The following is a 114,250-nucleotide window of genomic DNA, read 5'->3' as shown; positions in this document are numbered from 1 at the left end:
TGAGGTGCACCGAAGCGCGTCTGGATGATTCCGAAGGCTACGGCATTGACAGTGACATTTAAACGACCCCACTCGGTAGCGAGCGTTTTGGTCAGCCCGATCAAGCAAGCCTTCACAGCTGCGTAGTTGCCGGCGCCTGCATTGCCGAAAAATGCTGCAAGAGAATATACATTGACGACTTTACGGGCGCACTTCGAGCCTTCGGCATCATGAGTGGCGTCACGCAGATAAGGGGCGGCGGCACGCAGGAGACGAAATGGCGCGATCAGATGAATATCGAGCATGGCCTGAAATTGCTCGTCGCTCATCCTTTGAACCGGCGAATCCCAAAAATGCCCGGCGCCGGTGACGATGATGTCAAGGAGGCAGTGAGTGTTGATGACGTGACCTATCAGATCATCGGGGACCGAAGGGTTCACGAGATCGCCTGCAAAGATAGAGGTTTCACCGCCAATCTCCAACTTCACTGCCTCTGCTCGCGACGGATCGACGTCAGCAACACACACCTTCGCGCCGTTTGCAGACAAAGTCTCCGCCGTGGCTCGTTCGATCCCTAGAGCGCCACCGGTGACCAGTGCTACCTTGCCCCTCAGCAAGTCGGAGGAGAGCGTAGGAATAAGAGTCACGTTTGTCAGCGTCCTTTCCAGACGGGCGCGCGTTCCTCAAGGAAGGCACGAATACCTTCTTGGGTGTCTTCCGAGCTGATGACAGGTGGCATAGACACGCCGCTCATGCCATGCTTCGTCCTCCGGCCAGTCGTAGGCTCGACGAACGATTTCGACCCTCGTGCCAGCAGCAAGAGCACCGGAGGCCGTGACCTTGCGAGCGAGTTCGACAGCAGTGGAGAAGACAAAATCGCGATCGACCGCGTAGTTGACCAATCCCCATTGCGCAAAGAATGACCCGGGGCGCGCCAATCCGGTCAGGGCCAGCTCCATCGCCAGGTGGTAGGGAATACGTTTAGGGGAGTCGGAACAAGCCACCTCCCACCGCCACGAGCGTCTTCGGAGCCTCAGGAATGCCCATCATGGTGTCCTCACCCGCGACGATCAGGTCGCACGCCACGCACAGCTCCAAACCTCCTGCGAGCGCATGCCCTTCGACCGCGGCGATGAGCTGCGGCGATGAGCGGCTTCGAATGCCGTACACCCATGAGGCAACACGCCACGCCGCTCGGTGACAGCCCACAGCCGCGGCTTTCAGATCTTGCCCCGCGGAGAACGAGGAACCCACACCTCGAAGGATCGCGACCCGCGAATGGGGTTCCGCCTCGAATGAATCGATCGCTCCCTCCATCGCCCGGGCTGTCGTGACGTCGACGGCATTATGACGCTCGGGTCGGTTGATAGTGATGACTGTGACCTGCTCGTCAAATTGTTCGGCAAGAGCGAGCGAGCCGAACTGCAGCGCCATGCGCTCCCTCAATTTCATGCCCTCGGTTCGTGATGGGGAGGGCTTACCATCATTTCTAATCCATATTACAACATCACTTGCTGGCCGACAAGTAAGTATGAGGTGATAGAGGTCGGACCGAATACCGCTCGATACAAGCGCGGACTCGCTCCCTGAGCCTCAATACGCGAGATCAAGGACGCCCAACGAACCAGAAGACAACCAGAGAGACTGCCATGTAACACTTCTGGGGTCATGCGCAGCAGCGGACTTCGTTCGAAGTAGCATCGACATCTCGCTGATATCGCCACCGCCGCCCGCACCGCTCGACAAGGGGGCATCAGGGTGCGGGAACCCGAACACCGGGCTGCGGGGATTAGGCATCCTGGCAGGTCAGACTCACAGAAGACGGTCTACCCACGGTCGAAAACTCCACTTGACGAGCAGTGGCGGAGTCGAAACGAGCTGTCGTTCAAAAACATTAAACTCCCGGCATGGCTACCTACTGGACTCGGAAATGAGGGGCTTCATCCGCCTTTCAGAGATTCGGGGCCGAACGCCTTGCGTACCACGCCACTCGAGCGCACAATGCTTACCGTCCGAACATTCGGTAATAGGAGGAAGGCCGTGACGTGTAAGAACTACGTCCAACCAAACCCCTGGTGGCCATCCCCAGATACTGGACAGATGCACCGAAGCCCGCGCCAACTCTTGCCGCTGACATAGCCGATCCCCACAGCCACACGAAAATCGGTGAGGGGCCACAGCGGCAACGTCGCCTAGTACAGCCCTGACTGACTCCAACCAGCACGACGTGAACGCCGTCCGACAAACTGAGATGAGCCTAGTGGAACAGAACTTCGAGAATTGGCAGGAATCGATTTCGACCGCCTTCGTACCACTCGACGCCGTGTCCACCAAGCGAACGTCGTTCAAAGGTGCGCTCGTTTCTGGGTTCCTCGGATCGTTGCAGCTTAGCGCGGTCGCTGGCACAGAAGTTAACGTGCTGCGTACCCGCGCGACGATCAAGCGCGACGACCCCGGCCTGATCAAAATAGGCATGCAGGTCAGCGGACATGGCGTGATCGCCCAGCGTCATCGGCAGGCGGTCCTCGCGCCCGGTGACTTCGCTGTCTACGACACTGGGGAACCGTACGAACTACACTTCGACGACGACTTCTCGATGTTCGTCGTGATGTTTCCACGGGATTCACTGCGAATCCGCTCACAAGATTTGTCCGCTGTTACCGCCCGTCGGATTCGAGGCAGCCAAGGTGTCGGGGCACTCGTGTCCCCGTTACTGGCCGGACTGCGAAAAGGCCTCGTCGAGGACGCGCTCCCCAACACACAGCAGGTCGAGGACGCGGTCCTCGACCTGCTGTGCGCCGCATTGAATGACGAATCACCCCGCCTGGAACCTGAACCCACGCTGGTGATCCACGCCAAATCATTGATCGAGTCCGAACTCGGCGATTCCACGCTAACCACCGCTTCGATTGCTGCACGGTTGCACATTTCGACGCGATATCTGCAAAAACTGTTCGAGTCTGACGGTCACACAGTTGCGGGATGGATCAGATCCCGGCGACTCGAAAGGTGTCACAGAGATCTGAGGGATCCTCGTCTCAGTTCGAGCACCATCGGAACCATCTGCGCTCGCCACGGACTGGTCGACTCGTCAAGTTTCTCCAGACTATTCAAGGAGACCTACGGCATGTCACCGCGGGAGTTTCGTTCTCTGTGAGCCAGGACGAAACCAAGACTGAATCGCACCGGCGAGTCCGGAGACTTTGATGTACCCCGAGTTTTCCGGAGTTCGTTTGTTTTACTTCAGGCATTGATGCACCCGAGAAAGGTCCACGATGCCCCGACGTTATCCGCCCGAATTCCGCCGAAAAGTCCTCGATCTGTTGAAGTCAGGACGCACGGTCGCCGAGGTCGCCGCAGGTCTCGATGTCACCGAACAAACCATCTACAACTGGCGTAACCAGGAGCTCATCGATACCGGACAGAAGCCGGGGCAGAGCTCGATCGAGAGCGCCGAACTCGCCGCCGCCCGTCGTCGTATCGCCGAGTTGGAGACCGAGCTTGCCATCGCCAAACGCTCCACGGAACTGCTGAAGTCGGTGGTGCTCCCAAAAGGCGGTTCGAAGCGATCGAAGTGATGGCCAAAGAAGGACTACCGGTACAGACTTCGTGTCGGATTCTGGAGGTGTCGGAGTCCGGTTTCTACGAGTGGCGCAATCGCCCACCCTCGGAACGCTCACTGCGACATGCCTGGTTGACGCAGCTGATCACCGAGGTTCACACCACCTCGCATGGCACCTACGGTGCGCGGCGCATCCACGCTGAACTCACCCTTGGTCACGACATTGCCGTGGGACACGGCAATGTCGAAATGTTGATGAGAGCTGCTGGTGTGAAAGGACTTCCGGGAAACAAACGTGCGCGTTCCAAGCATCAAACTCCGACCGCGAGCGATCTCGTGGACCGTAAGTTCACCCGCGACGAGCCGAATAAGTTGTGGGTCACGGATATCACGGAACATCCCACCCGTGAAGGTAAAATTTACTGCGCCGTTGCCAAAGGATACGTTTTCGAGGCGAGTCGTCGGGTGGTCTATCGACAGCTCGCAGACAGCGACATTGGTGACAAACGCTCTAGGAATGGCCATTTCCAATCGAGGCCCAACACCCGGCACACTCATTCACTCGGACCACGGAGTGCAGTTCACGTCCTGGGCATTCACCCGCCGGGCGCACGACTCAGGGCTGGTCCCGTCGATGGGATCGATCGGCGATTGCTATGACAACGCAGTGATCGAATCTTTCTGGGGCAGAATGCAAACCGAACTTTTGAATCGGAAACGATGGAAAACGAGGATCGAATTGGCCAACGCCATGTTCGAGTACCTCGAGATCTTCCACAATCGCCAACGCCGGCACAGTGCACTCGGGATGCTGACCCCGATCGAGTTCGAGAACGTACACTTCACACGTCAACCCGTAGCCTGAAGTCAAATATGACGACTCCACGAAACTCGGGGTACATCAAAGTCTCCGGAAACTCCGGTTCGATTCAGACTTCGCCCTTGCCGAGAACTATACGGTCGCTGCGCTCATCGCCCCAATACCGTCGCATCCACCCAATGGTCTCCCCAAACCATGCGAACTGTACCCGCTTCAATCGACAGCTGATCTGCCCCAAGGTCTCCCGCGCATTCACGCCTAATATCAATCCCCCGCCGAAAGGCTTCGATTCATGCCACGAACCCCGTATCGGCCGGAGTTCCGATTCAGGACCGTAGTTCTCGTCCAGGCCCTCTCGTGGGCTGACTCATGCGGCCAACCTGCAGCCTTTTCGGCAACGCGGGAACCTGCCTCTATGGAGCTGCGCTGAATCGGTCGCCCGATGACCCCGCAACCGGGTCGTCGACCTGCCCGATCGGACCAACGGATACACCGACAAGTCGGAAAATCTCGCACGATCGCCTACCGAGTGCGACGAAAGCAGTAAAGGCCGGTATCGCCTCCGCCGAGCAGATACCGCACACGGAAAGGTCGAATCGATTTGCCAACTCCGGGCGCTCACGATACTTGCCGCCAAGGCTCGCACTACAGCAGTGTCCGCCCAGAAAGCGATGCCTGTGGCACGCAACAGAAGCGTTGGGGCACGAGGCGCCAGGGAAGACTTAGGTCATGCAGGACCGCCACTGCGCTGCGACCGCGCGCCTAAATGACCCAGCCGACTCGATCCGGATCACACTGGCGTTCCTTGCTCCTCGTTGGTCGACGCTCAAATACGAGGTATTCGATTTGCATGAACATATCGAAACTCTCGTGAAACCACTGGACCACAACTCGTTCAATCGTGCGGAATCGGAGTCGGCCCAGCAGCAGATATCTCAACGACTTCGGTAACAACCCCGAGCACATCAAAGTCCACAGTAGCTCCACCCAGCCCGCCGGATCGGACCGATCCCTGCGCCCGCAGAGACGAGGACTGGGAAACCGGATAACCACGGCGGCTCGTGCCGTCATGGACCGAATGACAATCGTACGCAAGCGGTTTTACAAACCGGCCGGGTACAGGAACACGGGCAGAACGATCTTGTCGACCGCTCTCAAATATGGTCTGCCGAAACGATCGTCGTGTCTTCGCACCACCACTGCCCGTGGACGGGAGTACCGTCAGAAATGCCTCCCCACCACGGACAGCGGGATTGGATTCTCCGAAACCAACAGATTCCAAGCACGTAGCCGAACTACAGCACGATCGTGACAACCTTCTCTTCGGTGTTGGCTTCGATGCCCGCCCAACCGAGTTCACGACCCGTGCCGCTTGTCTTCATACCTCCCCATGGGAGCGCGGGATCGATTGCAGCCCAGCCATTAACCCAAACTGCGCCCGATCGAACACGCGCGGCGAGCGAGTGTGCGCGCGAAACGTCCCGGGTCCAGATGCTTGCAGCAAGACCGTAGGGAGTGCCGTTGGCGATGACAATAGCCTCGTCAGCTGTGTCGAACGGAATCACCGTTCCGACCGGGCCAAAGATCTCTTCCTGCGCGATCTTCATATCATTGTGGGCATCGGCGAAGATTGTCGGTTCGACAAAGAAGCCGTCACCGGGGCGCTGGCCGCCACCAGCTGCGACTCGGGCTCCGCCGTCACGGCCGGCCTGGATATAACCGAGCACGCTGTCGCGTTGCTTTGCGTTGATCAGGGCACCCATCGTGGTGTTCGGATCAAACGGGTCACCGAGCACCTGAGCCGACGCTGCAGCAGACAGTCCGTCGACGACCTGCGAGTACAGCGAACGGTGCACCAGCACACGGGTTCCAGCTGCACACACCTGCCCCTGGTTGAAGAACAAGCCCATCGCGGTGCCACTGATGGCTGCTTCCAGGTTTGCGTCTTCGAGGATGATCTGCGGGGACTTGCCGCCGAGTTCGAGCGTCGTCCGTTTGAAGGTATCCGCCGCCTTCTTGGCGATCATTCGTCCCACTCGCGGGCTGCCGGTGAAACTGATCTTGTCAACGTCGGAGTGCGCGACGAGCGCGTCACCGGCAACTTCGCCCAGGCCGGGCACCACGTTGACGACGCCGGCGGGTACGCCTGCCTCGTCGATGAGACGCGCGAGATGCAGGATCGACAGCGGTGCGTCCTCCGGCGGCTTGACGACAAGGGTGTTACCCGCAGCCAGAGCGGGAGCCAGTTTCCAGGCGGCGATCATCAGCGGCGTGTTCCAGGGAACGATTGCACCGATAACTCCGACGGGCTCCCGGACGGTATACGAGTGCGTAGGCTGACCGAAGTAGCCGGCCGTCGGAATCGTAGCGCCCTGAATCTTATCGGCCCAGCCTGCAAAGTGACGGAACGTCGCGGCGGCATTGGGAACATCAAGCATCGCCGGCTGCCCAACAGGCTTTCCGACGTCGTGCGCCTCGAGCCGTGCAAGTAGGTCACCGTCACGCTCGATAAGGTCAGCGATACGGTTCAACAGTATGCCTCGCACGACACCCGGGGTGGATCCCCACTCGCCGTTCAACTGCGCGCGAGCGGCCCGCACTGCGGCGTCGACGTCAACCGTTGTGGCGCATGAAATCTCGGCGAGGGGCTGACCCGTCGTAGGGTTCAGATCGACGAATGTGCCGCCGTCCGAGGCGGCCTGCCAGCTGCCTGCGATGAAGAGCTGGGTTGCGGTGTTCTCAGGCAGAGACGTCGCTGCCTCGTGTACTGCAGTCATGAAACGAAGTGCCTCTCTAGTAAAGAACAAGTCCACGAACATTTTCGGCCTTGCGCATCGCTGCGTAGCCGTCGTTGATTTGGTCGAGCGTGTAGGTGCGAGTGATCATCTCGTCAAGCTTGAGCTGCCCCTCCATATACAGACGTAACAAATGCGGGATGTCGAAGCGGATATTGGCGTTGCCGAACCATGCGCCCTTCAGGGTCTTACGCAGCGCGGTGAGATCGAAAAGACTCAGCGACGTTTCGGTCTGTGAAACGTCGCCGACCGAAACATTCACGCAGGTGCCACCTTTGGCCACCAGACTCATCGCTTGTGCAATGATTGCGCCACTAGCAACACCGACGGTGATCAGAACTTTGTCGGCGAGAGCACCCCACGTCAGGTCGTTGACGAGAGAAAACGCTTCCTCGATGCTCGCAGCGGTATGCGTCGCGCCGAAGGTCTTGGCCTGCTCACGCTTGAACGGCGACGGATCGATCAGAACTACGTGGCGCGCACCGGCTAGCGCTGCGCCTTGCACAGCTCCACATCCGACACCACCCATGCCAAGAATCACGACGGTCTCGCCCGCAGATACACCTGCCGCGTAGACAGCTGAGCCCCAGCCGGTCGTGACACCGCAGCCGACAAGGGAAGCTTTGTCAAGCGGAATGTCGTTGGTGATCTTGACACAGGAGGCTTCGTTTACGACGGTCTGCGGCGCGAAAGTGCCAAGAAGACACTGAATTCCGGCATCCTTACCCCGCACGTGATGGCGAGCGGTGCCGTCGCTAATCTGATAGCCGTTGAGGAGGTGCGCACCAAGATCACAGATGCTGGATTGGCCGTTTGCACATGCACGACATCGGCCGCATGCCGGGATGAAGCCGAGCGCGACATGATCGCCCACCTCAACAGAAGCGACACCGGGTCCGATCTCCGTTACGACGCCCGCTCCTTCGTGACCGCCGATAAAGGGAAGTAGTCCGACTGGCACACTTCCGTCCCGCACATGCTCATCCGAATGGCAAAGTCCAGCAGCTGCTAACTCAACCTTCACTTCACCGTACTTCGGGGCGTCTAGAACCAGGTCCTCGATCTTCCAGTCTTGGCCAGCTTCCCAGAGAACTGCTGCTTGTAAAGCCACTTTCAATCTCCTTCTTAGTGTGTGCGCTAGGTCATAGCTTCACCCAGAGCGATTTCGAAATCATGTCCACATGCGCACAGTTGTTGACGAAACGCGCACACACCGATCGACCTCGCACCCGTCGACTTCGGTTCATACATCGAAGGCCAAAGCGCGTCGCATTGGTTGACATAATGCTCGTGGAGCCCGGTACGCCGTCGACACGAGCCCTAGAAGTGACTGACGATCCACTCAAAGTTCGAAGATGTTAACTGAACAGAACGGCGGGTCATTTTGGATAGGTATCCATCTCGCGCCGAGCTACACAAGATTCCGTTTTGTGCGATTCCCAAAACGGAATAGATGACGAATAAACCTGCGGGACAACTTAATTAAGACGAATAGCGACAAGCGTTAGGCAACAGTGGAGCCACTACCGCCGCGCTGACGGATCGCATCCACGTTAGGCAATTAGATCGCCAACTGATTGCTGCGCTAACAATATATAGGGCGTCAGCGATCAAGGCTATGAACGAGCGGCCACGGTCAGCGAAACCGTTCTATCGGCCATGACCACGTGGGCCGTCGCAGCATCCAGCCGAGCGGCCTTCGTAGCGACCTACGCTCCGCCCACTCGTCGACGCCATCGGGCACTGCCGACCCAAACACTTAGAAGATACCGAGGACAGTTCATGCTCAGAGCATCACAACCGTGGAACCGACTCGTAACCCGACGGCACGGTCGTCCCGCCAGACACCCCCGGCCAGTCCGGCGGACAACCAGGTTCAGCTGGAAACGCCAACGCACAGGGGCATATCAACTCCGGATGCGGAGCTGGCGTAACCGTAATGAACATCGGACTTCTCACGCTTGGTGACGGTGCAATTCTGGCGGCTATCGGATCAGGAATCACCCTTCTCACTCGTCGCCGCGGCGACGACGCTGAGAACCAAGGCAACACAGAGCTATCTAAAGTGTGCGAGATGCTCCGGCCAAGGGTCCGTCTGCTGTGTTCGATGAACAGCACTGCAGACAGACCCTGCCGGATTGAGTCCAGTACGCCTGGAACCCTCAATCGCCGAACTTCGATGACCTCCAAGCCATGTAGACGCCAGCAGTGCGCATCCCCGAAGATCAACCAGATTCGACATCAGAATGACACTTACGAGTCCTGAGACTGATGGGCCTAAGTCTGGCTTTGCTAGTGGTTCAGGGGTGTACAGCGCTGGAGCGCAGCCCGCTGAGCAGAGCGCGGGCCAGCGCTGCGGCTTGAACACGGCCAGCGGCAAGATCGTCGGATTCGGCTATTGTGAGCGACATTTCAGTGAGGGCGCCGTAGAAGGCGCTGGCGAGCAGTTCAGGCGGGTGCGGCTGAGTGCGGCCGGCATCGAGCAGGTGCTGGGTGCTTTCGAGGACGAGCTCGCCGAGGTGGCGCTGGTCGACTTCACGCCAGCGCCGCCAACCAAGCGCGATCGGGCCCTGCAGCAGAACTATATGGCGATACGCGGGTTCGGTGCAGATGTCGAGAAAAGTTTCCATCGCGCGCTCGGCGCGTTCGAGTGGATCAAGGGAGGATTCCATGGCGGCCCGAATGCGTTGCGCTGCTATTTGTTCCAGATCCTCAACGACCGCCTCAAACAGCCCCTTCTTGCCATCAAAGTGGTGATAGAGCGCGCCGCGGGTCAGGCCGGCGGCGCGCGCCAGTTCATCTGCCGACAGATCCACATACTCCCGTTTCTCGAACAGGCGAGCCCCTGCCTCGAGCAGTGCCTGCCGCGTGTCTTCGACATGCTTGTCCCGCAAAGACTTCATATACTATGGTTATCACATACAGCGTGTATGTGATAACCACGATGAATGTGGGTGGACTTGCGTGGACAGATCAGTGGAAGTAGTCATCGTGGGCGCCGGAGTCGCAGGCCTGGTCGCCGCCCGCAACCTGGTGCGCAGCGGCTCTGAGGTACTGGCAGTCGAGGCTCGGGACCGGGTGGGCGGTCGGCTGCTCAACGCCGAATTGCCCGATGGTTCGCCGATCGAAGTCGGCGGACAGTGGGTCGGCCCGACCCAGCACCAAGCTATGACGCTGATCAGAGAGCTTGGTCTGCGGACCTATCCCACCCACACGGCCGGGCGGCACATCGCCGAGATTGGTCGATCCCGCTCCGAGTTCACAGGGCGCCTCCCGAGGGTAAACCCACTGACGCTTCTTGACATCGCCCAGGCACAGCTGCGGCTGGATCGGTTGGCGCGCAAGGTCGCCCGGACCGCACCGTGGGAGTACAAGCTAGCAGAGGCCCTGGACGCGCAGACCTTCGACACCTGGCTGCGTAAGCACACCCACACCGCCGACGGGCGAGCCTTTTTCCGATTGATCACCGAGGCCGTGTTCTCCACCGAGCCAGAGGACATGTCAGCGCTGTGGGCGAATTTCTACGTCGGTGCCGCCGGCGGGCTCGACAGGCTGATCAGCGTCACCCAGGGCGCCCAACAGGACCGGATCGTCGGAGGCAGCCAGACCATCGCACTAGCCATGGCCCGGGAACTCGGGAATCGAATCCTCCTCAACAGCCCGGTGACCGAGATTGATTGGGACGACACCGGAGTGCGAGTCCGAGCCCGCGGTGTGACCGTACGTGCGCGCCGGGCCGTGATTGCGGTGCCTCCCCCACTGGCCGCTCGGATCCGATTCTCTCCTGGCCTGCCCGGTGAACGTGACCAGCTCATGCAGCGAATGCCGATGGGCAGAGTCATCAAAGTCAACGTCGTCTACGACGAACCGTTCTGGCGGCGCGAAGGCTGGTCCGGACAGGCCAACAGCGACCAGCGAGCCCTGGGTACCGTCTTCGACAACACCCCTCCCAAGGGTGGCCCCGGAGTGCTCGTCGGATTCCTGGAGGGCAGACACGCCGACACCAGCGCCCGGTTGACCTTGGCCGACCGCCGCGCGCTGGTGCTCGAAGATCTGGCGGGATACTTTGGCCCACGGGCACGCAATGCCATCGAATACATCGAAAAAGACTGGGCCGAAGAAGAATACAGCCGCGGCTGCTACGGCGCGTTCGCTACACCTGGCACGCTGACCCGGTTCGGACCCGCACTACGCCGCCCGATCGGCCCGCTGCACTGGGCAGGCACCGAAACCGCAACGCGCTGGCCTGGTTACATTGACGGTGCCGCCGAGTCCGGCCACCGCGTTGCGATGGAGATCACCAGCACTCTCACTGCCCCTGTGGCCAACGACTGACAGCTATCGCCGATTGTTGCTCGCCCCAACAGCGAACCCCAGCACTGCTACACAGCAACCATTCAGTTAAACAGGGCGGTCTCGTCCGCCCGGAAAGGCAGAACGATGGACGTACATTCCACACATACCGAAGGCCCCACCATTCCAACCCAGACCGCCACAGTGGCTGTGGTCGGGGCAGGGCTGGCCGGACTGACAGCAGCCCGCGCGCTGCACCTGGCAGGTGTTGATGTGCTCGTACTCGAAGCCGCCGACCGGTCAGGCGGGCGGGCGATGAGCGAAACCACCGCACTGGGCTCCCGCGTGGATCTGGGCGGGCAGTGGATCGGTCACGACCATCACCGCATCGCTTCGCTGGCCGCCGAGCTCGGTGCCACCCAGTTTCGCATGCACACCACACCTATGCCAACCATTCTCGACGGCGCTCGCCGGGTATCGCTGAGTGCGCCGCCGATGCTGGCGACCGCAGGTCTTCTTCTCTGCCTGGAAGCCTTGTCCCACATCCATCCGCCCCAGAGGTGGGCCGCTAAGACCGTCGCCGACTGGTTGGCCAAGGTACCCTGGCGCACGTCACGACGAGCTCTAGAGCTGATCGCTCTCACATCGTGGACCGCCGACCTCGACAGGTTCTCGGTGAAGGCGATGCTGAAGGCGATCCGCTTGCAAGGCGGCCTACGTACCATGCTCTCGACCACTGGCGGCGCGCAGGAGAGTTTGCTGGTCGAAGGTGTCGGCACCCTCGTCGATCGCTTAGCCGACGAAATGGGCCCCCGAATTCGTCTCGGGCACAGGGTCACCTCGATCGTAAGAGACGCCGACGGCATCACTCTCAGCACGACCGCGGGCACGATCCAGGCCGCCAAAGTCGTGGTGACGGTTCCACCACCGTTGCTGAATCGCATCAACTTCCTGCCGTCCCTCCCGACCGATCTGATCGCCATCGCCACCTCCACCTATATGGGGTCGGTCTACAAAGCGATCGCGGTCTTCGACCGGCCGTTCTGGCGAGACCACGGAACGAACGCGCAGATTATGGTCCTCGATAGTCCCGGAATCGCCGTATTCGACACCAGCCCGCCCGATGGTCCCGGCCACCTGTGCATGCTGGTAGCCGGCCCGCGCGCCCGTGCACTCGACCAGCTCGATGCCACCTCTCGGCGCGAAACAGTTCTCGGGCCTTTGGTTTCGCAGCTTGGCGCCGAGCTCCTCAAGCCGGTGAGCTGGCATGAGAAGGCCTGGCATCTCGACGACAACGTCGGCGGCGGCTACACGGCGCTTCCCGAACCGGGCATCACCGACGCGGGCATGCCGCTGGCGTTCACGCCGGTGGGCGGCATTCATTGGGCCGGCTCCGAAAGTGCGGTCGATCATCCGGGCTACCTCGACGGTGCCATCGAATCCGGCACCCGCGTAGCCCGAGAGGTCCTCGATGTCCTCCTCAAACAACGAAACGAGGTCACGCCGCGATAGCGAACCAGAGGACAGCTACAGTCTTTTCCAGCGTTCGCCGCCTGAGCACTCAGCTCGGCGGGATCTCGTCCTCATCGACCGATCGGACCGCCACCGCCAGCGCGACTGCCGCGATCCCGACGGCCTCCAGCGGCCGCGGAACCTGACCGAGGACGATCAGGCCGATCACCGCGGCCGTCACCGGGAGCAGCGCGAGCAGGATCGCGAACCGCGCTCGCCCGACGCGACGCAGCACGACCTGGTCGAGGGCGTACGGGATCGCGGTCGACGCCACGCCCAGGACCAGGCCCTGGCCGATCAGCGCGACCGGAGAGACCCCATCGCCCACCGCCTCGGAAGAACCCCGACCGTCTACCGCCTCCAGCACCCACCACGCCAGCGGCGAGGTCACGAGTGCGGCGATCACGAAGCCCGTGGCGAGGTCCTCGACGCCCGCCCCGCGCGCCGCGACCCGCTTCCCCAGCACGATGTAACCGGCCCAGCACGCAGCGGCGGCCAGCGCGAGCAGCACTCCCACGCCGGTCCCCGACCATCGGACGTCGGCGATGAGGACGACGCCGAGGCCCGCGAGCACGAGTGCCGCGATGTCGCGTCGGGTGCGGGAACCCAAGGCCGCCACCGTGATCGGGCCGAGGAACTCCAGCGCGACGGTCGTACCCATCGGCAGGTGTGCCAGCGCCTCGTAGAAGGTGATGTTCATTCCCGCGGTGATCAGGCCGAAGCACCCGGCAAGCCGCAGGCGGGACCACTGCCACGCCTGCCGCGGCGGCCGGACCCAGATCAGCAGCACCAGTGCGGCGCCGGCGATGCGCAGCCACGCCACCGCCGATGGAGCGACGTCGTCGAAGAGGCCGACGGCGACCGCCGCACCGAGATACATCGACGTCGCGCCGAGCACCATCAATCCAGGTGGGAGCAGGAGGTCGCGTCGCGCGGTATCCGTCATCAGGCGGCCGTCGTCACCCGATGACCGCGACCCGCTCGGGTACCAGGCGGATCCGCACCCGGTCGCCGATGGCAACGGATTCGTCTGCCACGGCGTCGATCTCGCCGACCGCCGTCTCGATGCGCACGCGTGGACCGGCCGGAAGTTCGGCGACGAGCACGACCGTCGCGAGGCTCCCGCCCGGATCGTCCGTGCCTGCCGGACCCACGACCTCGACCGACTCCGGGCGGAGTCCGAGCCGGCGCGAACCGTCGGGCAGGTCGAGGGCGATCTCGCCGAGCACGGTGTCGGCGATTCCGGCGCGCACCTGCGCGTCGACGACGGTGGTGACGCCGAGGAACTGTGCCGTCCACTCGTCCAGCGGACGTCGCCACAGCTGTGAGGGCGTGGCGACCTGCACCATCGCGCCGTCGCGCATGACCGCGATCTCGTCGGCCATGGTCGCGGCCTCGGCGTGATCGTGGGTGACGACGACGGTCGGTACGCCGGCCGCGCGCACGACCTCCGAGATCTCCACCGCCAGCTCATCTCTCAGGCGTCGGTCGAGTGCGGCCAGGGGTTCGTCGAGCAGGAGTAGCCGCGGATGCGGAGCGAGCGCACGCGCCAGTGCGACTCGTTGCGCCTGCCCTCCGGAAAGGGTGTCGACGGAACGCTTCTCGAAGCCGGGGAGACCGACGACGTCGAGCAGCTCGGTCACGCGATCGGCAATCCGGCGACGCGACCAGCGCCGCATCCGCAGTCCGTAGCCGATGTTCGACGCCACGCTGCGTCCGCCGAAGAGCTGTCCGTCCTGGAAGACCACCCCGAAGTCGCGTCGGTGTACCTCCACCCCGGCGAGGTCCTGACCGTCGAAGCGCACGACCCCGCGGGTCGGCTGCTCCAGCCCGGCGACGGCGCGGAGCAGCGTCGACTTTCCGCACCCTGACGGCCCGAGGACGGCAGTCACCAGCGACCCCGATCCCCCGACCTGCCAGGACAATCCGTCGATCACGGTGTGCCCGCCGTAGGCGACGGCGAGGTCGGAGATCTCGAGGAGGGCATGGGACCTCGTCGCGGGGCCTTCTCCGTTCACAGCAGCGGCACCTCCGATCGGGGACGGAACGCCTCGACCACCAGCATGGCGAGGGTCGTCGCGGCGACCAGCACCACGGACGCGGCCATCGCGGTCGCGAGGTTGGCGGCGCCCGGCCGGTTGAGCGCAGAGCCGATCAGCACCGGCAGGGTCGTCGTGTCGGCACGGGCCAGGAAGCTGCTGGCCCCGAACTCGCCGAGCGCCATCACGAAGGCGAAACCGGCGGCCGCACCCATCGAACGGCCGACGATCGGCAGGTCGACGGTCGCGAACACGCGGGCGGGCCGGGCGCCCAGCGTCGCGGCGGCCTGCCGCAGCCGGACCGGTACCGATTCCAGCGCGGGGAGCATGATGCGGATGACCATCGGGATGGCGATCAGCGCCTGCACGCACGGGATGATCGCCGGCGACGCCGCGATGGCATAGGGCATCGACGCCAGCACGATCAGGTATCCGAATCCCAATGTGACAGCACTGATCCCGAGCGGAACCAGGGAGATGGCCGAGGCGATCGCGCCGACCACCCCGCGGGAGCGATGGAGCGCGACGGCGGCGAGCACGCCCACCACCAGCGCGATGACGGTCGCGAACGCCGCCGACACCAGCGAGTACTCGAGACTCTCCAGCGGCGTGACCCCGTTGACCGGTTCGGCGAGGGCGCGATACCCGGCGAGCGTCCATTCCCCGCCGACCGTCGGCCGCACCGACCGCGCGATCAGAACAACGACCGGCCCGACGAGCAGCACCACCGTCCACACGCTCACCAGCCACATCGCCGGGCGCACGAACCGCCCGTGCACGAATGCCGCATCACGCCGACGCCGTTCGACACCGCCACGGGCCGAACCCGTCCCGGCGGGGTCGGCGAACACGCGGGTGAGCATCAGCGCCGCGAACACGACGACGATCTGCACCATCGACAGCACCACCGCCTCGGGGATACGGAAGTAGCCGATTGCCTGGGTGTATATCTCGGTCTCGAGGGTGCGCAACTCCCCCGCACCGAGGATGATCACGACGCCGAAGCTGGTGGAACAGAACAAGAAGATCAGTGCGGCGGCACCGGCGATGGCGGGCAGCAGTCGAGGGATCACCACCGTCAGCGTCGCACGCAGCCGCCCGGCGCCCAGGGTGCGCGCCGCCTCGAGCAACCGGGGGTCGAGGTTCCGCCATGCCGCGCCGACCACGCGGACGACGACGGCGACGTTGATGAACACGTGCGCGGCCAGCACCGCACCGAGACCGGATTGGATGTGCAGGAAGGACAGTGGGCCGGTCAGCAGCGACCGGAAGGCGACGCCGACGACCACCGTCGGCAACACGAACGGCACCGTCACCACGACGGCGAGGAGGACCGAGGCCCGCCCGCCGACATGGGCGTACAGCCACGCGATCGGTGCGGCCGCGACGAGCGCCAGCACGGTCGAGGCCGCCGCCTGCCCGAGGGTCACCCCCAGGAGCGCGAGTGCGTCTGTGCGGGTGAGGAGTTCACCGAGTCGCTCCCCCGACGCCGCGGCCAGGTTCACCGCGCGGCGGACGAGAGCGAGCACCGGCCAGGCGAAGAGGACTGCGATGAACAGAGCCGGGATCAGACGTAGTGCCACCCGGCCGGCGACCGTCGCCGTCCGGCCCGCGGGCCGCGCCCCTGCCCGGCTCACCGGGTTGTCACCTGCCGACAGCGTCACGCCACTGATCGAGCCAGCTCTCGCGGTTCTCCGCGATCGTGGCGGGCGGCAGCGAGGACATCCACTCCGGCACGGCCGCGCGGGCCGGCCAGCCCTCGGGCAGTTCGACGTCGCGCTGCACCGGGTACACGTACATCGACTCCGGCAGCGCGGACTGCACCTCCGGGCTCAGCATGTAGTCGACGAGCTTGCGCGCACCGGTGGAGTTGCGGGTGCCCTTGAGGATGCCGATGTACTCGACCTGCGGGAAGCAACTGTCGAGAAGGGCGCTGGTGTCGGGGGTCGCGGCGGGCGAGGACGCGTACGACAGCACGATCGGCTTGTCACCCTTCCCTTCCCCCGCGCTGAACATCTGGTTGTAGGCGACCTCCCAGCCGGAGACGATGGTCGCGCCACCGCCGACGACCCGCTTCCAGTAGTCCTGCCAGCCGTCGCCGAGGGCACCGACCGTCGTCAGCAGAAAGGCCGTGCCGGGTGAGGAGGTCGCGGGATCGGTCAGCACCGTTTGCGACGCGTACTCCGGCTTGACCAGGTCGCGGAAGCTCGCCGGTGGAGTCAGCGATCGTGATTCGTACCAGGCGTCGTCGATGTTGAGGCAGACGTCGCCGCGGTCGACGGCGGTCAGCTTGTCGGCCGCACCGGGCACCGCGTACTCGTCGGCCCCGTCGACGGCGAGCGGCGACTCGTAGGACTCCAGGGCTCCCGCTTCGATCGGCCGGGACGCGAAGGTGTTGTCGATGCCGTAGACCGCATCACCCTTGGGTGCGCCGGGGGTCAACGACACGGTCGACGCCAGCTGTCCGGCGTCGCCCGAGCGCACGATCTCGAGGGTGAGCCCGGTCTGCCGGCGGAACCCGTCGATGACCGATTCGGGCAGTTCGAAGGACTCGTGAGTCAGCAGGGTGACCTGTCCGCCTGTCGTCGACTCGTCGGCGCAGGCAACCGCCGTCGTGAAGACCAGTCCCACTCCGACGGTGAGTGCGACGGCCCGGGAGGCGATCCCCGACCACCCACGCCGACGGCCGCCACTCTCGGCCTGCAGCTCGTTCACGCCCGGCAGTTGGGTCACATCCGACTCCTTGCGACTCGCTGTCCCTGTCCCATCCACCCCCATATCCAACCAGGTGGCGTCGCGACGCACGATTTGCCGCCCGAAAGATCACTTCTGTAACAATTGCATCAATAACCACATACGTCACAGTCGCAACCCGCCGGACTACCTGGACACAGAAGACATCGAGGGGCTTAGAATGACCCGCGACGTCCGGGGTGGGAAGATCGATGAACACCCGTCAATCCCCGGGCAATTTCCACGACCAGGATCCACACGACCACGAGGCGCACGAAGCTTGTTCTCCCAGCCGACGCAGCGCCACGACCGATAGGACACCACCAGTGCGTTTCACACGGCCGTCGAGGTTGCGTTCGACCACCTCTCGCCCGCACCGGACCCGGCGCAACCGCCTGTTCCTCAGCGCCTCGGCCCTCGTTGCCGTGGCCGGCCTCGCACTCCCGGCGGTCGCCGGCGCCGCGCCCGCTCCCAAGGTCGACCAGCGCGTGCTGGACTCGCTCGGTGCGTTCGCCCCGGCGATCATCGGCTCGGTGGCCACCCCCGGCCCCGACGGCAAGGTCAACGCCCAGCTCCTCCAGCAGGCCGAAGCCTTCGCCAACACGCCGGGAATGCCCGCCGAGGTCTCCAAGGTCTGGCGTTCGGTCGCCGACTTCCTCGGTGAGCCCGGACGCAAGGCCGCGGCACGCCAGCTGGCCGCCGAGCCCAAGCCCGGCGATCCGGAGATCCCGAAGGGCCCCAACGCTCCGAAGATCCAGGAATTCCTGTACCCGACCTTCGGTCTCGGCTGCATCCCCGGCGGCGGCTCGCTGGGCCGCGCCCTGGTCACCGCAGGCCCCCAGGAAGCACCGGCACCCGGCCCGAAGCGCGGCGAGGGCGGCTACGTCTACACCGCACTCGGCACCGGCCCCGCCATCGACAACAAGGCGAAGCCGCTGATCGTGAGCTGGCTCAACGTCGACACCGGCCGCACCGGTACCACCACGCTGAAGCGGAACCCGAAGATCAACGTCAAGGACGGCCCCGGCACCTTCACCGGCATTGCCCGGACCGGCAAGGGCCGCGTCATCTCCGCGATCCACGGAAACGTGACCACCAAGACCAAGGAGCAGGTCGTGTCCTGCACGATCGTGCCGGTGATCGGCCTCGCCGTCATCTGACCTCCGGTCGACTTCTCCTTCACCGACACCCCGGCACTTCGCCGGGGTGTCGTTGTCTCTGTGACCGTTATCCGCTCGGCGACGTCCCGCGCGCCACGTGTCGCGAACCGACTGTGGCGGCGGTCTCACTCGCTACGAGGACAAAACCCCAGGTCGTCGGAAATGTCGGTATCTCACCGATCGCGCGCATGTCACAGCTCGGACTCGCGACTTGCCGCAGTCGTCTCACACGTGGTCTCTTTTAACTCAAGTCCCATCTGTCACACCCGCCACACGTGGCGGGGTGTTCGGCTGTTCGAAGGAGTGCCATGTCCATCACGTCTCGATTCACACGTCCACTGATCGGTCGGCGCGGAATCCGGCGCTGCGGCGTGGGCCTGGTGGGCGTGGCGATGGCCGCAGCAGCGGTCACCTCGGCCGCCCCGGCCTCGGCCGCCCCATCGCTCCCCCTCCTCCCGCCGAACATGCTGAGCGCGTATTCCATCCCGTTCGACGCAGAACTGGCCGGCGCGGTCCGTCTGCTGAAGTCGGCGGGCGTCGACCAGATGGCCCTCCAGGCCGCGCAGGCGGTCATGGGCAGCTCCGGACAGCTGTCCGTCCAGGACGTCGTCGGACGTGCCGGTGCGCTGCCCTTCGACGCATCGCAGCCCCAGCCGGCCGCCGCTCCCGCTGCGGGGACACCCCGGCCGGTGGCCTCCACCGATCCGCTGGCACTGCTGAAGAGCCTGGGCATCCAGACCCTGACCCCGTCCGTCGCCCCCTTCTGCACGACCCCCACCCCCGACAACCCGCTCGGTCTGGTCACCGCGGGCGCCGGCGCGGTCGCGGGCCCGTGGCCGCTGAAGACCGATCCGATAGCCGGGCTCAAGCCGCTCCTCGACATGCTGCCGATCGCAGGCATCCCGGACAAGATGAACGTGGTCGAGAACGGCGAGACCGCATACGCCTTCGTGCCGGCCTCCCCGAAGGCCGGCAAGGGTGGCACCATGCAGGTCGCCTGGTTCAACACCAGCACTCTGCAGGGCGGCTTCGCCGACCTCGAACCGCTGAAGAACGGCGCCACCCTCACCGCCCTGCCCCTGCTCTCGGGTGTGCGTCTCGCCCCGGTGAAGACCGGTAAGGGCACCATCCTGTCCGCGGTCTTCGGCACCGCGCAGAACGGCTCCCAGAACTGCTGGTTCCTCCCGGCCGTCGGCATCGTCAACGCCTGACTCCCGGTCTACGCGTGAGATCTCTTCTCGCCGTTGATCTTTCCACCCCCACCGCCACACCGAACGAATAGACGACACATGAACACGCACGGCATCTCTTCCACCCGTCGGAGTGCCTCCATCGCCCGCACGGTCGCGGTCGCCGCAGCCCTCACCATGGGCCTGACCTCCTTCGGCCTCGTTGCCGAGGCCGCCGCGGAACCCACCACGACCACCCCGTCGACCAGCACCCCCTCGCCCGGCGCAACCACCGACGCCACCGACGAGGAAACGGGCGCACCCGCCGACGACAACGCGGGCACGATCGACACCCGTGGCCCGGGCCAGGCGCCGGGTGCCGTCTACGCCAACCGTGACCTGCCCCGTAACCGCATGGTCGCCGGCTCCGCCGCCGGCAACGACTTCACCTACTGGAGTACCGGCGCCGACGGCAAGGCGCACCTGTCGTCCGGCGTGCTGATGGTCCCGGCCGGCCGGGCACCTGCCGGCGGCTGGCCGGTCGTCGCGTGGGCGCACGGCTCGCGCGGCATCGCCGACAAGTGCGCACCGTCGGAGCGTCCGACCAAGGACGACACCACCGAACTGAGCCGGTGGCTCGGCCGCGGCTACGCCGTCGTCTCCACCGATTACGCGGGCGTCGGCACACCGGGAACCCCGCAGTACTACGACCTCGAGGCCACCGCCCGCAACATCGTCGACGCGGTGAGCGCCGCACACGACGTCTCCGACACCGTGTCGCGCTCGTGGGCCGTCGTCGGCGAGGGTCAGGGTGCCGCGGCCGCGATCACGCTGGCTCGCCTCGCGCCGAAGCTGCAGGCGCGCAACTCGCTGGACTTCAAGGGCGCGGCGGCTACGTCGATCCCCGCCGAGTTCGGAGCGCTCCTCGCCAATCTCGGACCGTCGTCGGCGAGCATCCCGTCCGGTCTCGCCGCCGACGCGCTGTACACGCTCAGCGCGATCCGCAATGTGCGTCCGGGACTCGACGTCGACTCGCTGCTCACCGACACCGGTAAGAAGTGGATGGCCAAGGCCGCCAACGAATGCATCACCGAGTTCCGAAAGAACGTCGACGGTCTCGCCATGGGATCCCTCTTCGCCAAGCCGGTGTCGGAGAACACGGATCTGACGAATCTGCTGACCGAGGCCACCGCCCTGCCGAGCCGTGGCTTCGTCAAGCCGGTGATCATGACCCAGTCGCTCCAGGACACGTCGGTCGTCGTGCCGCTGTCCTTGAAGTACCTGAACCAGGCGCGTGCCGATCGCAAGGTGCAGGCCCGCACCTACCTCACCCTCGACGCTGCGCAGTCGGCGAAGTTGTCCGACAACGACATCCGCGCCTTCATCGCCAAAGTCCTGAAGTGAGTCGATGATGGGTCGCCGTCTTCCGGACCGTCGCCTGTCTAAGCAACGGGCGTTCGATCTCGCCTATGCGGCGACGACAGCGGCGGCCACCGTCACCGGCGCTCTCGGTCACCGGCGGGCGGCGGGCCTGACCAAGCCACTGCCGATGCTGCTGCTGGTGGCACAGGCGGCGGCCGGGGCACGTGAGCGCGACGCCCTCGACAACGCCGGATTGGCGGGCGCACTGGCATTCTCGATGGCCGGCGACCGACTGATGCTGCTCGAGGAGTTCGAGACCGAGCCGGTCGCCAAGGACCGCTACCTGCGACTCGGCGCGACCTTGTTCGCCGGAGCCCAGTTGAGTTACGTCGCGACGATGTGGCGCGCGGGTGCCCGGCCGTCGGCGAGACAGCTGCTCCCCCGGGTCGGGGTGCTCGCCGAATCGGCCGCGGTGCTGGCCCGTCACCGGCCGGCGCTGCTGCCCGTCCTGGGCACGTACGGCAACACCCTCGCGACGATGTCGGCGACCGCGAGCGCCATGTCCGATCCGCAGCCGCGGTTGCGGATCGGCGGCGTGACGTTCCTGCTGTCGGATCTGGCGATCATCAACCGCCGCCACCTCGTCACCGACCCGCGCGTCCGGGTGGCGGGCGAGGCGTGGGTGCTCGCCAGCTACTTCGCCGCGCAGTACCTGCTCATAGGCGGACTCGCCGAACGCTTGCGTCGACGCTGATCGAGACCGGTCAGGCGGTCGCGCGCCCGCTGCACGACGAGTACTGCGGGTTGACCATCGGGTTGAACGCCAGGGCGCCGAGCTTCTGCTTGATCGTGAACGCGACCGGACCACGACCGGGATGGATGTCGACCTGCCATTTGACGGTGAATCCGCGTCCCGGCACGAAGACGGTGCCGGTGCGCCCGGTCCGCAGGTTCCGCCACGACACCGTGATGTCGTAGGTGTATTCCAGTGCGACGGGTTTCGCACGATCGGTGCCGATGAGCGCGATCGCCGGCCCGGGCAGACCGTCGGCCGGGAACCGGATGTTGTTGAACACGTCGACGCGGATCTTCACCGGTCCTGCGGGCCACGGGTTCGCCGAGGTGCAGTTCAGGGTCGTGACGTAGTTCGGCTCGGTGTAGTCCGGGATCGCGTTCGCACTCCCCGGCCCGACGACGCCGATGAGCATTGCCACCACCGCCGCGATGACCGCTCCGACACCCGCGCGGAACGCGCCTCGTGATCCTGCTCGCCCCGTCATGCTCTCCCCGCTGATCATGGGGGCAGTCTAGAGCGGCGCGCGCACCGCGTCTGCCAGAATCGATCCCATGCCGAAGATCCAGATCGCCCAGGAACCCGCGGCCGACGAACTGCTCTCGACCGATTCGTTCGCCCTGCTCGTCGGGATGTTGCTGGATCAGCAGTTCCCGATGGAGCGTGCCTTCGCCGGTCCGGCCAAGATCCGCGACCGCTTCGGCACGATGGACCCGGTGGAGATCGCCGACGCCGACCCCGAGGCCTTCGCGGACCTCTGCTCCACTCCCCCGGCCATCCACCGCTACGGCCGCTCGATGGCCGGACGCGTGCAGGCGCTCGCGAAGGTCGTCGCCGAGGAGTACGGCGGCGACGCCTCCCGCATCTGGACCGAGGCGAGCAGCGGCGCCGACCTGATGAAGCGCCTTCGTGATCTGCCCGGCTTCGGTGAGCAGAAGGCGAAGATCTTCGTCGCGCTCGTCGCCAAGCAGCTCGACGTGAAGCCGTCCGGTTGGACCAAGGTCGCCGGCGATTACAGCAAGCAGGGATACCGCTCGGTCGCCGACGTCGTCGACCCCGACTCGCTGCAGAAGGTCCGCGATTTCAAGAAGGCGGCCAAGGCCGCTGCGAAGGCCGCGACGGAGTAGAGACGCCGACGTGGGTCACCTGACCCACGAATCGCCCAGGCTTCACCCACGATCGCGAGCCGGTGGCCTAGTGTCGGGAACCATGGAGTCTCTTCCCGACCGAAGCGCACCCTACGGGACCGACCCGACTCGTGCGCTCCTCCAGATGCCGCTGCGGCTGGGGTTCACCGTGACCGGTGTGGTCCTCGCTGCAGCCGAGTCCGCCGTCACCATCGCACGCATCACCGCGGGCAGCGTCCAGCACGAGATCACCCAGGCCTTCGGAGTCGAGGACGAACTCAGTGCGGCCCGTACCCCCCTCGCCCTTCTCAACCAGCTGTCCGAGTTGCTGGGTCCGGACCGCCCCTTCGGACGCATCCTGGCCGCGGGCGGGCCGTTGGAACGGCTCCTCAACCCGGGCGGGGTCATCGACCGGCTGACCGCATCCGACGGTCCGCTGGAGAAGCTCACCGCCAAGGGCGGACTCCTCGACCAGATGGCCGACGAACGCGGCATCCTGATGCGCCTGACCGCGAAGGACGGCCCACTCGACCGCCTGACCCGCCCCGGCGGGGTCGTCGACCAGTTCACCGAGAACGAGGGCATCCTCGAACGTCTCACCTCCGAGGGCGGCGTCGTCGACAAGCTCACCGCACCCGACGGCATGCTGGAGAAGGTCACCGCGCCCGGAGGCATCCTGGACCGGTTCGCCGCCGAGGCCGGTCTGCTCGATCAGCTGGTCGGCGAAGGCGGCGCGGTCGAACGCGCCATCGCGCCGGGCGGTCCGCTGGATCGGATCACCGAGCTGACCGAGGTCATCGGTCAGCTCGCACCCAACCTGATCGCCATGCAGGACACCGTCCACGAACTCGCCGAGACCGTGGACCTCCTGAATCAGACGGTGGCTCCCCTCGGCGGTCTCGCCGACCGTCTGCCCAAGCGACTCACGCGCGGCCCCAAGGGCTCCGGCGGCAACGGCAACGGGGCCTCCCCGGCAGATGCAGACACCAACGGTTAGCCACGACGGTGATCGCTGAGATCGTCGAATCGTTGGATGTGTCAACGACTTTCGGTAGTAGATGTTTCCGCGTGGCCGATCCCTTCCCGCTTACCGGATAGCACCCGCGGGAAGGAAACAGACACCGCGGGAAGGAAGCGGTTGAGCGGGAACCAAACCACCGCTAGACCAACACCCGGGCCGGGTTCGTGTGAACCCGGCCCTTCCTACTCGCCCCAACGTCAACACGTCCGATTTCCAGTTGACCCTAGCGACGAGTCGTATCGAAACCGGCCCGCAGCAACTCCACATACCGGTCGACGTCGGGCATGACGTCCGGGCTCGTGGTCACCGACACCGCGACGCGGTCGCCGATGCCGTGCACCCCGTGGGTGAGGCCCTGTACCGGCGACAGGGCGGGAAAGCCGGTGGTGAACAGGATCTCGCCGCCATCGAGGTCGAAGTCGGCGGCACCGCGGTCGACGGAGGACACCACGGTCACGCCGGTGACCGTCTCGGGTCGGGTGTCGAGGTCGAAGGCCCGGATGCCCCAGCGCGTGAGGATCGCCGGAGTGACCTCCGATACGCGTCGCTGCGCGACTCGTGCGGGGTCGGCGTCGGCCGCACGGGCGGCGTCGATCTCGGCGCGGACGAGTCGTGCTCGTTCATGCGGATCGTCGACTTCGAGGTGAAGATCGATCCCCACATTGCGAAAGTTGTTGCGCGCTTCCGATTTATTTGATCGTCCGACCGTGAGCTCTACACCGAGACGTCTGCAATCGTCGCCCAGGTATCGCGGTAGCGCCTGCGAGATGGCAACGAGCACGGCGACGGTGACCGGAGACCCGGCTGCGGTGAGACGCTCGCGGTCGAGCACGATGACCCGTAGGAGTCGCCGCGACCCGGGGCTGCGGTTCAGTGTCGTCAGCGGATAACCCGGCTTTCCCGGATTCGCCGGTTTCCCAATCCGAGCGACCTGTACTCCGCGTCGGACCGTCGAGACGAATTCTCCGGGGAACCGCAGTGCACCCAGCGCGAGGGTTCCGACATCGCGAACCGGCCCGGGCATTCCGAAGCCGCCACCACGGCGATTGTCGTACGGCGCGGTGAACAGGTCCCGGGCGATCTGCGATGCGCGCCGACCGTCACCGATCGCATGCGAGATCTGCAATACGACAACGACTCCCGTGACCGACTCACCACAACCGGCCGGAAGGTCGGTCACCGGACCGAACAGATGCAGACGCCAGGCCGCTCGGGACGGCACCAGCGGATCTGCGACGAGGTCGCCGACGGTGTCCAGACACGACAACCAGGTCCGCGTCGTGGTGTCGACGCGGACCTGGTCGGGTGCGGGTTCGGCGGAGACCCAGTACGGACGGTCGGCGGTCGCCGGGACGTCGTGGACCCGTAGACACAGGTCGTCGACGTGCCTCGCCCGCGCCGACAGTCGCCGGGCGCACTCGTCGAGCGAGATCGACGGTGCGGCAAAGCAGTACAGCAGCAGCTGGTCGTTCGGAATGCGTTCCGACATCCAGTACGACGCGGCGTCCGCCGCCGCCATCCGCTGCATGCGGCCAGGGTAGCCCCCTATTTCTGGCCGGCACTCCAGGCGTAGGGCAGCTCGGTGCCGTTGAGCACGTGGTCGCCGATGGCCTGCAGCTTGAAGATCAGCGGATTGTGTACCGAGATCACGCGGGCGTTGCGCCAGTGGCGATCGAGGCGCAGCCGCTCGGAGGTGATCGACGCGCCGCCGACCTCGAACAGCTGGGTGGTCGCGTCGAGCACCAGCGGGATGACGGTCGCCTGCGCACGGGCGACGTCGAATTCGACCTCGTCGAGCAATTTCTCGTCCTGCCAGCCGGTCTCGGCGAGCCGGTCGAGCCGATCGGCGATCTCGAGGACGATGGTGCGCGCCGAGTAGGCGGCCGCCGTCAACCGGCCGATGACCTGCTGCACCAGCGGATCGTGGCGGGGCAGGTCGGCGGTCGAGTGGGTGAAGGTGCGCTTGCGTTCGCGCACCCATTCGCTCACGTCCTCGGTGGCACGCTGCGCGATGCCCGCCAGCACCGACAGCTGCACGAGCTGCAGGTACGAGGTGGCGTAGGTGCGACCGGAGACGCCGTAACCCGGGCCGAGGATGCGGTCCGCGGACACCTGCACGCCGCTGAACTCGGTGGTCCCGCTGGCGGTCAGACGCTGACCGAAGCCGTCCCAGTCGTCGTGCTGAATGACGCCCTGCGCGTCGGCGTCGACGAGCACCGAGACGCGCTCACCGTCCTGGTCGGCGGCGACCAGGATGTGGTGGGAGTACAGGCTGCCGGTGCTGTAGTACTTGGTGCCGTCCAGGCGCCATGCGTCATCGCTGTCGGAGTCCCGGGTCAGGCGCGTCTGGTAGCGGTCGATCGCGCCGACACCGGGCTCGGTGATGGCGTTCCCGACGAGCGTGCCCTCCGCGACCTTGCGCAGCCAGCGCTCGGCCTCGGGATCGGGCAGCGCGGTGAGCTGATCCTCGACGAACGACCAGTGCACGCGCAGCGCCTGCGGGAGGTTCGACTCCGCGGTGGCCAGGTCGACGAGGAGCCGGAACACCTGACGGACCGAGGCACCGTACCCGCCGAGCTCGACCGGCACGCGCAGCGCGCCGAACCGGGACTCACGCAGCCACGACACCTCGTCGTGCGCCAGCCGGCGATCGTCTTCACGCGCCACCGCTCCTTCGGCGATTCGGGCGAAGATCGGGGCGAACACCTCGTCGAGCCGTTCGTCGGTGGTGCCGGCGGCCGGCGTGCTCGTGGGCACGGTTGCGGTCATCACATGGTCCTTTCGGTACAGACTTGTCGGCCGATAGTGTGGCCGTCGCCCGACTCGAGAACCACGATTGAAACCGCGCTGAACGCAACGTTCCCAAGTCTCGATTTCGCCGCCACACTGATGACCGAACCCGCAGGTATGGCGTTTCCCGGACCATGTTGGAACGTCTCCGGCGGCTTTGTGTCAATCTATGCGTATGCCAATCTCGATCGCTGATCTCGACCCGAACACCCCCGTCGTGGTCGGTGTCGGCCAGGCCTCTGAGCGTCTGACCGATCCCGGATACGAAGCGCTGGGTGAAGCGGACCTCGCGGCGCGCGCCGTCACCGCCGCCTTCGACGACGCAGGTGCCTCCGACCTCGCGTCATCCATCGACACCATCGCGGCGATCCGTTCGTTCGAGATCTCGAGCCCGCTGTCCTCGTCGCCGCTCGGCCGCCCGGACAACATGCCCCGCGCCGTGGGCAAGCGCGTCGGCGCCGACCCCCGCCGCGCCGTGCAGGCCGTCACCGGCGGCCAGACCCCGCAGACGATGCTCACCGAACTCGCCGGCGTCATCGCCGCGGGCGACTCCGACGCCGCGGTCATCTTCGGCGTCGAGGTCATGTCGACCGTGCGTCACCTGCAATCCAAGCCCGACAACGAGCGTCCCAGCTTCGCCGAGACCGTCGGCGGACAACTCGAGGACCGCGGCTTCGGCCTCAAGGGCATCATCACCGTCGCCGAGATGCGTCACGGTCTCGCCTCCGTGATCCCGCAGTACGCATTGCTGGAGAACGCCCGCCGCCACAACACCGGCCTGGGCCGCGAGGCGTACGCCACCGCGATGGGCGAGCTGTTCGCACCCTTCACGAAGGTCGCCGCGGCGAACCCGCATTCGGCCGCCCCGACCGAACGCGACGCCGCCGAGCTGGTCACCCCGACCGACGGGAACCGGGTCGTCGCCGATCCGTTCACGCGCTACATCGTCGCCCGCGACCAGGTGAACCAGTCGGCCGCCGTCGTCGTCATGTCGATCCGGGCCGCGCAGGCCGCCGGCATCGACCCGTCGAAGTGGGTCTTCCTGCACGGCCACGCCGAGACCGTCGAGCGCACCTCGCTGGACCGCCCCGACCTCGGCGCCGCACCGGCTGCCCCCGCTGCCGTGAAGCATGCGCTCGAGGTCGCCGAGATCGGTCTCGACGACGTCTCGGTCATCGACATCTACAGCTGCTTCCCGATCGCGGTCTTCAACATCCTCGACGGGCTCGGCCTCTCCGCCGACGACCCGCGCGGACTCACCGTCACCGGCGGCCTGCCGTTCTTCGGCGGTCCGGGCAACAACTACTCGCTGCATGCCATCGCAGAGGTCGTCTCGCGCGTAAGGCAATCCCCCGGAGACTTCGGTCTCGTCATCGCCAACGGCGGTGTACTCAGCAAGCATGCGGCGGGCGTCTACTCGACCACTCCGGCACCCTGGCGCGCCGACAACAGCGCCAAGGTCCAGACGCAGCTCGATGCGGTGCCCACCGTTCCCACCGTCGGCGACGCCGACGGCCCGGCGATCATCGAGACCTACACGGTGATCCCGTCGAAGAGCGGCAAGCGAACCGGCGTCGTGATCGGCCGCCTCATCGACGACGCCGCGCCGGATCGCCTCGGCGCCCGGTTCGTCGCCAACCTCGACTCCGACGACGACGAGTTCTTCGACCTCCTGCTGACGTCGGACGATCCCGCCGGCACCGAGATCGTGGTGCGCTCCTTCGACAAGGGCAACCGGGTCAAGCTGACCGAGGCGGCGATGGACGCCAAATACCCCGTGGTCGCACCGGCGTTCCGGGACAGCTACGCGCACGTCGAGATCCGTCGCGACGGACACCTGCTCGAGGTGACCATCAACCGGCCCGACGCGCGCAACGCACTCAACCCGGCCGCCAACGCCGAACTGGACTCGATCTTCGACGCCTACTTCGCCGACGACGACCTCTGGGTCGCGATCCTGACGGGCAAGGGCGACAAGGCCTTCTCGTCGGGCAACGACCTCGCCGCGACGGCCAGCCCGGCCGCACTGTCCGTGCCCAAGAACGGATTCGCCGGGCTCACCGCACGTGCGAGCCTGCCCAAGCCGGTCATCGCCGCCGTCAACGGTTTCGCTCTCGGCGGCGGGTGTGAGATCGCCATGGCCTGCCACATCATCGTCGCCGACGAGGAGGCCTCGTTCGGTCTGCCCGAGGTGAAGGTCGGATTGGCCGCCGCCGCAGGCGGTCTGGTCCGTCTGCCGAGGCTGATCCCGTCGGCACTGGCCCGCGACATGATCCTGACCGGTCGCCGGATCTCGGCCACCGAGGCCGCTGCCGCCGGACTGGTCAGCCGGATCGCCCCGGCCGGAAAGGTTCTCGAGACCGCCCGCGAGGTGGCCGAAGAGATCCTCGCCGCGTCGCCGACCTCGGTCCGCGCGTCCATCGCGACCATGGAGCAGTCGGACGCGATCACCGACACCGTCGAAGCGGTCCGCGCGAGCACCAACGTGCTCGACTCGCTGATCATCAGCGGCGACACCCTCGAGGGCATCATGGCATTCGTGATGAAGCGAGCTCCGGAGTGGAAGGGCCGCTGATCCTCGCCGGGTAGCCCCTGATTCAGGTTGCGTTCTGTCCCGCTTCCCGGGACAGAACGCAACCTGAATCAAGGACGAACTCAGCCCGCCTGCGCAGTCTCCGCCGCCGCGAGATCCAGTGCGATGTCGACGATCATGTCCTCCTGGCCACCGACGAGCTTGCGGTCGCCCGCCTCGAGCAGGATGCTGCGGACGTCGACGCCGTACCGGGCACTCGCGGCTTCCGCGTGGCGCAGGAAGCTCGAGTACACACCCGCGTAGCCGAGGGTCAGCGTCTCGCGGTCGACACGCACCGGACGGTCCTGGAGCGGGCGGACGATGTCGTCGGCGGCGTCCTGCAGGGCGAAGAGGTCGCAACCGTGCTGCATACCCTTGATGTTCGCGACCGCGATGAAGGCCTCGATCGGGCAGTTACCCGCTCCCGCACCGTGTCCGGCGAGTGAGGCGTCGACGCGGTAGACACCGTTCTCCACCGCGACCACCGAATTGGCCACCGACAGAGACAGATTCTCGTGCGCGTGGATGCCGATCTCGGTGCCCGCGTCGAGAACGTCGCGGTACGCCCGAACCCGGTCGGCCACTCCGTCCATGGTCAATCGGCCACCCGAGTCGGTCACGTAGACGCAATGTGCGCCATAGCTTTCCATCAGCTTGGCCTGCTCGGCCAGCTTCGCGGGCTCGGCCATGTGACTCATCATCAGGAAGCCCGAGACGTCCATGCCGATCTCGCGCGCCTTGGCGATGTGCTGTGCCGACACGTCGGCCTCGGTGCAGTGAGTCGCCACGCGCACCGACCGCACGCCGAGATCGTAGGCGTGCTGCAGTTCTTCGATGGTGCCCACGCCCGGCAACAGCAGGGTGGTCAGGCGCGCGTTGGTGATGTTGGCCGCGGCCGTCTCGATCCACTCCCAGTCGGTGTTGCTGCCCGGCCCGTAGTTGACCGAGCCGCCGGCGAGACCGTCGCCGTGGGCGACCTCGATGGCGTCGACCCCGGCCGCGTCGAGCGCGCGCACGATCTTGCCGACGTTCTCCGGGGTGATGCGGTGGCGGACGGCGTGCATGCCGTCGCGCAGGGTCACATCCTGGACGAAGATCTTGCTCATCGTGCGTTGTCCTTCTGCTGCGCGATCCGCTCGGCGACCTGCAGGCCGGCGGAGGTCATGATGTCGAGGTTGCCCGCATAGGCGGGCAGGTAGTGTGCGGCGCCCTCGACCTCGAGGAACACCGACACCTGGTGGGTCGGGGTGATCTCGGTGCCGTCTTCGAGCAGGGTGTGGACGGGCTGATCGGCCGGGATCGCGGCGATCTGGATCTCCTGCTTGAGGCGGTACCCGGGCACGTAGGCGGCGACGTCGCCGATCATCTTCTCGATCGAGGACCGGATCTCCTCGTGCGTGCCCTCGTCGGGCGCGTCGACGAGGCAGAACACGTTGTCGCGCATGATCAGCGGCGGCTCGGCGGGGTTGAGGATGATGACCGCCTTGCCGCGCTGTGCGCCGCCCACCGAGCAGATCGCCTTCGACGTGGTCTCGGTGAACTCGTCGATGTTCGCGCGGGTACCCGGCCCGGCCGAACGTGACGAGATGGAGGCGACGATCTCGGCGTAGGCGACGGGCGCGACACGCGAGACGGCCGCGACGATCGGGATCGTCGCCTGCCCACCGCAGGTCACCATGTTCACGTTCTCCGCGTCGATGTGGTCGGCGAGGTTGACCGCGGGCACGACGAAGGGGCCGATGGCCGCCGGGGTCAGGTCGATCATCCGCTTGCCCAGTGGGCGGAGCAGGGCGTCGTTGGCGACGTGAGCCTTGGCCGAGGTGGCGTCGAAGACGATCTCGATCTCGTCGAACCCCTCCATGCGCGTGAGGCCGTCGACACCTTCGTGCGTCGTCGGCACGCCCTTTGCGCGGGCGCGCGCGAGGCCGTCGGAATCGGGGTCGATACCGACCATCGCCCCCATCTCGAGATACTGCGACTGCTGCAGCACCTTGATCATCAGGTCGGTACCGATGTTGCCCGAGCCGATGATCGCCACCTTGGTCCGTGGCGTGTCTGTTGTCATGGTCCTTCTCCTTGGATGTGCGGAAGAGTCAATTGGAGGTGAAATGTGCTGTCACCGAACCGAGTTCGCCGATCTCGGCGGTCACCGTGGCACCGGGGGCGATCGGCCGCATCGGTCCCAGCGCACCCGACAGGATCAGCTGGCCCGCGCGCAGCGGTTCCCCGAACTGGCGAGCCCGGCGCGCGAGCCACGCGACGGCGTTGAGCGGATCCCCGAGACACGCAGCCCCGTTGCCCTCCGAGACGACCTCGCCGTCGATCGTCATGGTCATCGTCGAGTCGACCGGCGAGTACTCGTCGAGGGTGCGACGAGCGGTGCCGATCACGTACAGCCCGGCTGATGCGTTGTCGGCGACGGTGTCGGCGAAGGTGATGTCCCAGCCGGTGATCCGGCTGTCGACGATCTCCAGGGCCGGCGCGGCGTAGTCGATGGCGGCGCGGCACTGCTCGATGTCGAGATCGCCGTCGGCCAGGTCGCTCTTCAGCATGAACGCGACCTCGGCCTCGGCCTTGGGCTGCAGGAGTGTCCCCATCGGGATCGTCTCACCGTCGCCGAAGGCCATGTCGGCGAACAGCACTCCGAAGTCGGGCTGGTCGACGCCGAGCTGGGTCTGCACGGCCACCGAGGTGGCCCCGATCTTGCGGCCGACGACCGCGGCGGGCCGGTCGGCGTTGAACAGCGTCTGTACACGGTAGGCCGACTCGATGTCGTCGGCCGCGATGAGATCTCGGATCGGCGCACAGGGCCGGCGATTCGCCAGCGCGCTGCTGAGCCGTTGCGCCGCAGCGGCGATCGCGGGGTCGCGGTCGGTTCGGTCGGGGGCCGAGGTCGGGGAACTCATGTGCTGCCTCTGTTGTCGGTTCGGTCGTCGGCCGCGATCTCCTCGGGCGACTCCGCACCATCGTGGGGTGCCGCTATACCCTGGGTCGAGCATCGCGTTCCGGTGAGCGGTACGACAGCACGTCGGAAATGAGCCCAGGAGGTAGTCCATGAGCGAGGAACAGCTCGATCGCTCGAGCGTGCTCGGCAAGGCGATCACGGTGCTCCAGGCCTTCGACTCCAATGACCGGCAGGTCACGCTCGCCGACCTCGCCCAGCGCACCGCGCTCCCCAAGACGACCGTGCACCGACTGGCCGGCCAGCTCGTCGCCGCTCGTCTTCTCACCCGCACAGCGGGCGGGTACGCGCTCGGCAGCGGGCTGTTCGAGCTCGGCATGCGCGCATCCCCGGAGCGAGGACTGATCGAAGTCGCGACGCCGTTCATGCAGGACCTCTACGTCCGTACCGGCGAAACCGTCCATCTCGGCATCCCCGAGGATCTCGAGGTCGTCTACGTCTCGAAGATCGGCGGACATCGCCAGGCCGCCGCCCCGTCGCGACTCGGTGGTCGAATGCCGTTGTACTGCACAGCCATCGGGAAGGCACTTTTGGCGAATTCGCCGGATCCCGTCATCGCCGAGCAGCTCGCTCGCCCACTGCGCCGGCGCACACCGCACACCATCGTCGCCCCCGGGCTCCTTCGTGCACAGCTCTCCCAGATCGCCGAGGACGGGGTCTCCTTCGAGTTCGAGGAATCGACCCTCGGCCTCGTCTGCGTCGCCGCCCCGATACTCGACGCCGACGATGCCCCGCTCGCCGCGATCAGCGTCACCGGCCCGGTACACCGCTTCCACCCGAGAGCGCACGCGACCGCGGTCCGGGCCGCCGCGGCGGGGGCGAGTTCGACGCTGGCACGACGGGCCCACATCATCGACGGCTGACACCCCGCCACCGGAAAGCACTCCGCCGCAGATCGTCGTACTGAACACTGGATGACGGTCGCGCACACCGTGCACGATCCGCGTCGTACAGAGAGTGAGGCGAGAGCATGGCACGTCGGGGCACGAACCGCTCCAGAGCCACCACGCGCGCGCCCGAGGCACCGCCCTACCGCACCGACCCGCCCGCCTGGACGCTCCCCCGCGGAACGATAGTCCTGATCACCATCGCCGGTCTGGTGGTCGCGGTCGGCGGCATCAAGGCGGTCTCGTCGTTCGCGGCGCCGACGTTCCTGGCGCTGATGCTGACCGTGGCAGTGCAACCGGTGCCGAGATGGTTGCGCACCAAAGGGTTTCCCGGTTGGGCGGCATTCCTGACGACGATCGTCCTCGTCTACGGCATCCTGATCGGACTGTTCGCGTCACTGGTGTTCTCGGTGGCCAGACTCGCATCGATCCTGCCGGACTACGACGACAAGTTCAACGACATCATCACGAGCTTCCAGGACTTCCTGACCGCCCACGGGGTCAGCCAGGACAAGGTCCACGACATGATCTCCAATGTCGACACCAGCAAGGTCGTCAACGTGGTCACCGAGTTGCTCTCCAGCACGCTGAGCGTCGCGTCGGCCCTCGTTCTCGTGCTCGCCCTGCTGCTGTTCATGGCAGCCGACTCGGTGGGCTTCGACGCCCGGATGGAACACCTGCGCGGGATGCGTCCCGACATCGCCGCGGCCTTCGGCTCCTTCGCCCAGGGCACCCGGAGCTACCTGTGGGTGTCGACGGTGTTCGGCCTCATCGTCGCCGTCTTCGACAGCATCGCCCTCGCACTGCTGTCGGTCCCGCTGCCGATCCTGTGGGGTCTGCTGTCCTTCATCACCAACTACATCCCGAACATCGGGTTCGTGATCGGTCTCGTACCGCCCGCGCTTCTCGCGCTGCTCGACGGCGGCGTCACCAAGATGCTCGTCGTCATCGCGGTCTACAGCGTCATCAACGTGATCATCCAATCGGTCATCCAACCGAAATTCGTCGGCGACGCCGTCGGCCTGTCGACGACGCTGACGTTCCTGTCCCTGATCTTCTGGGCCTGGGCGATCGGGCCCCTGGGTGCGATCCTGGCGGTACCGCTGACGCTGCTGGCCAAGGCCCTGCTCATCGACATCGACCCGGCCACCCGCTGGGCCGACGTCCTGTTGTCCTCGTCGGGCACCAAGCCGGTTCCCGAGGAGTCGCCCCCGCCGACGACGCCCGAATCGCCCCCGGACGACCCCGCGCACGTCACACTGGGAACCGATTCGTGAGCCGGACTACGCTCCGGAGCGAACATTCGGTAGATTGCCATTCGACCCCAATCTGACCACAACCGTTTACAGATAGGTTGCGCACCGCCCATGGACATGAACTGGTCTCCGGCCGACACCGCGTTCCGCGACGAGGTACGGGCTTTCCTCGACGAGAAGCTCACTCCTGACCTGCGGGCGGCGGGCACGCTGCGTACCTCGGTCTACTCCGACCACGAAGCCTCGATGACGTGGCAGGCCATCCTGCACGAGCGCGGCTGGGCCGCGCCGGCCTGGCCGGTGGAGTACGGCGGTTGCGACTGGTCGCAGTCGCAGCACTACATCTTCAGCCGCGAGTCGATCCTGGCCGGCGCACCGGCGCTGTCGCCGATGGGCATCCGCATGGTCTCCCACGCGATCATGGCGTTCGGCACCGAGGAGCAGAAGAACTTCTTCCTCCCCGGCATCCTCGACGGCAGCGTCTTCTTCTGCCAGGGCTACTCCGAGCCCGAATCCGGTTCCGATCTCGCGTCGCTGTCCATGGCCGCGGTCGACGACGGCGACGACCTCGTCGTCACCGGTTCCAAGATCTGGACCACCCACGCCGCCGAGGCCAACTGGATCTTCTGCCTGGTCCGCACCTCGCGCCAGGAGCGCAAACAGCAGGGCATCACCTTCCTGCTCATCGACATGAACTCCCCCGGCATCGAGGTCCAGAACCTCGTCTTCGCCTCCGGCGAGCAGGTCCAGGCGCAGGTGTTCTTCGATGGCGTGCGCGTCCCGAAGAAGAACGTGCTCGGCAAGATCGACGACGGCTGGACCGTCGCCAAGTACCTCCTCGTCTTCGAGCGCGGCGGCGGTGCGGCCGCCCCGGCGCTGCAGGTCATGGCCGAGCAGCTCGGCCGTGACGCGGCGACGGTCACCGCACCGAACGGCGGGCCGCTGTCGGAGGACCCGGCGTTCGCGGGCAAGCTCACCGACCTCCAGATCCGCGCGAAGATCCTCGAAGTCCTCGAGTACCGAGCACTTGCAGCGATGACGTCGGGCAAGGATCCCGGCTCGATCGCGTCGATGCTGAAGATCCTGGGCACCGAGCTGAGCCAGGAGATCACCACTCTGGCGCTCGAGGCCGCAGGCCCGCACGGCCGCGTCTTCCAGCCGCATGCGACCCGCCCGGGCGGTCCGATCTTCCAGTACACGCCGCCCACCGACGGCTACGTCAGCGGTGAGCCCTGGCAGGCCGTCGCCCCGCTGCACTACTTCAACGACCGCGCGGGTTCGATCTACGCGGGCAGCAACGAAATTCAACGGAACATCCTCGCCAAAGCAGCTCTCGGTCTCTGACGGGTCACAGGAGAAAACTGATGGACTTCACACTCACCCCCGAACAGCAGCTGCTGTCCGACGGACTCAACAAGTTCCTCGACGCACGCTACGACCTGCAGGTCAGCCGCGACGCGGCCAAGGTCGGCGAGGGCTGGCAGCCAAAGATCTGGAAGGCCTTCGTCGAGGACCTCGGTGTCGTCGGCGCCTGCCTGCCCGAGGAGATCGGCGGATTCGGCGGCGGCGCCGAGGAATTGATGGTCGTCACCGAGGCACTCGGACACGCGCTGGTCGTCGAGCCGTTCGTCGACTCGGTGGTTCTCGGTGCCGGACTGCTGCATTCGACCGGCAACGCCGTCGCGCTCGAAGCCGCCGGCCGGATCGCCGCGGGGGAGGCCCTGAGCGCGCTCGCCGCGTTGGAGGACGGCTCGGGTGGCGTGCTGTCGCGCATCGAGACAAGCGCCGACCGCGACGGCGAGGGATGGAAGCTCAACGGCAGCAAGGCCGTCGTCACCACCGCACCCATCGCCGACTACCTCATCGTCAGTGCCCGCACCTCGGGTGAGCCGCACGATCCGGCGGGCGTTTCGCTGTTCCTGATCGATCTCGCCGACGGCGCGCCGGAGGGACTCGAACTGCAGCGGCTGCGCACCATCGACGACCGGCAGGCCGCCGACATCACGTTCACCGACGTCCGGCTCCCCGGTGACGCACTCATCGCCGGCGACGGTGCCATCGACCTGCTCGAGAAGGCCTGGGACACCGCCACCGCCGCCGTGGTCTCCGAGGCCGTCGGACTGATGCGCAAGGTCTTCACCGACACGGTCGAATACGCCAAGCAACGCGAACAGTTCGGCGTCCCGATCGGCAGCTTCCAGGTGCTGCAGCACCGCATGGTGGACATGCACCTGCGGCTCGAGCAGTCGGTGGCCGCCCAGTACTTCGCGATCCTGTCGCTCGACGCCGAGCCCGCCGAGCGAGCCGCCGCGGTCTCGGCCGCCAAGGCGACGATCAGCCGGGCCGCACGCTTCATCGGGCAGAACTCGGTGCAGCTGCACGGCGGCATGGGCATGACCGAGGAGCTGGCGATCGGCCACTACTTCAAGCGCCTCACCGCCATCGAGTACGAGTTCGGCACCGCCGATGCGCATCTGGCGCGGTTCGCGACCGCCACCGCACAGATCGACGCCTGACACCAGGTATCCGCTCCCCCGTCGCGACGGCCCCCGTTGCGTCGGGGGAGTTCTGTGTCCGGGATGTTCAATGGGCGGGAACCCGCGTGCGTCGGGTCACACCGTGCGATTGCATGACACCTACGAACAACTCGGAGGTAGAAAGCATGCAGGACTGGGATATTCGCTGCGATGTCGTGGTGGTCGGGTCGGGCGGCGGAGCCCTCGCCGGCGCCTACACCGCGGCGGCGAACGGACTGGACACGGTCGTTCTGGAGAAGACCGCGCTCTTCGGCGGCACATCGTCGTACTCGGGTGCGTCACTGTGGCTGCCCGGCAGCGTCGTCCAGGAGCGAGCAGGTCTCGACGACTCCACCGACAACGCCCGCACCTATCTGCGGGCACTGCTCGGTGACGCGGAGGCCGACCGGCAGGACGCGTATGTGACGACCGCACCGGCGGTGGTCGAGTTCCTCGAACGCGATCCGCACCTGGAGTTCGAATACCAGCCGTTCCCCGACTACTTCGATGCTCCGGGACGCATGGATGCCGGCCGGTCGATCATCCCGGTCGACCTGCCGAGCGAGGCTGCCGGAGAGGTGCGCGAGCTGGTGCGTCCGGCTCCGATCGTCGACCGCGCCGGACAGCTGCACCCCGACGAGACCCTCATCGCCGGACAGGCGCTGATCGGGCGACTCCTGCTGGCGCTGCGGGGCACCGGTCGTGCGGACCTGCGTACCCGCACCGCGGTCACCCGGCTCCTGACCGAGGACGATCGGGTGGTGGGTGTCGAGGCCACCGATGCCGATGGTCGGACGCTTCGTGTCCGGGCCGAGCGCGGTGTCCTGCTCGCCGCCGGCGGCATCGAGGGCAGCGAGGAGATGCGCGCCGCCCACGGCACCCCCGGCAAGGCGCAGTGGAGCATGGGCCCGGCGGGCGCCAACACCGGTGACATGATCCGCGCGGCGGTCGCGTTCGGCGCCGACACGGCCCTCCTCGATCAGGCGTGGTTCTGCCCCGGCGTCGAATTGCCGGACGGCTCGGGCGCTTTCATGGTCTGTGTCCGCGGTGGCATTCTCGTCGACGCCACCGGCAACCGCTACCTCAACGAGTCGCTGCCCTACGACCGGTTCGGCCGGGAGATGATCGCGCGTGGCGAGTCCGCGCTGCCGTCGTACCTGATCTTCGACTCGTCCGAGGGCGGCCCGGTCCTGCCGGCGATGTCGATTCCGGAGGCCTCGGCCGACGACCACTTCGCCGCGGGCACCTGGGTCTCGGCGGAGACGATCGAGGAACTGGCCGCCAAGATCGGCGTCGACGCGGCCACGCTGCGCGCCTCGGTCGAGAGGTTCAACGGCTTCGCCGAACGCGGCGTCGACGAGGACTTCGGCCGCGGCGGCGACCCGTATGACACGTTCTTCTGCCCGCCGCGGGAGCTGCCCAACGTGGCGCTGCCGCCGATTGCGACCGGGCCGTTCTACGCGGCGCGCATCGTCCTCAGTGACCTCGGAACCAAGGGCGGTGTCCGGACCGACGCCGATGCCCGCGTGTTGACGGTCGACGGCAGCCCGATCGAGGGGTTGTACGCCGCAGGAAACACGAGCGCGTCGGTGAGCGGGGCGATCTACCCCGGTCCGGGAGTCCCGCTCGGCACCGCGATGACGTTCTCGTACCGCGCGGTCCATCACATGCTCGGTAGCGACCTGCTGCGGTGAACACGACAGCGGCGCAGGCGGTCTCTCGCCTGCGCCGCTGTGCGATCCGGGGGACGTGAATGCTAGAACTCCACGCTGACGGTCTCGCTGCGGGGCCGTGCCTGGCAGGCCAGGATGATCCCGCCGGCGATGTCCTCCTCGTCGAGGACCGCACTGTTGTCCATGTCGACCTCACCGGTGGTCAGTGTGGCTGCGCACGAACCGCATTCACCCTCGCGGCACGAGAACGGGACGTTGATCCCCTTAGAGAGGAGAACATCCACCAGGGTCGCCGTGCGGGGCCAGGGGAACTCGTGTTCCTGCCCGTCGAGGTTCACCGTCACCGACGCCGCATCACCAACATCGGCGTCCACGTCGGGCAGCTCGACGTCGGCGAACGGGTCACCGGACAGCGAGGTGAAGACCTCGGCGTGCACCCGGTCCCGGGTGAACCCGGCGGACGCCGTCGCCGCGTGAACCGAGTCCATGAACGGGCCCGGGCCGCACAGGAAGACGCGGTGGTCGGCGTAGGCGGCGGCGAGCGCTGCGAGCTGGGGCACGGTCGGCAGACCCTGCACGCTCTCCAGCAAGTGGATCACCGTGAGCCGATCGCCGTGTGCAGCTGCGAGTTCCCGCAGTTCGGCGGCGAAGATCACCGACTTCTCGTCGCGGTTGCCGTAGAGCAGCACCACCTTCCGCGACCCCTGGCTCAGAGCCGATTTCAAGATCGACATCACCGGGGTGATCCCGCTACCGGCGGCGAACAGCAGCAGATCGTCGTCGAAGTCCTTGGCGGTGAAGACCCCCGCGGGAGGCAGCACCTCGAGCGTGTCACCCGCGGAGATGTGGTCACACAACCAGTTCGACGCATAACCGTCGCGGGTCCGCTTGACCGTCACCTTCAGCAGCTCGTCGGTGAACGGCGAGCTGGCCAGCGAGTAACACCGGGCGACCGAGCCGGTCTCCTCGCTGGGTATGCGCAGCGTCAGGAACTGTCCCGGCGTGTAGGCGAAGTCGGCTCGACGATCGGCCGGCACCGTGAACACCAGTGAGCGTGCATCCGCGGTCTCCTCGATCACGGCGGCCACCTCCAGCCGCACCGCACGCGAGGAAGTCGTGACCTGCTCGGCCACATCGGTGATGGTCATGGTCAGTTCCGCCCTTCGGACTCGTGGAAACCCGCCGCCCCGTTCGCGATGACCGGATTGCCACCGCTCACCATGTCGAACATCACCTCGCGCCCGTCGCCGAAGACCCGCAGTTCCGCGTCGTCGCCGGGGAAGATCGCGGTGGCGAATCGCCCGTCGAGCGAACGCAGATCCGCCGGATGGGCACCGATCAGCCGCGCCACGTCGAGCGCCGCGACACCGAGTGTGCACAGCCCGTGCAGGATCGGGCGCGGCTGGTGGATCCGTGCGGCGGCCGCGGGATCGATGTGGATGGGATGGCGGTCACCGGTCAGCCGGTAGAGCGCCGCCTGGTTCTCGGTCGTACGCACCGGACCGCTGATCGTCGGCGCCGCATCCGATGCCGGTGGCCTACCCGGTCCGCGATCGCCACCGAATCCGCCTGCGCCGGGGGCGAACAGCGACCAGGTGGCGACGAAGTGGTCACTGCGGACCACCACCTCGATGACCGCTGCCGAACCCTTGTCCCACACCTCGCCCACCGAGGCCGTCATGGTCACCTCACCGCGCGGTGGCAGCGGGGCCAGCACGTCCAGTTGCTGCGAGCCGTGCAGAGCAGTGGTCGGATCGAAGGCGCCGCGTGCGCCGAGTTCGTCCGGGGCCCACTGTGCGAGCGTCAGCGCGAAGGTCGGCAGCACCCGCAACCGCTTCTCGAAGACGAGGTCGAGCTCGTCCGCCCGAGCGCCGACGGCGAGTGCGTACAGGATCGCGTCGCGTTCGTCATAGGCAACGGTTCGACTGCCGAGATCGGCGCCGCGCCACTCCCCGGTGTTCGCCGGCGTCCCGGTCGGCTGTGTCCGCGCGGCCGATGACGTCATGCCGCACCGCGCTTCAGGAAGGCCAGCACGGCCGACAACCAGGCCTCGCGGGCTTCGATCATCGCCCAGTGCCCGCAGCGGGGGAAGACGTGCAGCTCGGCGTCGGGGATGTCGCGCATCGGCAGGATCGCCGAGTCAACGGGGCTGACGCGGTCGTCCCGGCCCCAGGTGATCAACGTCGGGGACGTCACCTTGTGCAGCTGTGCCCAGTACGGGACGGTGTCGGCCATCGCGTTGGCGGCCATCGTCGCGGCGAAGGCCTTGGTGCTGTACATGCGTCGAGCGATCTCGAGGGTTTCCGGTTCGGTGGCCAGTCCCCACCGTTCCTCGATGAGCTCCTCGGTCACCAGAGACTGGTCGTAGACCATCGCCGACAACCAGCGGATCAGGCGTTCGCGGGTGGGCTCGTCGGTGAACTCCATCAGCAGCTTGATGCCTTCGCTGGGCGCCGGGGAGAAGATGTTCTTGCCCATGCCGCCGATGGTGACGAGCTTGCCGACACGTTCCGGTTCGGCGATGGCGACCTTGGTCGCGACGATCCCGCCCATGGAGTTGCCGATCATGTCGGCGGATCCGATGCCCAGGCCGTCGAGGAACACCCCGACCGCCGTCTCGGCCATCACCATCGGATGTCCGTCGACCGGATCGCTGACGCCGAAGCCGGGGAATTCGAGGACGAGGCAACGGAAGTGATCGGCGAGCTCGCCGATGACCCCGCGGTAGTTCCGCCATCCCGTCACGCCCGGGCCGGACCCGTGTAACAGCAGCAAGGGAGGCCCCTCGCCGGCCTCGTGATACTGCAGCACGCCCAGGCTCGTCTCGAGCCTGCGGCGGCTGCCCCCATAGGTGACGTCAACGCTCATGAACGGTGAGGCTGCCAGTGCTGCGCCCCGTCGTGCAGCACCGCTCCAGTTGAGCGGAACACCGGCCGTGTCGGTTTCCCACTGAACGAAAGCGTGCTGGGCGCGAACGCCCGCGGACCCTACGCTGGCCCGGTGGATGGAGCCGGCCTCTCGGCGACGGCGGACAAACGGAAAGGTGCACGATGTCGATCGAAGCGATGTCCCAGACTGATATGCGTAAGGCGCTTGGTCAGTTCGCGAGCGGGGTGACCGTGGTGACCGGGCTCGACGACTCCGGACCCGCCGGTTTCGTCTGCCAGTCCTTCGCCTCGGTGTCGCTGGAGCCGCCGATGGTCCTGTTCTGTGCCGATCACCGCGGCCGGTCGTGGCCGCGCATCCTGCGGGCCGGACGCTTCACGGTGAACGTGCTGCACGAGAACCAGGCCGACATCTGTTCGCGGTTCGGCTCCCGCGACGGGCGCAAGTTCGACGGCCTGGACTGGGAGCTGTCCAACTGGTCGACGCCGTCGTTGCCCGATGTGCTGATGCGCGTGCACGCCGACATCCACGATGTCCACACCGCAGGCGACCACGACGTGGTGATCGGCCGGGTGCTGGAACTCGAGACGCCCAGCGAGGAACGCCCCCTCCTCTTCTTCCGCGGCAAGCTCGGGATCGACTCCCCCGCCGATCGGCTCACCGCATGAGCGAGACCGACGCCGTGTCCGTCGGGATCCCGGACGGCATGTCCGCCGCCGAGGCGCTCCTCGCCATCGAGGAGATCAAACGGGTCTTCGCCGTCCGTCTGCGTTGCATGGACACCAAGCAGTGGCATCTCTACGCCGGCCTGCACACCGACGACGTCATCAGCGAGACGTGGGGCGGCCTACCCGATGACAAGCAGCCGCGTACCGACGGCGAGTCCAATCGCGTGGTGGGCAAGGAGAAGCTGGCGTCGACCATCCGCGCGTTGCTCGACGGTCCGGTCCCCGTGACCACCGCTCATCACGGGCACAGTCCCGAGATCGTGCTCACCTCGCCCACCACCGCGCGCGGCATCTGGGCGATGGAAGACAACCTCTGGTGGTCCGACGACGCCGGCGAGTACCATCTGCGCGGCTTCGGCCACTACCACGAGGAGTATCGAAAGGTGAACGGCCAGTGGCTGATCAGCTACCGAAAGCTCACCCGCCTGCGCGTGGACTCCTCCCCCCCACTTCTTCCGTTTCCTGAAAGCGCTGTGATCGCCCGTGTCTGAGAATCCTTCGGTATCCGACGGTCTTCCCGCGTCCGACGAGCACACTGCGCCACCCGACAACCCCTCCGCTCTCTTCGAGCCGCTGCGCATTCGGGGAATGGAGCTGCCCAACCGGATCGCGATGTCGGCGATGACCCGGTCCTCCTCCCCCGGCGGTGTCCCCGGCTCCGACGTCGCGCACTACTACGCACGACGCGCCGCCGGCGGCACCGGTCTGATCGTCACCGAAGGCGTGGCGATCGATCACGTGGCGGCGGTGGACAATCCGGCGGTCCCGCGGATGTACGGCGACGCCGCCCTGACCGGCTGGCGAACCGTCGTCGACGAGGTGCACGCAGCAGGCGGGCGCATCGTCCCGCAACTCTGGCACGTGGGACCGCTGTGGGGCGCGATGTGTGAGGTCGACCCGGCGATCCGCCCGATGCGACCCTCGGGCCGGTGGGGCACCCCCGGGGTCACCTCGTACTCCGATGACTACGTGGCACGCTCGCTGCCGGAGACCCCGCCCATGACCGAGCGCGACATCGACGATGTCATCGACGCTTTCGTGTCAGCGGCCGCGAACGCGGTCGAGGTCGGCTTCGACGGTATCGCACTGCATGGCGGTCACGGTTATCTGCTCGACGCATTCCTGTGGGCCGACACCAACCGTCGCAATGACCGCTGGGGACGAGACCTGCACGCGCGTACCCTCTTCCCCGCCGAAGTGGTCAAGGCGATCCGCGCGGAGATCGGGCCCGACCTACCGATCTTCTTCCGCTTCTCCCAGCACAAACAGCAGGACTACACCGCCCGCATCGCAGAAACCCCCGATGAACTCGGGGTGATCCTCGGGACGCTCGCCGACGCCGGGGTGGACGTCTTCGACGCCAGCATCCGACGATTCGACCTGCCGGCCTTCGAGGGCAGCGACCTGTCCCTGGCGGGCTGGGCGAAGATGCTCACCGGCGCTCGCGTCATGGCCGTGGGCAGCGTGGGACTCGGTAAGCCCATGCGCGACAGCCGTATCGAGGGTGCGGCGCCGCTGGTGGACAACATCGGCGAGGTGGACGACCGCATCGCATCCGGCGAGTTCGATCTGATCGCGATCGGCCGACTGCACCTGGCCAACCCGGGGCTGGCAACCGCTCTGCGGACCGGCGCCCCGCTGACCGCGTTCGATCGTGCGGTCCACGAGGGCAGCCTGGTCTGAGACGCCTTCCGCCGGTTCAGTCCGACGCGCGCCCGAGCAGTTCGCGCGCGTCGGCACTGCCGTCGAGCAGCCGGGCGGTCCGACGCGTGATCTTCCACTCCCCGTCGATGCGCGCGAGCTCGAAACGGTTGGCGCTCGCGCGCCACACCCGGAACGAATCCTCGTCGGTGTTGCGGCGCACGAGAAGGGAGTGGCAGGTCGCCACCGCGGTGTCACCGTCGAGGCGGATGTTGATGGGGTCCAACAGATGTCCGCATCCACCGTGGATGTAGTCCTGGTGGGGTGAGGTCCGCACCATCTCGGTGATCGCCGCCCGCCCGTTCATGACGCCGATGTCGAGGTCGTACACGGCATCCGGCGCCCACAGCCTGCCCACCGCCTCGGCATCGCCCGCGTCGACGGCCGGGCCGTAGGCACTCAGCACGTCACCGATGGCTGCTCTGTCCTCGAGGACCCGAACCCGGTCGAGCAGAGCGTCGAGCTTCTCCTGGATGTCTGTCATCTGCGATCCCTTCTCCGAGACGACCTGTGGTGTCGGAAGCGGTGGCCGTTCAACCACTTTCCTACCGACTACCCGGCCGAGGCCACCACCGCTGTCCCGTTCAACTGAAACTCCCGTGCGCCGAGCGCACACTCACTGCGAATGTAGGACGCATCACACCTGCACCGACCAGGCGGGTGCGTTCGGAAGAACACGGAAGTCTCCGGCCGTCTCGAGGCCGTCCCGAGGAAGGGTCACATCATGGGCCAGGTATTGGACAGAATCATGCAGCACGCGGACGAGATCCGCGCGGATGCCGCTGAGGGCGAGACGCTGATGCGTCTGACCGATGCGTCGGCGAAGAGCCTGCGCGACTCGGGGGTCATCCGGATGTTGCAGCCGAAGGAGTACGGCGGCTTCGAATCGCACCCTCGCGAGTTCGCCGAGACCGTCATGGCCACAGCGGCACTCGACGGCGCGACCGGCTGGGTCGCCGGCATCGTCGGCGTCCACCCGTGGGCACTCGCCGCCTTCGACGACAAGGCGCAGAACGAGATCTGGGGCGCCGACAACGACATGTGGATGGCCTCCCCGTACGCACCGATGGGTGTGGCCGTGCCGACCGACGGCGGCTACGTCCTCAACGGTCGCTGGTCCTTCTCCTCGGGCACCGACCACTGCGGCTGGGTCATGATCGGTGCCGCGGTGGGCGACAAGGACGGCAACCGCACCGGTCAGATCCTCCACGTCGTGCTGCCGCGTTCGGACTACGAGATCGACGCCGACAGCTGGAATGTCGTGGGACTCCGCGGCACCGGCTCCAAGGACCTGATCGTCAAGGACGCCTTCATCCCCACCTACCGCACCATCGACGCGGAAATCGTCCTGAGCGGTCAGGGCTGGAAGCACGCCGGACGTGACGAGACCCTCTACAAGTTCCCGTTCTCCTACATCTTCCCGCTGGGCATCACCTCCGCACTCATCGGCATGACCGAGGGCGCACTCGCCTGCTACGTCGCGGCCCAGAAGGAGCGCGTCCAGGTCAGCGGCATCCCGATCAAGGAGGACCCCTACGTCCTGTTCGCCATCAGTGAGGCCGCAGCGGAGATCTCCGCGTCGCGGGTCTCCCTGCTGGAGATGGTCGACCGGTTCTGGGACAAGACCGAGAAGGGCGTGGAGATCAGCTTCGCCGAGCGGGCCGAGGGGCGCCGGACGCAGGTGTCGGCCGCGTGGCGCGCAACCAGGGCGATGGACGAGATCTTCGCCCGCGCCGGCGGCGCAGCGGCTCATCTCAACACCCCGATGCAGCGCTTCTGGCGTGACGCGCACGTCGGCCTGACCCACGCGATCCACGTCCCCGGACTGATCTACCACTCGGCCGCCCTCACCCAACTCGGTGGCGACCCGCAGGGCGCCTACCGCGCGATGATCTGACCCGACAACACTTCTCGAGGATGACAACGATGACAGAACTACGCGGACTCGGCTTCCTGCGAGTCCAGAGCACCGATGTCGCGCGCTGGCGCGAGCTGCTGATCGACGGCCTGGGCATGGCCGTGGGCAGCGGCCCCGAAGCCGACGCACTGTACGCGCGGATCGACGAGCGTCGTTCGCGGATCGCCGTACTGCCCGGCGATTCCGACAAGGCACTGGCCGTCGGCTGGGAGGTGCGTGACGAGTTCGCACTCGAACGCGTCCGTCAGGCAGTGGAGGCCGCCGGCGTCGCCGTCACGGTGATGTCCCGCAAGGAAGCCGGCTACATCGACGCCGAGGGCGCCATCGCCTTCGACGATCCGGCCGGAACCCGGCTCGAGGTCTTCTACGGTCCGGTGCTCGACCACAGCCCCGTCGTGACGCCCTTCGGCGGACGCTGGGTCACCGGCGGCCTCGGACTGGGACACGTGGTGCTCCCGAGCGCCCAGTTCGCCGAGTCGTACGACTTCTACACCCAGGTGCTCGGCTTCCTGCCGCGCGGCTCCATCAGGCTCGACGAAGAGGGCCTGGCCCGCGTCCGCTTCCTCGGCATCAACGAGCGGCACCACAGCCTCGCGCTGTGCCCGGCCCCGCCGACCGAGGAGCCCGGCCTGGTGCACCTGATGACCGAGGTGGACACCCTCGACGCGGTCGGTCAGGCACTCGACCGGGTGAACCAGCAGAAGTTCTCGATCTCGTCGACGCTGGGCCGGCACACCAACGACAAGATGATCTCATTCTATGTCCGGGCCCCCGGCGGCTGGGACCTGGAGTTCGGCACGGAGGGAATGCTCGTCGACGAGCGGCACTACACCTCCGAGGAGATCACCGCCGACGCCTACTGGGGCCATGATCAGAGCGGCTCGGAGCCGTTGAAGGCGTTCATCCCGGTCGGCGAGGGCTGAGCATCCCGACCACTCGGCCTCTCGGCCACACAGAGGAGCACCGCGACGACGTCGTCGCGGTGCTCCGTCGTTTTTGTCCCCGAGCGTCTTCCCTGCGCGCGCCGGGCGCGATAGCATCGCATTGAATGATCGATCAATCAATCAGCGCGGGCCGAGAACCTGGGCTGATAGTCGGAGGCATCGTGACCACCCCAGTCGGCCAGACCCCCTCCGTCCTCGGACGCGCACTCCTCCTGCTCGAGCCGTTCCGGCATCGCGAAGGTCTCACGCTGACCGAGCTCGCCGAACGCACCGGCTTTCCGCGCTCGACCACGCATCGGATGCTGACGCAACTGGTGGCCGTGGGCTGGATCCGTCGCGAGGGCACGACCTACCTCCTCGGCCCCAAGATGGCCGAGTTGGGCTCGATCGCCCAGGTACACGACCGCGTCCACCAAGCGGCGCAGCCCGTCGCCTACCAGCTCTACCGTCGGACACGGGGCGCGGTTCACGTGGCCGTCGCCGCGAGCGAGGATGTCCTGTTGCTGGAGAAGATCGGCGGACGGTGGGCGGCCGCCAACCTGGACACTCGTGTCGGCCAGCGTCGCGGCCGGGGTGAGACGGCCGAGGGGGCGGCACTGACGCGGCATGAGGCCGGCGGTCCGACACAGTTCCACGACATCCACCGCACCCTCGACAGCGGCGAACACATCCGCTGTCTCGCAGCGACATTCGACGTAGCCGGCCAGGGCGCGACGCATGAGTCCACGGGGGGCGTCGCGGTGATCTCGCTGACCTTCCCGGCCGCCCGCATCCATCCGAGCGCCGACGAGGAGCTCCGCCGGGGCGTGAGCGCCGTGGTGCACTCACTCTCCTAGCGAACACCCCGCCTCGCCCGACGGCCTATCAGGCCGCCGGGCGGTTCGTGCTGCCACAGCCCGCCACCGGGTCACCATGCACATCGCGGCTGTGATTCGACGTTTTCGCGCAAACGGCTTTGACACACGTCACAGTCCTGCTATCTTTTCCCTATTGATTGATCGCTTGATCAATGAGCCCCGATCGATCTCTGACCGTCCCCCGGGCGCCCCCACCGAGCGCCCTCAGGCCACCGCCCGGCCTGCCCCGCTGGAGGTTCACATGCGCAACAGTGACGATTTCTCCCCCGCCGTCATCGACCGTGCGGCGGTCCTGCTCGAGGAGTTCCGCGATGGCGGCGAGCTGACACTCTCACAGCTGTCGAATCGAACGGACCTCCCCCGATCCTCGGCGCATCGACTCCTTTGCCAGCTCGTCGACCTGGGGTGGGTCGAACGGCACGGACAGACCTACACGCTCGGCCGGTCACTGTTCGAGTGGGGCGCGCTGGCCCGACGGCGTTCAGGACTCCAGGAGATCGCGCATCCGTTCCTGCACGAGCTGTATGCGACCACCGGACTCGTCGTCCACCTCGGCGTGCTCGAGGGCAACGACGTCCGAATCCTGGACAAGGTCGGATACGGCCCCATCGCCCTGCCGACGCACATCGGGGGCCTGCAGCCCGCCGGACGCACGGCGCTGGGCAAGACGCTGCTCGCCTTCTGCGACAACGGTTCCGCGCGTCGCAGGCCGACAGTCGAGGTCCTGACCTCGGCGGCCGAGGAGGCGCGTCGGCGAAACGAGATGGCCGTCGTACGTCAGCGCCGCACAGCCTATGAGCGCGACGAGGCCGTCCTCGGCGTGGCATGTGTGGCCGCACCGATCGGCGACCTGCGCAGCTGCGCCGGCGCGATCGCGGTCACCGGCCCGGTCGAGACGGTCGACGGCGCACTTCTGGCAACCCCTGTCCGAGCGACGGCGAACGCGATCTGGCAGGCCCTGTCCGACAACGGTTCCGTCCGGCGCGCCGGCTGAGCCGGGGCCGACCTCAGCGAACCAGCGCCTGCCCGCCGTCGACGGCGAGCGTGTGGCCGGTGATGTACCGGGCGGCGTCGCTGCAGAGGAACACCACGGCCGGGCCGATGTCGGTCTCCGGATCACCGAGACGCCCCAGCGGCACCGTCTGCAGGTACTCTGCGGCACCCTCCGGATCGAACTGCGCCCACTGCTCCATCGTCTGCGAGTTCGCCAGCGGGAGAATCGCATTGACCCGGATACCGTCGGCCGCCCACTCGCAGGCCGCGGTTCGGGTCAGCACTCTCACCGCCTCTTTCGCGGCCGCGTAGGCGCCGGTGCCCGACGGATTCCACCGGATACCCGCGGCGGAACCGAGATTGACGACCGCGCCGCCCCCGCAGAGATACCGGTGACAGTCGCGCATCAGTCGCCAGGTGGCCGTCGGACCCGAGTCGAGGGCGGCCCGGTAGGTGGCCTCGTCGATCTCGAGGAGGGTCCCCGGCGCCGGCGTCTGCGCGTTGTTTACCAGCACGTCGACACCGCCGAACTCCCCGGCCACCGCGGCCACGAGCGCTGAGACCGCACTCTCGTCGGTGACGTCGCAGGTGAACGGTGCGGCGCTGCCGCCACGGGCGACGATCTCCCCGGCCACCGACTCGATCGTGCCCGGCGTACGACCGACGACGGCCACTGTCGCACCAGCGGCGGCCAGCGCGAGGGCGATACCCCGGCCGATTCCCTGGCCGGCGCCGGTCACGAGCGCGACGCGATCATCGAGAACCATGTGTACTCCTCATTCCGAGACGGTTCATTGATCGTTTGATCAATGAATGTGGCACAATCTCCGTGCACGGCACGGACGGTGCCCGAACGCTGACAGGGGTGGGGATTTGTGGATCCGCTGCAACGCAGAAAGCTGATACTCGACCGCTCGGCGGCGATCTTCGCACGTAAAGGCGTGTCCGCCACCACGATCCGAGAGATCGCGGATGCGGTGGGAGTGCACTCGGGCGCTCTGTACCACTACTTCCCGTCCAAGGAAGCCATCGTCACCGAAATCATGCGGGAGTACATCCTCGACCTGTCGAGCCGGTGCGAGGACGTGCTGGCACGCCGTCTCGCGCCCGTCGAGCGGCTCGTGGCACTCGCCGAGATCGCATTGGAGACCAACGAGCAGTACGACGGCGCCACCTCGATCTGGCGGCGCGAAGGCGATTACATGCGCGAGCGGGTCGTGGAAGCCGACATGACGGCGACCGCGGATCTGATGGAGATCGCCTGGCGGGAGGCGATCGCAGAAGGGGTCGACCTCGGCGAGTTCCGCACCGACATCGACCCGAGGGTCTTCCAAGAGCTGATCTACGACGCGGTCTGGCACGCCTCGCGATGGTTCCGCCCGACGCCGGAGAACACCCTGGCAGACCTGGCACGCACCATCATCACGGTCTTCGTGAGCGGAATGCGGAACCCCGCCGCGAGCGCGACGGGCGATCTCGGCACGTAGGGGTGAAACCTGGTGCCCCCTCGGCCCGACCTTGTCCAGATCGGGCCGAGGGGAAGACTGTCATTCCTTGGGAGCAGCCAGGTTCTCTTCCACTTCCTTGTGCCAGTTCTGGAGTGCACGGCTGGTGTCGACCTCGAACTCGAACCGCTGGGTCATATCGGGGGTGACCTCCTCGACGTCGACGTAGAACTGGCTGTACCAGCGACGCAGCTGGTAGACCGGGCCGTCTTCTTCGGTCAGCAGCGGATTCTCGATGCGGGACTTGTGCTTCCAGATCTCGATGTCCTGCGCGAACTGCTCCTCGAGACCGTCGGTGAACATCGTCGCCATCTCGGCGGCCTGCTCGTCGGACATGCCCTCGATCTTCTTCACGATCGTGCCGAACTGCAGGACGAACGAGTTCGTGGTGACCGGGTAGTGGCAGTTGATCAGCTTGGATTCGATGGTCGTGCCGTCGGCGACGGTGTAGATGGTGTCGAGCATGAACGACGGGCCATAGTAGAACGCATCCGAGATGGTCTGTGCCTCCGGCAGATCCATCTGAACACCGGTCTTGATGTCGTCGCGTCCGTACGAGCGCATGTGCTGGCCGGCGATGTGACCGTCGAAGACGTTCTTGAAGAACTCCGGCATCTGGTAGTGCACGTAGAAGAAGTGCGCCATGTCGACGACGTTGTCCACGATCTCACGGCAGTGTGAACCCTCGACGTGGATCGTCGTCCAGGTCCAGTCGCTCCACTCACCGTCCTCGTAGCCCTCGATCTCCGGGATCGCGAGTTCCGGGGTGGGTTCGGTCCCCTGCGGGCAATGCCACACCAGCAGAACGCCGTTGCGCTCCATGGTCGTCCACGCCTTGGTGCGTGCGACCTTGGGCGTCCGGTGCGCATAGGGCACGGATTCGCAGCGGCCCTTGCCGTTCCACCGCCAGTCGTGGAACGGGCAGGCGATGGTGTCGCCCTTGATCTCGCCCCGGGCGAGATTGCCACCCATGTGCCGGCAGAACGCGTCGAGCACATGGAGTTCGCCCGTCGAGTCGGCGAAGACGACCAGGTCGGTACCGAAGACCTGGACCTGATGGGGCTTGCCGTCCCGGAAATCCTTCGCCAACCCGATGCAGTGCCACCCGCGCGCGAAACGCGTCGGATTGGTGCCGGTGTCGATGCTGCGGATCTCGATTCTTTCTTGTTCGACGGTCATGATGTCTCCAATGGGTGTAGGGGCTGGAACTGACGGGGCTGAAATCGTCGAGACATCGCCTCGAGCTGGGAGTGATGCCCGAAGCGATCGATGAGAATGACTGAGCGGATGAGGTTTTCGCGACGGTCAGGAGGGCACGACGGCCGCGGACCCGGCGACGACATCGCCGGCGGACAGCGGACGGACACGGGGCTCCGACCTCGTCGACATCGGGATGTCCCCGCGCGTCACCGCATGGTCGATGCTGCGATCCAATGCCGCACAGCGCAGAACGTAACCGCAGTTCGCGTTCCCGACGGCGGACGCGGACGCCATCTCATGACAGGACTGCTTGGCGTCGGCGGTCCACTGGATGCTCGTGTGAGCAGGACTGTATTTCGCGACTGACACGCGGGCGTCGCAGGTCTGACAGACGAGCGGCTGCATTGGTCCATCCCTTCCTCGGATGAGGAAAGACTAAGAACCGGGATGTGTCGGGCACCACACGATTTCAGCTCAGCGGAACAGGAGCGGAGGGATCAGCTGTCGGTCCACACCGGTGCACGCTTGGCGAGGAACGCCGACATCCCTTCCTGCGCATCGCACGTCATCGCATTGGCCGCCATCGTCTCCGCCATCTCCACGTAGGCCGACGCCTCGTCGAGCTCGATCTGCTTGTAGAAGGCCTGCTTGCCGATCGACACCGTACGCGCGCTCGAGCCGGCGATCTGCAGCGCCAGCTCCCGGACCGTCGTGGTGAGATCTGCATCGTCGACGACGCCGCTGAGCAGCCCCCAATCGGCAGCGGTCTCGGCGTCGATCGCCTCCCCGGTCAGCAGCATGTGCATGGCGCGCTTGCGGCCGACGGCCCGTGTCAGCGCGACCATCGGCGTCGAGCAGAACAGGCCGATCCGTACGCCCGGGGTCGAGAACTTCGCGCTGCGACCGGCGACCGCGAGATCGCACGTCGCGACGAGCTGGCATCCGGCGGCGAAGGCCATGCCCGCGACCTCCGCGATCACCGGCTGGCGCACCTCGTGGACGGTTCGCATCAGCTCGGCGCAGGTGTCGAAAACGGCGCGTTCGTCGTCGAGTGTGCGGTCGACGAGTTCACCGAGGTCGTGCCCGGCCGAGAAGGCCGGACCTTCCGCACGGATCACGATGACCCGCACGTCCGAGTCCTCGTCGAATCGGCGGAGTCCGGCCGTGACGGCCTTCATCGTGGTGGTGGACAACGGGTTCCGGCGCCGAGCCGCGCGCAGGGTGATCACCCCGAGCGGCGCGTCGACCTCCACCGACACCGCGTCTGTCGTCTCGCTCATCGTCGGGCTCCTTCGGTGTCAGTGGCCGGGGATCGCGTACCGCGACCCGACGCTGATGTGGACGGTGTAACCGAGCACGGCCACCAGGTAGGTCAGGACCGGGATCGCCAAGGTCCACGACGCGCTGTCGCCGCTGCCGATGATCGCCGACGCCGCGAGCAGCCAGGCCATCATCAGCAGTGTCGCGCCGCCCATCAACGCCAGGTCCTCGCCCATCCGGCGATTGAACTCGTCCCGATTCGAACCTTCCATCCAGTACGCCTTGCGCCGCCGGCTCGGGAAGTTGACTGCGCGGGCCGGGATGCGCGACAGAATCCGCTCGGCGCGACCGAAGAGCACCGCGACCAGCACCGCGATGAGACCGAGACCGCTCAGGAGCCCCCACTTCGAGTCCCAGCGGGTGACCTCACCGTCCAGGCCGATGTGCCCGGCCATCTCGTCGGAACCGAGCACGGCGACTCCGGTCCACACCGCGGCGAACACCACCATCGACAGAGGCAGGAGCATGCGGCGCGCATATCGCGAGGGCTGCGTCATGGAATTCAACCTACCGCCCGGGGAATAGCCTGGAGTCGAGGCGGTTGACCCTAATCGTGACCAGTACCGCACTCTTCGAACCGATCACGCTCCGCGATGTCGAGATCCCCAACCGGATCTGGCTCGCGCCGATGTGCCAGTACAGCTGCTTCGCCGGCGACGGAATCCCGACCGATTGGCATCTCGCCCACCTCGGCGCCCGCGCCGCCGGCGGTTTCGGGCTGATCCTCACCGAAGCCGTCGCGGTCGTCCCTGAAGGTCGGATCAGCCCCGAAGACGCCGGACTGTGGAACGACGACCAGGCGCAGGCCTGGAAGCGGACCGTCGACTTCGTGCACTCACAGGGCGCAACCATCGGCACCCAGATCGCCCACGCGGGCCGCAAGGCGTCGACGTACTCGCCGTTCGACGAACGGTCCGGAAGCATCCCCCTCGACGACGGGGGCTGGACGACCGTCGGCCCGTCCGACGTGCCGTTCGAGGGATACGCCGATCCGGTCGCCCTCTCCACCGAGCAGATCGCCGAGGTCGTCGACGCCTTCGCCCAGGCGGCTCGTCGCGCCGACGAGGCAGGGTTCGACGTGGTCGAGATCCACGCAGCGCACGGATATCTGCTGCACCAGTTCCTGTCGCCGTTCTCCAACACCCGCACAGACGCCTACGGCGGCGACTTCGCCGGCCGCACCCGCATCGTGCTCGAGGTCGTCGAGGCCGTGCGGGCCGTATGGCCCGAGTCGAAGCCGCTGTTCATCCGTCTCTCCGGTACGGAGTGGCGCGACGGTGGCTGGGGCGTCGCCGAGTCCTCCCGGCTCGCCGAGATCCTCGGCGCACGCGGCGTCGACCTCATCGACGTCTCCTCGGGCGGCAATGTGCTCGCCGACATCCCGGTCGGCCCCGGCTACCAGGTCGACCTGGCCCGCTCCATCCACCGGGACTCCGGAGTCCCGACCGCGGCGGTCGGATTGATCGTCGAGCCCGATCAGGCCGAGAAAGTCGCCGGCGACGCCGACATCACAGCCGTCCTCTTCGGACGCGTCGCCCTGCGCGAACCGTCCTGGCCGCAGCGCGCCGCACACGAACTCGGCCTCTCCCGCGACGAAGCGCCCTACCCGCCGCAGTATCTGCGGGGTGCCTGGCGCTGATCGTCAGCTCGGGGCGGGCCCCATGAGCGCGAAACAAGCGGCCGTTGCCGGTTCGATGATGTCGCTCAGCGGTGATCCGGATTCGACGGCACTCGCCGTCAGTTCGCGCACCCCGCCCCACAGGAACACCGCGCGCTGCCGGCTGATCGGCTTCACCCCGGCCGCGGCCAGCGTGGGCGTGGAGGTGAGTCCGACGAAGAGGTCGACCCAGTCATCCATCGCCTCGTTCTTCACCTGTGCGGCGGCCCCGCCGAGCGCGGGTAGTTCGCGAATCCACGAGAGCATGAGTCCCGGGTATCGGTCGCTGGTGGTGGCGTAGGCCGTGACCGCTTGTCGCACTTGCTCTTCCGGGCTCCCCTCGGGGTCCACGCCCGCCGCGATCCGGGCGATCATGAACCGGTTGGTCTCGCGTAGCAGCTCGAAGAAGCAGTCCTGCTTGTCGGTGAACTCCTGATAAAAGGTGCGTCGCGACGTCTGGGCCACGCGCACCACGTCGGCGATGGTGGTCTCGCGGTAACCGGATTCGGTGACACACTCGAGCATCGCCGCGAGGAGGCGCTCCCTCGTCGACGTCGCACCGTTCGGCCACAGTTCCACGCAGCGAGCATATGCCTCTTGCCCTCCCCGGTACCCACGCGTACCGTCGCCGGTACGCCGACGTACCAGACCTGGGAGGCCTCGAGCCGATGAGTACATCCGTCCTGCGCAGTGACCCGCATCTGCCGCCCGCCACGCGCGTCCCCTCGGCGATGCAGGGACTGGCGGCGATTACCTCTAGACGACTGTTCTTCGGCCACCTCCACGCTCGGCACGGCACAGCCTTCACCGTGCACCTCCCGGTCTTCGGGCGGGCCGTGGTGATCTCCGACGCCTCACTCGCCCGCGAGCTGTTCACCGCCGGCGACAAGGTCATCAACATCCAACCCAACCTGGGCCGCATCCTCGGAGCCGGGTCGATCTTCTCCCTCGAGGGACGGGAGCACCGGGCACGCCGCAAGCTGCTGACCCCGCCGCTGCACGGCAAGCGGATGAAGACGTATGAACAGATCGTGGAGGAGGAGGTCCGGGCCGAGACCTCCACGTGGCCGGTCGAGACCGAGTTCGCCTCGATGGAACCGATGATGCGGATCACCCTCAACGTGATCCTCCGCGCGGTGTTCGGCGCCGTCGGCGAGGACCTGGAGAACTTGCGGCGCATCATCCCGCCGATGGTCACCGTCGGTTCCCGCGCCGCAACCGTCCCCAACCTGCCCCGCGTGCTGCGCGCTGTCGACCCCAACCATCGGTACGAGCGCATGCGCGCGGAAGGCAAGGCACTCCTCGGCGACCTGATCACCAGGTCACGCAACGACCCCCGACTCGAGGAACGCGACGACATCCTCGCCCTGATGCTGCGCAGCCGCTACGACGACGGCGCGTCGATGGGCGACGACGAGATCGGCGACGAGCTGATGACCATGCTCGCCGCCGGACACGAGACGACCGGAACGACGCTCGCCTGGGCGTTCGAGCGCCTGCGTCGCCACCCTGAAGTCCTGGGACGACTTGTCGCCGAGGTCGATGAAGGCGGCACCGAGTACCGGCACGCGACCATCCTCGAGACGCAGCGCAGCCGCCCGGTCATCGACTTCGCCGCCCGCTACGTCGTCGCCGACCAACTCGAACTCGGCGAATGGCGCATACCTCGCGGATACAACGTCATGGTCTCCATCGCTCTGCTCCACGACGACAGCCGCGAGTTCACCGATCCCGAGCGGTTCGATCCGACCCGCTTCCTGGGCACCGCGCCGTCACCGGCGTGGTTGCCGTTCGGCGGCGGCACCCGACGCTGCATCGGTGCCGCTTTCGCGACGATGGAGATGGACGTGACGCTCCGGACGATCCTGAGCGACTTCGAACTGCTTCCCACCGACGCCCGTGCCGAGCGGTGGTTCTCCCGGGGCGTCGCCTATGCGCCCGCACGCGGCGGACGCATTGCCGTCCGACGGCGCCGATAGTCTCGCGAGACCTCGCAAGCAAGTGGTCCACACCACTACCAGGGTGTGACCTTCGTCATCGAACACGTCCGAACACTCGGGTTCGCGTCCGCTCGCGGAATGCCGCGATGCGCTGGGGTTTTACCCCAAAGCTAACGGCGTTATCCATGCGTTACCGAAATCTTGCAGGTCACGACCCTGACGTGACCTGACCGTTACCAAGCACGTAGGGTCGGCCCCGTCCGAAATCAACCACCTTGCCAACCCCGGGTGGTGATCAGGAGGAACGAAGACCATGCGTATCAGCAAGACCCACATGACCAAGCTCGCCGCCCGCGCCGCCATCGTCGGCGCCCTCACCGCAGCCCCCTCGGCATGCTGGCTTCCAACGCCTCGGCCGCCTCCGGCAACTGGGACGCTGTCGCCCAGTGCGAGAGCGGTGGCGACTGGAGCATCAACACCGGCAACGGCTACTACGGCGGTCTGCAGTTCTCGCAGAGCACCTGGGAGGCCAACGGCGGCTCCGGCAACCCGGCGAACGCCTCGCGCGAGGAGCAGATCCGCGTCGCGGAGAACGTCCTTGCCACCCAGGGCCCCGGTGCGTGGCCGACCTGCGGCGCAAACCTCTGATAGCAGCGCCGGCGCCTGAGGTGCCGTGACTGCATCACCAGAAGCACGAGCCGTGCTTCGTACGGCATGAGGCCGGTGAGTCCACTCGGACTCACCGGCCTCATTCGTCTCCGAGAAGCCTCTCAGTCCGACTTCTCGTCCTCGCCCGGCTCCCCGTCGAGCGCCTCGTCGAGAGCACTGACCGCGATGCCGTACGGCAGGAACCGCACCTTGCGACGCGGGTCGGTGTTGTTCTTGTTGGCGCGAAGCGCGTCTAGTTCGGTGGCATACACCTGCTCGACACGGGCGCCGCCGTCCTCGTCGACGACGAACACGGCCCAGACACCCGACCCGGTCTCACCGGCCGTCTCCGGCCGCGGCTGCGTCCGAGTGCGACCCCGGGCCGCCTCATCGAAGAACATGGAGAATGCTCCCGGCGCTGCCTGACCCTCGAAGAGCTTGCCGAACACGTCGCGCAGCCCCTCGCCCGCCTCGCGTGCGAAGCGGTCGAAGTCCTCGGGGCCGAAGTTGAACGGTCCTCCGCCGAATCCGCTGTTGTCGGTCATGGTGTTCCCTATCTGTGGTTCGGCTTGCCCGGCCGGCCGTGGGGGCCGACCGTGCCAACCAGTGTCCTCAGGTTCGTTCGTCTTCGCCACCAGCAGCATCGGCCTCCGCCAGACGCTGGTGCAGCCGCTCGCGGACATCGTCGGCCGAGTATGCGTTGCGCTGGCGCTGGTCCCGTGCGATCAGCACACCGCCGGTCGTCACACCGACAGCACCGGCGAGGCCCAGCCACTTCCACAGATTCCTCATGGGGGCAGGATAAGTCGCCTCCGCCGCCGATGGCCGTCTTCCCGCACACGCTCTAGTCTTCGGGGATGCCCACCAGCAGAAGACCGCGGCGCGCCGACCTCGCCGGAGAATCCGGCGGTGTCTCACTGACCACCGCGCTCGAGGCCACCCGCACCGGCGACATCTGGCTGTTCCGCGGACATTCCGGCCCCGACCGCGCCATCCGCACCCTCACCAATGCGCCGGTCAACCATGTGGCCATGGCGGTGTGCATCGACGATCTGCCGCCGCTGCTGTGGCATGCCGAGCTCGGCGACAAACTGACCGACGTCTGGACCGGGTCGAATCACCGCGGGGTCCAACTGCACGATGCGCGTGAGGCCGTCGAGCAGTGGATGGTCCGTTATGAGCAGGCGTGCTGGATTCGTCAGCTCAGTCCGGAGGTCAGCCGGGCGCAGGAGGACGAGCTGCTCAAGGTGATCGCACGCCTCGACGGCACCCCGTTCCCGACCACCGCACGCCTGGCCGGTCGATGGTTCCGTGGTCGCGTACCCAACTCGGCCGATCTTGTTCGCGGTATCCCCTACCTCGACCGCAAGGTCCGGGAGCGTCGTGAGCAACGGCAGCACGAGGTCTCGCCGTCGAATCCGGTGAGCCTCGAGGCGGCGTACTGCGCCGAAGTGGTCGCGATCACCTACCGCGACATGAGCATCCTCGACACCACCAAGGACTCCAACTGGTTCGACCCCGGCCGGTTCTGGAGCGGCGACCGCCTCCCCCTCCACGCCCCGCACACCCTCGGACCGGAGATCGCGGTCCATCTCCGGTAGGTCAGATGGTCATGGCCTCGCGAACGGTGGCCTCGGCAGCCGTACCGCCCTCGCCCGACGAGGTGACCCGGCCACTCTCGAGGACGTAATACTGTTGTGCCGCTTCGAGAGCGAATCCGATGTGCTGTTCGACGAGGAGAACGCCGAGTCCGCCCCGCCGGGTGAGGGTGGTGATGGTCTGCTCGATCTCGGCGACCACCGACGGTTGGATGCCCTCGGTCGGTTCGTCGAGAATGAGCATCCGCGGCTCGGTGATGAGGGCCCGCGCGATCGCGAGCTGCTGACGCTGACCACCCGACAGCAGGCCCGCGCGCCGCCCGAGCAGTTCCTCCAGCGCCGGGAACATGTCCAGCATCTCGGCGATGAGTTCCTTGCCGCGCTTGCGGCCGTCGGCCACCACCTGCAGGTTCTCCGCGGTGGTGAGGTGGCCGAAGCTCTGCTGCCCCTGCGGGACATAGGCGATGCCGTGCTTGACCCGCGCGCTCGGACGGGCCTTGGTGATGTCGACGCCGTCGAACGTGATGGAGCCCTTGGTGGTCTTCACCAGTCCGACGGCGGCCCGGAGCAGCGTCGTCTTCCCGGCGCCGTTGTGCCCCAGCACGGCGACCACGCCGTCGGACGGGACCTCGATGTCGACGTCGTGGATGACCTCGGTGCGGCCGTATCCGGCGTGCACCCCGGAGAGTTTCAGCATCCGGCTCAGCCCTTCTTCTCGGTCGACACGGCGGGGACGTCCCCGGCCTCGGGTCCGTCGGATCCGGCGGCGATCTCCTCGAGTTCCTCACCGCCGGCGGCGGTTCCGAGGTACACCTCCTGGACCTTCGGATTGGCCTGCACCTCGGCGACGCTGCCCTCGGCCAGCACCTGACCGCGGGCGAGGACCGTCACCGACGTTGCGAACGCCCGCATGAAGTCCATGTCGTGTTCGACGACGACCACGGTCCGCTCACCGCCGATCCGGCGCAACAGGTTTCCGGTCTCCTCTCGTTCCTCGTGGCTCATACCGGCGACCGGTTCGTCGAGCAGCAACACCGAGGCGTTCTGCACCAGCAGCATGCCGATCTCCAGCCACTGCTTCTGACCGTGCGCGAGGACGCCGGCCGGGGTGTCACGCAGGTCCTGCAGGCCGATGGTCTCGAGGGCCTCGGCGATCGGCTCGGGGATCTCGGTGGGTCTACGGCGCAGCATGGTCCACACCGATCGGCCCGCGCCGGCAGCGATGTCGAGGTTCTGCAGCACGCTCAGTTCCTCGAAGACGCTGGCGGTCTGGAAGGTTCGGCCGACACCGAGGCGCGCGATCTGGTGCACCTTCTTGCCGACGAGTTCCACACCCGACTTCTGGATCGACCCGGTGGCCTTCACCAGACCGGTGATCGCGTCGATGATGGTGGTCTTCCCGGCGCCGTTCGGACCGATCAGGAACCGCAGATCACCCTGCAGCAGTGTGAGATCCACGTCGGTGACGGCCTTGAATCCGTCGAACTCGACGGACAGTCCGCGCACCTGGAGGTAGTCGCTGTCCATCCCGGCGTTGCCACCGGCGACCGGTTCGACCGTGCCCACCGTGTCGGATCCGCTCATGACGAGGCTCCTACCTTGCTGTCGGTGTGTTCGTCGATGTCACCGGTGGGCGACGGATCGGCCGACTTCTTCCGGCGCCACTTGAGCGCGGCGCCGATCCCGGCGAGTCCGGCCGGGAAGAAGCCGACGACGACGATGAACAGGATGCCCTGCGCGTAGGTCCATCCGGACGGGAAGTTCTCCGACAGGCTGGTCTGCGCCCAGGCCACCGCGATGGCGCCGAGAACCGGTCCGAGAAGTGTTGTGCGGCCGCCGATCGCGACGCCGATCAGGAAGGCGATGGACGGCACGATGCCGACGTCGGCGGGCGAGATGATGCCCACGATCGGCACGAACAGGGCGCCGGCGATGCTTGCGAACAGGGCGGCGATCGCGTAGGCGACGACCTTGACGTTGGCCGGGTCGTAGCCCAGGAAGCGGACGCGCTCCTCCTGGTCGCGCACGGCGACGAGCAGTTCTCCGTAGCGGCTGTACATCAGCTGCCGGGTGATCGCGACGACGACGAGCAGGGCGGCGGAGGCGATGTAGAACAGCAGGTGACGGTTCACCGGGTCGTTCAGGGCGAGACCGAAGAAGCTTCGGAATCGGTTGAGGCCATTGCTGCCGCCGGTGCTCTGCTGTCCGATGAGCAGGATCGCGAAGGCGGCAGCGAGCGCCTGGGACAGGATCGCGAAGTAGGCTCCCTTGACCTTCCGCTTGAACACACCCAGGCCCAACAGGACCGCGATCAGGGTGGGCACGACGAGGATTCCGAGGATCGTCACCAGTGGTGAGGCGAACGGCTTCCAGTATCCGGGGAGTTCGCGGATACCGGCGATCTGCATGAAGTCCGGTACGTCGTCGCCGCGGATCTCGGCGTCGGCGATCTTCAGGTGCATCGCCATGATGTAGGCGCCGAGACCGAAGTACACACCCTGACCGAGGGTCAGCATGCCGCCGCGACCCCAGGCCAGACCGATGCCGACCGCGACGATACCGAAGCACAGGAACTTGCCGAGCAGGTTGAGTCGGAAGTCGGAGAGCACCGAAGGTGCGACGCCGAACAGGAGCACCGCCGCGACGGCGAACCCCGCGTAGGTTTTCCAGTGACCGCTGAAATAGTCCTTCACACGAGACTCCTCGACTGGACCGTGAACAGGCCCTGGGGGCGGATCTGCAGGAAGATCACGATGATCACGAACACGGCGACCTTGGCCACCGATGCGGTCGTGTTGTATTCGATGAACGAGTTCAGGATGCCGAGGGCGACCGCCGCGATGACCGCGCCCTTGATCTGGCCCAGACCGCCGATGACGACCACCAGGAAGGCGTCGATCAGATACGTCATACCGGTGTTGGAGCTGGTGGAACCGATGAGGGTCAGCGCCACACCGGCGACACCGGCGAGCCCGGAACCGATGAAGAAGGTGGTGATGTCGGTTGTCCGGCTGGAGATCCCGCTGGTCTCTGCCAGATCACGGTGCTGGACGACCGCGCGGATACGACGCCCCATCGGGGTGTACTTCATGGTGACGGCGATCGCCACCACCGCGATGACGGCCAGCAGCATGATGAACAGGCGGGTCTTGGGAACAACCGCTCCGAGGATGTCGACGCCACCGGACAGCCACGGCGGCGCGGTCACGCGGACCGCGGGCGCACCGAAGATGTCGCGCGCGAGCTGCTGCAGGATCAGGCCGACGCCGAAGGTCACCAGCAGGGTGTCGAGCGGACGGTCGTACATGCGTTTGATGAGGGTGACCTCGAGCAGCACACCCATGAGGCCACCGACTCCGAAGCCGATGACGAGCGAGACGATCAGGGACACGCCGGCGTTCGAGATCAGATATTCCTGCACCGAGTACGCGGTGTAGGAGCCGGCCATGATGAACGACCCGTGAGCCATGTTGATCACGCCCATCTGACCGAAGGTCAGGGACAGACCGAGTGCTGCCAGGAGCAGGATCGAGCCGAGACTCAGCCCGGTGAAGAGCTGTCCGATAACGGTTTCCACGTCACCATCCGTTCGTCATGGGTGTCGGTGAGAACAACGGGTGTGCCCCGCCCCGCGCACGGGCGCGAGACGGGGCACGACGCGTCAGCTGCTCAGGCCCTCGGCCCACGGGTAGGACTTGAGGTAGGGGTCCGGCTCGATCGGCTGGCCCGAATCCCACACCGAGTAGATGAGTCCGTCACCGCGGATCTCACCGATACGAGCGGTCTTGGTGATGTGGTTGTTCTCGCCGTCGATGGTCACCAGGCCCTCGGGAGCCTCGAAAGTGACTCCGCCGGCGGCCTTCTGGACATCGGCAACCGCGAACGAGTTCGCCTTCTCGACCGTGTTCTTCCACAGGTAGACCGAGACGTAGGCCGCCTCCATGGGATCGGAGGTGGGCTTGTTGGCGCCGTAGGCGGCCTTGTAGTCCTCGACGAAGGACTTGTTCGCCGGGTTGTCGACGGTCTGGTAGTAGTCCCACGCGACCAACTGCCCCTCGATGTTCTCGACACCGATGCCGCCGACCTCTTCCTCGGCGATCGAGACCGACACGACCGGCATCGCCTGCGGGGTCAGACCGACGTTCTTGTACTCGCGGAAGAAGGCCACGTTGGAGTCGCCGTTGAGGGTGTTGAACACGGCGTCGGCGTCGGCGGTGCGGACCTTGTTGACGATGGTCGAGAAGTCCGTCGAGCCGAGCGGGGTGTAGTCCTCACCCTTGATCTCGATGCCGTTCGCCGCGGCGTAGGCCTTGATGATGCGGTTGGCCGTCTGCGGGAAGACGTAGTCGCTGCCGACGAGGTAGAGGGACTTGACGCCCTTCTCCTTCAGGTACTCCAGGGCCGGCACGATCTGCTGGTTGGTGGTGGCACCGGTGTAGAAGATGTTCTTCGACGACTCGAGGCCCTCGTACTGCACCGGGTAGTACAGCAGGGAGTTGTTGTCCTCGAAGACCGGCAGCATCGCCTTGCGGCTCGACGACGTCCAGCCGCCGAACACCGCTGCAACACAGTCCGCCGAGATCAGCTTCTCAGCCTTCTCGGCGAAGATGGTGGGCTCGGAGGCGCCGTCCTCGCCGATGAGCTGGATCTGCTTGCCCAGCACGCCGCCGTTGTCGTTGATCTGGTCGACGGCCAGCTTGATCGAGTCCCGCACGGTGACCTCGGAGATCGCCATCGTGCCCGACAGCGAGTTCAGTGAACCGACCTTGATGGTGTCGCCCGAGGTGTCGACGCACGACTCGGCGCCCGAAGCCGCGTCCTCACTGGCCGAGCTGCCACAGGCGCTCAGCGCGAGTGCGACGGCGGACAGCGCCGCCGGGATGAGGATTCCGTACCGCCTACGGCGTGTGGGGGTGACGGCGGACGGCAATGAATCAAACGGCATCCGAAGGCCTTTCTCAATACGTCTCAGGTCGGCTCAGGCGGGCCATGACAGATAGCAGGTGCAACTCCGCACCTCGACCCCCCGATGAGATACGCGCCGCTACTTGGTTAGCGATCTCGCGTATGTCGGGTAAACGTATTTAGGCTTTGTTACACCGGCGTGACGTGAGATGAATTCCCTGTTTCCGCTTCAGATAGGCTCACGCCGGATTCACACTGGCGAATCTTGTTGCGGGAATGGCTTTTTCGACGACAAAGGGCGACACATCCGTTAGGATGCGCCGCCCTTCGAGTCGACGACCTAGTGGGAGAAAGCGGCTTCAACCTCCGTGCGACTGAGCTCGGGATCGGAGCCGAGTTCGTACCGGGGCAAGGTATGGGGCACGTCGGTGCCGCCGGCGACGCGGCGCTTGGCGGCGGCGAACTCCGGCGCCTCCCCCATCGACAGATGGGCCGAGTTGATGATGGTCCACACGGCGGATCGGCGGGCGCGCCGTTCGACCGGGTTCGGCGGCCGGTAGGAGATGAGTTGCTGGGCCCAGCGCGGCTGGATGTCCCGGATCGCCCAATCCACCGCCGCCTGAGCACGATTCCGCAGATTGGCGCCCGTGGCCATCGCGTTGCCGTGCGTCAGGGCCAGCCGGGGCAGGTACGACTCGAGACATTCCAGGGTGTCGGCCTTGGTGGTGGGCAGGCCGGTTCCGCCGAGCGCATGACCCACGCGCACGAATTCCCCGTAGTACCTGTCGAGTTCGGCTCCGCGCAGAGGTCGCGGGTGGTAGATCTCGTGTGCCGTGGCGATACCCCATACGACCGTCGCGTAGTTCCATCGCAACCACTCGGGATCGTCGGCGTCGTAGGCGGCGCCGTCGGGCCGGACCCCCTTGATCGTATGGTGCATCGCCCGCACGGTACGGGCGAGTCGCTCAGCGGTTTCCGTCGATCCGTAGGCGGTCCCCATGAAGAACGCGAGCGAGTGCCCGAGGCGGGTCATCGCACCGTCCGGATCGATGGCGGTGGTCGCGGTGCCGTCCTCACGTCGCCGGACCAGACGGGAGTGATGCATGCCCATCCAGAAGATGCTGGGGTCGAGGCGCTCGATGTACGACGCGCTCTGCAGTCCGAAGATCAGCGCAGGCGTGTGCGAGTGGACGTACCAGGTGGCGCTGTCCGGTCCGAACCACCCGGGGTCACCGGCCGGGTTCTCGAATTCCATCCCGCGGAAGAACTTCGCGCGGACGTTCTCGTCGAACTTGCCGTTGAGCCACGATCCCAGCATCTCGTGCGGCAGGTCCAGCGGGACCCATTCCGTCGACGGCAGCCGTAGGGGCGCCAAGGGAACGTTCATCGATCGTCCTTTCTCGATACCGACGTCCGGAGCGGGTCATCCCCGACCCGGACCACCGATACGACGACGCCACATGGGCACGGTCGCCATGTGGTCACGGTTGTACCCACTTTAACGCTTTGGGTACACACGTGACCAGACCTTGCTCCGTGCCGGGTCAGCCCGTCTATGGTGAAACGATGTCGAGTCCGACCCGATGGGCCGGCGTCCCCCTGGAGGACCGCCGCGCCGAGCGCCGAGCAATCCTGATCGCCGCGGCTCTCGACATCTTCGGCGGCAGCGGACCCGAGACCGAGTTGTCGGTGCGGTCGGTGTGCCGGCACTGCGGGTTCAACACCCGCTACTTCTACGAGAGCTTCGCCGACACCGACGAGCTACTCGGCGCCGTCTACGATGCCACTGCCGCCGAGCTGGGCGCAGTGGTCGAAGCCGCCATGACCACCGCAGGTCACTCGGTCCGAGCACGCACCCGCGCCGGCATGCTGGCGGTCCTCGGTCACGCGTCGGAGGACCCGCGTCGTGGCCGCATCCTGTTCACCGAGGGACGGACCAATCCGGTGCTCGCGCAGCGGCGTGCCGCGACTCAGAACATGCTCTTCGAACTCTCCTTCGCCGAGGCCGACGCCCGGGAGACCGATCCGCTCACCGGTCGGGTGCGGGCGGCCGTCTTCACCGGCGCCATGGCCGAGCTCGCCCAACAGTTCCTCGCCGGGAGCCTCGGGGACGATCTCGAACGGGTCGTCGACGAGGCCCTGGCCACGCTCATCCCCGGTCGTCGCTGATCGACCCAGTGCGCGCAAGAGCCTGGATCGACTCCGGTCCCATACCGCGATCGAGCGCGCGGATCATGACGACGACGCCGATACCCGAGAGCACCAGGGCCGTCGCGAACAGGGTCGGGAAGCCGAACAGATCACCGACGACGCCCGCCGCGAACCCGGCCGCGCCCTGGACGCCGACGACCGTGCAGGCGAACAGCGTGTAGTCGCTGCCCTCGTATCCCTTCTCGCACGCGTCCATCATGAGCGTGAACACCGCGACGGTCGCCGCCCCACCGAGAATGTGTTCGGCCAGGCTCGCACTCACCACGAGCCAGAACCCGCCGACGCCCGATGCGGCCACCAGATACAAAGCCAGACTGAGAGTTTGGGTGACACCGCCGAACAACAAGGCCTGACGCCGTCCGTAGCGGAACGCCAGCCACCCGCCGAGGGCCGCGCCGGCGAGCGCACCCGCCGACGACAACGCCCCTTCGACGAGGGCGATCTGTCCCAGGCTCAGGCCGATGTCGGACATGAAGGGCCCGACGAGGGCCGAACCCATCGAGTTGCCGAACTTGTAGGCCCCGACGACCAGGATGAACACCACAACGCCGGGGCGTCGTAGCCGGGCGAGCCAACCGGTGAGGAGCAGTGACGGCGTCGTCCGCGAGACATGCGCCTGTGCATTCGACGTTGTCGTCGCGTCCGCGGGTGTGCGGGCAAGGAACCAGACCGGCACTGTGAGAGCGACGAGCAGGATCGACATCGCGACGAAGAGGCTCCGCCATCCGGCGAGCGAGAACAGCCACAGCAGCCCACCGCCGCCGACGATCATGCCGACCCGGTAAGCGCCCACCTGAATCCCGTTGCCGAGACCGCGTTGTCGGGGTCCGAGGGTCTGTACGGCCAGCCCGTCGGTGGCGATGTCCTGGGTCGCCGACGCCAGGTTGATGACGGCGATGCCGACGAGGAGCCAGACCAGCGTCCCGGAGAGATCGATGCAGGCCAGGACGAGGGCGACCGTCGCGGAGGTCAGTTGCATCGCGAGGAGCCAGCGGCGTCGGGTTCCGTACCGGTCGACATACGGCGCCCAGAGGAACTTGAGTCCCCACGGCGCGAAGAGCAGCCCGTACACGCTGATCTGCGTGAGGGAGTATCCCTCCTCGCGCAGGATGACAGGCACCGCCTGGCTGAAGAACCCGTACGGCAGGCCCTGCGCGAAGTAGAGCGCCGTGAGCAGGACCATGGTGCCGACGGCGAGCGTGCCGGTGCGCGACGGGGTCGACATGGCAGACATCATGCCGCAGTCACGAGGACGGGGTCGTCGCGGTCAGACCCTTCTCAGCGACTCCGGCGCGGTCAACCCGCCATGGCCGGGAACGAGAGAGTCACCAGCATCAACGCGAAGAGGAACCACGCGGCGCCCTGCCACATCGGCCAGGTTCCGCCGCGGCGGTAGGTGCGGTAGGCGATGACCAGCGCGCCGAGACCACCGAGGACGAATACGCCGGGAACCAGGGATGCGAGGACGATGTTCGTGCGATCGACGGCGAGGAAGATCGCACACGCGATGGCTCCGACTCCGACGACGGCGGCCACGTAGAGGGCTGCGGACCGGTAACTGCCGGTGTCCTGCCACCTCTTCTCGACGTCCTGTCGCCCGCGGTCGGTGGGATTCTGTACGTCGTTCATGCCGATGGCATACCCATGCCGACCTGCGCACGAAACCCCCAACCCCGGTGAGTAGCACTACTCATGTCCCGTGGACCTCGAGGAGACACGGTCATTCCATGACCACATCCAGCAGCACGTTCGGGGGCGATCCGGGCGCCGCGACACTCGCGCGGATCTCCACCGAGTTCGATGCCATCGCCCGCCAGATGTCCACCGTCTCGGCCGAGTTCGCCGAACTGCGGCGGATCGTCGCAGATGTCGAGGGTCCTGCCGGCGACGCCGCGCGGCCCGACCGTCCGGTACAGTCGAAACCTTTCCAGCAGGAGCATCCGGCCGGACCGCTCACCCCGCCGACCGTGGCCCCGGCACCCGCACCTCCGATGGGCCCGCCGCCGGCCAACCCGCAACCGGCAACTCAGTGGGCGTCACCCGGACGTCCGCCGAATCAGGGTTCGTACGCCTACGGACCGCCCATCCCGCCGGCTCCGTCACGTCCGGGGACGCATCCCGCGTACGGTCCGATGGTGCGTCCACCGGCCGCTCCCTTGCAGCCGCGTCCCCCCGCGCGCCCGTTGTCCGAGCGTGTCGCCGCGGCCGCCGAGCGTGGTCTGATCGGCAAGATCCTCGCCACCGCCGGTGTCGGCGTCACATTGATCGGCATCGCCCTGCTCCTGGTCCTGGCCGCGCAGGCCGGCATCCTGCGCCCGGAGTTCCGCGTTGCGGGCGGCGCGGTGCTCGCGACTGCGCTCGTCGGCACCGCGATCTGGTTGCGCCACAAGCCGGATGGCCGGATCGGCGCGATCGCCACGGCGGCCACAGGTATCGCGGCCGGTTACCTCGACGTCCTGGCCGCCACCAAGATCTACGAGTGGCTCCCCGTGGGGGCGGGACTGACCGTCGCCGGGATCGTCGCGGCCGGCGGCCTGGTTCTCGCATACCGCTGGCGCAGTGAACATCTCGGCCTGCTCGTGGTGGTTCCACTCATCGTTCTCGGTCCGGTGCTGACCGGCGGTCTCGACATGACCCTGATCGCGTTCATGGTGGTACTCGCTACCGCGTCGGCGTGGGTTCAGTGGCGCCGCGACTGGATCTGGTTGCACACCGTGCGACTGGCCGCGCCCACGATCCCGCTCACCGTTGTCGGCCTGGCCGCCCTGGGCGGAACGAGCACCACGAACACCGGATTCCAGTTCGCCGGTGCCGCACTCGTCGTGATCGTCCTCGGGTTCGCGGGCGCGCTCGTGGCGATGCCCACCACCCGATTCCGTGAGCTGTTCGCAGGTCTGGCGTCGGCCACGACGATCCCGGTCCTGTTCGCCGGTGCGGTCCTGGACACCGCGGGTGCGGTTGCGCTGCAGGCGGCGGTCGCCGTGCTCGTCATCGGTGTCGCCGTCACCTGCTCGGCGGTCCGGACCGAGCACTTCGAACTCCCCGACGTGGTCGCTCAGATCTGGACCGCGACCTCGCTCGTCGTACTGTTCGTCGCCATCCTCGAGTGCTTCGACGGCACGATGGCGGTGTCCGCGGTGCTCGGCCTCGCGACGGTGACCGCCCTGGTCGCCCGCGCCTGGTCGGCGACGTCGGTGGTCCTGCTGGCCGGGAGCACGGTCCTCTGGGGAATCGGCTTCGCAGCCCTGCTCGACGACATGCCGCCGTACGTGCTGGCCCAGACCCGTCTCATGGCGGACAACGCCTCGTTGTCGATCGTGATCGGCAGCGTGCTCGCCGCCGTCGGGGCCATCGCGATTGCCGTCGGGTGGACCCGGCTGACCGCTGGGGATCTGGCCCGTGTCGCCTACGCCGCGGCTGCCGTGGTCGTGGTGTACTCGGTGACCGCCATCAGCGTGAACGCCGGGGTGTTGTTCGCCGGGGCCGACGGATTCCTCGGCGGGCATGTCGTCGCGACCACCTGCTGGGTCGTTCTCGCCGGCGCGGCGCTGGCCGTCGCCCGGCGCCGCACCGGCAACGAACGCACCGCCGCGGTCACCGGCGGCCTGGTGCTCGTCGCCGCGGCGATGGCCAAGCTGTTCCTGTTCGACCTGGCCACCCTCGACGGGATCTTCCGGGTCCTCGTGTTCATCGTGACGGGCCTGATCCTGCTGGGGCTCGGCGCCTGGTATGCCAGGGCGCTCCAGGGCGAACGCGTCCCGGGGTCGCCGACGACGACCCCGGGAGCGGATACTCCGGTCAGACCGTCTTGACGCTCTCGATCTCGGCGGGTGCCGCGACGTCGACCTCGGCCGTCTCATCATGGGAGACGGGCCGACGGTCGGCGGCGGTGCGTGCGTGAGTGATGTAGATCGTGAACCCGACGAAGGTGAGACCGCCGACGAGATTACCGATGACCGTGGGGATCTCGTTCCAGACGAGGTAGTCGCCGATCGAGAAGTCGCCACCGAGCATCAGACCCGAGGGGAACAGGAACATGTTGACGATCGAGTGCTCGAATCCCATGTAGAAGAACACCATCACCGGCATCCACATGGCGAGAACCTTGCCGGGCAACGACGTCGACATCATCGCCCCGACGACGCCGGTGGACACCATCCAGTTGCACAGGACGCCACGGATGAACAGCGTCAGCATCCCGGCGGCGCCGTGCTCGGCATATCCGACGGTCCGGCTGTGCCCGATCTCGCCGAGCTGCCGGCCCACCTCGTCCGGGTCGACACTGAAGCCGTAGGTCACGATCACCGCCATCATCACCGCGACGGTGAAGGCGCCCAGGAAGTTCCCCAGGAACACCCAACTCCAATTGCGCAGCATGGATTTCACCGTCACACCGCGTCGTTTGTCGATCAGGGCGAGCGGGACGAGCGTGAACACCCCGGTGAGCAGGTCGAAACCCATCAGATACAGCAGACAGAAGCCGACCGGGAACAGCAACGCCCCGAGCAGTGGTTCACCGGTGCGGACGGTGACCGTCACAGCGAATGCGGCCGCGAGAGCGAGGATCGCTCCGGCCATGTAAGCGCGGATGATCGTGTCGCGGGTGGACAGGAACACCTTCGCCTCACCGGCGTCCACCATCTTCACCGCGAATTCGGACGGATTCACATAAGACAAGACATTCTCCCCGAGCGTTTCGATTCGTGACTCTTGACCCCCATCGAAACGAGGCCACATGTCGTGGAGGTGTCGTCGGGACGACCCGGTGTTACATCGACCTCTCTCGAGCGGTTCGCCGCGGTGATGTTTCACCGCGATTACCTCTTCCTCGTACCGCCGTGTCCGTCGTGTGAACTCTTCGGCTGAGTCCGGCAGCACCTTGGAAATCCGCCGGCACGTATGCATGGTGGAGATAACCCTCGACGTATCAACAGGATTCGACCAGATCGCCGATCCCCGCGTCGACGGGCATCACCGAACCGACCGAGGAGACACGATGACCACCCCGATCATGCCGAAGTCCGACGCCGCCGACCTCATCGTCGCGGCCCGAATCCGGCAGGGACTCACCTGGGCAGCGATCGCCGAGAAGATCGACGCGCCGCTGGTGTGGACGGTCGCGGCCCTGCTCGGCAAACATCCCGTCCCGGCGGACAAGGCCACCGCGGTGGTCGAGATGCTCGGCCTCGGCGAGGGCGTCGCCGAGAGCCTGCGCCGACAACCGACCCGGACCCCCGACGAAGCCGCGACCAGCGACCCCACGATCTACCGCTTCTACGAGGCCCTGGACGTCTACGGTCCGGCGCTCAAGGAACTCATCCACGAGGAGTTCGGCGACGGGATCATGAGCGCGATCAACTTCAAGGTCGACATCGCGCGTCGCGCCGACCCGGGTGGCGACCGCGTCGTCGTGACCTTCGACGGAAAGTTCCTCGACTACAACTGGTGACCGCCTCGTCGGCCTCGCCGCCGTTCTGTGGTGCTCAGGCTCGTTCGACCGGCATCCAGATCTCGGCGTCGGCGTACGACGCGGTCAGTTCGAGGTAGCGCACGAATGTGGGGCCGGGCCGCAGTCGCCACGGATTCGACGGGAACCACTCGGTGGCCGTCGCGGCCCAGGTCTTCTGGAGCGTCTGCGGGAACGGACCGGACGACCGAAATGTGGCCCACGCCCCGGCGGTCACCGGGATGCCCGACAGGTCCGCCGGCACCGTCGAATCGTGCTGCAGCGCAACACCGTGCAGGTAGGTGACCAGTATCCCTTCGGGCGCGTCGGGCTCGCTTCCGTCCGTGATGGCCAGGATGCCGGCGGGTTCGGTGTCGTTGAGCGACTTGAGTCGGGCGTGTTCCTCGGGCGCGATCGACGCGATGTGCTGCTGGATGTGCGGATTGACCCCCTCGTAGATGAGCGGCACCTGTGCTGCGTGCCCGGCGAGTACGAATGCGGGTCGGTCGGTGATCGTGACGTCCATGGGACGACTCCCTTCGACGATCAGGCGAAACCTGAGTACGGCTTGTGTTGCGAAAGGACCGCCATGTGCCCGCACGTCCGACGGTGACACTCCATGAACCGTGCGAAAGGCCCGGCCGAACGCCTCGACCGACGAATAGCCGTAGCGCACCGCGAGATCCAGCAGGCCGGTGTGGCTGCTCACGAGATCCGTTGCCGCGAGGGTCATCCGACGACGCCGCACGTACTCCGAGAACGGCATCCCGGCCAGCGAGGCGAACATCCGACGCAGGTGATACTCCGTCGTCCCGTTGGACCGGGCGAATCCGGCCAGGTCGATGGGCTCGTCGGTGGTCCGGTCGACGAGGTCGACGAGTGCGTTGAGCGTGCCGATCATGGCTCTCCTTTCGTCCATGATCATGGTCCCTCTGCATGGCCCCGGACCCGATCGTTCCGGGCAGGAATTATCAGCGCGTTCCATAGCTCCGACTCGCGCCCACCGCGGCTTCGAGCTATGAAACGGCGCCGCGCAGATCACTCGCTCGAACTTTTCGTCTGACACCCCTTGTATTGAATTGAACCCAGTCGCATACTCAGGTATGGGCACGTCAGACCCGCAGTCCTCCGCAGCCACCGCGACGCGGAGAAGCTACGACTCGTCACTGCGACGTGACCAGGCGGCTGAAACCCGCGCACGTGTGCTCGACACGGCCATCAGGATGTTCGCCGAGCGTGGATGGTCGGTCGGGGTACGCGAGATCGCGGCCGGGGCCGGCGTGTCCTTCGAGACCGTCTATGCCAAATTCGGCTCGAAGACAAGGCTTTTCCTCGCCGCGTTCGACGTGGCGGTCGTCGGGGACGATCGTCCGGTCCCCCTCGTCGAGCGCCCGGGGTTCGCCGCGATGTCCGCCGGCAATCGTCGTGAACGTGCGGCAGCCGGCGCCGCCCTGGCCGCCGAGGTCTACGGCAGAACCGCGGGTCTGTACCGCGCGCTGCGGGAAGGCGCCTCTTTCGACCCCGAACTCGCCGCCCGGCTCGCCGACGCGTACCGCCGTCAACGGTCGGACGTGCGGACCGCCGGCGAATCGATCGCCGGACGCACGCTCACCGACGACGAAGCCGGGGGGCTGTGGGCGGTGATCAGCACCGAGGTCTACGACCTGCTCGTCAATAACGCCGGATGGAGCCAGACGCGCTATCGGAACTGGCTCGCCGACGCCACCCTGCGGCTGCTCGGTCCAAATTGACTCCAGCCCTTCGAATGAGAGGACAGCGCCATGTCCACCACCCCGCACGAACCCGCCGACACCCGGAGCATGGGCGTCGTGCACAGCGCGCTCCGCCGCGACTTACGGCGTACCCGTGTCGTTCTCACGTCACCGCCCCATCCCGACGATGCCCGACGGCGCGCCCTCGCCGACCACCTCACATGGATGATGCACTTCCTCCATCTCCACCACACCGGCGAGGACGAGGGACTGTGGCCGCTCATCCGGTCGAGGAACCCCGGTGCCGCAGCACTTCTCGATGACATGGAAGCCGACCACCTTCGCATCGCCCCCGCCGTCGACGCTTTGGTCGATGCCGCCTCTGACTACCGCGTGAGCACGGAGTCACGGGAGGCATTGATCCGCGCACTGGATCGACTCTCCGATGTACTGCTTCCCCACCTCGAACGTGAGGAGCTCGACGCCATGCCGGTCGTCGCGGCAACTATCAGCACCGCGGAGTTCCGCGACGTCGAACACGAGTATTTCGTCAAGCCAAAGGGATTCGCCGAACTCGGCCGAGAGGGCCACTGGGTCGTCGACGGCCTCGGAGACGAAGACCGAGATCTGATCTACGGTGTCGTGCCGGCCATCCCGCGGTTCATCCTCGTGCACGGCTTCGCCCGCGGTTACCGGCGTCGGGCCGAACTCATGTGGGGACACGGTCCGGCGTCGAGGATCGGTCCGGTCGCCGTCGGCGCGAGGAACGCGTCATGACTCGGCGTCTCGCCCACCACGGTCGCAACGAAGCATTCGCCGACGCCCCGCCCGAGGCCGTTTTCGCGATCATCTGCGACGTGACGCGGGTCGGCGAGTGGAGCCATGAGTGCCGAGGTGCGCGCTGGGTCGGCCCCGAGAACGCGGCGGCACCCGGCGTTCGTTTCCGCGGTACCAACAGGTCCGGCATCTACCTGTGGAACCGGTCATGCGTGTTCACCGTGGTCGAACCGCCACGTGTACTGGCCTGGAAGACCATCGGACTGATGGGCAAGATCGACAGCACCGAATGGCGGATCACGCTCGAGCCGGAGGCGAACGGCACGCGGATCGTGCAGACGTACGATTTGCTCCACGTCGCACGGGGTTTCGACCGCTTCTACTGGTGGCTCATCAAGGGGCACCGGGATCGGCGTGCCGCGCTCGCCGAGGATCTCGAACGGCTGGCCGGACTCGCCGCAGCCCGGCCGCACACGCGACTCCCGACCCACAACGCATGACAGCAAAGCCGAGAAACAGCTGAAACCCGACGGCCGGGTTGCCAGGAAGTTCGCAGGTAACCACCGGCTTACTCTCAACAATGCCCGGCATCGTGGTCCCGTGAACGCACCTCAGTCCCCCGACCACACGCCCACCGAACCGCTGGGGCAGCCCGGCCATCCCCTACCCCCGTATGGCGGGTGGGACGGTCCGCCCTTCGTTTCACCATCTGCGGCCGCTACGCCATCCCCGCCTCCGCGGCCCCGTACCGTCACGAAGCCGATCATCGTCACTGCCCTGCTCGCCGGGCTGTTCGGCGGCGCCATCGGCGTCGGCGGCAGCGCGCTGCTCGACCACCAGGCCGCATCAACGCCACCGATACTCAGTTCCCAGCCCGCGAACGCGGTGACGGCCGCCGACGCCAAACCGGGGTCGATCACCTACGCGGCGAAGGTGGCGTCGGCGTCAACCGCCGACATCAAGGTGCAGATGGCCCAGGGCAGCGCAGTCGGCAGCGGCATCGTCCTGTCGTCGGACGGCTATGTACTCACCAACAACCACGTCGTCGCCGGTGCCGGATCGGGCAGCAAGATCGTCGTGACGACCAGCGACGGCAAGCAGTACCCGGCCTCGGTCACCGGGACCTCGCCGTCGTACGACCTCGCGGTGATCAAGCTCGACGGCGCGTCGGGTCTCACCCCTGCGACGCTCGGTGACTCGGACGCGCTGCAGGTCGGCGAACAGGTGGTGGCCGTCGGCAGCCCCGACAGTCTCTCGAACACGGTGACGTCCGGCATCGTCAGCGCGCTCTCGCGAACCGTGACCGCCGGCGACGACACGGGTTCAGGGGTCACCGTCTACAACGGCCTGCAGACCGACACCCCCATCAACCCCGGCAATTCCGGTGGGCCGCTGGTGAATCTGCAAGGTCAGGTCGTCGCGGTGAACTCCGCCGTCGACACCGGGCAGGCCTCGACGGGCGGGCCGCAGTCCTTCGGCCTCGGCTTCGCCATCCCGATCAACACCGCCGAACGTATCGCGAACCAGTTGCTGAAGAGTGGCGAGGCCTCGAAACCTGTTCTGGGCGTATCGGGTTCGTTGTCATCATCGAGCCGGGGGGACGGCGCGAAGGTCACGGTGCAACAGGGCGGACCAGCCGCCTCGGCGGGTATCTCGAGCGGCGACGTGATCACGAAGATCGGTGACACCCCCGTCGCCGACTACGCCGATCTGATGGCACAGGTCCTGACGCACGCCCCGGGCGCGACGGTACCCGTGACCATCGGCTCGGGATCGGATGCCCGGACCGTCCAGGTGAAGCTGGGCAGCACCGTCGACAAGCAGCAGACGACGGTGCCCGAATCCGACGGGCAGTCCGGAGGTCCACGACTCCCCTTCGGCGGCAACCCGTTCGGCGCGATCCCGTGACCGGACCCGCGTTCAGCCGACGGTGATCGCGTCGAGACGCTCCCGGATGAACTCCCCGGACACCACGGGTTCGAGGCCTGCTCGCCGTCCGAGTGGTTTCCCGATCGGGGTAACCACCGCGTCATGGTCGAGCTCGTAGAAGAAGATCAGCGACATCAGGTCTTCTTCGGGGGCGTCGGGCTGTGGCGGCAGCACGCGATGGCGTCCCGCCGGCCACCGTCCACCGGACCAGTACTCGAGCAGGTCCCCGATGTTCACCGTCAGTGCGGCCGGGTGGTACGGAGCGTCCGCCCAGCCGCCGTCCTCGCTGTAGACCTGCAACCCGCCGGAGCCGGGTTCCCGGTCGAGCACGGTCACGGTCCCGAAGTCGGTGTGCGGCCCGATGCGGTACTGCCCCGGTTCGGGTTCACCCACCACCGCCATCGCCGGGTAGTGATTGATGTTCGACGTCCAGGTGGCGTTCCCGGCGAGGTCGCGGAACGGATTGTCGGCGGCGGCGAACCCGAGTGACGCGGCCATCAGGGCGAGCAGGTCGTCGGAGAGCGTCTTGCACTGCGCGGTCCACGCGGTGAACAGTTCCTTCAACCGGGGCGCCTCGATCGGCCAGACGTCTGGCGCGAACCAGTAGTCGTCGACCTCCGGGACACCCACCGGCGTCTGCGCACCGGAGTTGTAGGTCTCCTTCAGATCCGGCGGGGTCTCGGTACCTTCGGCATATCCGTTGGCCTCCATCCCCGGCCCGATCCAGCCGCGCCCGCCGACGCCGACCGCGTACTTCTGCTTCACCTCGGCCGGCAACGCGAAGAACGCCCGCGCCGCCGCACGCAGCTCGGCAGGTAACACCGGGTCGATACCGTGTCCGGTGACCAGCAGAAACCCCGCCTTTTGCAAGGATTCGTCCACCGCGGCGCACACCGCCGCGGCATCGGCTCCGCCCGCGCGCCAGCGGGACAGGTCGACGGTGAGGATCGGACTGTCGGTCATGCCTCGTCGCCATCCTCATCGGCGACGCCGATGTCCTCGTTCCACAGGGCGGGTTCGGCGTCGATGAACTCCGTCATCATCGTCACGCAGCGCTGGTCGTCGAGGATCGTGACCGGGATTCCGAGTTCGGCGAGCCAGTCCTCGCCGCCCTGGAACGTACGGTTCTCCCCGATGACCACCGCGCCGATGCCGAACTGCCGGATCAGGCCGCTGCAATACCAGCATGGTGCGAGGGTCGTGACCATGATCGTCGACGAATAATCCCGCTGCCGGCCGGCCGCGCGGAACGCGTCGGTCTCACCGTGCACCGACGGATCGTCGTGTTGGACACGGCGATTACGCCCCTCGCCGAGGAGCTCTCCGCCGGCGGAGAACAAGGCGGCACCGATCGGGATGCCGCCCTCGTCGAGACCCAGGCGGGCCTGTCGGTAGGCCGTGTCGAGCAGGTGCGAGAGGTCGATACCCGAGACGGCGTCGGTGCGGGAACTCATACCGACAGGGTGCCCACCCGGCCGGCGAGCGGCAACTGACACTTCGTCGTACTGCACACGACGCCGAACGTGCATATCGTCCTCTCATGTCCGGCTCCTCGGTCACGTCGTTGCGTGACGTCATCCATCGGCACCTCGATCCCGCCGGCCCTCGGGTACTCACCGCCCACGACCGGCTCGACGTCCCGGTCCGATGGGTCCACTCCAGCGAGATCTTCGAGATCGGGCCGCTGCTCTCCGGCGGGGAGCTCCTGCTCACCACGGGGCTGGGACTCGGCGGCCTCGACGCCGGCACGAGGCGTCACTACGTGCGTGATCTCGCCGAACGCGGGGTCGCCGGACTCGCTTTCGAGATCGGCCGGACCTTCGACGCCGTCCCCGAGGAGATGGTCCGCGAAGGGTCATCGGTTGGCCTGCCGATCATCGAACTGAACCGTGTCCTGCCGTTCATCGACATCTGTCGCGACGCGAACACCGCGATCGTCTCCGACGAGATCGACGAACTACGACTCCGCACAGCACTCGACGACGCCCTGCACGACGACCTCGTGGCACCGGGCGGGGTCGCGCGGATGCTCGCGCACGTGGCCGAGACAACCGGGCGGGCACTGGTTCTGGTCGGGGCCGGAGGTGCACTCCTCGCCGTGCACGGCGTCGACGACGACCGATCGGCATGGCGTCTCGTCGATGCGTCCCCGGTCTCGGTTCCGGTGATCGTCCGCGACCGTGAGATCGCACGACTTGTGGCCTCCGGCGACGGACCCGAGATGCCCCTTCCCCAGCTCACCGCCCTGCTGAGGGTGGCCACCGGACCGATCGCCTCGACGCTGACCCGCTCGGGCGCACGGCATTCGGTCGTCGGCGCGCGCCTCGTCGAGGAGATGGTCGGTGGGCGCGCGCTGCGACGCGCGGACCTGATCGCGCGGCTCGCGGGCGCCGGCGTGCCCGCCGTCAACAGCACACGTCTCGTGACCGTGGCGGCCGATGCGCCCGATCCGAGGATGGCCGAGTCGGTTCTGACGCGCGCTGCGGCGGCGACGTCGGGGCTGGTCCAGGCGACGATCGACGCGACGGTCTTCGGGCTGGTCGCGGCGCCCCCTGACGCCGAGGACCCCGTCGACCACGTCGCAGACGCAGTCGACAAGGCGGCCGGAGGCGCGGGCCGGATCACCGTGGTCGTCGGTGCGACGTTCCGACTGGGCGACTCCTCACCTGGAATCGAGATCGTCGCGGCGATCGCGGATTCGTTGCGGAACAACGCCCGTCGTCTCGATCGTGCCGCTCTGCACGTCCGCGAAGACCGGACCCGCCGCGTCTTCACCGGTCGCGAACTGGTTGCCGACGATGTCGTGCACGCACTTGACGCGCAGACGCGGTCGGATCTGCAGTCCCTGGTGGCCCCGCTGGTGGAACATGACGCGAGACAGTCCACCCAGTTGGTCGCGACGCTGGATGTCCATCTGCGCCACGGGTGTAGCGCGACGCGCTCGGCGGCGGCGTTGCACATCGGGCGGCAGAGTCTCTATCAGCGCCTCGACCGAATCCGGAGCCTGCTGGGGTTCGACCCCACCGCCGCGGCGGTCTACCCGTCGATGTTGTTGGCGGTCAACGCCTCCCGGGCATCGACCGACCTCGACGTCTGATCCGGGGACTCCGGCTCAGGACCGGGACTGCTGGGACTGCGCCACTCGTCCCCGGGCGAGGATCAGATAGAGTCCGAACGCGAGCGCGAAACCGACGAAGGCGCCGATGTCACCCAGCTCCGGGATCGCCCTGACGACATACCCGACGAACCGCTCCTGGTTGCAGAACAACAGGACCGAGGCGAGCAGGCCGAGCACGAACGCCGCGACGCCACCCCAGTTCGCGTAGCGGGTGTCGTACAGGAGTGCGAGGGTCGGCGGCTCCCTGCGCAACAGGCGATCTGCGAAGACCACGCCGAGCCACGGCCCGATCCAGTACGCGACGAGGAGCAGGAACGCCTCATACGACGCCGCAGCGTCGGCCAAGGCCCACCAGGCGACGAGGAAGCCGACGACGCCGAAGAACACCGTCACCAACGCACGCTGCAGGCCCACGGGCAGCCGAAATCCCATGGCGAGGAACGCCATCGAACCGGAGTAGACGTTGATCGCGTTCGCGGCGACGGCGCCGACGGCGATCGCGAGGAGCGTGAGATCGGCGACGAGGCTCGGCAGGTTGGCGGTGAACGCCTCGGTCGGGTTGTCCGACACCGGGTCTCCGATGGTCACCGATGCCGCGCCCACCACCATCAAGAACGTGCACGAGAGGAACAGACCGGAAGAGGCGAACAACCCCGTCTTGACCTTGGACACGGTCGGCGGCAGGTAGCGCGTGTAGTCGGCGGCATACGGGGTCCACCCGGCGGTGTAACCGAACGCGGCACCCATGGTCAGCAGGAACCCCCCGATGGCGAAGCCACCGTCAGCGGACGGCGCGGACACATGGGACTTGCCGAAGATGATCACCGCGCCCACCACGAAGATTACGGCGAGTACGGGAGCGGCGATGCGTTCGAACCGCTGGACCAGGTTGTGCCCGAAGAACGCGAAGGCGGTCTGCGCGACGACGATGATCACCAACCCCAGCAAGGGCGTGATCCCGAACAGCGTCGACAACGCGAAGGCGCCGCTGACGCTGTTCGTCGCGAACCATCCGACGCCGCACATCACCGCCATGAAGGTGGCCGGCAGGATGTTGCCGCGGTACCCGAACGCGAGGCGCCCGAGTACCATCTGCGGAACCCCGTGCAGCGGACCTTCTGCCGACAGCAGGAAGTGCGCCGCCGCCCCCAGCAGGTTGCCGATGGCCATCGCCGCGACGGCCTGCCAGAACGACAGTCCGAAGTACAGGATCGAGATGACACCGACGAAGATCGTCGCGAACTCGAGGTTGGGCGCGGTCCAGGTCCAGAACAGGCCGCGCGGTGCGCCGTGGCGAGCCTCGACCGGGATCGCCTCGTTGCCCCCGGGTTCGACGGCGAGCACCTTGTCGCCGTAACCGCCCTGCGGGGCATCCGTCGCGTCGGGACTGTTCAAGGGTGCGCCGATTGCCATGGCGCCACTCTGCTGGTCAGCGCACCGGTCGGCAACCGACAGTCTGTCCGGTGAGCGCACGGTTCCGGCGGACACATCGACCTGCGGGCGACATGCACGGTGCTCACACGTGCCCGGCGGTGGACTCCCGTTCCTCCGCCACGTTTCCGGAGCGTCGTCGATGCAGCACGACGCCGACCGTCACGATCACCACCGCCGACAACGCCGACAACCCGATGGCCTCCCGCTGCTCGGCGTCGAAGGCCATCAGCACCAGCACGCCGATGATGAACACCATCACCACGATCGTCAGGTACGGGAACAGCCACATCTTGACGGGCGGTTGCTCTCCCCTGGCTCGCAGCGAGCGACCGAGCACGAGCTGACTTGCCGAAACACTCAGATAGACGAACAGCGCGACCGCACCACTCGTCGCGAGCAGGTAGCCGAAGATCTTGTCGGGCAACACATAGTTGCCGATGACGGCGACGAAGCCGACGACCATCGACGCCAGCACCGCGACCCACGGCACTCCGTGGCCCGTCAGCGACCGGACCGCCTGCGGTGCATCGCGCCGACTCCCGAGCGAGTACAACATCCGCGAGGCCGTATACAGCGCGGAGTTCAGACAGGATGCCACGGCCGTGAGGATCACGAGGTCCATGATCAGCGCCGATCCGGGCAGACCGATCGCCTCGAGCACCGACTGGTATGAGCCGTCGGAGAGCTGGTCGTACGGCATCAGGGCCACGACGACGAAGATCGAGCCGATGTAGAAGAGCGAGATCCGCCAGATCACCGAGTTCACGGCCTTGGTGATGCCGCGCTCCGGATCGGGCGATTCTGCAGCCGCGATCGTGACGATCTCGGTGCCCATGAACGAGAACATCGTCACGAGCAACCCCGCGATGACCGCACCGAAACCGTTGGGCATGAAACCATCCGGCTCCCACAGATGGTGGAGACCGCTCACCCCCGAGTGCGGGATGAGACCCAGGATTGCCAGGATGCCCACCACGATGAACGCGACGATGGCGACGACCTTGATGAGCGCGAACCAGAACTCGAACTCGCCGTAGTTGCCGACGCTGATCAGGTTGGTGACGGTCAGCGCGATCGTCACCGCGAGCGCCCAGATCCACTGGGCGCCACCGATCAGATCGGTGAGGATCGCGGCGGCGGCAGTCGCCTCGACCGGGATCACCAGCACCCAGAACCACCAGTACAACCAGCCGACGGAGAACCCCGCCCACCTGCCGAGGGCACGGTCGGCGTAGACGGAGAACGAACCGGTGTCGGGGTCGGCGGTCGCCATCTCGCCGAGCATCCGCATGACCAGCACGACGAGCGTGCCCGCGAGCGCATAGGAGATGAGAACAGCCGGACCGGCCTTCTCGATCGCGTTCGCCGAGCCGACGAAGAGACCGGCGCCGATGACCCCGGCGATCGAGATCATCGTGATGTGGCGGGGCTTGAGACTCGATCCGAGCCGGTCGGCCGGCGGGTCGGAGGCGCTCACTCGCGCCGGGGTTTCGCTCATCGCGGCATCGCTTCCATCCGGTGTGTTCCACGCCACGACTGGCGCCGTCCCCGGATTTTCCCCACCGGTGCGCCGCCGAAACCTGGCCCGACGTTTGAGAGCTCGAACCCGCGCTCAGCGCGAATCGGACCTATGACTCGGGCAAGGTCGGGCCGTGAGACGTCAGCTCTTCGTCAGATCCTGCGCGACCATCACGATGATGTCGCTGGGGCCGCGCAGGTAGGTGAGCTTGTAGATGTTCTCGTAGTTGGCGACCCCGCGGAGCGGGTGGCACCCGTGTCTCGCGGCGGTCTCCAGAGCGGCGTCGATGTCGTCGACGGAGAAGGCCACGCGGTGCATGCCGATCTCGTTCGGCAGCGTCGGCGTCGTCTCGATGGCGTCGGGGTGGATGTACTCGAACAACTCGAGTCGCCCTTGTCCGTCGGGTGTTTGCAGCATCGCGATCTTGGCGTGGTTGCCGTCGAGACCGACTGCGGTGGAAGCCCATTCGCCGCTGACCTCGTCACGGCCGACGACCGTGAGACCCAGGTCGGTGAAGAAGGCGATCGCCGCCTCGATATCGCGGACGGCGATTCCGACGTTCTCGAGTTTGATGGCCATATCGCACGGTAACCCCCGCACGCCGATTCATCGCCCCAAACCGCGCGCTCACAGCCGCGATTTCAGGCCAGAGACCAGGAGACGCCCAGAAGCCGTTGCGTTTTGTCCCGCTCTGGTGAGACATAACGCAACGAGAACTTCAGAGGACCTTCTTCACCACGCTCGACTTCAGCTGCATCTGACCGAAATCCGGGACCTTCGCGTCGATGTCGTGGTCGCCGACGCCGTCGGAGATCAGCCGGATGTTGCGCACCTTGGTGCCGATCTTGATGACGCCGCCACCACCGCCCTTGACCTTGACGGTCTTGACGATGGTGACCGTGTCACCGTCTTCCAGCAAGTTGCCGACCGAATCCTTCACGACTGCCTCCGCAGCGGCTTCCGCAGCCTCGGAGGCCGACCACTCGTGCCCGCACATCGGGCACACCAGAAGCGCACCCTGCTCGTAGGTGAATTCCTGCGAGCACTCCGGGCAGGGCGGGAGCTGATCAGACATTGAAGCGGAACTCGACCACATCACCGTCTTGCATAATGTAGTCCTTGCCCTCCATGCGGACCTTGCCGGCAGCCTTGGCCGCGGCCATCGAACCGGCCTCGTCGAGGTCGGCGAAGGACACGATCTCGGCCTTGATGAAGCCCTTCTCGAAGTCGGTGTGGATGACCCCGGCGGCCTTGGGGGCGGTATCGCCCTGGCGGATGGTCCAGGCGCGCGACTCCTTGGGACCTGCGGTGAGGTAGGTCTGCAGGCCGAGGGTGTGGAAACCGGCGCGGGCCAGCGACGTCAGGCCGGGCTCGGTCTGGCCGATCGAGTCGAGCAACTCCTGGGCGTCCTCCTCGTCGAGTTCGAGGAGTTCGCTCTCGACCTTCGCGTCGAGGAAGACGGCGTCGGCCGGTGCGATGGCAGCGCGCAGTTCGGCCTTCTTCGCATCGTCGGTGAGCACGCCTTCGTCGGAGTTGAAGACGTAGAGGAACGGCTTGGCGGTCATCAGGTGCAGTTCGCGCACCGACGACAGGTCGAACGAATCCTTCTGCGAGAACAGCGTTTTGCCGCTGTCGAGGATCTCCTGCGCTTTCTTGGCCGCCTCGAGGGTCTCGACGAGGTCCTTGTTCTTGCGCGAGTCCTTCTCGAGACGCGGGATCGCCTTCTCGAGGGTCTGCATGTCGGCGAGGATCAGCTCGGTCTCGATGACCTCGATGTCGGCGAACGGGTCGACGCGGCCGTCGACGTGCACGACGTCGCCGTCGTCGAAGACGCGGACGACCTGGCAGATGGCGTCGGCCTCGCGGATGTTGGCGAGGAACTGGTTGCCCATGCCCTCGCCCTCGGAGGCGCCCTTGACGATGCCGGCGATGTCGACGAACGACACCGTGGCGGGCAGGATGCGCTCGCTGCCGAAGATCTCCGCGAGACGCTTCAGTCGTGCGTCGGGCAATTCGACCACGCCCACGTTGGGCTCGATGGTGGCGAACGGGTAGTTGGCCGCCAGCACATCGTTACGGGTCAGGGCGTTGAACAGGGTCGACTTACCGACGTTGGGCAGACCGACGATTCCCAGGGTGAGACTCACGGGCGCCCAGTCTATCGGCACCGGCCGCGAGGCCCGACGCTGCGTCGGGCCTAGCTGCGTCGGCTCCGATCGCCGGCCCCGTCGTCAGTCGCGGTCCAGCAGACCCTTGACCGGGTTCGGCGGGTCGTTCGGCGGTTCCTTGTCGGGGACGCCCTTCTGTTTCGTGACGGGCGCACCTTCGGGCGCCAGTGTCTCCCCGGCCCGTTCGGCGATCTGCTCGTTCAGGTAGCGCAGCACCACCGCCAGCGACGCGACCGCGGGCACCGCGAGGAAGGCACCGGTGATGCCGAACAGGGTGCCGCCCAAGGTGACCGAGAGCAGCACGATCACAGCGTGCAGATCCATCGACTTCGCCTGCAGCCAGGGCTGCAGCACGTTGCCCTCGAGCTGCTGCACCGCGAGGATGACGCCGAGCAGGATGAGTGCGGTGGTCAGGCCGTTCGACACGAGCGCGATGAGGACGGCGAGCGCGCCGGCGACGAAGGCACCGACGATCGGGATGAAGCCGCCGAGGAACGTGACGACCACCAGCACCCCGGCCAGCGGGACCCCGAGGATGAACAGGCCGAGACCGATGAGAGCGGCGTCGACGAAACTGACGACCGCCTGCGTACGGATGAAACCGCCGAGGCTGTTCCACATCCGGGTCAGCACCTCGCCGACGTGGGTACCGGAGGGCTTGCCGACCGAACGGTCGAGCCACGGCACGAACTTCGGCCCGTCCTTGAGGAAGAAGAACACCAGCACGAACGCTGTGAAGACGGTGACGAGCAGCGACGTCGCAGTGCCCACGCCGCTGAACACACCCGAGGCGATGGTCGACGCACTCGACTGCAACTTGCTGGTGATGGCATTGACGATGTTGTCGAGCTGCTCGTCCTCGATGTTGAGCGGGGGTCCCTGGACCCAGTCCTGCAGATGCCGCACGCCCTCGGTCGCACGGTTGGCGAGTTCCGGCGCCTGGGAAACGATCGACGGCACGATCAGCCCGATGACGCCACCGAGCACTCCGAGCCCGATCAGCATCATCAGCAACGACGCCGCGGCGGCCGGTACGCCACGATTGCGCATCCATCGCACCGGCGGCCACAGGATCGTGCACACGATGATGGCCAGCAGGACCGGCAGCAGGATCACCCAGAACTTGCCGAGAAGCCAGAACATCACCCAGAGGGCGGCCGCGACCAGCACGATCTGCAGACCGACGGTCGCGCAGGAGCGCAGGCCGGCCATCATCACCTGGGCGCGCGTCGGGTACGCCTTCTCCTCGACCCCGCCGAGAACGGCGTCACCCCCGAGGACGGCATCGGCCCCTATCGGGATGGAATCCGAGTTGTCGGTTCCGGCCTCGCCGTCGGCACGCTGATCATCCGAGCTGTCAGTCACCCGTGGATCTTCACACACCACGATGACATTGCGGCGTCGACGTGACGGATGGCATCGCCTCGCCTGCGCGAACGCCCTCGGGCCGGTCAGCGCCGGCGCAGTTTGCGCCCGAGGAAGCGGATCAGCGAGTTGACCGCCTCGAGTTCGGCGTCGACCTGGTTGAAGACCGGCGGAACGTCGTCCCGACCGCACATCTCGACGTCCGGCGCGTCGATCGGCCCGCTGGGCGACTCGTCGGCTCGCCCGCGGTCCCACGGCACCGGCGTGATGCCCTGCTCGGTCTCTTCCGTGAGCGCGCGCTGGATCGTCTCCGGGCCGTACAGGCCCATCATCATCTCCAGGCCCCATCCGGGTAGCCCGGCGAGGGGGAGGTCGTCATGCCGGCTTCCGCGTCGGCCATCGAACCGTGTGGACATGGCGCATATCGTGCCACAGGACTGTTACTCAGATCACATGTTCGGCGTCAGTTGCCGCGTCCGATTTCCGCCAGAACTCGTGCGTGCCGGATGTCAGAGTGGACAGGTGACCACAGCATCCGTCGAACAGACCATCCCGGGCTCGGCTCCGGACTTCGACCGCTGCTACCGCGCCGTCCAAGCCCGGGATGCACGGTTCGACGGCCAGTTCTTCGTCACCGTCCGCACCACCGGGATCTACTGCCGTCCGTCGTGCCCCGCGCAGACACCGCGGCCGCACAATGTCGCGTTCGTGTTGACCGCGGCCGCGGCCCAGCAGCAGGGCTACCGCGCCTGCCGACGATGCGCCCCCGACGCCGTCCCCGGTTCGTCGCTGTGGAATGTCAACGCCGACATGTCCGCCCGCGCGATGCGTCTGATCGCCGACGGCGTGGTCGAACGTGAGGGCGTCGCCGGTCTCGCCGCGCGGCTGAAGTACTCACCCCGACACCTCAACAGAATCCTCACCGACCACCTGGGAGCCGGTCCGCTCGCGCTCGCCCGCGCACACCGCGCCACCAACGCCCGGGTGCTGATCCAGTGCACGTCACTACCGATGTCCGACGTCGCGTTCGCCGCGGGCTTCGCCAGCATCCGGCAGTTCAACGACACCATCCGTGCCGTCTTCGGACTCACTCCGACCGAACTCCGCCGCCTCCGCAACCGGCGCGACCGCCCGCGGTCCGACGCGGCGTCCGCCCCGGGCACCGTCGCCCTGCGTCTGCCGTTCCGCTCGCCCTACCGCTGGCCCTGGATGCGCTGGTTCCTGTCCGCGCACGCGGCGGCCGGGGTCGAGACGGTGGTCGACGACGCCGACGCACCGCTCGGCTGGCGGTTCAAGCGCGTCATCGCTCTCCCGCACGGACCCGCAGTCGCCGAGATCGAACCCCACGACGACCACGTCGGTGTGGTCCTCACACATCTCGACATGCGTGATCTCGGAGCCGCGGTGAACCGCGTGCGTCGGCTCCTCGACCTCGACGCCGACATCACCGCCGCCGAAGACGCCCTCGCCGACGACCCGACGCTCCGCACGCCGATCGAAGACGCACCCGGACTTCGCGTACCGGGCAGTCTCGACGCCGCCGAGATGATCATCCGCACGATGCTCGGCCAGCAGGTCAGTCTCGCGGCCGCACGGCATCAGATCGACCGGCTCGTCGACGCGCTGGGCCAACCGCTGCACGACGCCGGGCAAACCGAGGGCGACCTCATCCTGAAGGCGTTCCCGACCGCAGCTGCCATAGCCGCCGACGGGCGGGACGTCCTACGCGGACCGCGCCGTCGCATCGACGCCGTCATCGGGGTGGCCGAGGCCCTGGCCGAAGGTCGGGTGGAACCGCATGTGGGGGTCGATGCGTCTGATCTACGTGCGCAGCTGATCGAGCTGCCCGGCATCGGCCCCTGGACCGCCGACATCGTCACCATGCGGGTGACGGGTGATCCCGACGTCCTGCTCGCGAGCGACCTGGTCGTCGCCCGGGCTGCCGCCGACCTCGGACTCGATCTGCGCGACACGCACCACTGGGCACCGTGGCGGTCGTACGCGACGGTGCACCTGTGGCGACACCGCCTCGCCGGCGCCGGCGAGGACGTATGACGAGCAGACCTCCTATGACGCCCCCTCCGACACAGATTCGATCCGAACCCCGATCCGACAGGAGCGACATGTCCGCACCGTCCCCCACCGTCTCCGACGCCGACGTCAACACGACCAACACCGGCACCGGTGGATACGCAACCGTCGACACCCCCAACGGCCCGTTCACCGTTGTCGCCGACGACTCCGAACGTGTACTCGCGTCCGGGTGGACCGACGATCCGGCGTACCTCTCCGCACTCATCCACCGGTCGTTGCGCCCGGAATCACTGCAGCGTTCCGAGACGCTGGGCAAGCTCACCGACGCGGTGTCGGCGTACTACGCGGGCGAGGTCGAGGCACCGTCCCGGGTCGAGGTGGTCCAACTCTCCGGCGGGACCTTCCTCAACAAGGCGTGGGACGCCCTGCGCCTCGTCGAACCGGGCCGGCCGGTCACCTACACCGAGTTCGCCGAGCGGGCAGGCGAACCGGCCGCCGTCCGGGCAGCGGCAACCGCGTGCGCTCGCAACGCCGCCGCACTGTTCGTGCCATGCCACCGGGTGAATCGCAGCGACGGATCGCTGGGTGGCTTCCGCTACGGGCTGGAGACCAAGAAGTGGCTGCTCGACTTCGAGGCCCCCGCCGGGGACTGAACCGGCGCGACACCGCCCAGCCGGTCTTGTCGGAGGCATCCGACACCATCGGGGCATGATCGCAGCAGCCCTGTCACTCGTATTCGGCGTCCTGCTCGGCATCGCGCTGGGTTGGTGGGCGCACGCCGCGCGCAGCGCCGGGGTGGTCGCCGCTGCCCGCGCCGAGGTCGAGATGCTGCGCGAGGGCCGCAGCGAGGTGGCGTCGTCGTTGTCGTGGGCCACCGAGGATGCGGCACGTCGACAATCCACCGCGATCGGCGGCCAGGTGCAGCACATCGTGGAACCGCTGCGCGCCACCCTCGCCCAGCTCTCCGACGAGCTGCGCCGGGTCGAGTCCAATCGGATCGGCGCCTACGCGGGACTGACCGAGCAGGTTCGCGGCATCCATGCGGCGTCGGTTGCGCTCAACGACCAGACGCGACAGCTCGCCAACGCGCTGCACAGTTCCCATTCGCGCGGCCGGTGGGGCGAGGTACAGCTCGAACGGGTCGTCGAGCTGGCCGGTATGGCCAAGCACTGCGACTTCAGCACCCAGGTGTCGCTGCCGGACAAGACGAGGGAAGGAACGACGGTCCGGCCAGACCTCGTCGTCCACCTCGCGGGCGGACGAGACATCGTCGTCGACGCGAAGGTGCCGCTCGACGCCTATCTGCGCGCCGCGGAGTCCACCGACGCCAAGGCACGAGACCGTCTGATCGGCGAGCACGCTCGGGCTCTGCGCGCGCACATCGCGCGGTTGTCCGCGAAGGCCTATTGGACGGCCTTCGAGAACACCCCGGAGATGGTCGTGCTGTTCCTGCCCGCCGACGCGGTACTCGAGGCCGCTGTGCGCACCGACCCCGACGTCCTCGAGTACGGCTTCGCCCGCAATGTGGTGATCGCCACCCCGACCACCCTCATCGCACTGCTGCGGACCGTCGCGCTCGGCTGGCGCCACGACGCGATGGCGCGCGACGCGGCGGTGATCCACGACCTCGGCATGGAACTCCACCAGCGGCTCGCCGGTGTTCTCGGGCATCTCGGGACACTCGGCACCTCACTGCAACGCACCGTCGACGCCTACAACTCGACCATCGGCTCGGTCGAGACCCGACTCGGCGTCACCGCTCGACGCCTCGCCGAACTCGACGCTCTGGGCGACGTGAGCGAACCACCCCGCCCCCGGGTGATCCACGACACCTGCAGGTCCGCCGGATCCGTGGCGGCACCTGCGACGACATCGGCGGCCGCGTCCACGCCACGGTCCGGGGGTGGAGCGATTTCCGCCGATGAACCGGTACCGTGACCATGTGCCTTCCCCGCAACGTCTACAGACCGCGGTACCACTGGACCAGCAGTCCGTGATGCCCGCGGTCCGCGGAGTGCCGTGGTGGGGTGCCGTTCTCCTGGCTACCGGGATCACGGCCCTCGGCGCGGCGATCGACGCCGGCAGCAATGACTCGCTCGGCGGGATCTACAAGTTCTGCTATCTCGTCGGCTGTGTCGTCGCCGCCCTCGCCGTCCGTCGCCGCGCACTGTTCACCGCTGCCGCGCAGCCCCCACTGATCGCGTTCTTCGTCGGCATCGCCACGCTGTACGGACTCAATTCCGAGCAGGCGTCGTCCGGACTGAAGAGTCTGATCTTCAAGGTGTTGCTGCCGATCGCCGCGGATTTCCCCTGGATGCTGACGGTGTTCCTGGTGACTCTCGCGCTGGTGCTGGTCCGGTGGTTCCTGACCCGTGGCGACGACGACAAGAACTCCGGTGGCCGCGGGAAGCCGACCGGGACCCGCAGCGCATCGCGGAGCGCAGGCCGGGACAAGGCCGACCGCGCGAAGACCGGCGAAACGACCGAGCGCGCGACGACGCATCGCCGGACCAAGTCCGGCTCCGGCCAGACCGGCGCCGCACAGACCACCACGTCGCCGTCCAACCGGTCGAGGCCACAGCGGTCCCGTCCCGGCTCGGCGTCGGAACGACCGGCCACCTTCGAGCGGCCGGCCACGTCGGCGCGTACGGCGACGGTCGAACGGACCGCCCAGCGGACCCCGACCTCCGCTCGTCCGACGGTCGCGGATCTCGCCGCACCCGATCTCACCCCTTCGGATGCCCCGCTCTCGGGTCCGGCGGACACAGCCCGTCCCGAGACCACCCGGTCGGGATTCCAGGCGTATGAGTCGGTCGCCGACGCCGGTCCGGCCGACGCCGCCGACACCCGCTCCTGACCGCTCGCAGGATCGCCATTTCCGCTCACACGCGCGGGCTGTAGCGTGCGCCGCTGTGCTCAGCCGGCGATTCTGCTGCGGCTGACGTCGACCGTCAGACGTTCAGTTCGATCCACTGCCCCAACTTGCGGGCCGCGGCGTCGACCAGATCGGGCCACTCCATCGCACCTTCGTCGGCGTTGTCGGTGACGGCCTTGACGAGCCGGCACGGGATGCCGAACTGTGCGCTCACGTGGGCGACCGCGCATCCCTCCATGTCGACCAGGTCGGCGTGGCGGGCGAGCTCGGCGCGCCGTACCGGGTCGGCGACGAACGTGTCCCCCGAGGCGAGCACCGTGCCGTCGCCACCGGGGAGTTCCCAGCGGTCGGTCATCTCGTAGCCCATGGCGCGCAGTTCGGCACTGCTGATGTCGTGTTCGAGCACCGCCGACGGGGTGAACAGATCGCGCCCGGAACCGACGACACCGTCCCGCAGCGCACCCGCGGTACCGATGTTGATCACCTGTCGGACCGGTGCACCGGCGGCCAGCTCCCGACTCAGCGCCATCGTCGCCCGGACCTTGCCGATCCCGGTGACGAGCAACCGCGACCCGGCAGGCAGATGCCGCGCCTCGGCTCGGGTCGCCGACACGATCAGGACGCTTCCGGACACGCCGCTCCACACTCCGTCATCAGACACCGGGTGATTATCGCGTGTCCCGATCACGCGTGAGCGCCGAGTACGGCCCGGGCCGCTCGGCTGAGCGCGGTGCCGTACCCCGGTCCGTGTCCGGCCGCGTGCACCGCGAGCGGATGCAACTGATGGAGCTCGACCCTGTCCTCCCAGCCGGGGACCAACGGATGCGTCTTTTGATACCCGACGACGATCTCGTCGAGTAGCGAGCAGCCGAAGAGCGCGAGCATCGCGAGGTCGGTCTCGCGGTGACCCCCGTGCGCTGCCGGGTCGATCAGGACGACGCCCGACGGGGTCCACAGCACGTTCCCGTTCCAGAGGTCGCCGTGGATGCGGGCGGCGGGTTCGTCGTCGTCGAAGGCGCCGCTCGCGATCAGCTCGCAGGCGGCGCGGACGGCGTCGGAGTCCGCGGCGGTCAGGTTGCCCGCATCCCGGGCCGGACGCAGATAGGGCTCGACGCGCTCCCGTGCATAGAATTCGCCCCACGAGTCGTATTCGACGGAACTCAGCGGGCGTCGCCCGATGAACAACTGGCCGTCGAAGCCGGTGGGTGGTGAACCGAACCGCGGGGCACCGGCGTCGTGCATCCTCGCCAGCGCCCCGCCGAACGCGAGGGCGGCCTCGGGGTCGGGACGGGTCGTGTCGAGTTTCTCGAGTTCGATGGCGTCCTCGCTCACGGCGAGCACCTTCGCGACCGGCGCACCGGCGTCGGCGAGCCAGCGCAGACCGGCCGCCTCGGCGGCGAAGAAGTCGGGATGCCCTCCCGGCGGACCGCTGCCTCGCAGCGTCTTGCGGAAGACGCGGCTCACTGGGTGGAATGGTGGTCGCGCGCCCGCTCCTCGAGCTTGGTACCGCTGATGCGCGCGAGCTTGTCGAACCGGTCGTTGGCCACCCGCATCACGATCTCGTAGGGCAGCGCGAACTTCCGCGCCCACCAGTAGCCGAACCGGATGTCGAAGGAGGTGTAGACCATGAAGCGGTTCTTGCGGATTCCCTTGAGGATCGCCGCGGCGGCGGTCTCCGGCGACACCGCGACCTTGTGGAAGTTGTTGATGGCGGCCTTGACTCGCGGATCATCGCGGTCGACGCCGACGATCTCGACGGTGTCGACCAGCGGTGTGTCCACCCCACCCGGGCACACCAGCGACACCCCGATCCGGTGGCGGCGCAGGTCGAACCGGAGGACCTCCGAGACGCCGCGGATCCCGAACTTGCTCGCACTGTAGGCGGCGTGCCATGGAAGGGCGAGCAGCCCGGCGGCCGACGAGACGTTGACGATGTGGCCGCCGGCGCCTCGTCGGACCATCTGCGGCACAAAGCATTCGATGATGTGGATCGGGCCCATCAGATTGACGTCGACCAGTGACCGCCAGTGCCGGTGCTCGAGGTTCTCGACCGTGCCCCACGCCGAGATCCCGGCGATGTTCATCACGACGTCCATCACGCCGACCTCGGCGTCGACCTGCCGCGCGAAGTTGGCCACCCAGTCGTAGTCGGAGACGTCTCCGGCGACGTGATACAGCACGGTGCCGTCGGCACGGAGGATTCCGGTGACCACCTCGTCGAGCTGGTCGGCGTGCAGATCGGTCAGCACGAGTTCGGCGCCCTGGGCCGCCGCCGCCTCGGCGGTCGCGCGTCCGATCCCACTCGCCGCGCCGGTGATCAGTACCTTGCGTCCACGCAACGACGGCACCGGAGTGTCCATCACCAGGAGATCTCGAATGCCCATGGGGCCGAGGTTAGTCGCCGGAGGCGGGCAGGCTCAGCCGATCGGCAGCTTCCCGTCGAACAGGCCGTACAGAATCGTCAGCATCGCCTTGAGGACCTGCGCCGACACGTCCTGCCCCTGGGTCGTCAGCAGCTGTACGACGGCCTCGGGCTCCTCGGTGGCGAGCAGCTGCTGGACGAATGGGATCACCACGGACAGCCCGCTGGCGTCGTCGGCCAGCGGCACCGACGGTGCGGGGGCGGAGCCGGTTGCCGCGCTGCCGTTGACGTACTTCAGGATGCCGTCGGTGATGGCCATCGCGTACTTGAGCTGGCCGTCGCGTCCGGCCAGTGCGGCGGCCTCGGCCGGGTTGGACAGGTTGCCCATCTCGATGAAAACGGCAGGCACCTTGGTCAGGTTGACCGCGGCGATGTCCGGACGCGTCTGGATGCCGTTGCTCACGCCCGCGTAGTTGGCCGACGGGAATCCCGCGGCGAGGAACGAATCGCGCATGACATTCGACGCCTTGCGCCCCTCACCCGACTGCACGCGGTTGACGGTGGGGTCCGGGATCGGCAACGACGGCACGATCATGTGGAAGCCCTTCTTGGCTCCGTCCGCTCCGCGGCTCGTCGAATCGGCGTGCAGGCTCACCGCCACCGCTGCCCCGGATCGGCTCGCCGCGGCGGCGCGCTCGTCCACGCAGCCGCCCCAGCCACGGTCGTCGGGCCGGCTGAGCACGACGCGGGCGCCCTGGCTTTCCAGGCCGGCCTTCACCAGCTGGCTGATCTGCCAGTTGACGGTGTGCTCCCTCGCGCCGTTCACCCCGGTTGCGCCGGTCGTCTGGCAATCCTTCTTGCCGCCGCGCCCGTCGGGCACCTGCGCGCTGAGGCTGCGGCCGGCGGCGCTCGCCTGATGACCCGGGTCCAGGAAGATCGTCTTACCTGCCAGCGCGGCCCCCCGGGCGGGCGCGGCCTGCGCCGGGGCCACCACCAGGTTGGACGCCATCACGGTCGACGCCACCGCCGTCACGGCGAAGGCGGTCGTCATCATGCGCTTCTTCATCATCTTCTGGAACATCGGCGTTTCGAGGCGACGACCACGCGTTTCAGCTCTGGCCATTCGCCTCACTCCTCCCGTTAGGCACCATCGGTCACACTGGTAACAGACTTAACAGTGAAACAGGGTTCGCGGAGTTTGCGAAATGGAAGACCTGGACCTTTGGGATTTCGTTAGCCAGATGTGACATCTCACCCGGCGTGTCGGGTGATCCACGACACGTGTCGCGAGGATCGGCGGTCAGGCCGGCACATGCCGCAGGACGCTGAGGATGCCGTGCTCGTCGGCCGCGTCCTCCGGCCGCGCGATCGCGGCGCGCAGTTCGGCATGCACCGCGTCGGGGTCGAGGCCTCGACCGATGGCGACGAGCTCGGTCGACGGGGTCTGCGACTCCCAGGACCCGCGCTCGACCCGGACGAAACCGCCCACACCGTGGACGACGAACTTCTGCCGGTAGCGAGGCAGGTCGAAGTGCACGATGCCCTTGATCCGGAAGCAGCCGCTCGGGGGCCGCTCCAGAAACCTCGCGAGCCGCCGCGGGTCCAGGGGTTCGTCGCTGCGGAAGGCGACCGCCTCGTACCCGGCGTGCAGATGCTGGCGATCGGAGTGCCCGTGCTCTTCGAGGAAGAGTTCGTCGAGAGTCAGTTGGCCGCTACGGGGTTCGTCGTCGACGGCCGTCTCGTCGATGTCGAACAGCAGCGCGGGGTCGACGCGGGCCTCCTGCGTGATCAGCGTTGCTGCAGTCGGATTCAGCTGGCCGACAAGCTCTTCGACGCCCCGAAGACCCGTGTCGGAGATCAGGTCGGCCTTGTTGACCAGGATGAGATCGGCAATAGCCATGTGCGCGTCGACCTCTGGGTGTTCTTCACGCAACGTGTGGATGTGCGCGGCGTCGACCACATAGACCAGACCGCCGTAGCGGACCCGGGGTTCCGCCACTGCGGTGACCATTCGGATGAGCGACCTGGGTTCGGCGATACCACTGGCCTCGATGACGATCGCATCGATCTTCGCGCTCGGGCGGACGAGAGAGGTCAGCGCGTCGGCGAGTCCGTCGGCGTCGACCGTGCAGCACATGCACCCGTTGCTGAGGCTCACCGCGCCGTCGGCCTGCGCGGACACCAGCAGTGCGTCGATGTTGACCGAGCCGAAGTCGTTGACCAGCACACCCAACCTCGTGCCGGTGGCACCCGCGGTGCGCAACAGGTGGTTGAGCAGCGTGGTCTTGCCCGACCCGAGGAAACCGGCGACGACGATCACCGGAACCGGCGGCCGAGCCGATCGGGACGCGCTCAGGCCAGACATGCCGGACAGATCACCGCGAGGTCCCGGCCTTCGCGATCGGGATGATTGGCCACATTGTTCGTCGGCGCGCCGCATTCGACGCACTGTCCGAGCACCTCGGCGTGATCGGAGAACTCGGTGCTCATGCGGTTGTCGAAGACGTAGAGCGATCCTCTCCAGAGTCCGTCGTCGCGGTAGCGCTCGCCGTAGCGGACAATGCCGCCGTCGAGCTGGTAGACCTCGCTGAACCCGCGATTGCGCATGACCGTGCTGAGGACCTCGCACCGGACGCCACCGGTGCAGTAGGTGACCACCGGACGATCTTTGAGGTGGTCGTAGGCGCCACTCTCGAGCAGCGGGATGAAGTCGCGGGTGGTCTGCGCCTTGGTGACGACCGCCCCGTCGAACCGGCCGACCTGGGCCTCGATCTCATTGCGGCCGTCGAAGAAGACGACCTCGTCACCGCGTTCGTCGACGAGCTGGTGCACCTCTTCGGGCGACAGCCGGATACCGCCGCCGACCACGCCGTTCTCGTCGACGACGATCTCGTCGGGAACTCCGAACGTCACGATCTCCGGACGCACCTTGACACTCAGGCGTGGGAAATCGTCGCCGGTCCCGTCCGACCATTTGATGTCCGCGTCGGCGAACCCCGGGTACGAACGGGTCGCTCTGACGTAGCGTTTGACCGCGGCGATGTCGCCACCGACGGTGCTGTTGATTCCGTGTCGTGACACGATGATCCTGCCTCGCAACCCGAGCGACTCGCACACCGACAGCTGCCACAACCGAATGGCTTCCGGATCGGGCAGCGGGACGAAGACGTAGAACAGGACGATCTTGGGGGTCGACACAATGCAAGGGTACGGAAATCGATCGCGGCGGCCCGTACCCGTCCCCCGCCGGCGGCCGGCTCATTTCGGCCGCGTGATCTGCGCTTCGTTCGCGATCGTGATCACCGCGACAATCGTGACCGTTGCGGGATGTTCGTTACCCACCGACACCACGCCTTCACGAATCGTCATTCCGCCCACCAACGAACTGTCGACCCTCACCGAGCTCGAGTCGGCATCGACAACCACCACCACGGGTGAGGACACGGCACAGAATCTTCCCGATTGGACAATTGGGCGAGTCGTCGCACTCGCTCCCCGGGTCGACAATTCGCGCTTTCATCAGGGATCGGTCACGCCCGATTCACCGATACAGGACTCGTCGGGCTTCCATTTCTCCACACCCGATCGATCAGTCAATTGCTCGACGGGCACCAACGGGAGGTCGTCGCTGGCCTGCCGTATCAACGAGGGTGGCGACTCCGGCCCCACGACGCGACGCTCCCGTCCGTCCACGGAGCCGGCCTCCTGTGACTGGGCACCCGATTACGCAATCCTCAGCTCGGACGGCCCGCAACGCGGTGCCTGCACCAATCGCTATCCGGTTCTCTATCGCTCATCAATAGTCGACTTCGGGTACACGATTTCCATTTCCCGATTCTCCTGCCTCGTCGAGACAGTCGGCTTGTTCTGTCTCGAATCGCGGTCGAAAGCGGGATTCTCGGTGACCGACAGCGGATACCGAACAATCTATGCGGCTGATCGTGCGCCCGAAGATCTGGTGGCACTCTCCCCGGAAGAATCGGACGAATCAGCCCGACGTGCGACGACCATCACGTCCACAACTCGGACATCACGGGCCACCACTCGCCCCGAGACACCCCGACTGCGGCCATCCGACAGCAGTACAGTGCCCACTTCCTAAGAATTCTCGGGTCCCGACTTCCCTGAGTCATTTCGATACTTTATGGTCTAGGCGGGGGTTCTCAGCGACTACTCATAGTTTGGGTCTAAGCTGTGCACCGAAGAATAGATCAAAACGGGGTGGATAAGGTTTAATAGACCCCCACGGCCGAGTTGGTCGCATGACACAAATCGAGGGGAAAGCGTTTCATGGCGAAGAAGGAAATCGTTCAGGTCATCGACGATCTCGACGGCAAGGTTTTGGATCAGTACGAAACCGTTCGGTGGTCACTCGACGGCAAGAATTACGAGTTCGACACTTCGTCGAAGCACGCTCAGCAATTCCGCGATTCGCTCTCGAAGTACCTCGACATCTCGCGCCAGACCGGCCGGGTGGGCAAGCGTACGACGGCCACCACCGCAGCCACCGGCGGCGGGCGCAACAAGGAGACCACCAAGGCCATTCGCGAATGGGCCATTCGCGAGGGCTACGAGCTCAGCGACCGCGGCCGTATCCCGCAGAGCATCATCGAGGCCTTCGAGGCCGCACACTGACCGGTCACGCGTGAGGACTTCCTCGCTCGTCCCGAACCACCGCCCGGCTGCACTCGTGCGCCGGGCGGTAGTCGTCTGTGGGGTGCAGACGTGAGGGCGCTCGAACCACTCGGCGCACCGGTCGACCCGGTGGAGGCGTTGGCCCGTATCTCCTGGCTCCTCGAACAGCGGCGGGAAAGCACTTATCGGGTGGAGGCGTTCCGGCGCGCCGCCCAGGCCGCGGCACGACTCTCCTCCGACGAGCTGCGGGACCGTGCGTCGGGCCGAACCCTCACCACGGTGAAAGGGATCGGCAAGACGACGGCGGCCGTCATCGGACAAGCCGTCGACGGCCGGGTCCCGGAGTATCTCGCCCGGTTGCAGGACGACGATCCGACCCACCCGCCGGAAGGTGCCGACGACCTGGTCGCCGCCGTTGTCGGTGATCTCCACGCGCACACCGAATGGAGTGACGGCGGCTCTCCCATCGACGAGATGGCCTCTGCCGCACAGGCCATGGGTCACGAGTGGCTGGCCATCACCGATCACTCACCTCGACTGACGGTCGCCAACGGGTTGAGCGCCGAACGGCTGGCTGCCCAGATCGAGGCGATCGATGAGTGGAACAGCAGGCAGGCGAACGGTTTTCGTCTCTTTCGCGGCATCGAGATCGATATTCTCGACGACGGCGCACTCGATCAATCGGACGAGATGATCGAGCGTCTCGACATCGTGACCGCCTCCGTGCACTCTCACCTGCGGATGGACCACGACGCGATGACGGCCCGTCTGGTCGCCGCGGTCTCCGACCCGCGCGTCCACGTCCTCGGGCACTGCACCGGCCGCCGAGTGCTCAGCGGGCGCGGCCACCGGCCCCCGTCGACCTTCGACGCCCGTGCAGTGTTCGAGGCGTGCGCGGCGAATGACACGATCGTGGAGATCAATTCGCGTCCCGAGCGCGTGGACCCGCCCGACGAACTGATCGAGATCGCTCTCGAGGCCGGCTGTCTGTTCGCGATCGACTCCGATGCTCACGCACCCGGGCAGCTCGAGTTCAAGGTCCTGGGTGCGCGTCGCGCCGTCGAGCACGGCATCGAACCGGACCGGATCGTCACGACGTGGTCGTCGGATCGCTTGCTGGAGTGGACTTCCCGATGAGCCGGGCAGCGAGGGGAAACAGCAGTACCGTCGTCGCGCCGGCAGCCACCAGGGTGGAGGCGAGGGCTGCGGAGATGAGCTCCGAGGACACCGCGACCTCGGTGACCGCCACGATGATCGGCAGTCCGGTCGCGGCGAACAGAGCCAGCTGACCGCGCTCGCGCGGGTTGTTCAGGAAGTGCTCGTCGTCGAGGTAACGAGCGCTGAACCAGACCGGGACGCCGCGGGCGATCGCGATGGCCAGCACCAGGACCACCCAGGTGCCGGGCTTCGACGCGACCGCGGACACGTCGATGTTCATACCCGAGGTGACGAAGAAGATCGGGATGAGGACCCCGAACCCGATGACCTCCAAGGATTTGCCGACATGCGGATGCTCGGGTCCGATGAGTCGGCGGAGGATCAGTCCCGCGGCGAACGCACCGAGCACGACGTCGAGGTCGAAGACCGCGGCCACCGTCATGAGGGACACGAGCAGCAGGACCACGACGCGCACCGGCAGCTGCACGGTTCCACCGGCCATCTCACCGATGGCCCGTCCGATCCCGGGGACGCGCGCAAGGATGCGTTGTGGGGCAGCCGCGATCAGCAACGCGGCCAACACGAAGAGCACCAGCACGATCACCGCTCCTCCGAAGCTCCGGCTGGTCAGCAACAGCGACATCGCGAGCACCGGTCCGAGCTCGCCGACCGCGCCGTGCGCCATCACCGCACGCCCGAGCCGGGTGTTGTCGAGGCCCGCCTGCTTGAGTATCGGCAGCAGGGTGCCGAGCGCGGTCGAGGTGAGGGTGATCGCGATCGCGATGTGGGCGGTGAAGCCGGCCTCGCCCAGCCCCAGCGCAAGGGTCGTGGCGACCAGTGCCACCGATCCCCAGGCGATGAGCAGACTCACCGCCCAGGACAGCTGCGCGACGCGACCGGTTCTGCCGCTCAACAGCTTCGGGTCGAGTTCATAGCCGGCGAGAAGGAACAGCATGCCCAGACCGAGCTGGCTGAGCATGTCGATGCCCGTGCGATCGGCCCAGTCGAGCGCGTGCGGTCCGATGACGATGCCGAAGACCAGCAGCAACACGGCATCGGGAACGTACCCGCGGGACAGCCTCGACAGCAGCGGGCACACCGCGGCGATGAGGACGATCCAGAACAGCGACACGATCACCGAGGTGTCGGTGGACGCGGACTCGGCGAGAATCATGCAGAACATCCTGGCACGGCGCCACTCTCGTCACGCGAGAGCGTCGCGTTCCCCGACCACACGGAGGCCGTGGCGAACCGGTCAGGTACGGCGGATGATGACCGAGGTCATGCCGGACGCCGATCCGATCAACTCGATGACCGCTCCCCCGGGCCGCGTCGGGGCTCCGGCCTTGTCCTTGACCTTCGACCAACCGGACAGGTGGAGGTCGCGGTGACGGACCTCGTGTTCGGGCCCGAGCTTCAGTTTCACCGTCGACGCCGAGACCTGCAGTTGCACCGAGGTCGACGGTCCGGTGAACCGCGCCGCGGTGAAGTCCAGGTCGACGGTACCCACTGACGCTGTCGCGAGGATCGAGGACGGCACCTCCCACACGCCCTTGCGTCGGACCTCGCTCCAGTCCGCGTCGAGGTGGAGCGGTTCGGCGGCGGGGCCGGTCGGTGCGGCAGCGGGTGGTCCGGGGAACAGCTTGGCGGCACTGGGGAGATCCTCGAGCACCGTGCGGAGTTCGCGGCGGGTCTTCGCCGTGTACACCAGTCCGGCGCGGTCCTCGAACTCGACGATCTCCAGATATCCCGCTGCGAAGGCATCGTTCAGCAGCGCGATCGCGCGCTCACGCTCGGGGTTCCCGACCCGTAGATCATCATCGGATAGGCGGTCGACCATGTACCCCACCCTAGGCACCGGGCCACGGCGGCTCTAGTCACGAGGGATCAGCGGCGCGTGATCAGGTGCCATCAGCGCCCCGATCCGCGAGAAGATCGGGTTGCCACCGTTCTCGTAGGAACCGTCGGGTCCGAAGGCCGCCGCTTCATAGGTCACCGCGACGGCGATCGAGACCTTCTGGTCGGGAAGGTAGCCGACCACGGCGGCATAGCCGTTGAACAGCGGGTTCTGGACGAGCCAGTCCCCGGTCAGGACCACACCCATCCCGTAGGTGTAGCGCTCGTTCATCGCCACGCACGTCGCGCATCCGGGCAACGGCCGGGCGATCCCGCGGAGCCTCGTCGACGTCATCGTCTCGTAGGACTCCTTCGAGAGCGTCTCACCGGCGAAGAGCTTGCGTCCGGTGGCCTCGACGTCGTAGATGTTCGACGTCTGGATGGCCCCGTGGGTGATGCTCCACGACGGATTCCAGCCGGTGGTCTCCTCGTAGAACGGCGCTTCCGAAGGCAGTTTCAGGATTCCGCGTCGCTCGGAGGAGTACGCGTGCAGGGCCGGATCGGGGATCGCCGCGGTCAGGTTCGACACGGTGTTACTCAGACCCAGTGGCTCCGAGATCCGTTCGCGGAGCAGATCTTCGACGGGCTTACCGGTGATCTTCTGCAGCGCCAGACCGAGGACCACATAGTTGGTGTGGGCGTAGTTCCAGTTGGTGCCGGGCTTGTACAGCAGCGACTTTTCCATTGCGTACGAGAGCATCTCGCCGGTCGTCCACGCCTTGAACGGATTGTTGAGTTCTTCCGTCTCGAACGCGTCGTTGCCGAGAACGTAGTCCTGGTATCCGGAGGTCATGGTCGCCAACTGGCCGAGCGTCACCTCGTCGGCGTGCGGAATCTCCGGGACCCACCTGCCGATGGTGTCATCGAGGGCCACCACCCCCTCGTCGACGAGCTGCAGGAGAACCGCGGCGACGTACGCGATGGCGACGGAGCCGTTGCGGAAGTGCATGTCGGGGGTGGCCGGGATACCGGTCTGGGATTCGCCGAACGCCTTGGTGATCACCTCGTCGCCGTCCTGCGTCACGCGAACGATCACTGCCTTGAGATGCTTCGACGTCATCACGTCTTCGACGATCTGCTCGATCTCGGCAGCCTTCCCGGGGTCCGAGGAGGTGGCCGAGCTCGGCGAATCCGAGGACGAACCGGATGTTCCGCAGGCCGCGAGGGCGGCGACCATCAGTATTGCCACGATCCCCGACCAGCGCTTCGCCATACGGTCAGCATCTGTGACCGACAGCCACCGCATACCCGGATTCGACGGGTATGGCACATATCCGACGAAAGCTAGGTGCGGGCGGCTCGACCGTCGGAATCTCCGTAACGCTCCCTCATCTCCGGGCCCGCCGCGGGCCCGGCCGTGTAGACGAACCCGGCCCCGTCGACACGCTCACCGGTGTCGGCGTCGACGACCACCGGTTCGACCTCACTGCGCGTCTGTTCGTCGACGAGGATCATCGACCGTTCGTCGGGCGCCAACTGCGCATTGCGCCAGGCCGCCATCACGACGAGCACCGGACGCAACGAGCGGCCGAGTTCGGTGAGCACGTACTCGTGTCGAACAGGATTCTCCTGATATCGGCGCCGTTCCAGGATGCCGCCCTCGACAAGGGTTTTCAGTCTGCTGGTCAGCATGCTCGACGACAGTCCGATGTTCGCCCGGAACTCGTCGAACCTCGAGTAGCCGTCGAAGCAGTCGTGCAGGATCAGCACCGTCCACCATTCCCCGACGATCCCCAACGTCGTCGACAACGGACATTCTCGATCCTCGAGCCTGATCTTGGTGGCCATCGGGTTCCTCTCGTCACCAGTTGGTGCTAATTTAGCAGTGACTTGTTACTTCTGTCGTAGCACCAACCCCTGGGAGATCCTCGTGACGAACACCTCGATTGCGGACTGTCCGGACGCGGTCCGCGCCTTCATGCGGCTGACGACCTGCAACGACCGAACCGCAGCCACCGCATTGTTCACCGAGGACGCCGCGGTCACCGATGATGGCCGCGACCACGTCGGCATCGCGTCGATCCGCGACTGGCTCGATCGCGAGGCGAGTGAGTACACCTACACCACGACCGTGGTGGGCGCATCGAGCTCGCCGACCGACGGAGCCGTGGTGACCACTCGGCTCGAGGGCGACTTCCCCGGCGGCGTGGTCGATCTCGACTACCGGTTCGGCCTCGACGAGCAGGGACGACTCCGCCGCCTGGTCATCGAACCCACGGGCACCTGATCCACCCCGGCGGAGCCTGCGCCGTGGCCGGATCACAGCCCACGCGGGAACGCGTGGCGTAGCGTCGCCGGTGACCCGACCAGCGCGACCCGAGGCGGCGACCATGACCACTGCCCCACCGACGATGCCGGCCGCGTTCATCGGACACGGCAATCCGATGAACGCGTTGGAGCGCAACCGGTACACCGAGGCGTGGCGAGCGCTGGGGCAGGCGGTTCCGAAGCCGCGGGCGATCCTGGTGATCTCGGCGCACTGGTACACCAATGCGACGGCGGTCACGGCGATGCCCCGCCCGCGCACCATCCACGATTTCTACGGGTTTCCGCAGGACCTCTTCGACGTCGAGTACCCCGCTCCCGGCGACCCCGAGGTCGCCGAGATGGTTTCCGACGTCGTCAAACCCACGTGGTGCGGCCACGATCTGGACAGCTGGGGCATCGATCACGGCACCTGGTCGGTGCTCGTCCACACGTTCCCCGACGCCTCGATCCCGGTTCTGCAGTTGTCGCTCAACGCCTTCAAGGACTTCGAGCATCACTACGAGCTGGGCCGCAAACTCGCGCCGCTTCGCGAGCAGGGCGTGCTCATCATCGGCAGCGGCAACATCGTCCACAATCTGCACGCGATCGATTTCGCCAGGGCCGACACCGGTTACGACTGGGCCCATCGGTTCGACGACGCCGCCCGTGAAGTACTGCAGGACAACCCCTCTGACGTCTTGAGCCTCGACGGCCATCCCGACTTCGACAACTCGGTGCCGACACCGGATCACTACTTGCCGCTTCTCTACATCGCTGGTCTCGCACAGGAATCGCCGCTCGATCTGCTCGTCGACGGCCACGCGGCCGGTTCGATCTCGATGGCCGCCTACACGCACGGCCTGGACGTGAAGACGGGAACGTTCGGCGACACGCCGGCCGCCGAACTGCCCGACGGGTTCCCGTCCCTGGACTCGAACATCTGACGCGTCAGGACTTCAGGAACTCGTCGATCTGGTTGATCGCGCTGGTAGCACCTTCGACGACGCCCATGTCGAGCACCTTTTGGAGCGCTTCGGCGGAGTCGTAGGTGCTGATGTAGGTGGCGACGGTCTTGCCGTCCTTCTCCACGAACGCGTACGAGTTACGCGACTCGGGCATGTCGGTGAGCGGGTTGAGGTCCGCGTCGGCGAACCCATCGAGAAACGTGAAACCGTGTGGCTCGTCGACTGATTCGACCTTCCAGTAACCGCCGAACTTCTCACCTTCGGGACTGGTCATGTAGTAGGTGACCTTGCCGCCCGGCTTGAACTCATGGTCGACGAAGGTCGCGGGATAGGTCGGTGGGCCCCAGATCTTCTCGAGTTGACGCGGATCGGCGTAGATCTGCCAGACGCGTTCGACGGGGGCGGCGAACTCGGCGTTGATGGTGATCGTGCGGGCGTCGAGGTCCGGGGTCACATCGATGACAGGCATTGGTCATTCCTCCGATGGTGTTGCAGTTGTTGGTGTTTCGAGCGAGAGCAGGTCGTCGATGCGCGCGATACGGCCGCGCCACACCTGTTCGAGTTCGGAGAGCATGGAGGCCACCGAACGCACCGCGGCGACATCGCCACTGGCCAGTTGCTCGCGCCCCTGACGACGCTTCGTCAGCAAGCCCGCCTTCTCCAGCACGGCGACATGCTTCTGCACTGCCGCGAAGCTCATGTCGTATTTCGCGGCGAGTACCGAGACCGAGTGTTCACCGGCGAGCACGCGTCGCAGGATGTCGCGACGGGTGCGATCGGACAGCGCGTGGAACAGGGCGTCGGCCCTGTCCTCCTCGTCTGGCGATGTGCCAGTGGTTCCGGCCACACCTCCAACATACAACCAGACGGTTGTATGTCAACCCCTACGCCGGTACTCGTCATGCGTCACCGCGGCACCGCCAGACTTCAGCCCGACATACAGACTTCATCCGAAGTCTGTGCCCCGAGTTGAGGTCGACCGGTCTACGCCACCCTCGGCGAGGACCAGGCCCAACGCGTCACTGCTCGGTGACGCGACCACGCTCGACGTGCCAATGCCGGTCGACGCGGACGTTCGACAGCATCCGCCGGTCGTGGGTGACCAGCAGCAGTGCGCCGTCGTAGGAGTCGAGCGCCGACTCGAGTTGCTCGATCGCCGGGAGATCGAGGTGGTTGGTCGGCTCGTCGAGCACCAGCACGTTGACGCCTCGAGCCTGCAGCAACGCCAGCCCGGCCCGGGTGCGCTCCCCCGGCGACAGCTCGCCGACCGCCCGATCGACATGGTCGGCGCGCAGGCCGAACTTGGCCAGCAGCGTCCGAACGTCGGCCATGGTGTGGTCGGGTACGAGTTCGGCGAAGCGGTCGGCCAGCGGCGTCGTACCGGTGAACTGCCCACGCGCCTGGTCGATCTCACCGATCGCGACGTTGGCACCGAGTTGCGCGGAGCCCGAATCGGGTTCGAGGTGGCCGAGGAGGAGCCGGAGCAGCGTCGACTTGCCGGCGCCGTTGGGCCCGGTGATCCCGATGCGCTCCCCGGCGTTCACCTGAATCGAGACCGGCCCCATCACGAAATCGCCTTGGCGCACAACGGCGTTGTTCAACGTCGAGACGACGGAGCTCGATCGCGGCGCCGAGCCGATGGTGAACTCGAGGACCCATTCCTTGCGCGGTTCGGCGACCTCGTCCAGGCGCGCGATCCGGCTCTCCATCTGCCGGACCTTCTGTGCCTGTTTCTCACTGGATTCGGTCGCGGCACGGCGTCGGATCTTGTCGTTGTCGGGCGCTTTGCGCATCGCGTTGCGGACCCCCTGGCTCGACCACTCACGTTGCGTGCGCGCCCGCGCCACCAGATCGGCCTTCTTCGCGGCGAACTCCTCGTACTCCTCGCGCTTGTGTCGTCGCGCCACCTCGCGTTCCTCGAGGTAGCTCTCGTACCCGCCGCCGTACACGGTGTTGGTGTGCTGGGCCGAGTCGAGTTCGAGGACCCGGGTCACCGTGCGCGCGAGGAACTCTCGGTCATGACTGACCAGCACGACGCCGCCGCGGAGGCCTGCGACGACCTCCTCCAGGCGAGCGATGCCGTCGAGGTCGAGGTCGTTGGTCGGCTCGTCGAGCAACACGACGTCGAAGCGGGAGCACAACAATGCCGCCAGTCCCACCCGGGCCGCCTGGCCGCCGGACAGCGCGGTCATGGGGGTGGTGTCCGGGTCGATGAGATCGGTGGCGAGGCCGAGGTCGGCGAGCACCGCCGGCAGTCGTTCGTCGAGGTCGGCGGCACCGGTGGTGAGCCAGTGGTCGAGCGCCGCGGCATAGACGTCGGCGGCATCGTCCGGGGCCGAGTCGTCGGCGAGTGCCGCGGCGGCAGCGTCCATCGCCTGCGTGGCGGCCGTGCATCCGGTGCGACGCCCGACGTACTCGCGGACGGTCTCACCCGGAATCCGCTCGTGTTCCTGCGGAAGCCAGCCGACGAAGGCGTCCGACGGTGCCCGCGACACCGATCCCGCCAGCGGCGCGAGGTCGCCGGCCAGGACGCGCAGCAGCGTCGTCTTGCCCGCCCCGTTCGCTCCGACCACCCCGACCACATCGCCGGGAGCGACGGTGAGGTCGAGGTGATCGAACAGGACGCGGTGGGCGTATCCGCCCGCGACGTCCTTGGCTACGAGAGTTGCGGTCATCGGTCAATGGTCGCACCACCGATGACCTCGGCCGTGCCCGGTCAGCCCCGGGGCTCCCCCGGACTCGGAGCGGGGGCCGGCTCGTCGGGCGCCCTGCCCAGCGCGAACTTTCCGTTCCGGAACATCAGCGGATACAGGATGCCGCCGATGAGGCCGCCCAGCAACGGGGCAAGCCAGAACAACCACAGCTGGCCGGGGGCACCGTTCCCGTTGAAGAACGCGACCGCCGTCGAACGTGCCGGGTTCACCGAGGTGTTGCTGATCGGGATCGAGACGAGGTGGATCAGCGTCAGCGTCAGACCGATGGCCAGCGGGCCGAATCCCGCTGGAGCCCGGTCGTCGGTGGCGCCGAGTACGACGAGCAGGAAGAACGCGGTGAGGACCACCTCGGCGATCAGGACGGCGAGCAGGGTGTAGTTGTTCGGCGAGTGGTCGCCGTAACCGTTGGCCGCCATGTTTCCGGTCGCCTCGAATCCGGGCTTCCCGCTGGCGATGACGTACAACAGGGTGCCGGCGAGCAGGCCGCCGGCGACCTGCGCGACCCAGTAGCCTGGGAGATCCTTGACCGGTAGGCGGCCGCCGACCACCGCACCGAGCGTGATTGCCGGGTTGAAGTGCGCGCCCGACACATGCCCGACGGCGTAGGCCATCGTGACGACCGTCAATCCGAACGCCAGCGCGACGCCGAGCAACCCGATGCCCAGCTGGATGAGGGTGTCTCTGTCATCGCCGGCGCTCGCGACGTACTTGGCAGCGAAGATCGCGCTGCCGCAACCGCCGAAGACCAACCAGAAGGTGCCGAACAACTCGGCGAGCAACCGGCGTGGAGTACCTGCTGTCATGAGACCTGTCTCCTTCGCCCGGCTCGTCGACTACAGGCACGGCAGCGCCGAGCCGGTCCCAACCACCGCCTACCGAGTGGAACGCAGTCGCCCCTGCGGTGTCTGCGGGTTCACCGATCTCATGCCAAGAATTGACCTTCCGCGTCCCTCAGTTCGAGGACCGCCCGCGGCCGCGGGTCGACATCCTCATTCGACTGCATGAAACACGGCAGGCCTCGCGCGGTGGCAACGGTCCGGATCGACACGGTCACGCCGCAGCCCGGAACCAGCATTGACCTGCAGCGACAATCCAGGCATCACTCACGATTCGTTTTTCTCGGACACCGCCGAGGGCGTCAGTGTGCGCGGTACTCTCCCCGAGTCGACGACCGCCGCGAGCCGTGGGTCGTGTTCCGCTGAGAGAAGGAGCCAATCGTGGGCAGTCCCTACGATCCGAACGAGCCCACCCGGCTCGGCCCGCAGGGTGGACAACCCGGGCCCGGCCAGCAGCCGTATGGCCAGCAACCCCCCGGCCAGCAGCCGTATGGCCAGCAGCCCTATGCGCAGCAGCAACCCTACGGCCAGTTCGGGCAACAGCCCTATGGGCAGCAACAACCGTACGGTCAGCAGCCCTATGGGCAGCAACCCTACGGTCAGCAACCGCCTCCGCCCCCGTCGTCCGGCGGTGGCAAGAAGTGGTGGTTCATCGGCGGTGGCGGACTCCTGCTCGTGCTCATCGTCGTCGTGGCCGTCGTCCTGGCGTTCACGCTGGGTGGCGGTGACAACAGCTCCGACGAGCCGAAGGTGCCGACCGCGTCGGCTGTCGCCATGCTGCTGCCGGAGTCCGAATTCCCGGACATCACCGGCGAATTCACGCTGGAGACCGAGCAGTCCGACGACGACGGCACCACCGTCGACAACGAGAAGTGCGCGCAACTGGTGAACACCCCGGACACCAGCGCCGACTTCGCGCAGCGCGAACTCTCCGAGACCGTCGACGGCGGCGAGGTGTTCTTCGGCCTCGACCAGTACAGCGCCGACGTGACCAAGCCTGCCGATGGTGGCTACGACGACTTCGACGACATCCTCTCCGCCTGCGAGACCTTCACGCTGAACCTCGAAGAGGACGGCGAGACCATCCCCGTGGCAATGAAACTCGACGAGCAGACCCTGCCCATCAGCGGCGACTACAAGGCCGTCCGGATGACCGGTCAGTTCTCCATCTCCGACATCGAGGTCCACATGGTGGGCACGCTGGTCGTCGGCGAGGAGCGCGGCGTCTCGTTCTCGGTGTCTCACAACACCTTCAGCGACAGCGCACCGTCGGTCAGTTCCGAGGTGACCAGCAACCTCGCCGAGATGTACACCGCGCAGCGTCAGCAGATCGCCGACGCCGCGTAACTCGACGCTCAGAGCCGCCATCTCCGTGCGGGAACGCCGGGTGAGGCCCGGCGGTTCGACCGCGGAGGTGGCGGTTTGTGCTGTGCCGTCCGCATCCGCAGGGTTGAGACCTCTGCCGACCGGGTACCAACTCACGGCATCGCGTACCGCGAGAGGAAGAGGTGGATGTGGCCGGCACGGACGCTTTCGACAAGATGGTCGAAGTCATCGACTACCCGGTGTTCGTGATCACGACCGTCGCCGAAGGTCGACGCTCGGGATGTCTCGTGGGATTCGCCACCCAGACGAGCATCGACCCACGACGCTTCCTGATCGGGATCTCCCAGGCCAATCACACGCACGGTGTCGCGACGGCCGCCGAGTATCTCGCGGTGCACCTGATACCGAGCGATCACCGGGAACTCGCGGAACTGTTCGGAGGACAGACCGGCGACGAGATCGACAAGTTCGCGCGCTGCCGATGGTCGGCGGGACCGCACGGGTTGCCGATTCTCGAGGACTCGGAGATGTGGTTCGCCGCACGCATTCTCGACCGCATCGATGTCGGCGACCACACGGCGCACATCGTCGAGCCGGTCGACGGCGCGATACTCGTCGACGATCCCGAGCGGGATTCGTGGGTCAGCTTCGCCGACACCCGCCACATCGAGCCGGGACACGACGCATGAGCGACCAGACCGACGTGCAGAACGGCACCGGCTTCGACGCCCCGGCCTTCGCCGAACGTCTCTACGCCGACTTCCCCGAGGGACTCCGCACCAACATGGTCATGAGCATCGACGGCTCGGTCAGTTTCCGCGGCCGTGTCGGCCCGCTGTCCTCGCCGGCCGACCGCGCCCTCTTCCACGCTCTCCGCGCGTTGTCCGATGTCGTGCTCGTCGGAGCCGCCACCGCACGCGTCGAGAAGTACGGTCCCCCTACCCTGTCCGACGAACTGACCGAGTTACGGTCGCGCAACCGGTGGCCGGGGGCGTCGGACATCCCGCGCCTGGCGATCGTCACGATGACCTGCACACTGCCCGAGCGGTCGCTCGACGTTCCGCCCAAGCATCGTCCGATCGTCATCACCTCGGCACAGGCCGACACCTCCGCGGTGCGGGGTCGAGCGGAGATCATCGCGCTCGGTGACGACGGCATCGATCTGACCGCCGCGATCGCCGAACTACGCGCCCGAGGCCTGCGGCGCATCAATTGCGAAGGTGGCCCGAGCCTGCTCGACAAGCTGTCCGAGGCCGACCTGGTCGACGAGTTCTGCGTGACGATGGCACCCCAGGTGACCGCCGAAGGCAACCCGGTGACCGACCCCGCCGCCGCTGTGCGCAGCCCGCTCGACGCCCCTCGTCGATTCCGGCTCAAGCACGCCGTCCCGCACGGCGACGACGTCTTCCTGCGCTACGTGCGGTGACTTCGGCGGACCCGTCCAGTTTCCCGGCGGTTCCACCGGGTACCCGCGGCCATGACCACATCCAGCGAGACCCGCCGGTTCGACGTCGTCGTCGTAGGCGGCGGCAACGCCGGCATCAGTGCCGCAGCACGCCTGACCCGACGCGGCGTCTCTGACGTCGCGATCATCGAGCCCCAAGCCGTACACACCTACCGGCCGTTGCTGTCCTATGTCGGTGGCGGACAGGCGACCCTCCGCGACGCCGAGCGCACCCAGCGTTCGGTGACCCCGGAATCTGCGGCCTGGCTGCGGGATTCGGTGACGTCGATCGATGCCGTCCGACGGACGCTCCGGTGTGCGTCGGGAATCGTCGTGGAGTACCGAGACCTGGTCCTGGGGGTCGGTCTCGTACCCGACTCGGACGCGATGCCCGGCATCGGTGAGACGATCGACGACCCGTCGGTGACCAGCAACTACCTCGATCGAGCGGCGAAGACCTGGGAGCTGGTGACATCGATGCCGCGCGGTGGTCGAGCGGTGTTCACGGTGCCGCGATCCCCGGTCAGCTGCACCGGCACCACCCTCAAGCCGCTGTTCCTCGCCGCCGCGCACTGGGAACGTACCGGAATCCTCCCGACGCTCGACATCACCCTGGTCGTGGACCGCCCGGCTCTGCTCGGCGTCGACAACCTCGACGCCCGCCTGTTCGCCCGTCTCGACGAGCTCGGAATCCGTGTCCTCCTGGATACCGGGGTGCAGTTACATCCCGGCGGCAGGCGGGTCACTGCGACGTCGGCTCACCACACCGAGGAGCTGGAGTTCGACATGCTGCATGTGGTGCCGCCCTTCCGCGGCCCGTCGATGATCGAGGAGTCGGGACTCGCCGGGGACCAGGAGCACGGACTCATCGACATTGATCCGCACACCCTCCGTCATCGCACCCATCCTGAGGTCTGGGCGATCGGCGACGGTGCCGCCATCGCCACCGATCCGTCCGGAGGCGGACTCCGTCGGCAGGTCGAGATCCTGACCGACAACGTTCTCGCCGCACGTGACGGCGGGGCCCTGCGCGATTACGACGGATACACCGTCGCCCCGATCACGACCGCATCGCATCGCCTCATCGCGGCAGAATTCGACCGGGACGGAAACGTGGCCTCGTCGCTGCCGTCCTTCGTCGATCCCCTGAAGCCACGTCGCAGCGCCTGGGCGTTCGACCGTTACGTGCTTCCCCGCCTGTACTGGAATCTGATTCTGCGAGGACGTGTCTGACGCGAGCTCGGCGGGCCCACCAACGGCCACCGCTAGGATTCTCGTCCATGAGCAAGTCGAAGAAGAGCTGGAAAGAGCTGTCCCCCACCGCGAAGGTCGCCATCGTGGCCGTCGCTGCAGTCGATGCCGGAACCCGCGTGTGGGCCCTGCGGGATCTGGCCGGACGGCGGCCCGAGGAGATCAACGGCCCCAAGCGTGCCTGGATGATCGGCCTGTCGTTCGGTTCGACCGCCGGGATCGCGCCGGCGATCTACCTGCTGTGGGGCCGCAAGCGCCGAGGCTGAGGCCACCGGGAGCGACCGCCCCCGGTCAGGGCACCACCCGGTATCGCAGCATCATGTCGTGATCCTCGTGGTCGAGGATGTGACAGTGCCAGACGTACCCCTGGAGATCCTTGGTGACCATGCCGTGCGCAGGCGTCGCACCGACGTGGTTGTGGTGCGACGCCGGTGCCGGCCGGGCCGCCGCCTCACCGGATGACGGGCGTGTCCAGGACTTCGTCGGATCGGACGAGAAGATCGCGTCGGGGTCGAACCCCAGTTCATCGGCCGTCGGAAAGCGCACGACGATCGAGGTCACGTGCCCGTCGGTGGCGTGCACGGTGTCCTTCCAACCCGCTTCCCAGGCGGCCGGCCCCCGCATCGGTCCGGCGTAGAAGCGGCTCGGATCCGGCGCCCAGCGGGTACCGATCGGCGGCTGCGGGTTCGCCGCCTGGTACTCGACGGTGCGCAGGGGCCGTCGTCCGAGGATGCGGAACATGACCAGGTGCAGGTGGACCGGATGCGGGTCCGGGGTGATGTTGATGATGTCCCAGCGTTCGGTGGTGCCCGCCCGCGGCTTCTCTATCTGGGGGTCGGAGTAGCGCAGGTTGTTCAACGACATGATGGCCGGTGCGACACGCAGTTCATAGGGCTGGGAGACGCTGACCTTCCGGACGCGCTGCGGGGTGGCGATCGGCGGGATTCGGGCGGGGCGTCCCCGACCGCCCCTCAGCGTCGTCGGGACGCCCCGGCGTTCGCCGCGTGCTGCGCCGGCGATGAAACGGCAGAACCGCGTCATCGCCACCTCGCCGAGCATCGCCGCCTGGAACGGCGGTACCAGATCGTTGCACAGATCCACGGTCTCCCCGGGCGCCAATGAGCTGAAATCGACCAGGAGATCGAAGCGCTCGCCGGGCGCCGCCTGGAACGATCGGGTGGGGACCGGCGCGTTGAGCAGGCCGCCTTCGTTGCCGATGACCCAGAAGCGCATGCGGTTGGAGAAGAAGAGATTCCACACCGAGAACGACGCCCCGTTGATCAGCCGGAAACGGTACAGCCCGCGGGCCACCGTCGTTTTCGGCCACACCTTGCCGTTGACCAGGCCGCGGTCGCCGACCGCTCCTCCCTCCCACATCCCCTGGGGGACCACGGGCGTCGAGCGCAGTGACTGATGCCCGTCGGCGCGGAAGATCTTCTCCTGCAAGATGAGTGGGATCTCGTACTCACCGGACGGAAGACCCAGCGGGTTCTGGGGCGTACCCGTGTCGTGGTCGTCGCGCAGGAAGTACATCCCGGCGAGTCCGGCGTAGACGTTGGCGCGCGTGATCGCCATCGCATGGTCGTGATACCAGAGGTGGCCGGCCTCTTGACGATTGGGGAACTCGAACAGCGCCGTGCCGTGATGCGGCAGCATCAGCCGTTCGGGGTTGCCGTCGAACTGGGGTGGGGTGACGCCGCCATGGAGATGCATCGAGGTGACCGGCTCATCGCGATACCGTTCGGAGACACCGTGCAGTGACGTGTCCAGATCCGCTGCGAAGACGTGCTTTCCGAGTTCACTGCGATAGTGCACGGTGGTCTGCTCGCCGACATGCGCCTCGATGGTCGGCCCCAGGTACGACTCGTCGTTGTAGGCCATCGTCGGCACCTTCGGCTGGTCGCGATGGACCGGTTGCTGGTGGTACGGGCGACGATCTCGATCGGCTGCGACGGCGACGAGGTGATCGTGCGCGGCACGGGAAGGTCGTCGACGTACGGAGCCATCTCCGGTGAATGGAAGATGGTCGGCAGCTTGATGGGCGGCAGCTTCGCGGCCGGCAGCGGATCCCCGACTGCCGGCGGGGCGCCGAGACGGCCCGCCGTCGCAGCCGACGCGGCCGCGGCGGTTGTCCCCCACAGAAATTGCCGACGATTGATCCTCTGCCCCGGGCGATCCCCTTACCCCGGACGACTCGAAATCGATGAACCATACCACCGGTATGGTTCTGTCGACACAGCTCGGTGCAACCCTCGAATGCCGGGTCGTCGCTGGTCGTCGTGGTGTACTCGGTCACGAGCGTCGTCCGCGCCGACCGGAGAGGATCGCCCAGAAGATGCCCGAGTCCCGTCGGAGCTCACGCCTGCGCGCCACCGACTGGGTAGACGCCGCACTCGTACTCCTCACCGCCGAAGACGGAGGTGAACACGGGGTCACGATCTCCCGCTTGTGCAGGACGCTGGGAGTCACCAAGGGCAGCTTCTACTGGCACTTCAGAGACCTCGACGCCCTGTGGGAAGCGATGGCCGTGCGCTGGCAGGAGGAGAACCGTCGACGCATCACCGACGTGGACGAGCTCTCCGAGATGCCGCCCGACGGCCGCCTGATCGCTTTGTCGACGATGCTGATCGGCAAGGATCATCTGACGGCGGAACGCGCCATCCGTAGCCGGGCGCGCAGCAACGCCAACATCGCCGACACGGTGCGCAACATCGACACGGAGATCTTCCAGGCAGTCGAGGCCATCCTGGGCGAGTTCGCGATGGGCCCGGGACAGGCCCGCCTGTTGTCCGGTGTCCTGGTGTACGCCGGGATCGGCTACATCCACGGGCATGAAGGCCTACCGACCATCTCCCCGGACGACATACAGCGCGCGATACCCGGGTTGTTGTCCTTGACCGTGGCCCAACCTTTTGCCGATCCGGAACCGCCTGCGTCGGACAGTCCCTGACGCTGCGACTCACCCTGTAGTAGAACTGCTGCCTCAGATCACAAGCGCTAGTTGTAA

The 114,250-nt window shown here is 66.8% G+C and carries 111 protein-coding genes and 2 pseudogenes (1 of these 113 cut by a window edge); 50 read left to right on the top strand and 63 right to left on the bottom strand.

Going from position 1 to position 114,250, the window contains the following annotated elements; translation table 11 throughout:
- The 3 genes in view from GOALK_RS03830 to GOALK_RS24180 are tightly spaced (at most 36 nt apart) and all read right to left on the bottom strand, a layout consistent with a single transcriptional unit that may run on beyond the window.
- Positions 1–626 carry the 5' portion of an SDR family NAD(P)-dependent oxidoreductase gene (locus GOALK_RS03830; RefSeq protein WP_006357478.1) on the bottom strand. It extends 346 nt beyond the left edge of the window, so 626 of the gene's 972 nt are visible here — the first part of the coding sequence; it begins with the start codon at positions 624–626; its stop codon lies off the left edge, out of view.
- A 36-nt stretch (positions 627–662) separates the two neighbouring features.
- Complete coding sequence (locus tag GOALK_RS24185; RefSeq protein ID WP_232283145.1) at positions 663–938, bottom strand: Clp protease/crotonase-like domain-containing protein; 276 nt, start codon at positions 936–938, stop codon at positions 663–665.
- A 22-nt stretch (positions 939–960) separates the two neighbouring features.
- A complete protein-coding gene (locus GOALK_RS24180) occupies positions 961–1,413 on the bottom strand; it encodes an enoyl-CoA hydratase-related protein (protein WP_006357476.1) in 453 nt (150 codons plus the stop codon).
- Positions 1,414–2,230: 817 nt separating this feature from the next.
- Between GOALK_RS24180 and GOALK_RS03820 the strand changes: the two genes are divergently transcribed.
- Positions 2,231–3,136, top strand: coding sequence for an AraC-like ligand-binding domain-containing protein (locus tag GOALK_RS03820; RefSeq protein WP_006357475.1), 906 nt, complete (start codon positions 2,231–2,233; stop codon positions 3,134–3,136).
- Between the two features lie 118 nt (positions 3,137–3,254).
- A pseudogene (locus tag GOALK_RS03810) lies at positions 3,255–4,406 on the top strand (IS3 family transposase).
- A gap of 1,250 nt (positions 4,407–5,656) precedes the next feature.
- On the opposite strand, the gene styD reads toward GOALK_RS03810, so the two are convergent.
- The 3 genes from styD to GOALK_RS23295 form a co-directional block, all read right to left on the bottom strand.
- On the bottom strand, positions 5,657–7,138 hold the full coding sequence (styD, locus tag GOALK_RS03800; RefSeq protein WP_040003978.1) for a phenylacetaldehyde dehydrogenase StyD: 1,482 nt from the start codon (positions 7,136–7,138) through the stop codon (positions 5,657–5,659).
- A gap of 16 nt (positions 7,139–7,154) precedes the next feature.
- A complete protein-coding gene (locus tag GOALK_RS03795) occupies positions 7,155–8,267 on the bottom strand; it encodes an NDMA-dependent alcohol dehydrogenase (RefSeq protein ID WP_040003972.1) in 1,113 nt (370 codons plus the stop codon).
- A gap of 1,189 nt (positions 8,268–9,456) precedes the next feature.
- Positions 9,457–10,059, bottom strand: a complete 603-nt coding sequence (locus tag GOALK_RS23295) for a TetR/AcrR family transcriptional regulator (protein ID WP_081474308.1) — start codon at positions 10,057–10,059, stop codon at positions 9,457–9,459.
- A gap of 88 nt (positions 10,060–10,147) precedes the next feature.
- Between GOALK_RS23295 and GOALK_RS03785 the strand changes: the two genes are divergently transcribed.
- Positions 10,148–11,491, top strand: a complete 1,344-nt coding sequence (locus GOALK_RS03785; RefSeq protein ID WP_006357468.1) for a flavin monoamine oxidase family protein — start codon at positions 10,148–10,150, stop codon at positions 11,489–11,491.
- A gap of 105 nt (positions 11,492–11,596) precedes the next feature.
- The gene (locus tag GOALK_RS03780; protein WP_006357467.1) at positions 11,597–12,961 is read left to right on the top strand and encodes a flavin monoamine oxidase family protein; all 1,365 of its coding nucleotides are present in this window, start codon (positions 11,597–11,599) and stop codon (positions 12,959–12,961) included.
- A gap of 49 nt (positions 12,962–13,010) precedes the next feature.
- On the opposite strand, the gene GOALK_RS03775 is transcribed toward GOALK_RS03780, so the two are convergent.
- Genes GOALK_RS03775 through GOALK_RS03760 form a run of 4 tightly spaced genes read right to left on the bottom strand, consistent with a single transcriptional unit; the run spans position 13,011 to position 17,733 of the window.
- A complete protein-coding gene (locus GOALK_RS03775) occupies positions 13,011–13,907 on the bottom strand; it encodes an EamA family transporter (protein WP_035751173.1) in 897 nt (298 codons plus the stop codon).
- 13 nt (positions 13,908–13,920) lie between these two features.
- The gene (locus tag GOALK_RS03770) at positions 13,921–14,979 is read right to left on the bottom strand and encodes an ABC transporter ATP-binding protein (protein ID WP_006357465.1); all 1,059 of its coding nucleotides are present in this window, start codon (positions 14,977–14,979) and stop codon (positions 13,921–13,923) included.
- The gene (locus GOALK_RS03765) at positions 14,976–16,637 is read right to left on the bottom strand and encodes an ABC transporter permease (RefSeq protein ID WP_006357464.1); all 1,662 of its coding nucleotides are present in this window, start codon (positions 16,635–16,637) and stop codon (positions 14,976–14,978) included. Before GOALK_RS03765 ends, GOALK_RS03770 begins: the two co-directional genes overlap by 4 nt.
- 7 nt (positions 16,638–16,644) lie before the next feature.
- On the bottom strand, positions 16,645–17,733 hold the full coding sequence (locus tag GOALK_RS03760) for a thiamine ABC transporter substrate-binding protein (protein WP_085948628.1): 1,089 nt from the start codon (positions 17,731–17,733) through the stop codon (positions 16,645–16,647).
- A gap of 326 nt (positions 17,734–18,059) precedes the next feature.
- Between GOALK_RS03760 and GOALK_RS03755 the strand changes: the two genes are divergently transcribed.
- The 4 genes from GOALK_RS03755 to GOALK_RS03740 all read left to right on the top strand — a co-directional run bounded on the left by GOALK_RS03755 (position 18,060) and on the right by GOALK_RS03740 (position 22,178).
- Positions 18,060–18,893 carry an Rv1157c family protein gene (locus GOALK_RS03755; protein WP_006357462.1) on the top strand — a complete coding sequence of 278 codons (834 nt, stop codon included), beginning with the start codon at positions 18,060–18,062 and terminating at the stop codon, positions 18,891–18,893.
- A gap of 308 nt (positions 18,894–19,201) precedes the next feature.
- Positions 19,202–20,104 carry a hypothetical protein gene (locus GOALK_RS03750; RefSeq protein ID WP_006357461.1) on the top strand — a complete coding sequence of 301 codons (903 nt, stop codon included), beginning with the start codon at positions 19,202–19,204 and terminating at the stop codon, positions 20,102–20,104.
- Between the two features lie 78 nt (positions 20,105–20,182).
- A complete protein-coding gene (locus GOALK_RS03745) occupies positions 20,183–21,466 on the top strand; it encodes an alpha/beta hydrolase (protein ID WP_040003968.1) in 1,284 nt (427 codons plus the stop codon).
- 7 nt (positions 21,467–21,473) lie between these two features.
- Positions 21,474–22,178, top strand: a complete 705-nt coding sequence (locus GOALK_RS03740) for a lysoplasmalogenase family protein (protein ID WP_035751167.1) — start codon at positions 21,474–21,476, stop codon at positions 22,176–22,178.
- A 10-nt stretch (positions 22,179–22,188) separates the two neighbouring features.
- Here GOALK_RS03740 and GOALK_RS03735 read toward each other — a convergent pair whose 3' ends face one another.
- The gene (locus GOALK_RS03735; protein ID WP_006357458.1) at positions 22,189–22,632 is read right to left on the bottom strand and encodes a hypothetical protein; all 444 of its coding nucleotides are present in this window, start codon (positions 22,630–22,632) and stop codon (positions 22,189–22,191) included.
- 139 nt (positions 22,633–22,771) lie between these two features.
- Between GOALK_RS03735 and GOALK_RS03730 the strand changes: the two genes are divergently transcribed.
- Both GOALK_RS03730 and GOALK_RS03725 read left to right on the top strand, forming a co-directional pair.
- Complete coding sequence (locus GOALK_RS03730) at positions 22,772–23,344, top strand: HhH-GPD-type base excision DNA repair protein (RefSeq protein ID WP_006357457.1); 573 nt, start codon at positions 22,772–22,774, stop codon at positions 23,342–23,344.
- A gap of 82 nt (positions 23,345–23,426) precedes the next feature.
- Positions 23,427–24,341 (top strand): hypothetical protein, encoded by a 915-nt coding sequence (locus tag GOALK_RS03725; protein WP_006357456.1) that lies wholly within the window; start codon positions 23,427–23,429, stop codon positions 24,339–24,341.
- Between the two features lie 247 nt (positions 24,342–24,588).
- Here the strand turns inward: GOALK_RS03725 and GOALK_RS03720 are convergent, their stop codons facing one another.
- Both GOALK_RS03720 and GOALK_RS03715 read right to left on the bottom strand, forming a co-directional pair.
- Positions 24,589–25,893 (bottom strand): WS/DGAT domain-containing protein, encoded by a 1,305-nt coding sequence (locus tag GOALK_RS03720; RefSeq protein ID WP_006357455.1) that lies wholly within the window; start codon positions 25,891–25,893, stop codon positions 24,589–24,591.
- A 17-nt stretch (positions 25,894–25,910) separates the two neighbouring features.
- Positions 25,911–27,134, bottom strand: coding sequence for an acyl-CoA dehydrogenase family protein (locus GOALK_RS03715; protein ID WP_006357454.1), 1,224 nt, complete (start codon positions 27,132–27,134; stop codon positions 25,911–25,913).
- A gap of 196 nt (positions 27,135–27,330) precedes the next feature.
- Between GOALK_RS03715 and GOALK_RS03710 the strand changes: the two genes are divergently transcribed.
- Positions 27,331–29,730 (top strand): acetyl-CoA acetyltransferase, encoded by a 2,400-nt coding sequence (locus GOALK_RS03710; RefSeq protein ID WP_006357453.1) that lies wholly within the window; start codon positions 27,331–27,333, stop codon positions 29,728–29,730.
- 80 nt (positions 29,731–29,810) lie between these two features.
- Here the strand turns inward: GOALK_RS03710 and dmpG are convergent, their stop codons facing one another.
- From dmpG to GOALK_RS03695, 3 genes are read right to left on the bottom strand one after another with little or no spacing between them, the layout of a single operon-like run.
- Positions 29,811–30,833 carry a 4-hydroxy-2-oxovalerate aldolase gene (gene dmpG / locus GOALK_RS03705; RefSeq protein WP_006357452.1) on the bottom strand — a complete coding sequence of 341 codons (1,023 nt, stop codon included), beginning with the start codon at positions 30,831–30,833 and terminating at the stop codon, positions 29,811–29,813.
- Complete coding sequence (locus GOALK_RS03700; RefSeq protein ID WP_006357451.1) at positions 30,830–31,792, bottom strand: acetaldehyde dehydrogenase (acetylating); 963 nt, start codon at positions 31,790–31,792, stop codon at positions 30,830–30,832. Before GOALK_RS03700 ends, dmpG begins: the two co-directional genes overlap by 4 nt.
- A 28-nt stretch (positions 31,793–31,820) precedes the next feature.
- Positions 31,821–32,633 carry a 2-keto-4-pentenoate hydratase gene (locus tag GOALK_RS03695; protein ID WP_006357450.1) on the bottom strand — a complete coding sequence of 271 codons (813 nt, stop codon included), beginning with the start codon at positions 32,631–32,633 and terminating at the stop codon, positions 31,821–31,823.
- A gap of 148 nt (positions 32,634–32,781) precedes the next feature.
- Here GOALK_RS03695 and GOALK_RS03690 point away from each other — a divergent pair, with 148 nt between their 5' ends.
- The 5 genes from GOALK_RS03690 (at position 32,782) to GOALK_RS03670 (ending at position 39,042) form a co-directional block, all read left to right on the top strand.
- The gene (locus GOALK_RS03690; protein ID WP_006357449.1) at positions 32,782–33,552 is read left to right on the top strand and encodes an IclR family transcriptional regulator; all 771 of its coding nucleotides are present in this window, start codon (positions 32,782–32,784) and stop codon (positions 33,550–33,552) included.
- Positions 33,553–33,659: 107 nt separating this feature from the next.
- A complete protein-coding gene (locus GOALK_RS03685) occupies positions 33,660–34,853 on the top strand; it encodes an AI-2E family transporter (protein WP_006357448.1) in 1,194 nt (397 codons plus the stop codon).
- A 90-nt stretch (positions 34,854–34,943) separates the two neighbouring features.
- Entirely contained in the window at positions 34,944–36,176 is a 1,233-nt protein-coding gene (locus GOALK_RS03680; RefSeq protein WP_006357447.1) for an acyl-CoA dehydrogenase family protein, read from the top strand.
- 20 nt (positions 36,177–36,196) lie between these two features.
- Entirely contained in the window at positions 36,197–37,348 is a 1,152-nt protein-coding gene (locus tag GOALK_RS03675; protein ID WP_006357446.1) for an acyl-CoA dehydrogenase family protein, read from the top strand.
- Positions 37,349–37,494: 146 nt separating this feature from the next.
- Entirely contained in the window at positions 37,495–39,042 is a 1,548-nt protein-coding gene (locus GOALK_RS03670) for an FAD-dependent oxidoreductase (RefSeq protein WP_006357445.1), read from the top strand.
- A gap of 62 nt (positions 39,043–39,104) precedes the next feature.
- Here the strand turns inward: GOALK_RS03670 and GOALK_RS03665 are convergent, their stop codons facing one another.
- The 3 genes from GOALK_RS03665 to GOALK_RS03655 are packed head-to-tail and all read right to left on the bottom strand — an operon-like array spanning position 39,105 to position 41,889.
- Positions 39,105–40,169: a ferredoxin--NADP reductase gene (locus tag GOALK_RS03665; protein WP_006357444.1), complete on the bottom strand. Its 1,065-nt coding sequence runs from the start codon at positions 40,167–40,169 to the stop codon at positions 39,105–39,107.
- Between the two features lie 2 nt (positions 40,170–40,171).
- The gene (locus GOALK_RS03660) at positions 40,172–41,026 is read right to left on the bottom strand and encodes a MaoC/PaaZ C-terminal domain-containing protein (RefSeq protein ID WP_006357443.1); all 855 of its coding nucleotides are present in this window, start codon (positions 41,024–41,026) and stop codon (positions 40,172–40,174) included.
- Entirely contained in the window at positions 41,023–41,889 is an 867-nt protein-coding gene (locus GOALK_RS03655) for an alpha/beta fold hydrolase (protein ID WP_006357442.1), read from the bottom strand. Before GOALK_RS03655 ends, GOALK_RS03660 begins: the two co-directional genes overlap by 4 nt.
- Before the next feature lie 182 nt (positions 41,890–42,071).
- Here GOALK_RS03655 and GOALK_RS03650 point away from each other — a divergent pair, with 182 nt between their 5' ends.
- From GOALK_RS03650 to GOALK_RS03640, 3 genes are all read left to right on the top strand, one after another.
- Positions 42,072–42,575, top strand: coding sequence for a flavin reductase family protein (locus GOALK_RS03650; protein WP_006357441.1), 504 nt, complete (start codon positions 42,072–42,074; stop codon positions 42,573–42,575).
- A complete protein-coding gene (locus GOALK_RS03645; RefSeq protein ID WP_006357440.1) occupies positions 42,572–43,126 on the top strand; it encodes a nuclear transport factor 2 family protein in 555 nt (184 codons plus the stop codon). Before GOALK_RS03650 ends, GOALK_RS03645 begins: the two co-directional genes overlap by 4 nt.
- Before the next feature lie 82 nt (positions 43,127–43,208).
- Positions 43,209–44,318 carry an oxidoreductase gene (locus GOALK_RS03640; protein WP_040003976.1) on the top strand — a complete coding sequence of 370 codons (1,110 nt, stop codon included), beginning with the start codon at positions 43,209–43,211 and terminating at the stop codon, positions 44,316–44,318.
- A 16-nt stretch (positions 44,319–44,334) separates the two neighbouring features.
- On the opposite strand, the gene GOALK_RS03635 is transcribed toward GOALK_RS03640, so the two are convergent.
- Positions 44,335–44,820, bottom strand: coding sequence for a nuclear transport factor 2 family protein (locus GOALK_RS03635; protein WP_006357438.1), 486 nt, complete (start codon positions 44,818–44,820; stop codon positions 44,335–44,337).
- A gap of 240 nt (positions 44,821–45,060) precedes the next feature.
- Between GOALK_RS03635 and GOALK_RS03630 the strand changes: the two genes are divergently transcribed.
- From GOALK_RS03630 to GOALK_RS03615, 4 genes are all read left to right on the top strand, one after another.
- Complete coding sequence (locus GOALK_RS03630; protein ID WP_006357437.1) at positions 45,061–46,233, top strand: acyl-CoA dehydrogenase family protein; 1,173 nt, start codon at positions 45,061–45,063, stop codon at positions 46,231–46,233.
- Between the two features lie 29 nt (positions 46,234–46,262).
- Positions 46,263–47,177, top strand: a complete 915-nt coding sequence (bphC, locus tag GOALK_RS03625; protein WP_006357436.1) for a biphenyl-2,3-diol 1,2-dioxygenase — start codon at positions 46,263–46,265, stop codon at positions 47,175–47,177.
- A gap of 182 nt (positions 47,178–47,359) precedes the next feature.
- Positions 47,360–48,034, top strand: coding sequence for an IclR family transcriptional regulator (locus tag GOALK_RS03620; protein WP_006357435.1), 675 nt, complete (start codon positions 47,360–47,362; stop codon positions 48,032–48,034).
- A 262-nt stretch (positions 48,035–48,296) separates the two neighbouring features.
- On the top strand, positions 48,297–49,049 hold the full coding sequence (locus GOALK_RS03615; RefSeq protein WP_006357434.1) for an IclR family transcriptional regulator: 753 nt from the start codon (positions 48,297–48,299) through the stop codon (positions 49,047–49,049).
- A gap of 13 nt (positions 49,050–49,062) precedes the next feature.
- Here the strand turns inward: GOALK_RS03615 and GOALK_RS03610 are convergent, their stop codons facing one another.
- The gene (locus tag GOALK_RS03610) at positions 49,063–49,815 is read right to left on the bottom strand and encodes an SDR family NAD(P)-dependent oxidoreductase (RefSeq protein ID WP_006357433.1); all 753 of its coding nucleotides are present in this window, start codon (positions 49,813–49,815) and stop codon (positions 49,063–49,065) included.
- A gap of 108 nt (positions 49,816–49,923) precedes the next feature.
- Between GOALK_RS03610 and GOALK_RS03605 the strand changes: the two genes are divergently transcribed.
- Positions 49,924–50,535 carry a TetR/AcrR family transcriptional regulator gene (locus tag GOALK_RS03605; protein WP_006357432.1) on the top strand — a complete coding sequence of 204 codons (612 nt, stop codon included), beginning with the start codon at positions 49,924–49,926 and terminating at the stop codon, positions 50,533–50,535.
- Positions 50,536–50,595: 60 nt separating this feature from the next.
- Here GOALK_RS03605 and GOALK_RS03600 read toward each other — a convergent pair whose 3' ends face one another.
- The 4 genes from GOALK_RS03600 to GOALK_RS03585 form a co-directional block, all read right to left on the bottom strand.
- Positions 50,596–51,732 carry a 3-ketosteroid-9-alpha-monooxygenase, oxygenase component gene (locus tag GOALK_RS03600; protein ID WP_006357431.1) on the bottom strand — a complete coding sequence of 379 codons (1,137 nt, stop codon included), beginning with the start codon at positions 51,730–51,732 and terminating at the stop codon, positions 50,596–50,598.
- 126 nt (positions 51,733–51,858) lie between these two features.
- The gene (locus tag GOALK_RS24175; protein ID WP_231380820.1) at positions 51,859–52,047 is read right to left on the bottom strand and encodes a hypothetical protein; all 189 of its coding nucleotides are present in this window, start codon (positions 52,045–52,047) and stop codon (positions 51,859–51,861) included.
- 203 nt (positions 52,048–52,250) lie between these two features.
- Entirely contained in the window at positions 52,251–53,033 is a 783-nt protein-coding gene (locus GOALK_RS03590) for an enoyl-CoA hydratase-related protein (protein ID WP_006357429.1), read from the bottom strand.
- A gap of 18 nt (positions 53,034–53,051) precedes the next feature.
- Positions 53,052–53,570 (bottom strand): SdpI family protein, encoded by a 519-nt coding sequence (locus GOALK_RS03585; protein WP_006357428.1) that lies wholly within the window; start codon positions 53,568–53,570, stop codon positions 53,052–53,054.
- Positions 53,571–53,626: 56 nt separating this feature from the next.
- On the opposite strand from GOALK_RS03585, the gene GOALK_RS03580 reads away from it, so the two are divergent.
- Positions 53,627–54,712, top strand: a complete 1,086-nt coding sequence (locus GOALK_RS03580; protein ID WP_006357427.1) for an NADH:flavin oxidoreductase/NADH oxidase — start codon at positions 53,627–53,629, stop codon at positions 54,710–54,712.
- 3 nt (positions 54,713–54,715) lie between these two features.
- Here the strand turns inward: GOALK_RS03580 and GOALK_RS03575 are convergent, their stop codons facing one another.
- Complete coding sequence (locus GOALK_RS03575) at positions 54,716–55,309, bottom strand: TetR/AcrR family transcriptional regulator (protein ID WP_006357426.1); 594 nt, start codon at positions 55,307–55,309, stop codon at positions 54,716–54,718.
- An 89-nt stretch (positions 55,310–55,398) separates the two neighbouring features.
- Here GOALK_RS03575 and GOALK_RS03570 point away from each other — a divergent pair, with 89 nt between their 5' ends.
- Both GOALK_RS03570 and GOALK_RS03565 read left to right on the top strand, forming a co-directional pair.
- Complete coding sequence (locus GOALK_RS03570; RefSeq protein WP_006357425.1) at positions 55,399–56,709, top strand: cytochrome P450; 1,311 nt, start codon at positions 55,399–55,401, stop codon at positions 56,707–56,709.
- A gap of 274 nt (positions 56,710–56,983) precedes the next feature.
- Positions 56,984–57,318, top strand: a pseudogene (locus GOALK_RS03565) (transglycosylase family protein).
- Between the two features lie 122 nt (positions 57,319–57,440).
- Here GOALK_RS03565 and GOALK_RS03560 read toward each other — a convergent pair.
- Together GOALK_RS03560 and GOALK_RS03555 are read right to left on the bottom strand one after the other, a co-directional pair.
- On the bottom strand, positions 57,441–57,863 hold the full coding sequence (locus tag GOALK_RS03560; RefSeq protein WP_035751115.1) for an Rv0313 family protein: 423 nt from the start codon (positions 57,861–57,863) through the stop codon (positions 57,441–57,443).
- A 67-nt stretch (positions 57,864–57,930) separates the two neighbouring features.
- Complete coding sequence (locus tag GOALK_RS03555) at positions 57,931–58,110, bottom strand: hypothetical protein (protein ID WP_006357422.1); 180 nt, start codon at positions 58,108–58,110, stop codon at positions 57,931–57,933.
- Between the two features lie 65 nt (positions 58,111–58,175).
- Here GOALK_RS03555 and GOALK_RS03550 point away from each other — a divergent pair, with 65 nt between their 5' ends.
- Entirely contained in the window at positions 58,176–58,919 is a 744-nt protein-coding gene (locus tag GOALK_RS03550; protein WP_006357421.1) for a hypothetical protein, read from the top strand.
- Position 58,920: 1 nt separating this feature from the next.
- Here GOALK_RS03550 and urtE read toward each other — a convergent pair whose 3' ends face one another.
- From urtE to GOALK_RS03520, 6 genes are all read right to left on the bottom strand, one after another.
- Positions 58,921–59,613 carry an urea ABC transporter ATP-binding subunit UrtE gene (gene urtE / locus GOALK_RS03545; RefSeq protein ID WP_006357420.1) on the bottom strand — a complete coding sequence of 231 codons (693 nt, stop codon included), beginning with the start codon at positions 59,611–59,613 and terminating at the stop codon, positions 58,921–58,923.
- Between the two features lie 5 nt (positions 59,614–59,618).
- A complete protein-coding gene (gene urtD / locus GOALK_RS03540; RefSeq protein ID WP_006357419.1) occupies positions 59,619–60,500 on the bottom strand; it encodes an urea ABC transporter ATP-binding protein UrtD in 882 nt (293 codons plus the stop codon).
- Positions 60,497–61,609, bottom strand: a complete 1,113-nt coding sequence (urtC, locus tag GOALK_RS03535) for an urea ABC transporter permease subunit UrtC (protein WP_006357418.1) — start codon at positions 61,607–61,609, stop codon at positions 60,497–60,499. Before urtC ends, urtD begins: the two co-directional genes overlap by 4 nt.
- Entirely contained in the window at positions 61,606–62,493 is an 888-nt protein-coding gene (gene urtB / locus GOALK_RS03530) for an urea ABC transporter permease subunit UrtB (protein WP_006357417.1), read from the bottom strand. Before urtB ends, urtC begins: the two co-directional genes overlap by 4 nt.
- An 84-nt stretch (positions 62,494–62,577) precedes the next feature.
- Positions 62,578–63,861 carry an urea ABC transporter substrate-binding protein gene (gene urtA / locus GOALK_RS03525; protein WP_035751107.1) on the bottom strand — a complete coding sequence of 428 codons (1,284 nt, stop codon included), beginning with the start codon at positions 63,859–63,861 and terminating at the stop codon, positions 62,578–62,580.
- Positions 63,862–64,161: 300 nt separating this feature from the next.
- Positions 64,162–65,208, bottom strand: a complete 1,047-nt coding sequence (locus tag GOALK_RS03520) for an oxygenase MpaB family protein (protein WP_006357415.1) — start codon at positions 65,206–65,208, stop codon at positions 64,162–64,164.
- Positions 65,209–65,387: 179 nt separating this feature from the next.
- On the opposite strand from GOALK_RS03520, the gene GOALK_RS03515 reads away from it, so the two are divergent.
- Complete coding sequence (locus GOALK_RS03515) at positions 65,388–65,990, top strand: TetR/AcrR family transcriptional regulator (RefSeq protein ID WP_006357414.1); 603 nt, start codon at positions 65,388–65,390, stop codon at positions 65,988–65,990.
- Here GOALK_RS03515 and GOALK_RS03510 read toward each other — a convergent pair.
- Together GOALK_RS03510 and GOALK_RS03505 are read right to left on the bottom strand one after the other, a co-directional pair.
- Positions 65,971–67,257, bottom strand: coding sequence for an MFS transporter (locus GOALK_RS03510; protein ID WP_006357413.1), 1,287 nt, complete (start codon positions 67,255–67,257; stop codon positions 65,971–65,973). The two genes, GOALK_RS03515 and GOALK_RS03510, sit on opposite strands and share 20 nt — an antisense overlap.
- A 71-nt stretch (positions 67,258–67,328) precedes the next feature.
- Positions 67,329–67,661 carry a hypothetical protein gene (locus GOALK_RS03505; RefSeq protein ID WP_006357412.1) on the bottom strand — a complete coding sequence of 111 codons (333 nt, stop codon included), beginning with the start codon at positions 67,659–67,661 and terminating at the stop codon, positions 67,329–67,331.
- A gap of 98 nt (positions 67,662–67,759) precedes the next feature.
- Here GOALK_RS03505 and GOALK_RS03500 point away from each other — a divergent pair, with 98 nt between their 5' ends.
- Positions 67,760–69,844 (top strand): DUF2339 domain-containing protein, encoded by a 2,085-nt coding sequence (locus tag GOALK_RS03500; RefSeq protein ID WP_006357411.1) that lies wholly within the window; start codon positions 67,760–67,762, stop codon positions 69,842–69,844.
- Here GOALK_RS03500 and GOALK_RS03495 read toward each other — a convergent pair.
- Entirely contained in the window at positions 69,831–70,709 is an 879-nt protein-coding gene (locus tag GOALK_RS03495) for a formate/nitrite transporter family protein (protein WP_006357410.1), read from the bottom strand. The two genes, GOALK_RS03500 and GOALK_RS03495, sit on opposite strands and share 14 nt — an antisense overlap.
- A gap of 319 nt (positions 70,710–71,028) precedes the next feature.
- On the opposite strand from GOALK_RS03495, the gene cynS reads away from it, so the two are divergent.
- Entirely contained in the window at positions 71,029–71,481 is a 453-nt protein-coding gene (cynS, locus tag GOALK_RS03490) for a cyanase (protein ID WP_006357409.1), read from the top strand.
- A 34-nt stretch (positions 71,482–71,515) separates the two neighbouring features.
- On the opposite strand, the gene GOALK_RS03485 is transcribed toward cynS, so the two are convergent.
- Entirely contained in the window at positions 71,516–72,379 is an 864-nt protein-coding gene (locus tag GOALK_RS03485) for an AraC family transcriptional regulator (protein ID WP_006357408.1), read from the bottom strand.
- A 202-nt stretch (positions 72,380–72,581) separates the two neighbouring features.
- On the opposite strand from GOALK_RS03485, the gene GOALK_RS03480 reads away from it, so the two are divergent.
- From GOALK_RS03480 to GOALK_RS03465, 4 genes are all read left to right on the top strand, one after another.
- Positions 72,582–73,229, top strand: a complete 648-nt coding sequence (locus GOALK_RS03480; protein WP_006357407.1) for a TetR/AcrR family transcriptional regulator — start codon at positions 72,582–72,584, stop codon at positions 73,227–73,229.
- 30 nt (positions 73,230–73,259) lie between these two features.
- Entirely contained in the window at positions 73,260–73,967 is a 708-nt protein-coding gene (locus tag GOALK_RS03475) for a hemerythrin domain-containing protein (protein ID WP_006357406.1), read from the top strand.
- The gene (locus tag GOALK_RS03470) at positions 73,964–74,467 is read left to right on the top strand and encodes an SRPBCC family protein (protein WP_006357405.1); all 504 of its coding nucleotides are present in this window, start codon (positions 73,964–73,966) and stop codon (positions 74,465–74,467) included. The genes GOALK_RS03475 and GOALK_RS03470 overlap by 4 nt, the downstream gene beginning before the upstream one ends.
- Before the next feature lie 100 nt (positions 74,468–74,567).
- On the top strand, positions 74,568–75,875 hold the full coding sequence (locus tag GOALK_RS03465; protein WP_006357404.1) for a S1C family serine protease: 1,308 nt from the start codon (positions 74,568–74,570) through the stop codon (positions 75,873–75,875).
- A 12-nt stretch (positions 75,876–75,887) separates the two neighbouring features.
- Here the strand turns inward: GOALK_RS03465 and GOALK_RS03460 are convergent, their stop codons facing one another.
- Positions 75,888–76,859 carry an isopenicillin N synthase family dioxygenase gene (locus GOALK_RS03460; protein ID WP_006357403.1) on the bottom strand — a complete coding sequence of 324 codons (972 nt, stop codon included), beginning with the start codon at positions 76,857–76,859 and terminating at the stop codon, positions 75,888–75,890.
- Positions 76,856–77,350 carry a nucleoside deaminase gene (locus GOALK_RS03455; RefSeq protein ID WP_050918631.1) on the bottom strand — a complete coding sequence of 165 codons (495 nt, stop codon included), beginning with the start codon at positions 77,348–77,350 and terminating at the stop codon, positions 76,856–76,858. The genes GOALK_RS03460 and GOALK_RS03455 overlap by 4 nt, the downstream gene beginning before the upstream one ends.
- A gap of 86 nt (positions 77,351–77,436) precedes the next feature.
- Between GOALK_RS03455 and GOALK_RS03450 the strand changes: the two genes are divergently transcribed.
- Positions 77,437–78,993 carry a PucR family transcriptional regulator gene (locus GOALK_RS03450; protein WP_006357401.1) on the top strand — a complete coding sequence of 519 codons (1,557 nt, stop codon included), beginning with the start codon at positions 77,437–77,439 and terminating at the stop codon, positions 78,991–78,993.
- A gap of 15 nt (positions 78,994–79,008) precedes the next feature.
- On the opposite strand, the gene GOALK_RS03445 is transcribed toward GOALK_RS03450, so the two are convergent.
- From GOALK_RS03445 to GOALK_RS03415, 7 genes are all read right to left on the bottom strand, one after another.
- Complete coding sequence (locus GOALK_RS03445; RefSeq protein WP_040003966.1) at positions 79,009–80,427, bottom strand: purine-cytosine permease family protein; 1,419 nt, start codon at positions 80,425–80,427, stop codon at positions 79,009–79,011.
- A 103-nt stretch (positions 80,428–80,530) separates the two neighbouring features.
- Entirely contained in the window at positions 80,531–81,946 is a 1,416-nt protein-coding gene (locus tag GOALK_RS03440; protein ID WP_006357399.1) for an amino acid permease, read from the bottom strand.
- Positions 81,947–82,108: 162 nt separating this feature from the next.
- A complete protein-coding gene (locus GOALK_RS03435; protein WP_006357398.1) occupies positions 82,109–82,546 on the bottom strand; it encodes a VOC family protein in 438 nt (145 codons plus the stop codon).
- A gap of 139 nt (positions 82,547–82,685) precedes the next feature.
- Positions 82,686–83,042, bottom strand: coding sequence for a zinc ribbon domain-containing protein YjdM (locus GOALK_RS03430; protein ID WP_006357397.1), 357 nt, complete (start codon positions 83,040–83,042; stop codon positions 82,686–82,688).
- Positions 83,035–84,114 (bottom strand): redox-regulated ATPase YchF, encoded by a 1,080-nt coding sequence (gene ychF, locus GOALK_RS03425; protein WP_006865554.1) that lies wholly within the window; start codon positions 84,112–84,114, stop codon positions 83,035–83,037. The genes GOALK_RS03430 and ychF overlap by 8 nt, the downstream gene beginning before the upstream one ends.
- Before the next feature lie 84 nt (positions 84,115–84,198).
- Positions 84,199–85,500, bottom strand: a complete 1,302-nt coding sequence (locus GOALK_RS03420; protein ID WP_040003965.1) for an AI-2E family transporter — start codon at positions 85,498–85,500, stop codon at positions 84,199–84,201.
- Between the two features lie 86 nt (positions 85,501–85,586).
- The gene (locus GOALK_RS03415; protein WP_232283143.1) at positions 85,587–85,916 is read right to left on the bottom strand and encodes a hypothetical protein; all 330 of its coding nucleotides are present in this window, start codon (positions 85,914–85,916) and stop codon (positions 85,587–85,589) included.
- 106 nt (positions 85,917–86,022) lie between these two features.
- On the opposite strand from GOALK_RS03415, the gene GOALK_RS03410 reads away from it, so the two are divergent.
- The 4 genes from GOALK_RS03410 (at position 86,023) to GOALK_RS03395 (ending at position 90,391) form a co-directional block, all read left to right on the top strand.
- Positions 86,023–87,555: a DNA-3-methyladenine glycosylase 2 family protein gene (locus GOALK_RS03410; protein WP_006357393.1), complete on the top strand. Its 1,533-nt coding sequence runs from the start codon at positions 86,023–86,025 to the stop codon at positions 87,553–87,555.
- Between the two features lie 68 nt (positions 87,556–87,623).
- The gene (locus GOALK_RS03405) at positions 87,624–88,187 is read left to right on the top strand and encodes a methylated-DNA--[protein]-cysteine S-methyltransferase (protein ID WP_006357392.1); all 564 of its coding nucleotides are present in this window, start codon (positions 87,624–87,626) and stop codon (positions 88,185–88,187) included.
- A 55-nt stretch (positions 88,188–88,242) separates the two neighbouring features.
- On the top strand, positions 88,243–89,472 hold the full coding sequence (locus GOALK_RS03400; RefSeq protein ID WP_006357391.1) for a DNA recombination protein RmuC: 1,230 nt from the start codon (positions 88,243–88,245) through the stop codon (positions 89,470–89,472).
- A gap of 4 nt (positions 89,473–89,476) precedes the next feature.
- Positions 89,477–90,391 (top strand): DUF6542 domain-containing protein, encoded by a 915-nt coding sequence (locus GOALK_RS03395; protein ID WP_198136068.1) that lies wholly within the window; start codon positions 89,477–89,479, stop codon positions 90,389–90,391.
- 94 nt (positions 90,392–90,485) lie between these two features.
- On the opposite strand, the gene GOALK_RS03390 is transcribed toward GOALK_RS03395, so the two are convergent.
- The 7 genes from GOALK_RS03390 to GOALK_RS23825 all read right to left on the bottom strand — a co-directional run bounded on the left by GOALK_RS03390 (position 90,486) and on the right by GOALK_RS23825 (position 96,215).
- Positions 90,486–91,043: a nucleosidase gene (locus GOALK_RS03390; protein WP_006357389.1), complete on the bottom strand. Its 558-nt coding sequence runs from the start codon at positions 91,041–91,043 to the stop codon at positions 90,486–90,488.
- Positions 91,044–91,093: 50 nt separating this feature from the next.
- A complete protein-coding gene (locus tag GOALK_RS03385; protein WP_006357388.1) occupies positions 91,094–91,873 on the bottom strand; it encodes a fructosamine kinase family protein in 780 nt (259 codons plus the stop codon).
- Entirely contained in the window at positions 91,870–92,793 is a 924-nt protein-coding gene (locus tag GOALK_RS03380) for an SDR family oxidoreductase (RefSeq protein WP_006357387.1), read from the bottom strand. The genes GOALK_RS03385 and GOALK_RS03380 overlap by 4 nt, the downstream gene beginning before the upstream one ends.
- 33 nt (positions 92,794–92,826) lie before the next feature.
- Positions 92,827–93,852 (bottom strand): N-acetylmuramoyl-L-alanine amidase, encoded by a 1,026-nt coding sequence (locus GOALK_RS03375; RefSeq protein ID WP_040003964.1) that lies wholly within the window; start codon positions 93,850–93,852, stop codon positions 92,827–92,829.
- A 219-nt stretch (positions 93,853–94,071) separates the two neighbouring features.
- On the bottom strand, positions 94,072–95,136 hold the full coding sequence (locus GOALK_RS03370) for a CobW family GTP-binding protein (RefSeq protein ID WP_040003963.1): 1,065 nt from the start codon (positions 95,134–95,136) through the stop codon (positions 94,072–94,074).
- Positions 95,124–95,969 (bottom strand): oxygen-dependent tRNA uridine(34) hydroxylase TrhO, encoded by an 846-nt coding sequence (gene trhO, locus GOALK_RS03365; RefSeq protein ID WP_006357384.1) that lies wholly within the window; start codon positions 95,967–95,969, stop codon positions 95,124–95,126. Before trhO ends, GOALK_RS03370 begins: the two co-directional genes overlap by 13 nt.
- Positions 95,970–96,029: 60 nt before the next feature.
- Positions 96,030–96,215 (bottom strand): hypothetical protein, encoded by a 186-nt coding sequence (locus GOALK_RS23825; protein WP_042375637.1) that lies wholly within the window; start codon positions 96,213–96,215, stop codon positions 96,030–96,032.
- Between the two features lie 846 nt (positions 96,216–97,061).
- Between GOALK_RS23825 and GOALK_RS03360 the strand changes: the two genes are divergently transcribed.
- Positions 97,062–97,406, top strand: coding sequence for a histone-like nucleoid-structuring protein Lsr2 (locus tag GOALK_RS03360; RefSeq protein ID WP_006357382.1), 345 nt, complete (start codon positions 97,062–97,064; stop codon positions 97,404–97,406).
- 90 nt (positions 97,407–97,496) lie between these two features.
- Positions 97,497–98,543, top strand: coding sequence for a PHP domain-containing protein (locus GOALK_RS03355; RefSeq protein WP_040003962.1), 1,047 nt, complete (start codon positions 97,497–97,499; stop codon positions 98,541–98,543).
- On the opposite strand, the gene GOALK_RS03350 is transcribed toward GOALK_RS03355, so the two are convergent.
- The 4 genes from GOALK_RS03350 to GOALK_RS03335 form a co-directional block, all read right to left on the bottom strand.
- Complete coding sequence (locus GOALK_RS03350) at positions 98,497–99,738, bottom strand: cation:proton antiporter (RefSeq protein ID WP_006357380.1); 1,242 nt, start codon at positions 99,736–99,738, stop codon at positions 98,497–98,499. The two genes, GOALK_RS03355 and GOALK_RS03350, sit on opposite strands and share 47 nt — an antisense overlap.
- 81 nt (positions 99,739–99,819) lie before the next feature.
- Complete coding sequence (locus tag GOALK_RS03345) at positions 99,820–100,404, bottom strand: DUF1707 SHOCT-like domain-containing protein (RefSeq protein WP_006357379.1); 585 nt, start codon at positions 100,402–100,404, stop codon at positions 99,820–99,822.
- A gap of 33 nt (positions 100,405–100,437) precedes the next feature.
- Positions 100,438–101,673 (bottom strand): serine hydrolase domain-containing protein, encoded by a 1,236-nt coding sequence (locus GOALK_RS03340; RefSeq protein ID WP_006357378.1) that lies wholly within the window; start codon positions 101,671–101,673, stop codon positions 100,438–100,440.
- A gap of 71 nt (positions 101,674–101,744) precedes the next feature.
- The gene (locus tag GOALK_RS03335; RefSeq protein WP_006357377.1) at positions 101,745–102,248 is read right to left on the bottom strand and encodes a winged helix-turn-helix transcriptional regulator; all 504 of its coding nucleotides are present in this window, start codon (positions 102,246–102,248) and stop codon (positions 101,745–101,747) included.
- An 82-nt stretch (positions 102,249–102,330) separates the two neighbouring features.
- Between GOALK_RS03335 and GOALK_RS03330 the strand changes: the two genes are divergently transcribed.
- Both GOALK_RS03330 and ygiD read left to right on the top strand, forming a co-directional pair.
- Positions 102,331–102,687 (top strand): hypothetical protein, encoded by a 357-nt coding sequence (locus GOALK_RS03330; RefSeq protein WP_006357376.1) that lies wholly within the window; start codon positions 102,331–102,333, stop codon positions 102,685–102,687.
- A 124-nt stretch (positions 102,688–102,811) separates the two neighbouring features.
- On the top strand, positions 102,812–103,651 hold the full coding sequence (gene ygiD / locus GOALK_RS03325) for a 4,5-DOPA-extradiol-dioxygenase (RefSeq protein WP_462433822.1): 840 nt from the start codon (positions 102,812–102,814) through the stop codon (positions 103,649–103,651).
- A gap of 4 nt (positions 103,652–103,655) precedes the next feature.
- Here the strand turns inward: ygiD and GOALK_RS03320 are convergent, their stop codons facing one another.
- From GOALK_RS03320 to aqpZ, 4 genes are all read right to left on the bottom strand, one after another.
- The gene (locus GOALK_RS03320; RefSeq protein WP_006357374.1) at positions 103,656–104,141 is read right to left on the bottom strand and encodes an SRPBCC family protein; all 486 of its coding nucleotides are present in this window, start codon (positions 104,139–104,141) and stop codon (positions 103,656–103,658) included.
- A 3-nt stretch (positions 104,142–104,144) separates the two neighbouring features.
- Complete coding sequence (locus tag GOALK_RS03315; protein ID WP_006357373.1) at positions 104,145–104,519, bottom strand: ArsR/SmtB family transcription factor; 375 nt, start codon at positions 104,517–104,519, stop codon at positions 104,145–104,147.
- Between the two features lie 172 nt (positions 104,520–104,691).
- Complete coding sequence (gene abc-f / locus GOALK_RS03310) at positions 104,692–106,347, bottom strand: ribosomal protection-like ABC-F family protein (RefSeq protein ID WP_006357372.1); 1,656 nt, start codon at positions 106,345–106,347, stop codon at positions 104,692–104,694.
- A gap of 41 nt (positions 106,348–106,388) precedes the next feature.
- The gene (gene aqpZ, locus GOALK_RS03305) at positions 106,389–107,189 is read right to left on the bottom strand and encodes an aquaporin Z (protein ID WP_040003961.1); all 801 of its coding nucleotides are present in this window, start codon (positions 107,187–107,189) and stop codon (positions 106,389–106,391) included.
- A gap of 414 nt (positions 107,190–107,603) precedes the next feature.
- Here aqpZ and GOALK_RS03300 point away from each other — a divergent pair, with 414 nt between their 5' ends.
- The 5 genes from GOALK_RS03300 (at position 107,604) to GOALK_RS03280 (ending at position 111,509) form a co-directional block, all read left to right on the top strand.
- Positions 107,604–108,569 (top strand): hypothetical protein, encoded by a 966-nt coding sequence (locus tag GOALK_RS03300; protein WP_035751043.1) that lies wholly within the window; start codon positions 107,604–107,606, stop codon positions 108,567–108,569.
- Between the two features lie 194 nt (positions 108,570–108,763).
- Positions 108,764–109,237 carry a flavin reductase family protein gene (locus tag GOALK_RS03295; RefSeq protein WP_050918639.1) on the top strand — a complete coding sequence of 158 codons (474 nt, stop codon included), beginning with the start codon at positions 108,764–108,766 and terminating at the stop codon, positions 109,235–109,237.
- The gene (locus tag GOALK_RS03290) at positions 109,234–109,974 is read left to right on the top strand and encodes a pyrimidine reductase family protein (RefSeq protein WP_006357368.1); all 741 of its coding nucleotides are present in this window, start codon (positions 109,234–109,236) and stop codon (positions 109,972–109,974) included. Before GOALK_RS03295 ends, GOALK_RS03290 begins: the two co-directional genes overlap by 4 nt.
- 51 nt (positions 109,975–110,025) lie before the next feature.
- Entirely contained in the window at positions 110,026–111,225 is a 1,200-nt protein-coding gene (locus GOALK_RS03285) for an NAD(P)/FAD-dependent oxidoreductase (protein WP_006357367.1), read from the top strand.
- A 47-nt stretch (positions 111,226–111,272) separates the two neighbouring features.
- A complete protein-coding gene (locus GOALK_RS03280; RefSeq protein ID WP_006357366.1) occupies positions 111,273–111,509 on the top strand; it encodes a hypothetical protein in 237 nt (78 codons plus the stop codon).
- Between the two features lie 25 nt (positions 111,510–111,534).
- On the opposite strand, the gene GOALK_RS03275 is transcribed toward GOALK_RS03280, so the two are convergent.
- Complete coding sequence (locus GOALK_RS03275) at positions 111,535–113,124, bottom strand: multicopper oxidase family protein (protein ID WP_232283141.1); 1,590 nt, start codon at positions 113,122–113,124, stop codon at positions 111,535–111,537.
- Positions 113,125–113,446: 322 nt separating this feature from the next.
- On the opposite strand from GOALK_RS03275, the gene GOALK_RS03270 reads away from it, so the two are divergent.
- Positions 113,447–114,193 (top strand): TetR/AcrR family transcriptional regulator, encoded by a 747-nt coding sequence (locus GOALK_RS03270; RefSeq protein WP_232283140.1) that lies wholly within the window; start codon positions 113,447–113,449, stop codon positions 114,191–114,193.
- Positions 114,194–114,250: the final 57 nt, after the last annotated feature.

The organism is Gordonia alkanivorans NBRC 16433, assembly GCF_000225505.1.
Lineage (GTDB): Bacteria > Actinomycetota > Actinomycetes > Mycobacteriales > Mycobacteriaceae > Gordonia > Gordonia alkanivorans.
Note: the sequence above shows the minus strand (reverse complement) of the source record. Positions and strands in the feature narration are given on the sequence as shown.

Bases quoted from the DNA above. Each gene is read 5' to 3' on its own strand.
- GOALK_RS03635 (WP_006357438.1), bottom strand. From the start codon at position 44,820: ATGACAGACATCCAGGAGAAGCTCGACGCTCTGCTCGACCGGGTTCGG.
- urtE (WP_006357420.1), bottom strand. From the start codon at position 59,613: ATGCTGAAACTCTCCGGGGTGCACGCCGGATACGGCCGCACCGAGGTC.
- GOALK_RS03660 (WP_006357443.1), bottom strand. From the start codon at position 41,026: ATGACGTCATCGGCCGCGCGGACACAGCCGACCGGGACGCCGGCGAAC.
- GOALK_RS03750 (WP_006357461.1), top strand. From the start codon at position 19,202: ATGTCCATCACGTCTCGATTCACACGTCCACTGATCGGTCGGCGCGGA.
- GOALK_RS03710 (WP_006357453.1), top strand. From the start codon at position 27,331: ATGCCAATCTCGATCGCTGATCTCGACCCGAACACCCCCGTCGTGGTC.
- GOALK_RS03695 (WP_006357450.1), bottom strand. From the start codon at position 32,633: ATGAGTTCCCCGACCTCGGCCCCCGACCGAACCGACCGCGACCCCGCG.
- GOALK_RS03480 (WP_006357407.1), top strand. From the start codon at position 72,582: ATGGGCACGTCAGACCCGCAGTCCTCCGCAGCCACCGCGACGCGGAGA.
- styD (WP_040003978.1), bottom strand. From the start codon at position 7,138: ATGACTGCAGTACACGAGGCAGCGACGTCTCTGCCTGAGAACACCGCA.
- GOALK_RS03780 (WP_006357467.1), top strand. From the start codon at position 11,597: ATGGACGTACATTCCACACATACCGAAGGCCCCACCATTCCAACCCAG.
- urtD (WP_006357419.1), bottom strand. From the start codon at position 60,500: ATGAGCGGATCCGACACGGTGGGCACGGTCGAACCGGTCGCCGGTGGC.
- GOALK_RS03555 (WP_006357422.1), bottom strand. From the start codon at position 58,110: ATGAGGAATCTGTGGAAGTGGCTGGGCCTCGCCGGTGCTGTCGGTGTG.
- GOALK_RS03275 (WP_232283141.1), bottom strand. From the start codon at position 113,124: ATGGCCTACAACGACGAGTCGTACCTGGGGCCGACCATCGAGGCGCAT.
- GOALK_RS03380 (WP_006357387.1), bottom strand. From the start codon at position 92,793: ATGGGCATTCGAGATCTCCTGGTGATGGACACTCCGGTGCCGTCGTTG.
- GOALK_RS03370 (WP_040003963.1), bottom strand. From the start codon at position 95,136: ATGTCTGGCCTGAGCGCGTCCCGATCGGCTCGGCCGCCGGTTCCGGTG.
- GOALK_RS03515 (WP_006357414.1), top strand. From the start codon at position 65,388: ATGTCGAGTCCGACCCGATGGGCCGGCGTCCCCCTGGAGGACCGCCGC.
- GOALK_RS03670 (WP_006357445.1), top strand. From the start codon at position 37,495: ATGCAGGACTGGGATATTCGCTGCGATGTCGTGGTGGTCGGGTCGGGC.
- GOALK_RS03340 (WP_006357378.1), bottom strand. From the start codon at position 101,673: ATGGCGAAGCGCTGGTCGGGGATCGTGGCAATACTGATGGTCGCCGCC.
- GOALK_RS03650 (WP_006357441.1), top strand. From the start codon at position 42,072: ATGTCGATCGAAGCGATGTCCCAGACTGATATGCGTAAGGCGCTTGGT.
- GOALK_RS03500 (WP_006357411.1), top strand. From the start codon at position 67,760: ATGACCACATCCAGCAGCACGTTCGGGGGCGATCCGGGCGCCGCGACA.
- GOALK_RS24185 (WP_232283145.1), bottom strand. From the start codon at position 938: ATGGAGCTGGCCCTGACCGGATTGGCGCGCCCCGGGTCATTCTTTGCG.
- GOALK_RS03715 (WP_006357454.1), bottom strand. From the start codon at position 27,134: ATGACCGCAACCGTGCCCACGAGCACGCCGGCCGCCGGCACCACCGAC.
- ygiD (WP_462433822.1), top strand. From the start codon at position 102,812: ATGCCGGCCGCGTTCATCGGACACGGCAATCCGATGAACGCGTTGGAG.
- GOALK_RS23295 (WP_081474308.1), bottom strand. From the start codon at position 10,059: ATGAAGTCTTTGCGGGACAAGCATGTCGAAGACACGCGGCAGGCACTG.
- GOALK_RS03680 (WP_006357447.1), top strand. From the start codon at position 34,944: ATGGACATGAACTGGTCTCCGGCCGACACCGCGTTCCGCGACGAGGTA.
- GOALK_RS03570 (WP_006357425.1), top strand. From the start codon at position 55,399: ATGAGTACATCCGTCCTGCGCAGTGACCCGCATCTGCCGCCCGCCACG.
- GOALK_RS03350 (WP_006357380.1), bottom strand. From the start codon at position 99,738: ATGATTCTCGCCGAGTCCGCGTCCACCGACACCTCGGTGATCGTGTCG.
- GOALK_RS03665 (WP_006357444.1), bottom strand. From the start codon at position 40,169: ATGACCATCACCGATGTGGCCGAGCAGGTCACGACTTCCTCGCGTGCG.
- GOALK_RS03400 (WP_006357391.1), top strand. From the start codon at position 88,243: ATGATCGCAGCAGCCCTGTCACTCGTATTCGGCGTCCTGCTCGGCATC.
- GOALK_RS03600 (WP_006357431.1), bottom strand. From the start codon at position 51,732: ATGACCGTCGAACAAGAAAGAATCGAGATCCGCAGCATCGACACCGGC.
- GOALK_RS03450 (WP_006357401.1), top strand. From the start codon at position 77,437: ATGTCCGGCTCCTCGGTCACGTCGTTGCGTGACGTCATCCATCGGCAC.
- GOALK_RS03700 (WP_006357451.1), bottom strand. From the start codon at position 31,792: ATGACAACAGACACGCCACGGACCAAGGTGGCGATCATCGGCTCGGGC.
- GOALK_RS03745 (WP_040003968.1), top strand. From the start codon at position 20,183: ATGAACACGCACGGCATCTCTTCCACCCGTCGGAGTGCCTCCATCGCC.
- GOALK_RS03415 (WP_232283143.1), bottom strand. From the start codon at position 85,916: ATGTCCACACGGTTCGATGGCCGACGCGGAAGCCGGCATGACGACCTC.
- GOALK_RS03345 (WP_006357379.1), bottom strand. From the start codon at position 100,404: ATGGTCGACCGCCTATCCGATGATGATCTACGGGTCGGGAACCCCGAG.
- GOALK_RS03320 (WP_006357374.1), bottom strand. From the start codon at position 104,141: ATGCCTGTCATCGATGTGACCCCGGACCTCGACGCCCGCACGATCACC.
- dmpG (WP_006357452.1), bottom strand. From the start codon at position 30,833: ATGAGCAAGATCTTCGTCCAGGATGTGACCCTGCGCGACGGCATGCAC.
- GOALK_RS03775 (WP_035751173.1), bottom strand. From the start codon at position 13,907: ATGACGGATACCGCGCGACGCGACCTCCTGCTCCCACCTGGATTGATG.
- GOALK_RS03505 (WP_006357412.1), bottom strand. From the start codon at position 67,661: ATGAACGACGTACAGAATCCCACCGACCGCGGGCGACAGGACGTCGAG.
- GOALK_RS03475 (WP_006357406.1), top strand. From the start codon at position 73,260: ATGTCCACCACCCCGCACGAACCCGCCGACACCCGGAGCATGGGCGTC.
- GOALK_RS03685 (WP_006357448.1), top strand. From the start codon at position 33,660: ATGGCACGTCGGGGCACGAACCGCTCCAGAGCCACCACGCGCGCGCCC.
- bphC (WP_006357436.1), top strand. From the start codon at position 46,263: ATGACAGAACTACGCGGACTCGGCTTCCTGCGAGTCCAGAGCACCGAT.
- GOALK_RS03655 (WP_006357442.1), bottom strand. From the start codon at position 41,889: ATGAGCGTTGACGTCACCTATGGGGGCAGCCGCCGCAGGCTCGAGACG.
- GOALK_RS24175 (WP_231380820.1), bottom strand. From the start codon at position 52,047: ATGGCGTCCGCGTCCGCCGTCGGGAACGCGAACTGCGGTTACGTTCTG.
- GOALK_RS03560 (WP_035751115.1), bottom strand. From the start codon at position 57,863: ATGACCGACAACAGCGGATTCGGCGGAGGACCGTTCAACTTCGGCCCC.
- GOALK_RS03615 (WP_006357434.1), top strand. From the start codon at position 48,297: ATGCGCAACAGTGACGATTTCTCCCCCGCCGTCATCGACCGTGCGGCG.
- GOALK_RS03725 (WP_006357456.1), top strand. From the start codon at position 23,427: ATGGAGTCTCTTCCCGACCGAAGCGCACCCTACGGGACCGACCCGACT.
- GOALK_RS03440 (WP_006357399.1), bottom strand. From the start codon at position 81,946: ATGAGCGAAACCCCGGCGCGAGTGAGCGCCTCCGACCCGCCGGCCGAC.
- GOALK_RS03720 (WP_006357455.1), bottom strand. From the start codon at position 25,893: ATGCAGCGGATGGCGGCGGCGGACGCCGCGTCGTACTGGATGTCGGAA.
- cynS (WP_006357409.1), top strand. From the start codon at position 71,029: ATGACCACCCCGATCATGCCGAAGTCCGACGCCGCCGACCTCATCGTC.
- GOALK_RS03335 (WP_006357377.1), bottom strand. From the start codon at position 102,248: ATGGCCACCAAGATCAGGCTCGAGGATCGAGAATGTCCGTTGTCGACG.
- GOALK_RS03735 (WP_006357458.1), bottom strand. From the start codon at position 22,632: ATGCTCATCGGCGTCGTCGGGCCGGGGAGTGCGAACGCGATCCCGGAC.
- aqpZ (WP_040003961.1), bottom strand. From the start codon at position 107,189: ATGACAGCAGGTACTCCACGCCGGTTGCTCGCCGAGTTGTTCGGCACC.
- GOALK_RS03610 (WP_006357433.1), bottom strand. From the start codon at position 49,815: ATGGTTCTCGATGATCGCGTCGCGCTCGTGACCGGCGCCGGCCAGGGA.
- GOALK_RS03510 (WP_006357413.1), bottom strand. From the start codon at position 67,257: ATGTCGACCCCGTCGCGCACCGGCACGCTCGCCGTCGGCACCATGGTC.
- GOALK_RS24180 (WP_006357476.1), bottom strand. From the start codon at position 1,413: ATGGCGCTGCAGTTCGGCTCGCTCGCTCTTGCCGAACAATTTGACGAG.
- abc-f (WP_006357372.1), bottom strand. From the start codon at position 106,347: ATGACCGCAACTCTCGTAGCCAAGGACGTCGCGGGCGGATACGCCCAC.
- GOALK_RS03645 (WP_006357440.1), top strand. From the start codon at position 42,572: ATGAGCGAGACCGACGCCGTGTCCGTCGGGATCCCGGACGGCATGTCC.
- GOALK_RS03730 (WP_006357457.1), top strand. From the start codon at position 22,772: ATGCCGAAGATCCAGATCGCCCAGGAACCCGCGGCCGACGAACTGCTC.
- GOALK_RS03285 (WP_006357367.1), top strand. From the start codon at position 110,026: ATGACCACATCCAGCGAGACCCGCCGGTTCGACGTCGTCGTCGTAGGC.
- GOALK_RS03590 (WP_006357429.1), bottom strand. From the start codon at position 53,033: ATGAGCGAGACGACAGACGCGGTGTCGGTGGAGGTCGACGCGCCGCTC.
- GOALK_RS03460 (WP_006357403.1), bottom strand. From the start codon at position 76,859: ATGACCGACAGTCCGATCCTCACCGTCGACCTGTCCCGCTGGCGCGCG.
- GOALK_RS03360 (WP_006357382.1), top strand. From the start codon at position 97,062: ATGGCGAAGAAGGAAATCGTTCAGGTCATCGACGATCTCGACGGCAAG.
- GOALK_RS03820 (WP_006357475.1), top strand. From the start codon at position 2,231: ATGAGCCTAGTGGAACAGAACTTCGAGAATTGGCAGGAATCGATTTCG.
- GOALK_RS03405 (WP_006357392.1), top strand. From the start codon at position 87,624: ATGTCCGCACCGTCCCCCACCGTCTCCGACGCCGACGTCAACACGACC.
- GOALK_RS03280 (WP_006357366.1), top strand. From the start codon at position 111,273: ATGAGCAAGTCGAAGAAGAGCTGGAAAGAGCTGTCCCCCACCGCGAAG.
- GOALK_RS03585 (WP_006357428.1), bottom strand. From the start codon at position 53,570: ATGACGCAGCCCTCGCGATATGCGCGCCGCATGCTCCTGCCTCTGTCG.
- GOALK_RS03435 (WP_006357398.1), bottom strand. From the start codon at position 82,546: ATGGCCATCAAACTCGAGAACGTCGGAATCGCCGTCCGCGATATCGAG.
- GOALK_RS03290 (WP_006357368.1), top strand. From the start codon at position 109,234: ATGAGCGACCAGACCGACGTGCAGAACGGCACCGGCTTCGACGCCCCG.
- GOALK_RS03470 (WP_006357405.1), top strand. From the start codon at position 73,964: ATGACTCGGCGTCTCGCCCACCACGGTCGCAACGAAGCATTCGCCGAC.
- GOALK_RS03270 (WP_232283140.1), top strand. From the start codon at position 113,447: ATGAACCATACCACCGGTATGGTTCTGTCGACACAGCTCGGTGCAACC.
- GOALK_RS03550 (WP_006357421.1), top strand. From the start codon at position 58,176: ATGCCCACCAGCAGAAGACCGCGGCGCGCCGACCTCGCCGGAGAATCC.
- GOALK_RS03740 (WP_035751167.1), top strand. From the start codon at position 21,474: ATGGGTCGCCGTCTTCCGGACCGTCGCCTGTCTAAGCAACGGGCGTTC.
- GOALK_RS03455 (WP_050918631.1), bottom strand. From the start codon at position 77,350: ATGAGTTCCCGCACCGACGCCGTCTCGGGTATCGACCTCTCGCACCTG.
- GOALK_RS03630 (WP_006357437.1), top strand. From the start codon at position 45,061: ATGGGCCAGGTATTGGACAGAATCATGCAGCACGCGGACGAGATCCGC.
- GOALK_RS03445 (WP_040003966.1), bottom strand. From the start codon at position 80,427: ATGGCAATCGGCGCACCCTTGAACAGTCCCGACGCGACGGATGCCCCG.
- GOALK_RS03690 (WP_006357449.1), top strand. From the start codon at position 32,782: ATGAGCGAGGAACAGCTCGATCGCTCGAGCGTGCTCGGCAAGGCGATC.
- GOALK_RS03375 (WP_040003964.1), bottom strand. From the start codon at position 93,852: ATGTTCCAGAAGATGATGAAGAAGCGCATGATGACGACCGCCTTCGCC.
- GOALK_RS03430 (WP_006357397.1), bottom strand. From the start codon at position 83,042: ATGTCTGATCAGCTCCCGCCCTGCCCGGAGTGCTCGCAGGAATTCACC.
- urtA (WP_035751107.1), bottom strand. From the start codon at position 63,861: ATGCCGTTTGATTCATTGCCGTCCGCCGTCACCCCCACACGCCGTAGG.
- GOALK_RS03520 (WP_006357415.1), bottom strand. From the start codon at position 65,208: ATGAACGTTCCCTTGGCGCCCCTACGGCTGCCGTCGACGGAATGGGTC.
- GOALK_RS03485 (WP_006357408.1), bottom strand. From the start codon at position 72,379: ATGATCGGCACGCTCAACGCACTCGTCGACCTCGTCGACCGGACCACC.
- GOALK_RS03675 (WP_006357446.1), top strand. From the start codon at position 36,197: ATGGACTTCACACTCACCCCCGAACAGCAGCTGCTGTCCGACGGACTC.
- GOALK_RS03295 (WP_050918639.1), top strand. From the start codon at position 108,764: ATGGTCGAAGTCATCGACTACCCGGTGTTCGTGATCACGACCGTCGCC.